At 41.2% G+C, this 115,343-nt stretch carries 86 protein-coding genes and 4 pseudogenes (2 of these 90 running past the window's edge); 50 read left to right on the top strand and 40 right to left on the bottom strand.

From position 1 onward, the window contains the following. Positions 1-153, top strand: the 3' portion of a protein-coding gene (locus tag P4S60_RS19945) for an SDR family NAD(P)-dependent oxidoreductase (RefSeq protein WP_337117232.1). The gene continues 606 nt to the left of window position 1, outside the view; only the last 153 of its 759 coding nucleotides appear in the window; the start codon falls outside the window, past its left edge; its stop codon occupies positions 151-153. A gap of 91 nt (positions 154-244) precedes the next feature. After that, positions 245-862: a LysE family translocator gene (locus tag P4S60_RS19940; protein WP_337117531.1), complete on the top strand. Its 618-nt coding sequence runs from the start codon at positions 245-247 to the stop codon at positions 860-862. 58 nt (positions 863-920) lie between these two features. On the opposite strand, the gene P4S60_RS19935 is transcribed toward P4S60_RS19940, so the two are convergent. After that, positions 921-1,829: a LysR family transcriptional regulator gene (locus P4S60_RS19935; RefSeq protein WP_337117231.1), complete on the bottom strand. Its 909-nt coding sequence runs from the start codon at positions 1,827-1,829 to the stop codon at positions 921-923. A 118-nt stretch (positions 1,830-1,947) separates the two neighbouring features. Here P4S60_RS19935 and P4S60_RS19930 point away from each other — a divergent pair. Further along, positions 1,948-3,925, top strand: a pseudogene (locus tag P4S60_RS19930) (ligand-gated channel protein). 75 nt (positions 3,926-4,000) lie between these two features. On the opposite strand, the gene P4S60_RS19925 reads toward P4S60_RS19930, so the two are convergent. From P4S60_RS19925 to P4S60_RS19915, 3 genes are read right to left on the bottom strand one after another with little or no spacing between them, the layout of a single operon-like run. Further along, positions 4,001-4,921 (bottom strand): sugar kinase, encoded by a 921-nt coding sequence (locus tag P4S60_RS19925; RefSeq protein ID WP_337117230.1) that lies wholly within the window; start codon positions 4,919-4,921, stop codon positions 4,001-4,003. Then, the gene (locus P4S60_RS19920) at positions 4,921-6,408 is read right to left on the bottom strand and encodes a UxaA family hydrolase (protein ID WP_337117229.1); all 1,488 of its coding nucleotides are present in this window, start codon (positions 6,406-6,408) and stop codon (positions 4,921-4,923) included. The genes P4S60_RS19925 and P4S60_RS19920 overlap by 1 nt, the downstream gene beginning before the upstream one ends. Before the next feature lie 2 nt (positions 6,409-6,410). Continuing rightward, a complete protein-coding gene (locus P4S60_RS19915) occupies positions 6,411-7,868 on the bottom strand; it encodes a tagaturonate reductase (protein WP_337117228.1) in 1,458 nt (485 codons plus the stop codon). Between the two features lie 285 nt (positions 7,869-8,153). Here P4S60_RS19915 and P4S60_RS19910 point away from each other — a divergent pair, with 285 nt between their 5' ends. From P4S60_RS19910 to P4S60_RS19895, 4 genes and pseudogenes are all read left to right on the top strand, one after another. Further along, entirely contained in the window at positions 8,154-9,143 is a 990-nt protein-coding gene (locus tag P4S60_RS19910) for a TRAP transporter substrate-binding protein (protein ID WP_337117227.1), read from the top strand. Beyond that, entirely contained in the window at positions 9,140-9,625 is a 486-nt protein-coding gene (locus P4S60_RS19905) for a TRAP transporter small permease (RefSeq protein WP_054562500.1), read from the top strand. Before P4S60_RS19910 ends, P4S60_RS19905 begins: the two co-directional genes overlap by 4 nt. After that, positions 9,625-10,925: pseudogene (locus P4S60_RS19900) on the top strand (TRAP transporter large permease). The gene P4S60_RS19905 and the pseudogene P4S60_RS19900 overlap by 1 nt, the downstream one beginning before the upstream one ends. 88 nt (positions 10,926-11,013) lie before the next feature. Continuing rightward, positions 11,014-12,029: pseudogene (locus tag P4S60_RS19895) on the top strand (LacI family DNA-binding transcriptional regulator). A 35-nt stretch (positions 12,030-12,064) separates the two neighbouring features. On the opposite strand, the gene uxaC reads toward P4S60_RS19895, so the two are convergent. Together uxaC and P4S60_RS19885 are read right to left on the bottom strand one after the other, a co-directional pair. After that, entirely contained in the window at positions 12,065-13,507 is a 1,443-nt protein-coding gene (uxaC, locus tag P4S60_RS19890; protein WP_337117226.1) for a glucuronate isomerase, read from the bottom strand. A gap of 288 nt (positions 13,508-13,795) precedes the next feature. Next, complete coding sequence (locus P4S60_RS19885; RefSeq protein ID WP_300358634.1) at positions 13,796-16,576, bottom strand: TonB-dependent receptor; 2,781 nt, start codon at positions 16,574-16,576, stop codon at positions 13,796-13,798. A 707-nt stretch (positions 16,577-17,283) separates the two neighbouring features. Here P4S60_RS19885 and P4S60_RS19880 point away from each other — a divergent pair. Next, entirely contained in the window at positions 17,284-20,238 is a 2,955-nt protein-coding gene (locus P4S60_RS19880) for a glycoside hydrolase family 2 protein (RefSeq protein ID WP_337117225.1), read from the top strand. A gap of 218 nt (positions 20,239-20,456) precedes the next feature. Beyond that, the gene (locus P4S60_RS19875; protein ID WP_337117224.1) at positions 20,457-22,637 is read left to right on the top strand and encodes an extracellular catalytic domain type 1 short-chain-length polyhydroxyalkanoate depolymerase; all 2,181 of its coding nucleotides are present in this window, start codon (positions 20,457-20,459) and stop codon (positions 22,635-22,637) included. Positions 22,638-22,683: 46 nt separating this feature from the next. Here P4S60_RS19875 and P4S60_RS19870 read toward each other — a convergent pair whose 3' ends face one another. The 4 genes from P4S60_RS19870 to P4S60_RS19855 all read right to left on the bottom strand — a co-directional run bounded on the left by P4S60_RS19870 (position 22,684) and on the right by P4S60_RS19855 (position 27,859). Beyond that, positions 22,684-24,762 (bottom strand): TonB-dependent siderophore receptor, encoded by a 2,079-nt coding sequence (locus P4S60_RS19870; RefSeq protein ID WP_337117223.1) that lies wholly within the window; start codon positions 24,760-24,762, stop codon positions 22,684-22,686. A 230-nt stretch (positions 24,763-24,992) separates the two neighbouring features. Beyond that, positions 24,993-25,850: a DMT family transporter gene (locus P4S60_RS19865; protein ID WP_337117222.1), complete on the bottom strand. Its 858-nt coding sequence runs from the start codon at positions 25,848-25,850 to the stop codon at positions 24,993-24,995. A 150-nt stretch (positions 25,851-26,000) separates the two neighbouring features. Then, a complete protein-coding gene (locus P4S60_RS19860) occupies positions 26,001-27,572 on the bottom strand; it encodes a PepSY-associated TM helix domain-containing protein (protein WP_337117221.1) in 1,572 nt (523 codons plus the stop codon). Beyond that, positions 27,569-27,859: a hypothetical protein gene (locus P4S60_RS19855; protein WP_337117220.1), complete on the bottom strand. Its 291-nt coding sequence runs from the start codon at positions 27,857-27,859 to the stop codon at positions 27,569-27,571. Before P4S60_RS19855 ends, P4S60_RS19860 begins: the two co-directional genes overlap by 4 nt. Positions 27,860-28,303: 444 nt before the next feature. On the opposite strand from P4S60_RS19855, the pseudogene P4S60_RS19850 reads away from it, so the two are divergent. Beyond that, a pseudogene (locus tag P4S60_RS19850) lies at positions 28,304-30,320 on the top strand (TonB-dependent receptor). Positions 30,321-30,351: 31 nt separating this feature from the next. Here the strand turns inward: P4S60_RS19850 and P4S60_RS19840 are convergent. The 9 genes from P4S60_RS19840 to P4S60_RS19800 all read right to left on the bottom strand — a co-directional run bounded on the left by P4S60_RS19840 (position 30,352) and on the right by P4S60_RS19800 (position 38,273). Further along, positions 30,352-31,365, bottom strand: a complete 1,014-nt coding sequence (locus P4S60_RS19840) for a methyl-accepting chemotaxis protein (protein ID WP_337117217.1) — start codon at positions 31,363-31,365, stop codon at positions 30,352-30,354. A gap of 49 nt (positions 31,366-31,414) precedes the next feature. Next, positions 31,415-32,026: a hypothetical protein gene (locus P4S60_RS19835; protein ID WP_337117216.1), complete on the bottom strand. Its 612-nt coding sequence runs from the start codon at positions 32,024-32,026 to the stop codon at positions 31,415-31,417. A 159-nt stretch (positions 32,027-32,185) separates the two neighbouring features. Further along, the gene (locus P4S60_RS19830) at positions 32,186-33,172 is read right to left on the bottom strand and encodes a Gfo/Idh/MocA family protein (RefSeq protein WP_337117215.1); all 987 of its coding nucleotides are present in this window, start codon (positions 33,170-33,172) and stop codon (positions 32,186-32,188) included. 2 nt (positions 33,173-33,174) lie between these two features. Next, on the bottom strand, positions 33,175-33,975 hold the full coding sequence (locus tag P4S60_RS19825; protein ID WP_337117214.1) for a class I SAM-dependent methyltransferase: 801 nt from the start codon (positions 33,973-33,975) through the stop codon (positions 33,175-33,177). Between the two features lie 4 nt (positions 33,976-33,979). Continuing rightward, positions 33,980-34,351, bottom strand: a complete 372-nt coding sequence (locus P4S60_RS19820) for a hypothetical protein (protein WP_188728942.1) — start codon at positions 34,349-34,351, stop codon at positions 33,980-33,982. Between the two features lie 54 nt (positions 34,352-34,405). After that, on the bottom strand, positions 34,406-34,825 hold the full coding sequence (locus P4S60_RS19815; RefSeq protein ID WP_063701195.1) for a DUF3429 domain-containing protein: 420 nt from the start codon (positions 34,823-34,825) through the stop codon (positions 34,406-34,408). A 102-nt stretch (positions 34,826-34,927) separates the two neighbouring features. Continuing rightward, positions 34,928-36,466: an AMP-binding protein gene (locus P4S60_RS19810; RefSeq protein ID WP_337117213.1), complete on the bottom strand. Its 1,539-nt coding sequence runs from the start codon at positions 36,464-36,466 to the stop codon at positions 34,928-34,930. Positions 36,467-36,475: 9 nt separating this feature from the next. Then, the gene (locus tag P4S60_RS19805) at positions 36,476-37,156 is read right to left on the bottom strand and encodes an SDR family NAD(P)-dependent oxidoreductase (protein WP_337117212.1); all 681 of its coding nucleotides are present in this window, start codon (positions 37,154-37,156) and stop codon (positions 36,476-36,478) included. 103 nt (positions 37,157-37,259) lie between these two features. Continuing rightward, positions 37,260-38,273 (bottom strand): AraC family transcriptional regulator, encoded by a 1,014-nt coding sequence (locus P4S60_RS19800; protein ID WP_337117210.1) that lies wholly within the window; start codon positions 38,271-38,273, stop codon positions 37,260-37,262. A gap of 147 nt (positions 38,274-38,420) precedes the next feature. On the opposite strand from P4S60_RS19800, the gene P4S60_RS19795 reads away from it, so the two are divergent. The 4 genes from P4S60_RS19795 (at position 38,421) to ahpF (ending at position 42,485) form a co-directional block, all read left to right on the top strand. Further along, the gene (locus P4S60_RS19795) at positions 38,421-39,422 is read left to right on the top strand and encodes an NAD-dependent epimerase/dehydratase family protein (RefSeq protein ID WP_337117209.1); all 1,002 of its coding nucleotides are present in this window, start codon (positions 38,421-38,423) and stop codon (positions 39,420-39,422) included. 47 nt (positions 39,423-39,469) lie between these two features. Beyond that, positions 39,470-39,973 (top strand): 2,4'-dihydroxyacetophenone dioxygenase family protein, encoded by a 504-nt coding sequence (locus tag P4S60_RS19790; RefSeq protein WP_054562481.1) that lies wholly within the window; start codon positions 39,470-39,472, stop codon positions 39,971-39,973. Positions 39,974-40,181: 208 nt separating this feature from the next. Beyond that, positions 40,182-40,751 (top strand): alkyl hydroperoxide reductase subunit C, encoded by a 570-nt coding sequence (gene ahpC / locus P4S60_RS19785; protein WP_054553958.1) that lies wholly within the window; start codon positions 40,182-40,184, stop codon positions 40,749-40,751. 153 nt (positions 40,752-40,904) lie between these two features. Continuing rightward, positions 40,905-42,485, top strand: a complete 1,581-nt coding sequence (ahpF, locus tag P4S60_RS19780) for an alkyl hydroperoxide reductase subunit F (RefSeq protein ID WP_337117207.1) — start codon at positions 40,905-40,907, stop codon at positions 42,483-42,485. Positions 42,486-42,585: 100 nt separating this feature from the next. Here ahpF and P4S60_RS19775 read toward each other — a convergent pair whose 3' ends face one another. The 11 genes from P4S60_RS19775 to P4S60_RS19725 all read right to left on the bottom strand — a co-directional run bounded on the left by P4S60_RS19775 (position 42,586) and on the right by P4S60_RS19725 (position 53,643). Beyond that, positions 42,586-43,056, bottom strand: a complete 471-nt coding sequence (locus P4S60_RS19775) for a DM13 domain-containing protein (protein ID WP_337117206.1) — start codon at positions 43,054-43,056, stop codon at positions 42,586-42,588. A gap of 2 nt (positions 43,057-43,058) precedes the next feature. After that, positions 43,059-43,865, bottom strand: coding sequence for a substrate-binding periplasmic protein (locus P4S60_RS19770; RefSeq protein WP_337117205.1), 807 nt, complete (start codon positions 43,863-43,865; stop codon positions 43,059-43,061). Positions 43,866-43,904: 39 nt separating this feature from the next. Next, positions 43,905-45,530 carry a methyl-accepting chemotaxis protein gene (locus tag P4S60_RS19765; RefSeq protein ID WP_337117204.1) on the bottom strand — a complete coding sequence of 542 codons (1,626 nt, stop codon included), beginning with the start codon at positions 45,528-45,530 and terminating at the stop codon, positions 43,905-43,907. Positions 45,531-45,730: 200 nt separating this feature from the next. Then, positions 45,731-47,827, bottom strand: coding sequence for a carbohydrate-binding family V/XII (locus P4S60_RS19760; protein WP_337117203.1), 2,097 nt, complete (start codon positions 47,825-47,827; stop codon positions 45,731-45,733). 189 nt (positions 47,828-48,016) lie between these two features. After that, entirely contained in the window at positions 48,017-48,853 is an 837-nt protein-coding gene (locus tag P4S60_RS19755) for a patatin-like phospholipase family protein (RefSeq protein WP_337117202.1), read from the bottom strand. 103 nt (positions 48,854-48,956) lie between these two features. Next, the gene (locus P4S60_RS19750) at positions 48,957-49,409 is read right to left on the bottom strand and encodes an NfeD family protein (protein ID WP_063701169.1); all 453 of its coding nucleotides are present in this window, start codon (positions 49,407-49,409) and stop codon (positions 48,957-48,959) included. An 8-nt stretch (positions 49,410-49,417) separates the two neighbouring features. Beyond that, entirely contained in the window at positions 49,418-50,371 is a 954-nt protein-coding gene (locus tag P4S60_RS19745; protein ID WP_063701167.1) for an SPFH domain-containing protein, read from the bottom strand. A gap of 122 nt (positions 50,372-50,493) precedes the next feature. Further along, complete coding sequence (locus P4S60_RS19740; protein ID WP_337117201.1) at positions 50,494-51,399, bottom strand: sensor domain-containing diguanylate cyclase; 906 nt, start codon at positions 51,397-51,399, stop codon at positions 50,494-50,496. A 267-nt stretch (positions 51,400-51,666) separates the two neighbouring features. Then, positions 51,667-52,554 (bottom strand): bile acid:sodium symporter family protein, encoded by an 888-nt coding sequence (locus P4S60_RS19735; RefSeq protein WP_337117200.1) that lies wholly within the window; start codon positions 52,552-52,554, stop codon positions 51,667-51,669. A 9-nt stretch (positions 52,555-52,563) separates the two neighbouring features. Beyond that, a complete protein-coding gene (locus P4S60_RS19730; protein WP_337117199.1) occupies positions 52,564-53,313 on the bottom strand; it encodes a class II aldolase/adducin family protein in 750 nt (249 codons plus the stop codon). Positions 53,314-53,322: 9 nt separating this feature from the next. After that, positions 53,323-53,643 (bottom strand): DUF962 domain-containing protein, encoded by a 321-nt coding sequence (locus P4S60_RS19725; RefSeq protein ID WP_188728914.1) that lies wholly within the window; start codon positions 53,641-53,643, stop codon positions 53,323-53,325. 97 nt (positions 53,644-53,740) lie between these two features. Between P4S60_RS19725 and P4S60_RS19720 the strand changes: the two genes are divergently transcribed. The 4 genes from P4S60_RS19720 (at position 53,741) to P4S60_RS19705 (ending at position 60,870) form a co-directional block, all read left to right on the top strand. Further along, a complete protein-coding gene (locus tag P4S60_RS19720; protein WP_337117198.1) occupies positions 53,741-54,706 on the top strand; it encodes an AraC family transcriptional regulator in 966 nt (321 codons plus the stop codon). A 229-nt stretch (positions 54,707-54,935) separates the two neighbouring features. Beyond that, the gene (locus P4S60_RS19715; RefSeq protein ID WP_337117197.1) at positions 54,936-56,870 is read left to right on the top strand and encodes a methyl-accepting chemotaxis protein; all 1,935 of its coding nucleotides are present in this window, start codon (positions 54,936-54,938) and stop codon (positions 56,868-56,870) included. Positions 56,871-57,126: 256 nt separating this feature from the next. Beyond that, positions 57,127-58,020 carry a cation diffusion facilitator family transporter gene (locus P4S60_RS19710; RefSeq protein ID WP_063701154.1) on the top strand — a complete coding sequence of 298 codons (894 nt, stop codon included), beginning with the start codon at positions 57,127-57,129 and terminating at the stop codon, positions 58,018-58,020. 369 nt (positions 58,021-58,389) lie between these two features. Beyond that, on the top strand, positions 58,390-60,870 hold the full coding sequence (locus P4S60_RS19705; RefSeq protein ID WP_337117196.1) for a response regulator: 2,481 nt from the start codon (positions 58,390-58,392) through the stop codon (positions 60,868-60,870). Here the strand turns inward: P4S60_RS19705 and P4S60_RS19700 are convergent. Further along, complete coding sequence (locus P4S60_RS19700; RefSeq protein WP_337117195.1) at positions 60,845-62,521, bottom strand: sensor domain-containing protein; 1,677 nt, start codon at positions 62,519-62,521, stop codon at positions 60,845-60,847. The two genes, P4S60_RS19705 and P4S60_RS19700, sit on opposite strands and share 26 nt — an antisense overlap. Positions 62,522-62,597: 76 nt before the next feature. After that, positions 62,598-65,297, bottom strand: coding sequence for a two-component regulator propeller domain-containing protein (locus P4S60_RS19695; protein WP_337117194.1), 2,700 nt, complete (start codon positions 65,295-65,297; stop codon positions 62,598-62,600). Positions 65,298-65,546: 249 nt separating this feature from the next. Here P4S60_RS19695 and P4S60_RS19690 point away from each other — a divergent pair, with 249 nt between their 5' ends. The 3 genes from P4S60_RS19690 (at position 65,547) to P4S60_RS19680 (ending at position 68,146) form a co-directional block, all read left to right on the top strand. Further along, positions 65,547-66,104, top strand: coding sequence for an isochorismatase family protein (locus P4S60_RS19690; RefSeq protein WP_337117193.1), 558 nt, complete (start codon positions 65,547-65,549; stop codon positions 66,102-66,104). 76 nt (positions 66,105-66,180) lie between these two features. Further along, positions 66,181-67,647, top strand: coding sequence for a methyl-accepting chemotaxis protein (locus P4S60_RS19685; protein ID WP_337117192.1), 1,467 nt, complete (start codon positions 66,181-66,183; stop codon positions 67,645-67,647). Then, the gene (locus tag P4S60_RS19680) at positions 67,631-68,146 is read left to right on the top strand and encodes a DUF6436 domain-containing protein (protein WP_337117191.1); all 516 of its coding nucleotides are present in this window, start codon (positions 67,631-67,633) and stop codon (positions 68,144-68,146) included. The genes P4S60_RS19685 and P4S60_RS19680 overlap by 17 nt, the downstream gene beginning before the upstream one ends. Before the next feature lie 53 nt (positions 68,147-68,199). Here the strand turns inward: P4S60_RS19680 and P4S60_RS19675 are convergent, their stop codons facing one another. Further along, a complete protein-coding gene (locus tag P4S60_RS19675; protein ID WP_337117190.1) occupies positions 68,200-70,473 on the bottom strand; it encodes a CHRD domain-containing protein in 2,274 nt (757 codons plus the stop codon). Positions 70,474-70,831: 358 nt separating this feature from the next. On the opposite strand from P4S60_RS19675, the gene P4S60_RS19670 reads away from it, so the two are divergent. The 9 genes from P4S60_RS19670 to P4S60_RS19630 all read left to right on the top strand — a co-directional run bounded on the left by P4S60_RS19670 (position 70,832) and on the right by P4S60_RS19630 (position 86,181). Next, complete coding sequence (locus P4S60_RS19670) at positions 70,832-77,911, top strand: SpvB/TcaC N-terminal domain-containing protein (protein WP_337117189.1); 7,080 nt, start codon at positions 70,832-70,834, stop codon at positions 77,909-77,911. Positions 77,912-77,933: 22 nt separating this feature from the next. Then, a complete protein-coding gene (locus P4S60_RS19665; RefSeq protein ID WP_337117188.1) occupies positions 77,934-78,209 on the top strand; it encodes a hypothetical protein in 276 nt (91 codons plus the stop codon). Positions 78,210-78,245: 36 nt separating this feature from the next. After that, the gene (locus P4S60_RS19660; protein ID WP_337117187.1) at positions 78,246-78,779 is read left to right on the top strand and encodes a hypothetical protein; all 534 of its coding nucleotides are present in this window, start codon (positions 78,246-78,248) and stop codon (positions 78,777-78,779) included. Between the two features lie 939 nt (positions 78,780-79,718). Then, positions 79,719-79,913 (top strand): (2Fe-2S)-binding protein, encoded by a 195-nt coding sequence (locus tag P4S60_RS19655; protein ID WP_054554573.1) that lies wholly within the window; start codon positions 79,719-79,721, stop codon positions 79,911-79,913. 158 nt (positions 79,914-80,071) lie between these two features. Further along, complete coding sequence (locus P4S60_RS19650; RefSeq protein ID WP_337117186.1) at positions 80,072-81,604, top strand: phospholipase D family protein; 1,533 nt, start codon at positions 80,072-80,074, stop codon at positions 81,602-81,604. A 253-nt stretch (positions 81,605-81,857) separates the two neighbouring features. Next, positions 81,858-84,113, top strand: a complete 2,256-nt coding sequence (locus P4S60_RS19645) for an acyl-CoA dehydrogenase (protein ID WP_337117185.1) — start codon at positions 81,858-81,860, stop codon at positions 84,111-84,113. 145 nt (positions 84,114-84,258) lie between these two features. Next, on the top strand, positions 84,259-85,206 hold the full coding sequence (locus P4S60_RS19640; RefSeq protein WP_337117184.1) for a phosphotransferase: 948 nt from the start codon (positions 84,259-84,261) through the stop codon (positions 85,204-85,206). A 2-nt stretch (positions 85,207-85,208) separates the two neighbouring features. Beyond that, the gene (locus P4S60_RS19635; protein ID WP_337117183.1) at positions 85,209-85,553 is read left to right on the top strand and encodes a Gfo/Idh/MocA family protein; all 345 of its coding nucleotides are present in this window, start codon (positions 85,209-85,211) and stop codon (positions 85,551-85,553) included. Continuing rightward, the gene (locus tag P4S60_RS19630; protein WP_337117182.1) at positions 85,531-86,181 is read left to right on the top strand and encodes a Gfo/Idh/MocA family protein; all 651 of its coding nucleotides are present in this window, start codon (positions 85,531-85,533) and stop codon (positions 86,179-86,181) included. The genes P4S60_RS19635 and P4S60_RS19630 overlap by 23 nt, the downstream gene beginning before the upstream one ends. Here P4S60_RS19630 and P4S60_RS19625 read toward each other — a convergent pair. After that, positions 86,178-86,996 (bottom strand): hypothetical protein, encoded by an 819-nt coding sequence (locus P4S60_RS19625; protein WP_337117181.1) that lies wholly within the window; start codon positions 86,994-86,996, stop codon positions 86,178-86,180. The genes P4S60_RS19630 and P4S60_RS19625 overlap by 4 nt on opposite strands. A gap of 193 nt (positions 86,997-87,189) precedes the next feature. Between P4S60_RS19625 and upp the strand changes: the two genes are divergently transcribed. From upp to P4S60_RS19585, 8 genes are all read left to right on the top strand, one after another. Continuing rightward, complete coding sequence (gene upp / locus P4S60_RS19620; protein ID WP_063707721.1) at positions 87,190-87,819, top strand: uracil phosphoribosyltransferase; 630 nt, start codon at positions 87,190-87,192, stop codon at positions 87,817-87,819. Between the two features lie 9 nt (positions 87,820-87,828). After that, the gene (locus P4S60_RS19615) at positions 87,829-89,067 is read left to right on the top strand and encodes a uracil-xanthine permease family protein (protein WP_063707719.1); all 1,239 of its coding nucleotides are present in this window, start codon (positions 87,829-87,831) and stop codon (positions 89,065-89,067) included. A gap of 138 nt (positions 89,068-89,205) precedes the next feature. Further along, entirely contained in the window at positions 89,206-90,948 is a 1,743-nt protein-coding gene (locus tag P4S60_RS19610) for an HAD-IIB family hydrolase (protein ID WP_337117180.1), read from the top strand. Next, a complete protein-coding gene (locus tag P4S60_RS19605; RefSeq protein WP_063707715.1) occupies positions 90,941-92,161 on the top strand; it encodes a hypothetical protein in 1,221 nt (406 codons plus the stop codon). The genes P4S60_RS19610 and P4S60_RS19605 overlap by 8 nt, the downstream gene beginning before the upstream one ends. Before the next feature lie 12 nt (positions 92,162-92,173). After that, positions 92,174-93,943: an alpha-amylase family glycosyl hydrolase gene (locus P4S60_RS19600; protein WP_442961511.1), complete on the top strand. Its 1,770-nt coding sequence runs from the start codon at positions 92,174-92,176 to the stop codon at positions 93,941-93,943. 259 nt (positions 93,944-94,202) lie between these two features. Continuing rightward, positions 94,203-95,606 (top strand): hypothetical protein, encoded by a 1,404-nt coding sequence (locus P4S60_RS19595; protein WP_337117179.1) that lies wholly within the window; start codon positions 94,203-94,205, stop codon positions 95,604-95,606. A 12-nt stretch (positions 95,607-95,618) separates the two neighbouring features. Further along, entirely contained in the window at positions 95,619-96,770 is a 1,152-nt protein-coding gene (locus P4S60_RS19590; protein ID WP_337117178.1) for an imelysin family protein, read from the top strand. A 42-nt stretch (positions 96,771-96,812) separates the two neighbouring features. After that, positions 96,813-98,438, top strand: a complete 1,626-nt coding sequence (locus tag P4S60_RS19585; protein ID WP_337117177.1) for a di-heme oxidoredictase family protein — start codon at positions 96,813-96,815, stop codon at positions 98,436-98,438. A gap of 36 nt (positions 98,439-98,474) precedes the next feature. Here P4S60_RS19585 and P4S60_RS19580 read toward each other — a convergent pair whose 3' ends face one another. Together P4S60_RS19580 and P4S60_RS19575 are read right to left on the bottom strand one after the other, a co-directional pair. After that, positions 98,475-99,518, bottom strand: a complete 1,044-nt coding sequence (locus tag P4S60_RS19580) for an ABC transporter substrate-binding protein (RefSeq protein WP_337117176.1) — start codon at positions 99,516-99,518, stop codon at positions 98,475-98,477. A 148-nt stretch (positions 99,519-99,666) separates the two neighbouring features. Beyond that, positions 99,667-102,513 carry a TonB-dependent receptor plug domain-containing protein gene (locus tag P4S60_RS19575; protein WP_337117175.1) on the bottom strand — a complete coding sequence of 949 codons (2,847 nt, stop codon included), beginning with the start codon at positions 102,511-102,513 and terminating at the stop codon, positions 99,667-99,669. Between the two features lie 310 nt (positions 102,514-102,823). Between P4S60_RS19575 and P4S60_RS19570 the strand changes: the two genes are divergently transcribed. Next, complete coding sequence (locus P4S60_RS19570; RefSeq protein WP_337117174.1) at positions 102,824-103,210, top strand: cytochrome b562; 387 nt, start codon at positions 102,824-102,826, stop codon at positions 103,208-103,210. A gap of 44 nt (positions 103,211-103,254) precedes the next feature. Here P4S60_RS19570 and ykgO read toward each other — a convergent pair whose 3' ends face one another. After that, positions 103,255-103,392 carry a type B 50S ribosomal protein L36 gene (gene ykgO, locus P4S60_RS19565; RefSeq protein ID WP_337117173.1) on the bottom strand — a complete coding sequence of 46 codons (138 nt, stop codon included), beginning with the start codon at positions 103,390-103,392 and terminating at the stop codon, positions 103,255-103,257. Between the two features lie 18 nt (positions 103,393-103,410). Further along, positions 103,411-103,662 carry a type B 50S ribosomal protein L31 gene (locus P4S60_RS19560; protein ID WP_058584106.1) on the bottom strand — a complete coding sequence of 84 codons (252 nt, stop codon included), beginning with the start codon at positions 103,660-103,662 and terminating at the stop codon, positions 103,411-103,413. A 249-nt stretch (positions 103,663-103,911) separates the two neighbouring features. Here P4S60_RS19560 and P4S60_RS19555 point away from each other — a divergent pair, with 249 nt between their 5' ends. Next, positions 103,912-104,139, top strand: coding sequence for a hypothetical protein (locus tag P4S60_RS19555; protein ID WP_220095044.1), 228 nt, complete (start codon positions 103,912-103,914; stop codon positions 104,137-104,139). 69 nt (positions 104,140-104,208) lie between these two features. Here P4S60_RS19555 and P4S60_RS19550 read toward each other — a convergent pair whose 3' ends face one another. Continuing rightward, positions 104,209-107,997 carry a S8 family serine peptidase gene (locus P4S60_RS19550; RefSeq protein WP_337117172.1) on the bottom strand — a complete coding sequence of 1,263 codons (3,789 nt, stop codon included), beginning with the start codon at positions 107,995-107,997 and terminating at the stop codon, positions 104,209-104,211. Positions 107,998-108,232: 235 nt separating this feature from the next. Further along, the gene (locus tag P4S60_RS19545; RefSeq protein ID WP_063527485.1) at positions 108,233-108,886 is read right to left on the bottom strand and encodes a DUF6058 family natural product biosynthesis protein; all 654 of its coding nucleotides are present in this window, start codon (positions 108,884-108,886) and stop codon (positions 108,233-108,235) included. Positions 108,887-109,046: 160 nt separating this feature from the next. On the opposite strand from P4S60_RS19545, the gene dapA reads away from it, so the two are divergent. The 10 genes from dapA to P4S60_RS19495 all read left to right on the top strand — a co-directional run. Next, the gene (gene dapA, locus P4S60_RS19540) at positions 109,047-109,961 is read left to right on the top strand and encodes a 4-hydroxy-tetrahydrodipicolinate synthase (RefSeq protein WP_063707789.1); all 915 of its coding nucleotides are present in this window, start codon (positions 109,047-109,049) and stop codon (positions 109,959-109,961) included. A gap of 106 nt (positions 109,962-110,067) precedes the next feature. Then, the gene (locus P4S60_RS19535; protein ID WP_105173554.1) at positions 110,068-110,778 is read left to right on the top strand and encodes a beta-ketoacyl synthase chain length factor; all 711 of its coding nucleotides are present in this window, start codon (positions 110,068-110,070) and stop codon (positions 110,776-110,778) included. Next, positions 110,768-111,553 carry a lysophospholipid acyltransferase family protein gene (locus P4S60_RS19530; RefSeq protein WP_337117171.1) on the top strand — a complete coding sequence of 262 codons (786 nt, stop codon included), beginning with the start codon at positions 110,768-110,770 and terminating at the stop codon, positions 111,551-111,553. The genes P4S60_RS19535 and P4S60_RS19530 overlap by 11 nt, the downstream gene beginning before the upstream one ends. Then, the gene (locus tag P4S60_RS19525; RefSeq protein WP_054554555.1) at positions 111,550-111,807 is read left to right on the top strand and encodes a phosphopantetheine-binding protein; all 258 of its coding nucleotides are present in this window, start codon (positions 111,550-111,552) and stop codon (positions 111,805-111,807) included. The genes P4S60_RS19530 and P4S60_RS19525 overlap by 4 nt, the downstream gene beginning before the upstream one ends. 25 nt (positions 111,808-111,832) lie before the next feature. Next, on the top strand, positions 111,833-112,078 hold the full coding sequence (locus P4S60_RS19520; protein WP_054554554.1) for an acyl carrier protein: 246 nt from the start codon (positions 111,833-111,835) through the stop codon (positions 112,076-112,078). A gap of 11 nt (positions 112,079-112,089) precedes the next feature. Further along, complete coding sequence (locus P4S60_RS19515) at positions 112,090-112,656, top strand: septation protein IspZ (protein ID WP_105173553.1); 567 nt, start codon at positions 112,090-112,092, stop codon at positions 112,654-112,656. After that, positions 112,643-114,001, top strand: a complete 1,359-nt coding sequence (locus tag P4S60_RS19510) for a class I adenylate-forming enzyme family protein (RefSeq protein ID WP_337117170.1) — start codon at positions 112,643-112,645, stop codon at positions 113,999-114,001. The genes P4S60_RS19515 and P4S60_RS19510 overlap by 14 nt, the downstream gene beginning before the upstream one ends. Next, positions 113,985-114,338, top strand: coding sequence for an ApeI family dehydratase (locus P4S60_RS19505; protein WP_063707686.1), 354 nt, complete (start codon positions 113,985-113,987; stop codon positions 114,336-114,338). Before P4S60_RS19510 ends, P4S60_RS19505 begins: the two co-directional genes overlap by 17 nt. Positions 114,339-114,341: 3 nt before the next feature. Then, complete coding sequence (locus P4S60_RS19500) at positions 114,342-115,079, top strand: glycosyltransferase family 2 protein (protein WP_063707684.1); 738 nt, start codon at positions 114,342-114,344, stop codon at positions 115,077-115,079. Further along, positions 115,079-115,343 carry the start of an LpxL/LpxP family acyltransferase gene (locus P4S60_RS19495; RefSeq protein ID WP_063707682.1) on the top strand. Its footprint extends 704 nt past the window's final position, so the window shows 265 of its 969 coding nt (coding positions 1-265); its start codon is at positions 115,079-115,081; its stop codon lies off the right edge, out of view. Before P4S60_RS19500 ends, P4S60_RS19495 begins: the two co-directional genes overlap by 1 nt.

Below are 115,343 nucleotides of genomic sequence, written 5' to 3'. Positions count from 1 at the left end.
GAGCATGTTGCGCAATTAGTGAGTTCATTTACAGCCATGGGACGCGTTGGCCAAGCTGATGATATTGGTCCTATGATTGCGCAGCTACTTGGTGATGAAAACCGTTGGGTAACCGGACAACGTATTGAAGCATCGGGCGGTATGTTTTTATAAGCCTGTTAGCAATCGCGTGTTTGTTTGCTTATTTAAGTGAATGTGATTTAATCGCTTTCTCTTTTTAAGCAATAAACATGTGATTGCATTTATGCTCGATTTAGCAGTACTCGCGGTTTTTATTCCGACCTTTTTCTTTGTTTCTATTACACCTGGTATGTGTATGACGCTCGCCATGACGTTAGGGATGAGTGTAGGCGTCAGACGTACGCTGTGGATGATGGTCGGCGAAGTGTTAGGTGTAGCCACGGTAGCCATTGCTGCGGTGATTGGGGTTGCCAGTATTATGCTTAATTACCCTGAGTTATTTGCCTTTTTAAAATACCTAGGTGGCGCGTACTTAATATACTTAGGTGTTAATATGTGGCGCGCTAAAACCAGCTTTAAACCTTACGATGATACACAGCAACAAATTGGTCGTGGGCAATTATTCTCGCAGGGTTATATCACTGCCATTGCAAACCCAAAAGGGTGGGCATTTATGATTTCTTTACTCCCTCCTTTTATTAATGTTGATTTAGCGGTTGCCCCTCAGCTTGCCGTATTAGTGAGCATTATTATGCTGAGCGAATTTATCTGTATGTTGATTTACGCAACAGGCGGAAAGAGCTTAAGGCTGTTTTTAGATAAAGGCGATAATGTGAAGTGGTTAAACCGTATTGCTGGCGCGCTAATGATGTGTGTGGGCGTTTGGCTGGCGCTGGGTTAACGCTAATTTGGATAATACCCATCCGCATACGGCAAATGGGTATTATCCTTGTAGCGTCTTAATCAACTAACTCAACTTGCTTAGACACATGGTTAAAGCACAGTTTTAACGTATCAATGGCAGTTTTTGTTTTTGCCGCTAAGCTGTCTCTGGCAGGTGTTACGGCATAAACAGTGTAATTTGGCATTGCCCATTCGGGTGCAATTTCAACCAGCTCTTTCGATTTTAATAAATGCCTTACTTCTGGCTCTGGTAGCACGCCATAGCCAACACCATCACACACTAATTTAATTAAGCTTTGCATATTATTTACGGTGATCTTCGCTTTCGGTAACGGCTTACTTGCCAGTGTTAACGGGTTAAACGCATTACTGTCGGCGTTGCTGTGCGCGATACGGGCAAAGTTACCAAGGTCTTCCCAGCTGGCTTTATCAAGTTTGCTAATTGCATGGTCTTTATGAGCGCATAGCTTTAACGGCCAAGTTGCTAATTTACGAGCAACGAGGTTTGAGTCAGTTAATGGGCCAATCGCAATCGCTAGGTCAGCGCCGCATTTGATCATATCAATTGGCTCATCAGTCAAAATTAGCTGAATACGTAAATCATCAAACTCGTTAATTAAGCGATCTAATGGCTCGCTTAATAGGCCGCCGCCAAATCCCACCGGCGCAACTAATTTGAGCTCGCCACTGGGCTTATTTTGTAATTGTTGCAATTGCGTACTGGCCTGATCCGCCAGTGCCAGTATTTTTAAACAGCTTTGATAATACAGGTGGCCCGCTTCGGTTAACGTGAGTTCGCGGGGGCTGCGGTTAAATAGGCTTAATCCGATTTCTTGTTCTAATTGCTTAATGTGTTGGCTGACAGCCGATGTGGTCATCGATAACTCTGCAGCTGCGCTGCTCATGTTGCCCGTTTCAACAGTACGAGAAAATACACGCAATGTTTTTATCAGCTTGGAATTCATGGTTCAGGCCTTCTTAATTCAGTTTTAAGAAATCGTAAATTGTGAAAATTGGGACTTCTCATTAGTATGCAAACGCTAATTATTATCATTTATAAATAAAAAGTCACGGAGTATTATTATGACGAGGGTTGTTTCTTCTGTTTTACCACTCACCGCTGCTGTGTTAGCAGGTCTTTCCCATTTTGCATACGCTGATGACAAAAAACAAGACATGGAAGTCATAGTTGTATCGGCTTCCGGTTACGAGCAAATGCTTAAAGAGGCACCAGCCAGTATCAGTGTTATTGACCGTGAGCAGCTTGAAAAACGTTTTTACCGAGATCTAACCGATGCAATGACCGACGTTCCCGGTGTAGTTGTCACCGGTGGTGGCGACAGAAAAGATATCAGTCTTCGTGGTATGGCAAGTCAATATACTTTAATTTTAATTGACGGCCAGCGCCAAACCTCACGCGAAACTCGTCCAAACAGTGATGGCCCAGGTATAGAAGGGGCATGGACTCCACCTATTTCAGCGATTGAGCGTATCGAGGTTATTCGTGGTCCTATGTCTTCACTATATGGCTCAGATGCAATTGGTGGTGTTATTAATATTATTACCCGTAAAACACCAGAAAAATGGTACGGCGAACTGCGTTTAGATAGCACGATTCAAGAATCAAGTGACTCGGGTAATATCAACCAAGGCAGTTTCTTTACTGCGGGTGGCTTAATTCCTGAGTTATTAGGTATGCAGTTATCAGGTCAATTTTCAAAGCGTGATGAAGACGATTTTGAAGCCGGATTTCGTGGCAAAGAGCAAAGCAATATCAAAGCGAAGTTTATCTTAACGCCTTCTGATAACCACGAAATCATGCTGGAAGTAGGCTCTGCAAGACAAAAACTTGACGAAACATTAGGTAAAACAGTTGCTCCTTTAGCTGAAGGTGAAAGTTGCGGCCGTAATGGTTGCCCAGAGTCATCAACCACAGAGTACGACCAAGAAAGCTACTCACTAAGCCATAACGGTTTTTATGATTTTGGCTCATCACGCAGTTACTTAAAGTACGATAAATTTGATAATACTTCGCGCGAAATGTACGTCGAGAATACCGATGCGCAAACCAGCTGGACGCTGCCATTTACTGATCACAACGCAACACTTGGTGCAGCTTATTTAAAAGAACAGCTTGATGATTACACAAGTAACAAAATTAGTGATCTAACGCATGTAGAGAACGAGCAGTGGTCAGTATTTGCAGAAGATGAGTGGGCAGCAACGAAGCAGTTTAAACTCACTACCGGTCTTCGTTATGACCATGATGGCAATTTTTCAGGCCATTTCAGCCCGCGTTTATATGGTGTGTATACAGCGACTAAATCATTGACGGTGAAAGGCGGCATCTCAACAGGCTTTAGAGCACCGAATATTCGTCAATCTACCGCGACTGTGGGGGCAAGTGAGCCGAGGTGGTAATATTTACGGTAACCCAGATTTAAGCCCTGAAAAATCAGTAAACTACGAAATGGGTATCTACTATGATGCTAGCCGTGATTTATCACTTTCAAGCACAGTTTTTTACAACGAATTTGAAGATAAAATTACCCGTATTTCGTGCCCATTCACCCAGTGTACTGATGGACCAAACCAGTTTGGTTCAATGCCAACGACCTATGTCAATGTGGATGAAGCCGTTACACAAGGCTTTGAGTTATCAGTATCTTACGACATTACCAGTGAGCTTGATGTCAGTGCCAACTACACTTACACCGATTCTGAGCAAAAAACCGGTGAATACAAAGGCAGCCCACTTAATCAATTACCTAAGCATATTTTACAAACTTCAGTTAATTGGCGCCCGGTTGATAAGCTAGGTACGTGGCTGCGTGTTCATTACCGCGGCGAAGAAAGCCAGCCGACAACAGGCCCGTCGCAAGACAGCTTAATTGCGCCAGATTACACCTTGGCTGATATTGGTGGTAACTACGATTTAAGCCGCAGCATTAAGTTAGGGTTTGGTGTTTATAATCTGTTTGATAAAGAAATCACTGAAGCTGAATACGGATATGTTGAAGATGGTCGACGTTATTGGGTCTCTCTAGGCTTTAACTTTTAAATAATTATTAAGTTTTTCGTATTTGCAGGTTTAACCACTAAGTTAATTGGTGGTTAAACCTTATTTTAGTAAAACTTAGGTTGTTATCTCAACGATAGCGCCGTAGTGCTGAATGACTTGCCCTGCAATATAATTTCCTTGTTTTGCGCATTTTTCAATAGCCTGATCCTGCAGCCAAGCAGCTAAAAAACCAGCATTAAATGCATCTCCTGCAGCTGTTGTATCAATGATTTTATTAATTTTATTGGTAGGATAATGCGTTGCACTTTGCTGCTCTAAAGTACTGTATTGGCAACCATTTCCACCATCTTTAATTACAAGTTCTTTAACGCCTAATTCATGAAGCCACTCTCTACAAGCTGAAATATCTTTGCAACTCCAAATCATTGCTTCATCATCAAACGTTACCAAAGCTAGGTCGGCTAATTGCGCCATCCGCTTATTAATATCCTGACAGTATTGCATCGAATGCCATAACGAAGGCCTGTGATTGCTATCATAAATTATTTTTACACCTGCGCGCTTTAAGTTTGTCAGCTCGTTAAGTAATGCATAGCAATCATCTGGGGACAAAATTGCCAAACTAATACCTGATAAATAAACAGCATCAAACTCAGTTAACTTATTGATGATATTATAAAATTTGGGCTGCTGAACAAGGTGCTTTGCTGCAGAATTATTGCGCCAATATTGAAAAGAACGCTCGCCATGTTGGTCTGTTTGAATCATATAAAGGCCAGCATGTCTTTGCTTATCTTTGAGAACAAAGTCACAATTTATTTGATAATCCTGCCAACGAGCTATCATAGCTTGGCTTAATGCATCTTCACCCATGGCAGTGAAGTAACAAACATCAATTCTTTCGCCCGCTAATTTCTTTAGGTAAATTGCGGTGTTCATGGTGTCACCACCAAAGTTTTGCTGCATGGCTGTGAATAGCTCGCCAGACAATTCCACCATACATTCTCCAATAATGGCGACTTTTTTAGCCTGCATTAAAGAGTGACTCCTTTTTTCCAAATGGCGACTTCACGAATATCATTTATTTCGTTGCAAGTTGGCTTACCGTTTACTACCTCAACTAATAAATCGACAAATTCCTGATGCACTTCAGGCATGCTTTTACCGCTGACTAGCACACCAGCATCAAAGTCTATCCAGCGCGTTTTTTTATTTGCCAGCTCTGAGTTAGTAGCAATTTTTAAAGTCGGCACAAAGCCACCATAAGGCGTACCTCGACCGGTTGTGAATAACACAATATGACAGCCTGCAGCGGCAAGTGCGCTGGTGGCAATGGGATCATTACCCGGTGCATTAAGTAAATTTAAACCAGCGACACTTAAGCGTTCACCATACTCAAGCACAGCCTGTACTTTGCTTGTGCCAGCCTTTTGTGTACAACCCAACGACTTATCTTCTAATGTACTAATTCCGCCTTTTTTATTGCCAGGAGATGGGTTTTCGTAAATAGGCTGATTGTGTGCTTTGTAATAACCTTTAAAGTTATTAACCATGCTGACAAGTTGATTAAAGGTCTCTTCATCTTTACAGCGAGACATGAGCAATGTCTCTGCACCAAACATTTCGGGGACTTCCGTCAGGACTGTCGTGCCCCCTTGAGCGATTAAGTAATCAGAGAAGTAGCCAAGCATAGGGTTGGCTGTGATCCCAGATAGGCCATCACTGCCTCCACACTCAAGGCCAAATTTTACTTCACTGAGCTTGCCGGTTTCCCGCTTATCGTGTTTAACAACGCTGTAGATTTCTTCTAGCAGAGCTACGCCATCTTCAACTTCATCATCAGAGTGTTGTGAAATTAAAAACTTAATTCGTGATTCGTCTATTTCACCTAAACCCGCTTTAAAAGCAGCTAATTGGTTATTTTCGCAACCTAGACCAACGATTAACGCGCCACCGGCATTAGGATGTAAGGCCATATCTTGCAATAAAACTTTTGTGGTTTCTAAATCATCGCCTAACTGTGAGCAGCCAAATTGATGTGGAAATATGTGTACGCCATCAATTTCAAGGTCAGCATGGTTACGTAAAAACTCATCTTTCATTTGTTTTATCATGCCATTCACGCAGCCAACGGTTGGGATCAACCATATCTCGTTGCGAATACCAATCTCACCATTGGCACGACGGTAAATGTTAACCTCAGGTGATGGCTCCTCGGGGGCTTGTGCAACGAACTCTGGCTGATATTGGTATGTTAATTCATCATGTAACGTTGTTTTGATGCAATGTGTGTGCACCCATGCGCCAGGATTAATATCTTCAAGTGCAAAACCAATTGGGGCGCCATATTTAATGACTCGCTCACCCTTAGCAATCGGCTTAAGCGCAACTTTATGACCCTTATCTATGTCTTCTAACGTGGTAAAAGAAAAGCCTTCAAATTCGATTCTTTCATTTGCATTGATTGGCTGTAAGGCAATGGCCACATCATCAGTATTATGAAGTCGTAATAGTCTGCTCATGGTTATGATTCCAATAAGTTAACAAGCGTTTGTTCAACTGAGCTTGATAACATTAGACTTAGTTGCTCAGTCACTTTTTCTGTAAGGCCTGTAATTTCATTTAAGTCTTTATCCCAATGCCAGTTTGCAGCTAACACTGAGCTTACTAGCTCATAGGTTGTTATTGACCCTTGCTGATGTTGTTGCCATTGCTCGTTGAATAAAGCCAACCACTTTGGATTGTCGGCTAATTCAATTTTGTTGCCATTTCGCTCGCCACGATAAAACAATATTTGCCCAGCTAAGGCTGTTGCGATGAGTGGTGGTACAGTTTCGTTGTCGCTAATATATTGCTCTAATTGAGGTAACAGGCGTGTTTTGAATTTAGTCATGCTATTTAATGAAATAGACATCAGTAGGTGACATATATAAGGGTTTCTAAAGCGGTTTAAAACGTCATTAGCGAAAACCTGTAACTCTTCTTTAGGCAAGGATAGAGTAGGGATGATTTCATCAAATATCAGTTTAGTAACATATTTTTCAAGAAGAGGTGAAGCGAGAGCCTCGCCAACCGAATCAATATTTGCCATATAGGCAAGTGGAACCATAGCAGTATGCGCACCGTTCAAAATAGCCACTTTACGCTGCTTATAAGGCGCAATATCGTCAACAACCTTAATGTTTAAGTCACTGCTTTTAAGGTGTAATACATCAGCTAAATGCTGTGGCCCTTGGATCACAAATAAATGAAAGTATTCTGCTGTTACCATGAAGTTGTCGTAATAACCGCATTGTTGCTGTAAAGCTTGATGTTCATCGCGCGGAAAACCAGTCACAATACGGTCAACGAGAGATGAACAAAAATGATTGTGCTCGTTAAGCCAGTTCACAAACTCGCTTGGTAAATCCCATAACTGACTGTACTGCAATACAATCTCTTTAAGCTTTTCGCCGTTATAATCAATAAGTTCGCAAGGAATTATGATCATGCCACTGCTGCTTGCACCATTAAAGTGCTTGAAGCGGTGGAATAACCATTGCGTTAGTTTTGCAGGAAATGCTTTTGCAGGTGTACCAGATAACTTGTCCTCGGGAATGTATTCAATGCCGGCTTCTGTCGTATTCGAAAAAATGACTTTAAGGTCGCTGTTCTCAGCAAGCTTTAAATAGCTGTCAAATTGTTTGTAAACAGGGATTTCTTCGTTAACACAGCTAATAATACGCTGCTCAGAAACAGCTTGGTTTTGCTCATTGATACCACGAATAATACAGGTATATAAGCCATCCTGTGTATTAAGAAGTGGCAGCGAGTCGTAGTCGATGGGTCTGATGATAGCAACACCGGCATTTAAACCGGTTTGTTCGTTAAGCTTATCTATTTGCCAATCGACAAATGCACGTAAAAAATTGCCTTCTCCAAACTGCATTATACTCGTTGGATATTTGTTTTTATTAAAGTTTTCACGATTTAAAGTTTGCATTTTTGTGCCCGCTATTAGCATTGTTACAGTGTATTACAGAACATAGTAGTTAATTTTGCCACCGGTGGCAAATAAGATTTGACAATTTGCTACCGGTAGTCAAAACTGGCCTTTAACAAATAAGTAATATAATTAACGTTTGTTATAGCTTTCCATTTAAAACTCACATAAATTTTTAAATGGTTACGCAGGTCATAGCTTGGATTGCCGTGTACCTTAATGAAATATAAAGGATTATATAAGACAACATGAACACACAACTGAACACACAAAGAAGACACAACAATGCATAAAAATCTTCTGAGCACGCTATTTATCTGCTGCTGTTTACTTTTTATCAGTGCTTGCAGTGACGACAACAAGGTTATTCGCTTAACAATGGCGCATACATTAGATACTCGCCATGTTACCCATCAAGCCATGGAGTATATGGCAGAGCGTTTAGCTTATTACTCTGATAATCAAATGGAAATTGTGATTTATTCCGCAGCACAATTAGGCACGGAAAGAGAGTTAATAGAGCTATTACAAATCGGTAGTCTGTCGATGACAAAAGTATCGTCAAGCCCACTTGAAGGCTTTGTGCCTCAAATGAAAGTATTTGGGGTGCCTTATTTATTTAACGATAGTGAGCACTTTTGGAAAGTACTTAATAGTCAACTTGGGCAAAAATTGCTTGATGACCTAGCTGTAGCTCGACTTAAAGGGCTTGGCTATTATGATGCGGGTAGTCGCAGTTTTTACACAACAGATGCTGCTATTAGAACGCCCGATGACTTAATTGGCAGCAAAATTAGAGTTGTAACTAGCCCAATGGCTATTGCTACTGTGCAGTCTTTAGGTGGCGCTGCCACTCCCATTGCGTGGGGTGAACTTTATTCTGCGCTGCAACAAGGAGTTGTCGATGGTGCAGAAAATAACCCACCTAGCTATTACTTATCCCGTCATTATGAAATTGCGAAATATTACACTCTAGATGAACACACTTTTGTGCCTGACATAGTAGTTGCTAGTCAAAAGGTTTGGCAGCAATTAACGACTCAGCAGCAACACTGGCTGAAGTTAGCAATGCAAGATTCTGTTACTTACCAACGTAACTTATGGCAATCAGCATCTGATCAGGCATTACAGGCCGTTGTTGATGCGGGTGTTGAGGTTATTTACCCAGATAAACAAGTGTTTCAAGATAAAGTAGCGCCATTTCATGCTTCATTCAAAGGCACGCCTATCGCTGCACAAATTGCGGCAATAAAAGCGATGCAGGAGGCGTTATGAAAGAGTTTAACGCGAAAATAAATCAGCTCATTGAATGGGTATTAATTGTTGCGATGTTTGCCATTGTTGCAGTCGTTAGTTGGCAGGTGTTCTCACGCTTTATTTTGCGGTCTCCTAACTCTTACACTGAAGAACTTGCTCGCTTTCTACTTATGTGGATTGGCGTTTTAGGTGCTTCGTATGCCTATCGTACCCGAGCGCACTTAGGGCTTGATCTTTTCTATCAAAAGATGATTCCAACGATACGTCGTAAGTGTTCATTTTTAATTGAGTTTTCAGTACTGATTACCGCGCTCAGCCTATTAGTTTATGGAGGCGGTATGTTGATGAACTTAAGCTTTGCATTAGATCAACGTTCAGCTGCACTGGGGATCAATATGGGGTTTATTTACGCTGCTTTGCCAATTAGCGGCGTACTCATCACATTTAATTGCATTGAAAATATCATTTATTTTTTTAGACAAACACAGGAGCAAGAATAATGGAAATGACAGCCATGTTGTTGCTTGTTTGTTTTTTCACACTGCTGCTAATCAATGTACCGATCTCGATTAGTATTGCTCTGTCGACGTTGTTAGCACTGGTTTTGCACATGGATTTTACCCCAGCGGCAACGACTATTGCGCAGCAAATGATAGGGGGAATAGACAGCTTTGCACTACTGGCCATTCCGTTTTTTATTCTATCGGGTCTGATCATGGGGCAGGGGGCATTGCTAGACGTTTAATTGAATCAGCTATGGCTATGGTCGGTTTTTTACCGGGCGGTCTAGCGCTGGTCAATGTGATGTCTTGTATGATGTTTGGCGCAATTTCTGGTTCAGCAGTAGCGGCCACATCGGCGATAGGCAGCTTTATGGTGCCAGAAATGAAAAAGCACGGTTACAGCGAAAACTTCGCCGCCGCGGTCACGGCCAGCGCAGCAACCACGGGTATGCTAATACCGCCAAGTAACATCTTAATTATTTATGCTATAGCAAGTGGCGGTGTGTCGATTGCGGCACTGTTTGTTGCAGGGTATTTACCAGGTATTTTGCTGGGCTTAACACTGATGTTGGTTTGCGCCATCTATTCTTTAAAAAACAACTACCCCGTAGCAGCTCGTTTACCACTTGCTTTAGTTTTAGAAAAAGTGATTGCAGCCATCCCTAGTTTGCTACTCATCATAATCGTTATTGGCGGTATCATAGGAGGTGTATTCACAGCCACAGAAGCCGGGGCTGTCGCTGTATTATATGCACTGGTTTTAGCTGTTTTTGTGTATAAAGAATTATCGCTAGATGAGTTACCTAAACTATTACTAAAAGCCTGTGAGACAACGGCAATCGTGATGCTCATCATTGCCGCTTCTAGTGCGATGTCGTGGGTTTTATCCTATTCACATATTCCGCAAATGGTGAGTCAATTTTTCTTAACCTTAAGTGATAACCCATTACTAATTTTGTTATTAATCAATCTCATTTTAATATTAGTGGGGGCTTTTATCGATATGACACCTGCTGTGCTTATATTTACTCCGATCTTTTTGCCTGTTGCCGCACAGTTTGGCATGTCACCAGTGCAATTTGGGGTAATGATAGTGCTTAATTTATCAATCGGTTTGGTATCGCCGCCGGTTGGTAGTGTATTGTTTGTCAGTTGCGCTGTAGCAAAAACTTCGCTTCATAAAATCATTAAGCCAATGCTGCCTTTGTATTGTGTGATGTTTATGGTGCTTATGTTGGTGACTTATTTACCTGCCATAAGTGAGTTTTTACCTCGCTTACTAGGGTTGATTGATTAATAAAAACAATTGCTTTGCTAGAGTTAACAGCTTTTATGGATAAAAGCTTGGTGCTACTATAGCTGAGTTAGTTATTTCGGAATCTTCTATGTCAGTGACAATTAATGATATTGCCCGCTTATCGGGGGTATCAAAACGTACCGTTTCGCGTGTAATAAATAGCTCACCTGCGGTAGGTGAAGCAACACGTGAAAAAGTGCTTGAGATAATAAAGCAAACAGGCTTCTCGCCAGATAAGCAAGCCAGGGGTTAGCCTCAAGCCGTTCGTATTTGTTAGGGCTAATTTATGATAACCCTGATGCACTCTATATTGATGAAGTGCAACGAGGTGCATTGAGTGTCTGTGCTGAATTAGGCTACGAGCTAGTGGTACATCCTGGTTCTGCAAAACGCGAAGACTTTGTTGATGACTGCTTACGCTTTATTGCTCGTTCAAAATTAGATGGCGTCATTATCTTGCCTCCGGTATCAGAAAACAAAGAGCTTGCAGCAGCTTTAAGAGATGTTGATTGTCCTTACGTAAGGCTTGCATCAGTTGATTTGGATGACGCTGATAATATTGTTGTATCTGACGAGCGCGCAGCAATGCGTGATATGGCTGCCCATTTAGTTGAATTAGGCCATCAGGACATTGGCTTTATTTCTGGCCCACAAAATTATCGTTCATCAATAGAACGTTTAGCTGGCTTTTTAGCTGAATTGCAGGTTTATGATGTAAATTTACCCTCAGAATATATTGTTGAAGGCAAGAATAGTTACGACAGTGGTTTAGAGTGCGCTAGGGAGTTGTTAAACAAACAACCTAGGCCAACAGCAATCGTTGCTAATAATGATGAGATGGCCGCAGCAGTGCTTCGTGTGGCTAACAACCAAGGCATTAAAGTGCCAGAACAGTTATCGGTCGCGGGGTTCGATGACAATATTCTTGCATCTCGGATCATTCCATCGCTGACAACAATACGCCGGCCGGTATTTAATATGGCATGCTTAGCAGTACAAAAGTTGATTAATCGCTCTCGAGGTAATCAAGACAAACTACCAATGCCAAAAACAGTAACGCCGCACTTGGTGACACGCGAATCAACATCTCGAGTTCCTGAGTAAGCACGACATTATGTCAGTAATGCCGTGCTCGATTTTTATAAGTTATACGCTTTTTTAACCAACCCATAAGTCAGTTGATAAGCAAGCTCATGGGCTGTTTCAATCGTTATTTGATGATTTGTAACAAGCTCTGCTAAGTAGCGGCAATCAACTCGACGTGCTACATCATGCCTTGCTGGAATCGATAGGAAAGCTCGCGTGTCATCATTAAAACCGACCGTATTATAGAAACCTGCGGTTTCAGTTGTTTGCTGACGAAAACGCAGCATACCTGCAGGGCTATCATGGAACCACCATGCCGGGCCTAGTTTTAAACTAGGGTAGTGACCAGCAAGCGGTGCCAGCTCACGACTGTAAGTCGTTTCATCTAGGGTAAATAAAATGATTTTTAACTTTGGATGATTACCATATTTACTTAAAAGAGGCTTAAGCGCATTAACATACTCGGTTTGGCTTGGAATATCTGCGCCTTTATCACGTCCAAATTGATTGAAAATTGGCTGGTTATGATTACGATGTGCACCAGGATGAATTTGCATCACAAGGCCATCTTCAATACTCATCCCTGCCAGCTCCGTTAGCATTTGGCCACGAAATAGCTCTTGCTCTTGTTCTGTTGCGTTACCTGTGCGGCATTTTTTAAATAATGCTTCACATTCAGATAATGATAGATCAGCCGTAATCGCACTTGGGTGACCATGGTCGGTTGCAGTTGCTCGACCTTCTTTTTTAAAGTAAGCGCGACGAATGCGAACTGCTTCTAAATAACCTTGCCAAGTACTGGTATCTTGATCTGTTAACTCACCAAGCTTAGCGAGGTTGTCAGTAAAGTCTTCTCGGCTCGCATCTACAACATCATCAGGCCTAAATGTGGTTATAACTCGTTTGGCCATGGCCGTTTCAGCCATCTCTTTATGATGTTCAAGTGAATCTAATGCACCTTCAGTTGTTGCTATGAGCTCTATATTAAAGCGGTCCATTAATGCTTGTGGTTTATAAGTATCTGTTGCAAGTTCAGCGGTGATTTTATCGTAGTATTGTTGTGCGTTTTCAGAGTTAAGTTTTTCTTTAAAACCAAATACATCACAAAAAACGGCATCTAACCAGTAGCCACTTGGTGTGCCTGCAAATAGATAATAGTTATCTGCAAAAATCTGCCAAGCTTTTTTGGGATCTGCATTGTTTGATCGTGTTAAATCACCATCGATACCATGCTCAGGAATACCAAGCTCGGTTAGCTCAATACCTTGGCTGTAAAGCATTCTAAATACATAGTGATCTGGTTTTATAAAGAGTTCAGTGGCATTACCAAAGTTAGGGTTTTTATTAAACCACTTTGGGTCTGTATGGCCATGTGGGCTGACTATTGGAAGATCTTTTATTTCTTCATAAAGCTCTCGGGCAACACTAACAATTGCCGGGTCACTCGAAAATAGCCTATCAGGGTGAAGTGAAAGCGGCTGTGATTTAATTGACATAAGGTTCCTCAAAATCTTGCGTTGCCAGCGGTGGCAAAATTTAAATATGTAATGACTAAACTTAATTAGCAGTGAGTAACTTAGGCACGTTAGTTGTTTTTTAATGGCCTAAGACTGTTATTTATGCAATCAACTTTAGCAAACATTGCCACCGGTGGCAATGTTGTTGCGCGGAGATAAATCTAGTCTATCTAAAATGAAAAAAGCACCGACCCTGAAGGTACAGTGCTTTATTTTCTAACTTGATGGGGAAATCAAATAAACCTTCCTTGGTTTTGCTAAACTTAGTTAGAAGCTATAGCGGAATCCTAAGCCGAATGTACGGCTATAAATAGACGCTGAGTCGTTTAGAACAGTTGGTAACTCGTAGTATTGACGATAAACCTCATCTGTTAGGTTTGTTGCATCAAATGTCACAACTAAGTCTTCAGTGACATCGTAACTTACTTGGAAGTCTAAACTTTGTTCTGGTCTACGATACACTCCTCGTGGATGAGCGAAACGACCTGAGCCATAACGGTTTAAGAATGAGTCACGCCAAACGTAAGAGAGGCGAGTGCTGAAATTTTCTCGTTCATAAATTAATACACCGCTGTAAGAGGTATCTGAAACACCAAATACGCTTCTGTTTGTGTATCCTGTTAACTCACCTTCGTTGCTAAAGATTGGAATGTCTTGATCCGAATCTAAGAAGGTACCACTTGCTTGAAGGCCAATGCCATCTAACCACTGTGGAACAGATTCAGGGAAGTAAACTAAGCCAACTTCAACGCCTTTCAGAACACCATTGGAGGTGTTGCCAGGTTGAGAAAGTATATAATCTTCCATCTCACCTGTTTCTGGGTTTGGAAATTGAGCTTGGCGTAATGAATCAAAAACAAATCCTTCAATATCTCTGTAGAAGTAGGTCGCATACGCTGAGCTACCTTCATTAAAGTAGTATTCTAGTGAGAAGTCATAGTTCGTAGATTCAACTGGGCGTAGACTTTGATTACCACCGCTTGCGTTGCCGTAGCCAACATTTGTAGTGTCTGGACGTAAATTAATAAAACTATTTAATTGGCCAAACTCTGGGCGGCGTAAAGTTTGCGTATAAGCAAAACGAGTAATTAAATCATCGCTTAAATGATAGCGTAGCGTTAAATTAGGTAAGAACTTTGCGCTACTATTTCGGCCAGTACTCTGTACTATGCCACCAACTTCTCCATCCCAGTGGTAAAAGTCCATGTCAGCGCCTGCGTAGGTATAGCGAAGACCAATATCACCGTCTAATCGATTACCAAAAAGTTGTGTTTCAAATTGGCTTTGCACATATGCAGCCCATGAAGTTTGGTCGATATCGAAGTTCTTTTGTAGCGTCATTCGACGCTCGCCATCGGCGCTATCGTAGAAATTAAACGTATCACGATACTCTGCACGGTTTTGCCATAAGTTTTTTGCATTAAAGGCAACCCATGATCTCGGCAAGTCACTTTTCCCATCAAAGAAATCACTATTTACGTAGTGCGCATCTGAGCCTAGAGATGCTAATGGAATAGGGTTAAATCGATTAGAATCGCGACTGCTGCTATCAGCTGTACGTTTATCATAACGAACACCTGCTTTAGCTTTTGTAAAGATACCCCAGTCAACATAGAAGTCGAGGTCAAGCGTGAATGTTAAGCCATCACCATTATCTTCACCGCCGTTGTCGAACATGGTACTGGTGGTCCATAAGCTTGGATCGGTTAAATCAAGTGGAGTACCAAACTCTTCATCGTAAACAGTCCATGCCATGATGCCGTCTTCATGATTGAAGTCTGCCATGACAAATGGAAAACGAGTATTTGCCTGCATAGCAACAAACTCACGTTCATATTTACTTGTTTGATAGACTAGCTCAGATTTTAGTGTTGCATCTTCAGATAGCGCCCATTTACCACCTAATGCAAACATGTAGCTATCAGTTTGGCTTTTAGAAAAGTCGCCGCTGGTAAATGCACCTGAGTCACCCCAAGCACGAGATTTGATGACATTTGTGCCTTCAAACAAGACAGGTTGAGTCACCGTTTCTACCCGTGAAGAATCTGCGTATGAGAATAGTAGGTGGTTATTACTTTCGTTGCGGTAGCCATTGTAAAATGCTTCGAAAATATACTCTGATGTATCATTTGGTGCCCATTGAAATGACAGGTTTACTGCTGGGCGTTCACGTTTACCAGTTAGATCTGACTGGTTTAATGCGTCACGACTTAGATAGTACTCAACCTCACTGTCAGTTGCAGGGTCATACATGGTTGCCCCTGGCGTTCTGTCCATACCGTGCTCAAGGCCAGTTGGCCATGGGTAAATACGATTTAAGTTATCAGCTCTAAATGGTACGAAACCACCTGGTGCACTATTTTCATCTCGGTAGCTGGTGCTAGCAAATGAAAGGTTAATTAATGCGCCTACATCACCAACAGATGACTCCCAGCGATTGCTGGCAAGCACACTTACGATAGGATCGGTTTCTTCAGACTGGTCTTGATAAACGCCACGGGCATTGACCACAACCTTTGAGCCTTCAAAATTAAATGGACGTTGGGTGCGAACATTAAGCTGACCCGCAATACCGCTCGCTAATTGGCTGGCATTTCGTGTTTTGTAGACTTCTACACTTTCAAGAAGTGCCGCAGGTATGTCTGCAACAGCAAGTTGACGCCCTGCTGCGGTGAACATTTCTCGGCCATTAATTGTTGTTGTAACATCGGTTAAGCCACGGATTGTAACAGTATTTACTTCACCCGATGCGCGGTCTGTTACCTGTACACCTGTTACACGTTGCAGAGCCTCAACAAGGTTATTATCAGGAAACTTACCAATATCTTCGGCAACAATCGCATCAACAACCTGAATTGATTGGCGCTTGATATTAACGGCTTTATTTAAGCTGCTTCGGATCCCAACAACTTCAATTATTTCAAGGGAATCATTGTTGTCATTTGCTTGAGCGTTTTGTGTTTGCTCTGCAGCCTCATCTGCTGCATAAACACATTGCCCAAAAAGGGCCATACAAATTGTGCTGGCTAATGTCGTTTTCTTAAACATTTAAAATAACCTCCAAAATTATTTTAATGCGAATCAATAACAGAAGTTATTTGATTCAGTGTTAAATCAGCATCATTAGAAAAACCTCTAATGTTCGACAAGGTGCTGATATCGTATGTTTTTTTATTAAGTGTATTTTTCCTGCATTTTTGCCACCGGTGGCATTTTTAGCCAAATAGTTACACCGCAAGTAAGCATGCCAGGCTTGTTGTGTTGTCTTCATCCCCCTAACCACGCTCCTAAATTTTATAACACAGAAAATTTAGATGTTTAAGTATTATTATATTCTTTTTAATATTTTGTTACATGTTTCTGCTTATTTTCTAAAATAAGTTGTTTTTTATCAGGTGTTTATTTTTTCGGTGGAATTTCGAAAAAAGAGCATGAGAATGTAGTTACTTAGCAATTCGTATTATTTTTATGCTTCATAAAGAGAGGGTTCAGTTGTAGTGCAAGGTTTGATTTCTTTTTGGTGCAAGACAAAAAACAAATAACTTTATTGTTAATTTATTTATTAAAATTAATGCAGTAGGTCGTTTTTTAGCGTCAAATATGATGAGTAAAACACGCGAACAAGGTGGATGAAACCTCAAAATGCTACCGGTGGCAATTATATTATGATATGTATATACTTAATGGTAATATTAGCTTGTGTAGACTAAAAATTTTCTAAAAACATTATAATTTCAACAGTTAGAGGAACACATATGAGGAAGGATTATTTTGGCCGGCTTGAAAAAAAGCTAAGGTTAATAAGCAAACCAGCATGGTTTGAAACCAGTATATTAAGAAATGCGTTTATCGCTTGCTTGAGCTTCTTGGTTGTAGCCTGTAATAGTCAGCAAAGTGTTGACATTCAGCCTAATGATGACGCTAAAACAGACATAATGATGTTAAGTGGGACTGGCAGTGATGATGCGGTGAAATGGGACTTTTACTGTAGTGAAGGGCAAAACTGTGGTCAATGGAGCAAAATAGATGTTCCTTCTAACTGGGAGCAACAAGGCTTCGGTAACTATGATTACGGCTACATCCCAGATAAACATAGCGAACAAGGTATTTATCGTCGTGATTTTACCCTACCTGCTGATTGGTCTGGTCGCAAAATTGAAATTGTTTTTGATGGTGTGATGACAGATGCCACTGTGTTTGTGAACCAACAACAAGTGGGGCCAACCCACCAAGGTGGTTTTTATCGATTCAGCTATGACATAACGCCATTTTTAAAAAGTGGTGAAGCTAATGAGCTAAAGGTTGTGGTAGATAAAGTTTCGGCTAACAAAAGTATTGAAGCAGCAGAACGCGCAGCAGACTATTGGGTGTTCGGTGGTATCTATCGTCAAGTCTTTTTGCAATCTTTGCCACAATCTCATATTGATTGGGTTTCATTAGATGCAAAAGCGTCTGGTGAATTTAAAATGGATGTTTATCTTGAAGGACTTGATAAATCAAATGCTTCTACTGTTGAAGCACAAATTTTAGATTTAGATGGCAACCCTGTAAGTGAAACGTTTAATGCCACACTTAATGGTAACAAAGTGCACTTAGCCACTAGTGTTGACTCTCCTGAGCTTTGGAGCGCCGAGACGCCTAATTTATATCAAGTACGTATTGATTTAAAAGAAGGCTCTAAAACTCTACATAGTTTCGATAAAACCTTTGGCTTTAGAACTTTTGAATTACGCCCACATGACGGCTTATATTTAAATGGCGAAAAAATTATCCTTAAAGGGGTTAACCGTCACAGCTTCCGTCCAGCAACTGGACGTACTATGACTAAACAAGCCAGCATCGATGACATTAAGACGATGAAAAGCATGAACATGAATGCTGTTAGAATGTCGCATTACCCACCCGATGTGCACTTTTTAGAAGCGGCAGACCGTCTTGGTATTTATGTTATTAATGAGTTAGGCACATGGCAAAAGCCAGTTATTGATACGCCATCAGCGAGACGCTTAGTTGCACAGCTTGTTAAACGCGACCAAGCACACCCAAGTATTTTATTCTGGGCGAACGGTAATGAAGGCGGTTTTAATACCGATGTTGATGATGATTATCACCTTTATGACATTCAAAACCGTCCAATTCTTCATCCTTGGGAGTTGTTCCGTAATATCGATACTGATCATTACCCAACTTACTCTGAACTAGTAGCTAAAAAAGCCCGTAATGAAGTGTTTTTCCCAACCGAGTTCTTACATGGCTTGTATGATGGTGGCCATGGTGCTGGTTTGAGAGATTTTTGGGACTTCATGATGTCAACTCCTGTTGGTGCCGGTGGTTTCTTATGGGTGTTTGCTGATGAAGGTGTTGAGCGTACAGATCAAAATGGTCGTGTTGATACCGACTTTAACCATGCGCCAGATGGTATTGTTGGACCTTATGGCGAAAAAGAAGCGAGCTTTTTTACAATTAAAGAGATTTGGTCACCAATCCAAGTTGAAAACTTAAAGAATGGCCAGTTACTTGCTGGTTCTTTTGACGGTCAGTTGCAAGTTAAAAACTTGTATGACTTTGTTGATCTATCAACTATGTCGCTCGAATGGCGTTTATATCAGCCAGTGACTGCGTTTTCTGATAAAAATCAGCTTGTGGCGAGCAATAAAGCCACACTACCTGCAATTAATCCAGACTCGACAGGAACAGTACAATTGAACTTACCTGACAATTGGCAGCAAAATGGTTGGTTAGAGGTTGAATTTTTTGACCAGCAGCAGAATTCAATTTGGACAGATGCTTGGCCTATCCAAAGTACAGCTAAACTTGCAAGATTAACTCAAGAGCAATTTGAAAATCAGGCACCAGCAACTAAACCAGCTCAAATTGTTAGTCAAAACGAATCTGAGTTAGCGGTTAAGGCTGCTGATAGAACAATTATTTTTGATGCAACGACAGGTCTATTAAAGTCATACAGTAAGCAAGGTCAAACTGCGGCGTTGACAAATGGTCCTAAGCTACTTCGTTCTGATAACTCACTAAATAAAGGGGTTTATAATGGTATTGGTTCATGGCTAACTCATGATCCAAATGCTGAGAAAGAAGCGCAACAAGATAAAAAACCGACAGAATTAAAGTCTGAAATTATTGCTAATGATTTAGTGATTGAAGTGATGAACCCGCCAGCAGGCATCACTAAGCTAACGTGGACTGTTCACCCAGAGGGTCATTTATCAATGGATGTTGATTATTGGCTTGACGGTGAATACATCCTTCATGGTGTTGGTTTTAATTATCCGAAAAAAGCAATTGAGCATAAACGTTGGTTAGGTGATGGCCCTTACCGTGTATGGGCTAACCGCTTAGAGGGCGTAAACTACTCTGTTTGGGAAAATGATTATAATGAAGGGGTTGCTGGCGAGCGCTGGGAATTACCAGAGTTTAAAGGGTACTTCTCAGATATTCAGTGGCTTACATTAAGCTCAGAGCAAAGTGAAATCACTTTCTCTACTGCAACTCCAGATCTATATGCGCGAGTTATGCAGCCAGATGATGGTGAGCGTCCTGATAATACATTAACACTTAAGTATGATGAAGAAATTAGCTTCTTACACAGAATTAGTGCAATAGGGTCTAAGTTCCACGCTGCACATCACCTTGGCCCACAAGGTCGACCTGTGGCAGAAAGAGGAATAAACAATATCAAGCTAACGATATACTAATTTATAAAGACTCATTCGTTTTAGTAAAAGCGCTGCAGAAATCTGCAGCGCTTTTTTGTTTTAATCCACTTAAGTGCATCAATTAAAGGTGGTTATTTGGGATTGGAATTTATTGGTAGTGTAGCACTATAGTTATAGTTCGCTTTTTAAATAGTTCTACTACATTGGGTTAGTCATCAACTGACAGACAACAATGATAACGACTATAAAGGCGATATATGCAAAAAGTAACACAATTATGTAAACGAAAATCAGCGTCGTTTACTCCACTCGCAGTGCTCTGTGCTGCTATTTTCTCACAGCCAAGTTTTGCAGGGAGTTGGCAGCAAAATGTCAGCATTGGCGGTTTTAATAATGTTCATATTTACACTCCTGATACGCAATCAAGCATAGGCAATGGCCATTCTTTGATGCTGGTATTACATGGCTGCGTACAACCCATTAATAACTACTTAACTGCGAATCTTGAAGATGCAGCCGAAGCCCATGGCATGGTAATAGCCGTTCCTGATGCTATGAATAAAGCAGGTTATAGCTGCTGGTCATATTGGCAAGGAGCAATCAATAGAAGCTCTGGCGATTATAAGAACTTGATTAATTTAGCCAATGCATTAAGTGGTGATGCAGCGCGTAATATTGATCCCAAACAAGTTTATATTGCAGGTTTATCATCTGGAGCCGCAATGGCTGCACAAACGGCTTGTGTAGCGCCTGATGTGTTTGCCGGGGTTGCACCCAGCGCCGGGCCGACCATCGGCACAAGTTCAAGTGGGGCAATTTCGACTTGTGAAACAGTGTCTGAAAACACCTTTGTTTCCCGCTGTGAAAGCTATGCCGGCAGTTATAAAGATCATTTTGCCACACAAATAGCGGTGATTGGTCACGGTACTGCCGATACCACAGTCAATACCTGTTATAACCAGCAAAATGCAGATGGTTTTGCTGCCCTTTATGGGGTTAATCAACTTTCAGGCACGACGACAATAAGTGATGATGCAACGCGTACCGCTGAGCAGTCTCTTTGGCAAGACAATCGGGTTGCTATGCTGTGGTTTAATAATTTGGATCACTCGTGGTCGGGCGGGCAAGGTGCGTCTGGCGATTATGTGGCGGCAAACAGTATTAATTTTGCAACCTATCTCGGTGAGTACTTTGCGGCGAATAATAAACGAGTTGATCGTAATGCAGGCCCTGAAATTAGTAATTTAACTGCCATAGACAGTAATAACCAGCTTACCATTACTGGCAGTGCAATCGACCCAGAAGGCAGTGTAACGAATATTGATATTAACGTGTATAGCCTAGCTGGTGGCGCGGCAAGCTTAATTGAGTCACTCAACGTGCAAGTCGATGCGAATAATAGCTTTAGCGGGGTGACAAGTGTACTCAGCGATGGACTTTATGAAGTGCGTGTCAGTGCCACAGATAATGAAGCGAAACAAGGTGATGAAGCTAATCTTACGGTACGCGTTGGGCCAGAGCCTGCGGCTACAGCACCGCTACTGAGTGATACTTCGGCAAGTGTAAACGGGCAGTGCGCTACAGTAACCGGCACGGTGATTGATGATAATCAAAACTTAGGCACTGTAGTGGTAAGCTTTAGCAATGGTGATGTGACGGCTACAGTGAATGGGCTTGCGTACTTCGCTGAGCAATGCAATCTGGCTGGTGGCAATAATACCGCAGTGATCACCGCAACTGATGATACTGCGCTTACATCAACAGATAGCATTAGTTTTGTTATCGATGCTGGCGTAACAGGCGATTACAATCTTCATATCAACGAAGGCCACATTAGCTGGGGCGAAGGTTATTCTGCCTGTTATTTAGCGTTTGGAACCGCAGCATTTACTATGCGCGAATATTCAGCGGGCACAAATCAATGTCAGTGGATTGCTGATGATGACTCAAGTTGTGCAGGGCCATTACAGGCATGTAAAACCACCACAGAACCGACTAATGACGCAGACAACGACGGTGTGCTCGACGGCGCAGATAATTGCCCGAATGTAGCGAATGCTGATCAAGCCGATAACGATAATGACGGGGTTGGTAATGTGTGTGACAGCACTCCTGATGGTGAAACGAGTGACTCTGACAGCGATGGTGTCAGTGATAGCCTAGATAACTGCCCGCTGGTGGCCAATAGTGATCAACTGGATAGTGATGCAGATGGTGTGGGTGATGCGTGTGACTCAACACCGAATGGTGATTACCAATGCACTGAAACCACCTCAAGCAACTATGCGCATGTGCAAGCAAATCGCGCAACCACGAATGGCTCTTACGCCTATGCGGTGGGTTCAGGTGATAACCTAGGTCTTTATAACACTTTTTATACCAGTACCTTAGCGCAAACTAGTGCTGGGTATTATGAATTAGGTAATTGCCCTAATTAATAGATGTGTGTCGCCCAAACGGGCGACACTTTTTTCTAAACAGCGTTTAGAACTTATAGGTCAGAGTTAGGCTTCCGTTTGTTGGCGCGCCGTAATAACCCACGGTTTGTAAGCTGTTGATATACTGCTCATCAGTAATATTATTAACGTTAGCTTGTACTGCAACTTGGTCATTAATATTCCAACGAGCGAAGGCGTTTAGCAGGGCGTAACTACCTTGCTTAACATTGTAATCAGTGCTTTCGATTTTAGATTGCCAACGGCCATTTAAACCCACAACCACAGCATCTGTTAGTGCATAATCCACTGTTACACCAACAACATCGCGAGGTGCCCATTTATTGGTATCATCACCATTTTCATCTGTAACATCAATATGTGTATAAGATGCGACGATATTCATAGCGTCGGTGATTTTACCTGTGATTTCAAATTCATAGCCTTCTGACTCAATAGACACGCCTTCATAGTAATAAATACCATCTTCAGTGAGGCCTGCGTATTGCGCAAAGTTATCTTGTTCAGCAGTAAAATAGGCAAATGTTGTCATTAGGGCATTATCAAACCAAGAAGCCTTAACACCGGTTTCAAAGTTGGTGCCTTTAGTCGGTGCTAAGTATTGGCCGTTGTAATCAGCTTGCTCTTGCGGCTGATAAATATCTGAGTAACTGGCATATAAGTTTAAATCGTCGTTTAACTTATAGGTAAAACCGACATATGGGCTTGTCTCGCTTTCGTCATTATCGATAGATGCACCGGCATTCATGCCTGAGCGTTCAAATTCAATAGCGTTAAAACCAACTACGGTAAATAGTTTATCAGTAATATTTAACTGAGCAGAGCCGAAGTAACGAGTTAGCTTTTGTTCAATATCTGAATACAGAACCGGCGTTAACCAATCAGGTTCTGGGATCGCATCTAAATCGTACGGGAAAGCAGGAGTTGGTCCATACGCCGGTGTATTTGCAAAATCAAACGGGTGTTGATACATCACATCATCACTTTTAGCGTGGCTTACCCCAAAGCTTGCTTGGTGCTCTTTACCAAACAATTCAAAGGCACCAAATACTTTGATTTCAAATAAATCAGCATCTACTTCACTGTCGTAACGACCCGGCCAACCACTTAGGCCAAGATTGGTGTCTTTATCAATGCTGCCGCTGGCATAAAATAGTTTGTCTTGCTCTTCAAAACCACGGAAGTTGTAGCTCGCTTGAAGCTGCCATGCGTTTGCAAAAACATAGTTGTACTCAACAAATGCAGAGGTGTTAATGGTGTCCCACATTGTCCACTCTTGGGTGGTTGTGTCGCTGACATCCCATTTAGCTTGCGTACCATCTGTGTAGTTATAAACAAGGCCGCCCCAAGTATTGCCATCGGTATCTGCGTCTTGATATGAGTAACCGATAGTAACCGTTGAGTTATCTGTAAGCTGACCATCTACCACCGCAGAGAAAAACTCGCGATTGTTCTCAAGACCATCCAGATATGATTCTTTATCTTCTGCGGCAGCCACAAAACGAGCAGCCCAACTACCTGATTCGGTTAATAATAGTGAGTAGTCAGCTTGTAAACGTTTAAAATCCCATGAGCCAACAGAGACACCGATTTCGCCGCCGTTTTCGTTTTTAGGACGTTTGCGTACATAGTTAAGCGTACCCGATGCATTACCTACACCAGTGAGTAAGCCATTGGCACCACGAATAACTTCAATTTTTTCGTACCCGTATGCTTCCATTGCGCCGGTAACGATACCCCAGTTATTCGGTAAGCCAACCCCATCGATTTGCGTATTCTTAATTTCAAAACCACGTGATGTGTAGTTGGTACGGTTCGTTTCCCATTCTTCAACATTGATACCTGGCGCTAAGCGCAAAGCATCATTAATGTTAAAAGCGGAATAATTTTTTAATTGCTCAGCAGAGATCACACTGATTGATTGCGGCGTTTCATCAATTTCTAGTGCTAAACCTGTCGCGCCTTCACTAATACGGTTTTGTCGAATACCAACAATTTCGATTTTTTCGAGATTAGCCTCTACGTCAGTCGTTTGTTCTGCAAAACTGATTTGAGGATTCAAGGCACAAAGAATAGCGGTTGCAACAGGCAACTGAGTGAATTTCATTTTTATCTCCGCGTGTTATTTAGCAAATTTTATAGGGTTATTGTTTTTAATAAGGAAACAATCGGCAGGTAAGTTATCACAACTGATAATAATTATCATCACCATTCATCGCAAAAGTGATATGTTAATACAAATAAATGTAACTAATTATGTCAAAGAGTTCTGTGTATATGAAAAGGCGAGTTTACTAATTGGGTATGAAAAAGGCGCCCTGAGGCGCCTAGATAATTTTATTTATTATTACTCGACATCGAGCTGCCAACGGACGCGGTTATCACTAGTAAAATAGCTAACCATTGCCACACGCTTAAAAACTCACCTAGGATTATAAAGCCAGCTAATGCTGCAATGGCTGGCTCTAGGCTCATCATAATGCTGAACCCTTGCGCAGGCATATTACGTAGTGCCACCATTTCTAAGGTATAGGGTAGTGCGCTAGACATAATGGCAACTAATAGACCCAGCGGTAACACTTCCCAACTTAATAGTGCAGTGCCTTGTGAAACGCCGCCATAAGGCACAAGTACAATCGCGGCAACGCTCATACCCATAGCAACGGTCATCCCGCCTGAGCCTTGATTTCCGGTTTTTTTGCCAAACAAAATATAAAACGCCCAACAGGCACCCGCCGCAAGGGCTAAAATAACACCTACAGGGTCGAGGCTGTCTTCGCCTTTCATATCGGGTAATAATAAAATTATGCCAGCAATGGCGCAGGCTACCCAAAATAGGTCGCGTTTTTTACGTGACGAAAGCAGAGCAACCGCAAGAGGGCCTGTAAACTCCAGCGCAACACCTATCCCTAACGGGATGCGCTCAATCGCGTAATAAAACAGGATATTCATACCACCCAAACTTAGGCCATAGATGATAATAGGCATGCGCTGTCCCACAGGCGGAAATGCGCGCCATGGCCTAAACACAAGACACAAAATAGCAGCAGAAAAACCCAAGCGCAGTGCGGTTGTGCCTTCAGGGCCAATTAAAGGGAATAATTGCTTAGCAACGGAGGCACCAGATTGAATGGTGACCATCGCAAGAAGCACGCAAATAACAGCAATAAAAAACGGTGGGATGGTGCGCTGCATCACTGTCCTTATGAAAGTTAATACCTTAAGTTTGCGGCGATTTTACTGATGTTTTGTGGGATAAGAAATGTTTTTCGTTAAACAGACACGGATTTTCGATAAAGCAAAATTGCGGGTATCAAATTGCTTTGATACCCATGCTCAAAATGCTTAAATTTGGCTTGCTTGTTGAAAGGCCGGCATGATGGTTTGCGTGGCCTGTTTTTGCTGCTGGCGTTTGGCCATGTTAAAGAATAAAGCGGCAAAAATAGCAGCGACAATATCAACCCAATAGCTTGTGTAAAAAAGCGAATTAACGTTACTTAAAGCAAGTTTTAGCAAGGTTGAGAGCACCATTAATGCACATAGGCCTGCTAGCAAGTAAAGTCCAACAATGGTCGCCTTTTTTACAGGTTTTAAGAAGCTATAAATCACAAAAGCAAAAAAAGCGGCGTAGTAACTGTATAGGGTGGCGTAGTTTGTATTGCTAACAAATGTAGGTAGCCATTTGGCAGCAACGAGTGTGAAGGCAACGGCAATCATCGATCCTAAACAAACGCCAATGGTAAGTTTTGCCATAAACAAGGTACTGCGTTTATTAGCATCTTTTTTAAAGCGTTTGTCTATCCACAGTAAATTACCTGAATAGAATAAGAAGGCGCCAAGTAACCCCATAACGAAATAGCCCCAACGACCCCAGTCTCCCCCATAGGTGCCAAAATGGAGTGAGAAAATACTGGCAACCATGTTACCCCACACTGCACCCTCGCCTTGCGGGTAGCTTGAGTTAACCACTTCTAGTGTGTACGGATTCATAAATAAGTAGTCAGTATCTGGTCCGCGTACTACCGCATTATTGTTACTCATCATAAACACCGCAGAAGGTGAGGCTGAATTTAAATTACTGTAGCGAATATGGATTGGCTCATAGCCGGGGGCATAGTTTTTCGCCGCGAGTACTTGTTCATCAATTCGCGGTAAGTTCTCAATATGAAAACTTTGCGCGGCAGGCGTAGGGCGCTGAAACAGTGGCTTGCCATCATAAAATTGTGCTAAACCACCATAAATAAAGTCATGAAATGCAAACACTACTACGGTAAAAGCAATGACTAAATGAAACGGTAAACTCGCTATACCGACAAGGTTATGGCTATCGAGCCAGAATCGACTAGGCCCTTTTTCTTTTCGCAGTGCAAAAAAGGTTTTAACTAATGTCGGCAGTAAAATAATCACTCCTGAGATCAAAGCTAAAAAATACAAAATACAGGCAATACCAAGAATATAGACCCCTGATTGGTCATGACCAATTTCGCCTATAAAACCAGCTGTACGGTGTAAATAATCAACTAAATCGGCAAGTTCATTTTCGGTTTGTGCGCTGACGTTTAAAGTGCCATCAGCATTTAGGTGTGCGAAGTTGAGTTGTTTATCAAGCTCCATGCCTCGGGCATTGCCTTTGATATACCACGAAAGAGGAGCATCTAGGGTATGTAAATCAAGGTTAAAGCCTTTAGCAAGTTGTTCGCCTCGCTCATTAATTGCCGTATCTACCAGCGTTTGGTAGTCATAATTAGAGCTGGTGATTTTAGGGGCTTGAATAGGTGCTGCCCATTGCTGTATTTCGTGTTTGAACATGGTCAAACTGCCCGCATAAAAACCAATAAACAGCACTAAACCTGCAATTATGCCAGTCCATGTATGTACACCTTGATAGGTGCGAAGAATATCCGATCTGATTTTCATGATGCACTCCTTAGCATAAAAAACACGCCATAAAGCAGCACAGTTAAGCTGCCAAGGACAAGCCACGCTTGCTTTGCTGAGTTGAATAAATAACTAAAACTAAAAATGGTTAGCCAAACAGGTGTGATCATCCACATGTTAAATTGCACTTTATCGCGAGCATCAATGCCTCCTGGGCCATACCAAGCAAAAAAAGCAACGAAAACGAATGAGAGTGCTAGCCCTAAAAATGTACCTGCTAGGGTTTTCCCTAACCAAGTTGGTTGGCGTTTAGATGAGCTTGTCATGAATTATCCTTTTCTTTTCAGCAGGCTAATAAAAGGGATCAGCATCAACATTAGCATCAAACTAAAAATGATATAGAACACGGCCGCTGTGACTGAGTATTGTTGAAAGGCAAGTATTAATGCGCAAACGATTAACGCAATCGAAAGTAATCGCCATTGTTTTTTAATAGGTTTTTTTAAGAATCGCTGCTGCTTTCTAGTGCAGTACACAGTACTGACAGCAAAAACGACAAGCAGGGTAACGGTAAAAATGAGCATAAGATTATAGTTGTAGTTGACGTTAAATCTCATTGTAAATGATAACTAAACTCAATTGCAATATCATTAAGCTTGTGTTAATTTCCTAGCGCTTTTTTATCAAATTCAATTTGTTTAATTCTAATAATCTCTTACGGGGAAAGGACATTGGCTACTGCATTTAAACTTAATTCACTCACCAAAGTTATGCTTGCATCATTACTTGTTACACAAGGCTCAGCATGGGCCGATGACGACCAAAGCAGTCAAAAATCAATGGATACCATTGTTGTTACAGGTGAAAAAACAGAGAAGTCACTTAAAGAGACCATGTCGTCAGTGGCGGTTGTTGATAAGTCTTTACTAGAAGACGGTCAACTTGCTTCTATATCTGAAGCGCTGTCAGAAATGGCGAACGTCGTTGTGTTAACGGGCTCGGTACCAGATATGCGAGGCGTGTCAGGTAATGGTGGTGCAACGGGTTTTAACTCATTTAGTGGTGGTTCCAAAGCCCGTGTTTCAACCTTAATCGATGGTGTAAGCCAACCGTTTGTTGCAGATTTAACCGGTGATACGGGTCTATGGGATGTGGAACAAATTGAAGTTTACCGAGGGCCGCAATCAACCAGTAATGGTCGTAATAGTATTGCGGGTGCTGTTTACATGACAACTAAAGCACCTACTCAAGAATTTGAAGGGGCTGTGCGCGTTGGTTATCGTAACCAAGATAGCTACCTAGATACTGCCGCAGTGGTATCCGGTGCGTTAGTTGAAGATGTATTAGCATTTCGTTTATCAACTCAGTACGTTGATGGCGAAACATTTTCAAATCCGCCGGTATACGAAACAAACCCCACTGTTCGTGAATTAAACAAGTTAAATACCAGTAGCACACGCGCTAAATTACTTTACACACCTAGCGAAGATCTTGCTGTACAGCTAACTTATTCAACTTACAGTGAAGAAGGTAACTCGGGTCGTAAGTACTTTTTAGCGGATGAGCCATTTGATTATGAGCCGCTATATCAACGTATTATGGATACTGAATCTGACACCACGCAAGTGAATGTTGATTACAAAATTAACGATGATTTTTCGTTAGATGTTTTAGTTGCTTACATGGATTACAAATGGGGCTTTGAAGCATACGAGCCACTTGAAAGCGCAGAATCTGACGTATCAATGGATGAAAGTAACATCACTGTCGATACCAAATTGAACTTTGGTATCGACAGTGATTTTTACTCAGGCTTTGTTGGTCTTGCTTATTTTGACCGTGACCAAGACTTTGAAAGTGTCGGTGCAACCAACTATTACGGCGACGATAGCAGTAAATCGACCGCAGTTTATGGTGAAACAAGCTTTAACTTAAGCCGCGAATTAACGTTAACAGCGGGTCTGCGCATTGAGCGTGAAGAACAATTACGTAATTTCAATATGGCATTTCGTGGTGATATGCTCGTTGAGCAACTTGATAATTCACACACTCTGCGTTTACCAAAGCTCGCGATTCAATATGATATTAGCGACGAAACAACGTTATTTGCCAGTGCTCGTCGTGGTTACAATGCCGGGGGCGGCGCACTTGATTTTACTGCTGAAGATTATTACTACTACGATGAAGAAACCGTTAATACTTATGAAATTGGTTCACGCAGACGTAATCAATAATGGTGACATAAATATCAGCGCTAATGTGTTTTACAATAACTTTAACGGTTATCAAGCGCTAAGCTCAGAGCGTAAAATCACTAATATTGAAGATGCTCATAGCTATGGTTTAGAAGTAGAAGCCTACAGCATGCTGGGCGAACAGTGGCAGTTACATGGTGGCTTTGGTTTATTGAAAACTAAAATTGATGAATCATCAGCCTTTCCTGATGCCGTCGGCAATGATTTAAACTCTGCACCGGAGTTAACGGCAAGTTTAGGTCTGTCGCATTGGTTTACCGATAGTCTAAAAGTGAATTTAAGTGCCAATTATGTTGATGAATTTTATGGTGACTTAACAAATACAGAAGAACGCGTTGCAGGTGATTACACCATTACGCGTTTATCGATGACTTACGATACTGAACAATGGTTGATAAGTGCCTTTATCAACAATGCCTTAGATGAAGAGGCGTATACCTCACAGGAACCTGTCAGTGGTCGCTACCCACAAGGCTATGTGGCAGTTGTGAACCCACAAACAATCGGTGCATCTGTTACTTACCGATTTTAAACTAATCGCTAGTCGCTGGTTTACTCAGCGACTAGCTTAATTTAAATCGGTTAATTTGCCCGTTTAAGTTATTCGCCAAGTTAGCCAGCTTACTAGATGAAGATGAGATACTTTGCGTTTGTTGCTGTGATTTACGGCTGGTGTCTTGTACTTCGTTTAAGCGCTGGGCGATTTCTTCTGTCACTTGAGATTGCTGTTCAGATGCAGAAGCAATGGTCATATTGGCCTCAGAAATGGCTTTTGCTTGCACGCTAATTTCATCGAGCATATGGCCCACTTTTTCCGAATTGATCACCGCCTCTTTAATTTGATTATCGCTAGAGCGGATCCTTTGTGTCACTGCATTGGTTGCCGATTGTAATGAGTCAATTTTATCTTGAATTTCAAGGGTGGAGCTTTGTGTACGGCTTGCCAGCGTTCGCACTTCGTCGGCAACAACCGCAAAGCCTCGGCCTTGCTCACCTGCTCTTGCAGCTTCGATTGCGGCATTGAGTGCCAATAAATTAGTTTGTTCGGCAATATTACTGATAACACTTAAAATAACCGTGACTTCATTCACTGAGGCCTCGAGTTGGTTAAGGTCAGTGAGTGATTTGGTTAATGTATCAGCTACAGACTCAACCGAGCTTACCCCTTGTTTTACAACATAAAGGCCTTCTTGGGTTTTTTGATTGGCTGCGGTAGCACTGCTTGCTGCAGCAGCACAGTTCTGAGAGACTTCTTTAACGGCCGTTGAGTTTTCATAGACTGAGCTTGAAATCACCTCAATCGCTTGGCTTTGAATATCATTGAGCGTTTTAGCTTGCTGTGAAATTTCGTCGAGGCTTTTTGCTGCTACTTGGGCCTGCTCTGATTGGTCATGAATTTCTTTAAGAAGCTGAGACAGTTTATCAACCATAATATTAAAGCTGCTCGCAAGCTGGCCTATTTCGTCATCGGCTTTGTGGTCAATATAACGAGACAAGTCTCCTTCAGAAATACGCTTAGCTTCATCAATTAAAGCATGGGTTGCTTTAATTACTTTTTCTCTAATTGCCAGTAACACACTATCAAGGTAGCAATAATAGTGAGGACTAAAACGGTACTAATTAAACTTAAGGTAACCACACGGTCGTGATTGCTTTTAACTTCTGCAGCACTTTTTTCTCAATTGAACTTAAAAATGCTTGTACAGGTTGCTGAATTTTTTCAATTTCTGTCATGTATGCATCATTGGTTAAAAGCGTAATAGCTTGCACCCACTTTTTATGCTCGCTTGCAGTTAAGTTATTTGTATCGCGACCAAGCAAGTCACTCACTAAACTAAATGCTTGTTCTTCTGTTTCAACCAGTTTGAGCGATAAATCATTTGATTTTTGCAACAGGGCTAAATCATCAGCGGCTACATTAAACGCTTTTAGGCGTTGTTCGAAACTTTTCTTTTCGCCGTTAAGCCAAGCTGCTTTGCCTTCAATTTGATCAACAAGCTGGTGGTACTCATCTGCATAGCGAGGGTTTAAGGTCACAACATGCTGACGGGCAAGTTCGGTTAAGTGAATTGAGTTTGCAGCTGAAAGTTTAGCAAGGTGACTGAGCTCATAGCGTTGCTGAGCAGAGTCCATACTTTTATCTTGGCCTGACTGCAAGAAAAGAATAATTAAAAGTAGCCCAGCAGCAAGGGTAATAGTTGCTGCGAAAACGGCTCTGAGTAAAAAGCGAATAGTCAAAGTATTACCCTTCTTATTGAAAGTAAATACTATTAACCATAGTACAAAAATCTAATTTGAATAAAAGTTATGAGAAACTTAATTGCGGGTAATTATTTAAGCTTATGTTGAGTGGCTAAAATGAAAGAGGGCAGTGTTAACTGCCCTTGAATAATGTATTTATTGGTCTGCAGGATACACAACCCCAAGCTGGTCTCGCGCTTCATCAAGCACCGCCATAACTTGTTTTGACAGTGTATGAGTATTAACTGATGACTCAATCTGTCCTGCATTCGCTGCTTGAATAAAGTGGCTTACTTCATGGCGCATAAAGTGTTCATCAAATTGCTCAGAGAGCTCTTCAACCGTGCCATCGTTACCGATATATTGCATACGCTTTAATAAAGAGACTGCTTCGATACGAATACGTCCTTTTTCACCTTGGATTTCAGTAAAGTTATCGCCTTGTGAGATTTTAGAGTAGCTGATCACCGCTTGCTTATCAGCGTAATTTAATAATACGTCACCGGCCCCATCCACACCGGTTTCAAGTAACACACCACTGGCTTTTACACTTTGAGGCGCGCCCCATATTGCGAGTAAAATATACAGCGGATAGATACCTAAATCGACTAATGCACCGTTAGCAAATTCTGGCAAGAAAGTGTTTGGGCGCTCGCCATTTTTATATTTATCGTAACGTGATGAATACTGACTATATTGACCAATGTATTTGCGGGGTGTGCCAATTTTTGTGAGGGCATTTTTTAAGCGAGCGAAGTTTGGTAAATGCGTGGTCATCATCGCTTCCATGTATAAGCGTTGATGCGTTTTTGCCGCTTGAATGATAGCCTCAAGTTCTTTGCTATTAGCAGCCGAAGGCTTTTCGCCTAAAACATGTTTACCGGCTTTTAAACACATTACAGCATAGTCTTTGTGTAAGCTATTTGGTGCAGCAATGTAGACGGCATCGACCAATGGATCTTGGCATACTTGTTCAATGTGGGTGAACACTTTAGCATCTGCAAGGTCGTGTTTAGCAAGAAAAGCCTCGCCAGTTTGCTGCGCTCGTGAGCACACGCCATATAAGGAAAACGCTTCTAGCTGTTTAGCTGCACTCAGTAATGTGTCGCTTATAAAATTGGTACCAACAATGACAAAGTTCATGGTTACTCCTCGTTATTTTGTGCAAGCCATGCTTGCCAATCCTGTTCAAATTTTTCCATTTGTTTGTGCTTTTTGCTTAACACATGTTTGTCTTCATCTTCCTGTGCCATATAAGGGCCTACGCGGCATAATGCACAGTGTTTATCGCCTAAATAAGCGGGTAAAGTCAGCTTAGCAGTAATTTCATTGTCAGTTTTTTCGCTAAATACATAGGTAATGCCGCTGGTGTCTTTAACGTGTTTATCGCGGTCAACATTACGGACTTTATAGCCCGGGAATAAATTAATATCGAATGGCATTTGGCCAAGATAATGGCAGTTTAGCCCTTGATTCAAGCTACCTTCAATATTCCATTCACGATACGGTTTTACATCTTTAGAGGTTATGTAACACAACATCGGGCCATTTTTATCTAATGCAAACTGGCTTGCGTAGTCTAGGTAGCGATGCAACAAGGCTCGGTTTAAAACATTCATACCGCCTTGTTGGGTATTTGCTTTAAATGCTGCTTCACCTTTAAACCCAGGTATAAGTGGAAATTGAAAAATAACCACATCGAAACGAGCGTCGCTTAAGCGTTGCCATGCATCGGGTTTAGTGACATCAAATTCAGTTAAGGTTGTTATATTTAACTGTTGCAGTGAACTAAGCGCATTGTCGCTGTATTTTTGCTCTATGGTATTTGCATCATCATAGGTTGATGCAATCAGCATGGCGGGTTTTAAATGGCGAGCTAAGGCCAAAGAAAAAGATAAGTCACCATCGCCCACCGTTAAGATGCGCCAACTAGGGTCTAAAAACATACGCTTATTTGCCTTGTTCAGGCTGTTCTTCGATGGTTATTTCAGGGCAAAGCGCTAAGCGCGTTTTGAGTCCTTCGATGGCAATTTGCTTGATGAGCAAGTTAAAGCTTATTAGCACTGCAAAGGCTATATGTATAGGTCCGTGGGTCAATCCAGCATCGGCATCAAACAGCATTAAGCCAAACAACAAAAATAGTGTTGCCAAGAAGATTTCAATCAGTTGATTCGAATAAAAAGTTAAGCCACCTTGTTTTTTATGGTCTTTTTTTATTTGAATGGAACAGAAAAACGGGATCACTTTCACTTTGAAGTGAGCATTCTTCTCGACGTAATTTTCGCCAAGGTGATCTAGTTTAGCGCGAAGTTGATCTATCATAGCAAGTCCTTAAAAAACTGAGCCGCGGATGTTACCGCAATCGCGATAAAAGGGCTACTCAGGATAGATACTCATGCCAATTACAAAAATATGGCATACAAACACCACAGACGTTAAAACGAAACGCATTTTTTGATAATCAATATGATAGGTTTGCCACTGTGGTGAGCTTTTTTCGAATAACAGCACTAACCAAAAACTTGCAGCGAGCCAAGCGAGAGTCCAGGTTGTTGGCAAAAAACTTAAAAAGCCAATCGGTAAGATAGGAATAATCGCTTTAATGGCATCAGCATGGGTTTGCTGGCCCGCATGCCATAAGTTACCAGCCATAAACGCCAAAATGGCGATACTATAAAAAGTGAAAAAGTCTAAGTTGACGGCATTACTGCCAGCAATGAGTGGCCAGCCAACGCAGCCTAAAAACGGCAGTAAACCTAAGTAACCGAGTTGAATGTGATTAATAAACTTTTCCATAATGACCTTTAAACCGCTTAAATTAAAAAGCATACCTAACGGTATGCTTTAATTACTGTCTCACTGGTATTTTATACCAGTTAGGCGGCTAAAACGATCGCTTTATTGCTGGCGTAACTCTCGACGTAGAATTTTGCCAACCGTCGATTTAGGTAATTGTTCCATAAAAATGATTGATTTAGGCACTTTATAAGCACTTAAGTTTTCGCGGCAATAGTCACTCACTTGTTGCTCATCAATCTGCTCTTTTAAGGTAATGTAGGCACAAACACGCTCCCCAGTTTTTTCATCTTTTGCGCCAATTACGGCCGCTTCGCAGATAGCAGGGTGCTGACAAAGTACGTTTTCAACTTCATTAGGGTACACGTTAAAGCCAGAAACAATAATCATGTCTTTTAATCGATCTACAATTTTGTAATTACCACTTGGAAGCTTCAGACCCACATCACCGGTTTTGAAAAAGCCCCGTTTCATGCATTTATCGGTTTCATCTTGGCGCTGCCAATAACCCATCATCACCTGCGGGCCTTTAACAACAATTTCGCCAGACTCACCGTCAGCTACAGGCTCATCATTTTCATTCCAAATTTCGACGGTGGTGTTTGAAAGTGGGCGGCCAATGCTACCAATTTCTTCATTTTTAAAGTCGTTTAAGGTTGCAACAGGCGAGGTTTCTGACAAGCCATAGCCTTCTGTGATTGTGCAACCTGTGGTATTCATCCACGCATCGGCTGCAGCATGTGTGAGTGCTGCGCCCCCAGAGACGGTCATTTTTAAGTTTGAAAAATTCAGTGCCTTAAACCCCGGGTGCATGCACAAGCCAATAAATAAGGTGTTGATGCCTGAAAAGTAATTAATATCAAATGGTTCGATTTGTTTAACTAAGGCATCTAAATCACGAGGATTTGGTATCAGTACATTAAATTGCCCCATAGCAAATAGACCAACCATGTTCACCGTAAAGGCGTAAATATGATAAAGCGGAAGCGGGCAAATACCAGTTTCTTGACCAGGCGTTAAAATGTCATCAAAGCGCTCATTCATTTGCTCGGCATTGGCTAATATGTTGCCATGACTCAGCATCGCCGCTTTGGCAACTCCTGTGGTACCGCCGGTGTATTGTAAAACAGCAATATCATCACGACTGGCTTGATGAGCGTTAAGAGGAGCGAGTCTTTCACCTTGGCGAATAAGTTCATTTAACGAAAATTGACCCTCTTGCAATGTTGGCTCAGCAACCGCGGCTGCAACAATAACGGTATTGATTGACGTATCATCGATAATAGTTGCTAATTTGTCGGTAAGGGCGTCAAGAATAACAATGGCTTTTACATCGGCATCATTAAACTGATGTAGCATTTCGCGAGCGGTGTAAAGTGGGTTGGTATTGACAACGATTAATCCGGCACGAAATGCTGCATAGGTAACGATAGGGTAATCAACAATATTCGGTAATTGAATGGCGATTCGGTCCCCTGCAACAAGGCCACTTTGCTGTTGAAACCACTGCGCTAAATAACGAGACTGTTGTTCAACTTGGGCATAGCTGAGCGTTTTTCCCGCACTGTTATAGGCTGGAAGTTCGGCATAAGTCTGACACGTATGCTCAATTAATTGCGTGAGGTTATCATGTGTGTTCATGGGTATTCCTTAGCGTGTTGTTCTTATTAGTTGTTGTTTTATCAAGCGATCCATCACTGAATCCATTATCCAATTTGGCAAATAACGACTCATGATATAGGTTAGTTTAGATTGTAAGCCTAGGATCATCATTAATTTTTGTTTATCCAAGCCGCGCAAAATGTGTTTTGCAGCATAGGCTGGGTTGGCTAAAGCACTGTGCGTTTTACTTGCACAAATTAAACTGACTTTTATGTTGTTAGGTTTAAATTTTTTACGGAGTTCTTTGGCTAAAATCAAGGCGCTGGGCTGTGGTGTAAATTGAGTGGCATCAATAAGAGGTGTGGTCAGTGCTAGGTGACTGTTCATGCCCAAGTGTGGCGTGATGACTGTTGCAAAGTGCTGACAAGCAATACTATTTTCGTTACTTAGCTGCTCATAAGTATGGCAGCTGAAAATAGCCAAATCAGGCTTTCCTATCGCTGCAATTGCATTATTTACTTGAGTTTGCAGTGCTTCAGTATCACAGATAGGCGTCGCAAAAAACTCAACGTATTGATAGTAATCGGCAAGCTCCCCGAGCGATTGTTTAGTTTGTTCGCAAAAATGTAAGTCGAATAATGCAACATCGTCACCTCTAAGAATATATTGCTTTGCCAATTCGAATCCGATACCACTGTTGGCACCGGTAATAAACACTCTTCTTAACATTGCACGACCACTAATTAGTGAAACTAGCTAGTCAATATATATAAATTGTTAACCGAAAACTTAGCTTTATACGACCTGTTTTTAACTTTTTGCGCCAAAAAGGCTAAAGTGATTTACGGTAATCTTTTGGTGGTATGCCATACCAGCGTTTAAACGCACGAGTAAATTCGCTGTAATTAGAAAAGCTTAAGATATCTGATATGTTCGATAAACTGAGACTAGTTTCAGTTAAATATTGATGTGCTAAATTGCAACGTACATCGTCAACTAACTCACGAAAGGTTGTTTCATGCTTTGTTAAGTGCCTTTGTAAACTACGGGCACTCATTGATAGTTTTTCAGCTATCAGGTTTACACCAAAGTCTTCGTGGAGTAGGTATTGCTTGATCAGCACCTCAACGTGATCTGAAATGTTTTCTCGCTTAGTGTCCTTAAGATCCCCAAGCTGCTGGCTAAGTATAGAAAATAATTGTTTATCTGAGTTTTTGATAGGGATCTTTAAATACTTTCTATCAAATACCACTGCGGTATGGGCACAGTTGAATACCGGGAGTTGACCTAACGCTTGACGGTACACGCTAGGATTTTCATTACCACTATGAGGAAGTTCTAAGCGATGTAGTTTTATTTGGTCATCGGTTAATTGTTTTAATAAATTGACGCCTACGCTCATGGCTAAATCCGCGCCATGGTGAACACTTATCTTTAAGCTATTGCGTACTAAAAACGAGAGCTTTACATAGTCTTGACCAATTTCCAGCAGTAAATCAGCACTATTTTGATGTACATGGTAGTACTTAGTTAAGTTCTTTAGCGCCATTTCAAGGGTGTCGCAGTTCCCCATCAAGTAACCAACTGAGCCCAAGATATTTAAGCTCTGCCAGCGGCCTAGCTCAAGGCCAAAATAGGGTAGGTTTAACTCTTTAGCCGTGATTTCTAACAGCTGGATCAATTGTTGATACTGCACAAAATTATTTGGCTCAGAGAGTTGCTTTCGATCTAAACCAACGCGCAATAGTAGTGCATCAGGGTTTACCAATTTACTTTCTATCAGCTCAATATAACCATGTAGAGCAGATACTCTAATTAGATCAGGTGCGTGTGTTAGCCGGGGCATAGTGTGCTCTTCTTTAGTGCGTTGGCGTAAAAAGTAAAAAAAATTGCGTGAAAAGTAAAGTAAATGATGCCATTAAAGTTTAACAATGTATTAACCGGTCAGCCTGCGAACTGCAATTAGCCTGTAACGTGCTTAGAGGAACACACAATGAACTATTCAAAAGTTTTTATCAGTGGCGGCAATGGTTTTATTGGTCGCACACTCGCACGCTACTTTAAAGCGCATGGGGTTGATGTATGCGGCGTTGATTTAACGTCCTGTGAAGAGTTTAACATTGTTGCAGGTAATTTGAATGAACCAGCGAGTTGGCGCTCATTAATGAATGACTGCGATTTAGTTATTCATACAGCGGCAATTGTTTCAAATGCATTTAGTTATAAGCAAACATGGCAGGCGAATGTGGGTTGGACGAAAAACTTACTGGATGCAGCGGTGGCTGCAAACACCGTAAAGCGCTTTATTCATATTTCGTCGACCGCCGTCTATGGCAGTGATTGGCAAACTGATATTAAAGAAGATACACCTTTGTTCCCTGATGGCAGAGCCTATAACGATTCGAAAATGATGAGCGAGCATTTATCGCTAAGCTATCACGCCAGTAAAAAGCTCAATGTCACAATAATTCGCCCGGGCGATGTTTATGGGCCCGGTTCAAGACCGTGGATAGCTTACCCATTACAAGAAATTGCCAAAGGCATGTTTATGGTACCAGAGGGCATGTTTGGGCCTGTTTATATTGATGACTTAGTCAAAGGTATTTACCAAAGTGCGATAAGCCACGATGCAAGCGGTGAAATTTTTAATCTATCGGGCCCTGAGCAAGTAACTAACCAAACTTATTTTAATTACTTGGCGCAGGCACAAGGGAAAAAGCACGTCCCAGTAGTGAATTTGGCTTTAGCATTAAAGCTAACAGGGTTTATTGAGTGGTGTTATCACCTTATTGGTAAAACCACAGATATCAATCCGTCGACCATGCGCATGTTGAGTCGTAGAAGTGCAGCTTATAGTAATGAAAAGGCACAGCATATTTTTGGTTATCAACCTGAATTTACCTTACAGCAAGGTATGCAACATGCTTTGCTGTGGGCGTATAGGCAAGGGCTTTGTAAAGAAGAACCACACACAGATACCGCCACAGCAAATTAAAGACAACTAGTTAACTTATTGAAAGCAAGTGAAAAGAGGGCACACACATGGCATTACCAGATATTATTAATCATCAAGATTTCTTACTGACTATTCATACCAATGATGAAAAGCTGATTAAAAACGCCTTACCAGGGGTACACATTTATCCACTCATGCTGGATTCTGAGAATGGGGTATGGGTCTTACGCGTATTATTTGAACCAGGCACGGTATTACCAAAGCATTTTCATACCGGTGTTGTACATTTGTATACATTAGCAGGCAGCTGGCACTACACAGAATACCCAGATGATTTACAAGTGGCAGGCAGCTATTTGTTTGAACCAGGCGGTTCGATTCATCAATTTCAAGTACCAGCAGACAACACTGAAGTGACCGATACCTTTATGGTGGTTATGGGGTCTAACATTAACTTTGACCCAGATGGCAACTATATGAACATTATGGATGCAGGTTGGATTGAACAAGTGATGTTAGCAGCTGCAAAAGAGCAAGGAATTGAGCCTAACTACATTAAACCAAAGAGTTTATATGGTTTTAGTAAGTAATTTTATTCCCTGAAGTGAAAGCCCTTTGTTATATAAGTAATTGAGGGCTTTGTAGTTTTTGCTTCTTTTGATTTTTCAATCTAAAAAACAAATCAATTTAATCTAAACAATCAATTTTATTTTAATCGCTCACACCTCTATTGTATTAATCAAGCAGACGCAAGGCTGCGTTAATTAAACATTTTTAAATACATCAATGAGGAATACTATGAGCACTTCATTAATTAACACAAAACTACAACCATTCAATGCAACAGCTTACCACAACGGTGACTTTGTAGAACTAACAGAAAAAGACGTGCTAGGTAAGTGGTCAATCTTCTTCTTCTACCCAGCAGACTTCACTTTCGTTTGTCCTACAGAGCTTGGTGATGTTGCTGATTACTACGAGCAGCTGCAAGAAATGGGTGTTGAAGTTTACTCAGTATCAACTGACACGCACTTCACTCACAAAGCATGGCACGATACGTCTGACACAATTGGTAAAATCAAATTCCCAATGATTGGTGACCCAACAGGTCGTATTACTCGTAACTTCGGTGTGATGATTGAAGACGAAGGTCTTGCTCTTCGCGGTACATTCGTAATGAACCCTGAAGGCGAAATCAAAGTAATCGAAACTCACGACTTAGGTATTGGCCGTAGCGCGAAAGAGTTAGTACGTAAAGTACAAGCTGCACAGTACATTGCTAACCACGACGGTGAAGTATGTCCTGCATCATGGCAGCCAGGTGAAGAGACACTTGCTCCTTCACTAGATCTAGTTGGCAAAATCTAATTTGCCACTGCATTAAACGATAGCAAAGTGTTGCTTTGCTATCTCAATGCAACCTCAATTACCCATCACAACTCACATTAAGCACATTAGCGGGTGATGGGTAGTTTCCTAAAATTTTTCTAGATTATTTATTCTGAACTCAAGGGCTAAGCCATGTTAGATACGAATATCAAAAACCAATTAACAAGCCACTTTGCTTCTATTACCAGCCCTGTTGAGCTGCTTATCGCCTTGGATGACAGCAATAAATCAACAGAGCTTAAAAATTTAGCAAACGATTTAGCTTCGTTAAGTGACAAATTCTCGGTGCGAGATAACCTTAACCAAGACGTACGTCGTCCGTCTATGGTGGTATCTTCACCTATTAACAATACGCAAATAACATTTGCGGGTGTGCCTATGGGCCACGAATTCACAAGCTTGATCCTTGCACTTCTTCACACAGGTGGTCATCCAAGCAAGGCATCAGAGAGTGAAGTTGAACAAATCAAATCATTACCTGGGCCGCTCAACTTTGAAGTGTATATTTCATTAAGTTGTCAAACATGCCCGCAAGTAGTGCAAGCACTGAACTTAATGGCAGCACACAACGAAAACATTACGGCTACGATGATTGATGGTGCCTTGTTCCAAGACGAAGTGAACGAGCGCAATATCCTAGCGGTGCCAGCGGTGTATTTAAATGGCGAGCTGTTTAGTCAAGGTGCAGTTAATCTGACTGATATCTTAAATAAAGTAGATACCAAAGCGGCTGCACGCCAAGCCGAAGCGCTAAACGACAAAGAGTTATTTGACGTACTTGTTGTTGGTGGTGGACCAGCAGGGGCTTCTGCAGCAATTTATTCAGCACGTAAAGGCTTAAATACCGGCGTGGTTGCAGAGCGTTTTGGTGGTCAGGTTTCTGACACGTTAGCAATTGAAAACTTTATTTCAGTGAAAGCGACTGAAGGTCCTAAATTAGTTGCTCAACTAGAAGAGCACGTAAAAGAATACGACGTTGATGTTATGCAAAATCAACGTGCGGCATCGCTTACTAAGCAAGGTAATTACCAAATCACGCTAGAAAATGGCGCGGTTTTAAATGCTAAATCAGTGGTATTAGCAACCGGTGCACGCTGGCGCGAAATGAACGTACCAGGTGAAAAAGAGTATCGCGGTCATGGCGTTGCTTATTGTCCTCACTGTGATGGTCCGTTATTTAAAGGTAAAGCTGTTGCGGTGATCGGCGGTGGTAACTCAGGTATTGAAGCAGCAATCGACCTTGCAAACATTGTTGAGCATGTCACCGTGCTTGAATTTGCTGATACTTTACGTGCTGACGAAGTACTTATTCGTAAAGCAAATAGCTTAAAGAACATTACGATTATCAAAAATGCGCAAACGACAGAAGTTGTTGGTGATGGTAAACGAGTAACAGGCTTAAGCTATATTGACCGCATCTCTGGCGATGAAAAATCACTTGAGCTTGCAGGTATCTTTGTGCAAATCGGCTTGGTGCCAAACACTGAATGGTTAAAAGATTCAGGGTTATCATTGACTCGCTTTGGCGAAATCGAAATAGACAGCAAAGGTGCAACATCTTTACCGGGTGTTTATGCGGCAGGTGATGCAACAACAACGCCGTTTAAGCAAATCATTATTGCCATGGGCAGTGGTGCAACGGCAAGTTTAGGTGCATTTGATTACTTAATTCGTCACAGCGATGAAACTCAAAGCACAGAAGACGCAGCTTAATTAGCTGTTTAAACAATGACTCTTGATTAGGCAGCTCACACCCATAGCTGCCGCTTTAAAGCCGCCCTCTCCAAAGGCGGCTTTGTTTTTATTAATCCAGCTAATGATACTGCGTCGCGGTTATAAATTCCTCAAAACTTTCACACCAAATAACCACTGTATTGTAATCACTGACATCAATACCTTGTGGTACAACTAATTTAAAGCCATTGAACGAACGCACCCCTGCAACACGCTGCATAGTGCCTTTTTGTGCTAAAAAATCGGCTTCGTTATCAATAAAGTTTCGCGATAGATAAAGTTGATAGTCAGGTCCTGGTGATAACGTGCCTTGCATAGAAATAGCATCATTGGTTAGATACACCTTACCATCACCATAATGTAAGCGATCTGAGCCTTTTAGGTCGGGTTTAAACGTTGCACTATACTGAGCTCGACCTTGATGCTGCTTCAAAATAGCAATATCGGGTGCTGGTTGTTCAGTTAAAATAGGTAAACTGTACACCCCAGCTATAAAACCCGCAGCAAAAATCGCCAATGTCATAATGATAATTAGCAGCGCTTTTAGCATGCTTACTCCTTATTTTTTAGCGTGATGATGTGACGTTGCTTTAAAGAAAATTGTTTTTCAACATCACCAAAATATTGCAAATAGAGTTGCTCAAGTTCACCTGATTGCTGCAGTTTTTGCATACCTTGCTCTAGCATATCTCTAATGTGTTGATTCTCTTTGCTTAGGTAAAAGTAATAGTCGCTGGGGTATTGCAACATAATGTTTGGCGCAATGACAAAATTGAACTGTTTTAGTCTATTCAGTTCGGTGCCAATAGCCAGTACTGAGCGTGGAAAGTAATCACCGAGTCCTGTTTCAAGGGCCTTTACCATTCCTGGGTAATCAAGCTCGCCATTAACTGTTAAACCATTGTTTTTCAATACGGTATAATCTGACCAACTTTGTTGTTGCAGGCCAACCAAGGGAGTTAAATCAGCAAGGGTTTTAATGCCGCTAAACTTTTCTTGGTCTTCATGGCGAATAATCAGTAAGCGCTTGCCGTGTAGCCCTTTATAGAGTGGGATTGTCGTTTTGACGAGAGAATCAGTGTGCTCGTGAGGTAAAGAAAGCCATGCTAAGGTAATTGTTTTATTATGACTCAGCTGCTCTACAATACGTTTATTATTCATTGGCTTAACATTGTATAGCAGCACTACATCCGCATCCATTGCGGCAAAACTTTTGTCGAGAATATCGTGAATATATTGGTTTTTTACCGCATCGGTATAATTTGGCTTCGCAAGCTGTATAACAATTTGTTCATGGCAAAAGGCTTGTAGACTCGACAGAGCAAAGGTCATTAGTAATATCAGTATTACTCTATTCATTATTTCGAGTCTCTGCTTTTTGAGCGCAGTTTTAGACGACTATACTTTGAAAACATGCACCTGCTGTTGTAAACGCGAAGCCAATGAGGCCAATTCTTGGCTGGCTTGCGCATTTTGTTGCGAGCTTTCGCTAACCAGTGAAATGCTACTACTAAATTCATTAATATTACAACTTAGTTCGTTGGCAACAGTGGTTTGCTCATCCGTTGCGGTGGATACTTGGTTGTTCATATCGGCAATAAGTGCCATTTCTTGAGTAATTTCAGTCAGTAATTGTGATGAGCGCTCTGCATATTCAACACTTTGTTTAGCACTTTCGTCTGCATTGCCCATGGCGGTAACTGCTTGCTGCGCCATTGCTTGTAGTTTACTGATCATTTCGTTAATACTGGCTGTGGCTTTTTGCGTGTTGTGCGCAAGCTGCCTGACTTCATCGGCCACCACCGCGAAACCGCGACCCGACTCACCTGCGCGTGCTGCTTCAATGGCCGCATTTAATGCAAGTAAATTGGTTTGTTCTGCAACGCCTTGGATCATCATCACCACTTGATTGATATCGGTTGATTGTGTATTTAACTCATTGATTAGTTTTGTATTCGCATTAACGATATGTGATAAACGGTTTATTGCATCGATATTTTCTTGCACAGACTGCTGACCCTGCTTGGCTGTTTTATCTGTGTGAGTGGCTTTTTCTGATGTTGATAATGCATTTGCGGCCACTTGTTCAATGGCACTACTCATTTGTGTAATGGCGGTGGCAATCATCGCTGATTGATGCTCTTGCTCTGTGGCTGTGCTTGCAACTTGGTCGCTAATTGAGTTCATTTGCTCAGCAGCAGATGAAAGGGTGAGAGTGGCGCTCGTTACATCATTTACTAATGCATGAATGCGCTCCATCATGGCATTAAAGTGGTTTGCTGCTTGGGCTATTTCGTCATTACCATGGGTTTTTGCGCGCAGACGTAAATCGGCATTTTCAGAGATAGAACCTATCGTTTCACTTAGCGATAACAGTGGGTTATGAATAGATCGGTAAATGATAAAGGCAATAGCCAGCAACACAATTATTAAAATGGTGATAGATGCGGTCATAGCGATGGTGACTTGAGCAAAGTCTTTATCTGCGGCGTTTTTAAACTTGTCAGCTTCCGTGATTTGTAAGTTTATTAGCCCTTGATAACTTTCACTGAGTGGGTCAAACACATCGTAAAGATTTTTTACGAACACATCGTTAGGCACTGCTTTAAGTTGGTCACTTTTAACTTGGGTTAAAAACGTGCTGAGTGCGCTTTCTACCACAGCAAGATTCTTTTCCACGATATTAACTAAGCGCTGCTCTTCTGTGGTTAGTTTGGTTCCTAAATAGCTTTTCCATTTGCTGTCAGCAACGTCTTTTGCATTTTCAACGGCGGCTAGAAAATCAGTTTTTGAAATTTGCTCAGCACGGTATTTATGGAATAGATCAACAATGTTAACTGCGTAATTGTCCGATACTGTTTTTATTTGCTCAAGGGGGATGACTCTATCGTCATACAAACTGTCGATGCCTTTTACCATGTCCGACATAATAGACATCGTAAAAATAGAGGTGATCACAAAAACTGTAACCGGTAACAAAGCCAAGACGGCTAATCGCGTACGAACGGTGTAGTTATTTAACATGGGCGTGCAAATTTTTGTAAGGACTTAGTATTAAAGCTAATAGAGAAATGGTTTTAAGCAAGTTTTTGCAATTGTTTTACAGGCTTTTTCTTGAGATAGATATCTATTACGACTTAAAGGTAGTCACAGAGGGCCGTTGGCTCTGGTTAAGATAACAAAGCCAGTATTTACTCTGGCTTTGCTTTGTTCCTGTTTTTACATTAATGGCCGCGGTTAGGCATTTGCCGAGGCATCTGTCTTTGTGTATTACGGCGCATTTGTTGGCGCTGCATTCCTTGCTGACGCGCTCTATTTGCTTGATTTAATTGCTGCATACGATTTTGTTGCCTATTTTGGCTGTGCTGGCGCTGCTGCAATGTTTGCTTCGCTTTACTTTTATCTATGCTTTGTAATTTATTTTGCACTTGCTGGCGGTCAATATTTTGTGCCCGATCTTTGAATTCTTGCTGTTTATCAGCGGGGAGAGTTTGCCATTTACCTTCAACACGTTGTTGCCATTTATCGGCATCATGCTTGAGCACGTTACCTTTTTGATCGGCGAACACGTTGTTTGCTTTATCGCGTTGGCTGATGGCTGTTTTTAAATCGCGTTTCACTTGCTGCTTCGAAGCAAGACGAGATTTACTTTGATCGCGTTTATAAATGTTATGTCTTGGCTGTTTATCATGATGACCTGGTTCATGGCCAACATTAATCTTGTTACCAATATTGATGTTGCCATTATTAATAATAACAGGGCCGCGGTAACCACCGCCATACCAGCCATTACAGCAATGATAAGGTCGATAATGGGTTGGCCATCCAACATTCCAATTCATACCTAGATTTAAAAAGCCATTGCTCCAACTTAAGCCAAACGACCAACCCGTCCAGTTGTTATAGCCAATATTAAAACCCCAAGTCGGTGGGCGAGGGTAATAGTAGCCACCGCCCCAGTATGGCGGGTAATACCAACCCGTTCCATACACTGGCACGCCATAATAAGGGTATGACCACATGTAACCTGGGTAATAACCAACATACACAACCTCAGGAGTTGACTCGTATATCTCGACGTAAGTGACGTTGTAAACGGGGGAACTTGGAGGAATTTTTGCGATGTCATCTTTTGGAATGCTATCAGCAACAAGCCAAGGCCCTTGTGCGGAATCTGCCTTAAACCACACTGCATTATCGACTGCATAATATTTGCCTTTAATTTGCAGCACTTGTGCATCGGTATTAATGGCATAAGAAACCTGCGTGCCCGGGATCCGTTCAAATTTAGGTTTGCCATCATAATACACAGTTAAACTTGTGTCTTTACGGCTGATAGCCGCTGTTTGCGGCACTTTTGCATCTAATACTGCTTCGTCAGCTTCTTCAGTGCCAGCAACTGAAACTCTGAGACCACCTAAATCTGATTCAGGTGGAATATTGGCAAAGCTTTCGGGGAGTTCGTCGCCACGTACAAAGGTCCATGGGCCTGTTTGTTGTTTTGCGCGATACCAGCGCCCAGATAATAAGACATACATGTTATTCGTTTGCATTTCACGCAGCCACGGGGTTTCAGTGTTAAACACATACATAAGCTCGCCACCAGTTAAGCTTTTCCATTTAGCTGCGCCATCAGTTGCAATAAGTTCGGTGGGTTTAGTTGTAACAACAATGGCTGGTGGTACACTTAGATCTGAGCGTTCGGTATCTTTAGGAAGCATTTTTACAAGTTCAGTCGGTGGCGACTGAGTATATTCATAAGGCCCTTTAGCTTGTTTTGCCTGATACCAAAACTGCCCATCGGTGAGATAACATAGTTTGCTTTTGCTATCTTTAATCACTGTCATGGCGGTGTTTAAAGCTCGCTCATATTGGCTGTTTTCAATCTGACTAAACTTAGGTTCACCATCAAAACTCAGTAATACCGACAGTTGCTCTTTGAAAATAATCGTTGGAGGATCGGTTTTTAATTCCGTTAAACTTTGCTCTGCTGCTTCTGCACTTTCAAGGCTGGCGGTGAGTTGCGAAAGAGAGGTTTCGAATTGACTGGCTTTTATTGCTTCATTAACGACAGCAGTAAATTTTTGTTCGCCTGCATCTTTTGATTCAGGCCAGCGTACATCGGTGACAGTCATATTGCGAACGGTGACGGTATCGTTTTCGCGGTCAGTATCTAGTTTAGCGGTAAACCAAAATACGCCAAACACAGCGTCATTGCCTGAAACTGAAAATGACATTGCTGCACGGGCTGTTAAAGTATTACCGTTTAGTTTCTCAGGTTGTGGCTGATAAACAATGAGTGTGCCTTGTGATGTTTGCACTTGTTGAGGCCATTCAATAGCTTGGCTAAAAAATGAAAATAAACATAGAAAAGAGAGTATTAAAACCCTGCAGGCAATAATAAAAGGTAGGGGGAGTTTCATGGTCAATCCTTGGCTAACGTAACTCTTTAAAGTATAGCCAATGACATCGAAAACGCTTAAAATTGTTCCTATTTTTAAAGCGTTAGCTTAGGCAACTTGAGTTAAAAAATGTGCACCCGCATTTAAGCCCATTTCATAGCCCGCACTGAGTTTTTCAAATGATTTGGTTGTTCGACCAACTGCAAAGTCGGGTGGCGGTGCAATAATATTAATTTTACAATCGCTAGGCGGGTTGGTAATAAAATCAATGCTTTGATTGTAATTTTCTGCGCGTCTTAAGGTGGCTTCAGCTAATGCTGGGGTCTTCTTATAAAGACGTCTAACAAACCAAGGTGCTTTTGAAGGCTTTTTCTTATAGCCAAGAGGCTGAGATAAAATAACGGTGATTTCTTTATTGCCCATTTCGTATGCTTTACGAATAGGAATAGAATCTGCCACACCGCCATCCGTAAGTTGCAAATTGTCGAACACAGGAAATTCTCGATAAGCAATGGGCAGCGCACATGAAGCTTTTAATTGCTCTTCAAGATGAGTTGCACTTGCTTTTAGGTACTCAGCCTGCCCAGTTTGTATATTGGTTGTGACAATATAAAACTCACTGGCTTGTTTTTCGAAAGTGTCGAGATCTAGGCGAATATCACGGATGGTTTCTTGCCACAGCCAGTCTAAATCAAACAAGTGGCCACCTTTGATAAAACGAACAAAATCAATAAATTCAGGTCGGCAGGAGTAATCGGTAATCACCGCATGGTTACGTTTGTATTGGGCACACAAATAAGCGGCAATGTTAGTGGCTCCGGCAGAAACACCATAGCATTGATTAAAAGGTTGGTAATTGGCTTGAATAAAAGTATCCAGTACGCCAGTGGCAAAAATACCACGCATTGCGCCACCTTCTACAACCAGTGCCTTGTTATTGTTCATTTTCGCAACCTTGCTTGTAACCGTGAGTGCTTCTAACCATAGCAAACACGGTTACAAAACTAAATAGAGTTTTGACTCTAAGTGAAGTTTGACTCTAGCTGAGTTATACCGCCTCGACCCAAAGTACACCAACTTGTTTGTCGGTCACTTTTACTGTGCTACCCGCAGCAATGGGAGAATGACTTTTTAACTGCCATGTAATACCCGAATACTGATGTGTGGTTAACCCTTTATCATCTACATCTGCGTTAACGACAAAGGTAAGCTCAGCAAAGTCGCTATGTATCGGCTTGGTATCGGTTTTATCTTGCATGCGTTTGAGTGGTTGCCAAAGTACCACTGCAAAGCCAAGAGTAAACACTATATTGCTCCAAAGCGCAGTGGTGTAGCTCGAGTCTAAAAGGCCTGTATTCATTAGTAAGCCACTGGCAAATAAAGATAAGCCTAAAAACAATAATACGTAGGTACTCATACCCAGTACCGCTACTTCAACAATTAGCGCGATAACACCTAAAATCATTAAAGCTTCGGCTAAATGCGTATCTAAAAATGCCATCAGTTCACCTAACTTTGTTGCTTTTTATTCAAAGAGTTAATAATAGACATGCCTTGAGCAACCAGTGAACTTGCATCAGTACCACTTTCAGGAAGTAATACCACAGATGACTCACGAGCAATCGCTTCTTTAGCGGCAATGGCTTTAGTGGCAAGATCTAGTTGAATAGCTTTTTGGCCTTGCTCTGTATCGGCAGCTTCACCCACTTTACGAAGTGCATCTGCCTGTGCTTCAGCAACGGCGATAATCGCTTTTGCTTCACCTTCAGCACGTAAAATTTGCTCTGCTTTTTCAGCTTCTGCTGCAAGAACTTGCGCTTGTTTTTTACCTTCTGCCACGTTAATAGCAGACTGACGGTCACCTTCAGACTCTAAAATTTGTGCACGTTTCACACGTTCAGCTTTCATTTGTGCTTCCATCGCTTCCATTACAGAGTTTGGTGGCACAATATCTTTAATCTCGTAACGTAAAACCTGAATACCCCAAGGCTCAGAAGCTTGGTTAATCGCCGTAACGATGTTGGTGTTTAACATGTCACGTTCTTCAAAAGTTTTATCGAGTTCCATTTTACCAAGTTCAGAGCGCATCGTCGTTTGCGATAGCTGAGTAACTGCAAACACATAGTCATCAACACCATAAGTAGCTTTATACGGATCAAGCACGCGGAAATACAGCACACCATCGACGATAAGTGAGATATTATCTTTTGTGATAGCTGACTGCGAAGGCACATCTTGCGCTTGTTCTTTTAAACTGCGATCAGCGGCAATACGGTCGATAAATGGCACAATAAAGTTTAAGCCCGCTTCTTTGGTTGAATGGTACTTACCAAAACGCTCGATTAACCAAGCACGGTTTTGCGGCACAAATTTAACGCTGCTTTTTAGTAGCACTAAAATAAAAATTAGAATAAAGACTTCTACATTTAACAAGAGGTCTAAAATACTTGAAATGGGATCCATGTACTTTCCTTAATACAATTAATATTACTTTTCACTGTTGAGATTACCACCACAAAGCAAAGCACGCTAATGATTTGTAATTGCAACCAGCTTAAGAGTCGTCCAATTATTTAGGATTTGTATTAATACTTAAGTGCATGTTTTATCAAATACATATGTTGATCAGCTTGTGCAACGATTTCATCGGCTGTCTTTTGCGTGCCTAAAAACATGGTGACGCCGACACTGGCTGAGCCCTTATAGTTAATATCTTGAAGAATAAACTTAACTTCGATAGCGGTTTGTAATTTATCGGCAACACGATGAGCGTTGTGTTTAGCTGTTTGCTCATCACGACCAAGCCCTTCAAGTAATACAACAAACTCATCGCCACCAATGCGGGCTAAACAGTCTTTTTCGCGCACAACGGTTTTCATTCTTTCAGCAATCTCAACAAGATAAGCGTCGCCGGTATTGTGGCCATATTGATCGTTTAATTTTTTAAACTTATTAAGGTCGATAAATATTACTGCACCATAGTTTTGGTCGCGCTTGCTCATTTGTAACGCAAGCGATAAGCGAATATAAAAATAGCGGCGGTTTAAAAGTTCAGTTAGCGGGTCGGTGGAGGCAGCGTAGAGGAGTTGTTCTTCAAGGTGTTTTCGTTCGGTAATGTCTGTTCCAATACCTAAAATGCCGATGACTTTGTTAGGCTCTGTGTCGCAAATAATAGGGGTTTTCACTTCCCAGAAAATATACTGGTGTCCGTCGGGAAAGGTAAGCTCAACTTCTTCACGGGTACGCTCACCGCTAAGCACTCGTTTGTCAATTTTTGCTAGTTTTTTTACGTCAGAAATTGGGAAGAAGTCAACATCACTCTTATGTTGTAATTCCTGCTCAGAGCAGGCAAATAAACCCAATGTAAGCTTATTAGCATAAACGTAATGCCCGAGTTCATTTTTTATATAAACGTATGCGGGTACGTTATCAAGTGCAAACTTTAATTCAGCAACATGAACGGGCAATTTAGAGTTATTAAGTTCGGCCACAATATGTCCCTATATAACAAGCCATAAATTGATAGTGAACGAAAATATCTTAATAAACAAGACTGACCACAAGGCTAAAATTACAACTAATAATTAAGGTATAGGTTTGAAAAATAAATAAAAAATTAATAGTGATTATGGGTGATGAACTTTGTTATTAAGTTTGTCTTAGGCTCGTTTGGTAACCCCAATTTTTAACTGTTTTTTATTACTTTGTGATTTATGAATGATTAAAAACTTCCTTGTTTTTAGTCATCACTTTGGCTTTTATGCTTTGTTGAAAATGGCAAGATGTTTTGTATGATGCGCGCTAAATAAGCGACAAAAAATATAACCCGTTACAAACATTGATAAGCTATAGGTTGCACCAGGAATTGCCATGGCAGCATTATTGATTAAGGTACTCGCAATTAAAATGGCAAGAGTGCCATTTTGTAGCCCAACTTCAACCGCAATGCTCATTTGTTGCTTGTGAGCTAAGCCCGATATTTTTGCAAAAAACAACCCTAGAAACAGCGTGCTGAGGTTTAATGTCAACGTTGCAATGCCACTGGTCGCAAAAAAGCTCAGCATTTGGTCTGCATTTTTATGAATGATGCTAAGCACTATCACAATTAAGAATACACTCGAAAAACGACGAATAAAGGGTTCTATTTTCAAGCTGAAATGGGATTTAAAGTGATTAAATACCATTCCTAAGCAAACAGGAAGTACCGTTATCATCAGCATTTGCACTATGGTTTTAATCACTGGCAAAGCAAATTCGTGGCCCGGCACACTGAATGTTTGCATGGCAAAATGCATAATCAATGGCAAGGTAAACGGTGAGATAAATGTTGCCAGCGTTGTTAGACTTATTGACAGCGCAACATCCCCTTTGAATAAATAAGTATAGAGGTTTGAAGTCACACCACCCGGGCAGCAAGCTACTAAGATCAGGCCTATAGCGAGCTCTGGGGTTAGGGTAAAACTCATTGCTAATAAAAACGCAACGCTTGGCAATAACAGTAGTTGGCAGCTTAAGCCTATTGAAAGTGCTTTGGGGCTAATAAATAATGCCCCAAAGTCTTGCTTTTTAAGCCCTAAGCCCATGCCAAACATGATGATAAATAGTGCCAAAGGCAGCACTATTTTAGTCATGATATCAATTTGCATGGTATATCCTTATTGGTCGTAACCCGGACTTTTATTGTCGAGTAAGCGCAGCAGGGCAGGCCAAGCAATTGCGCCACCTAATCCCTTTGTAGCAACCTCAGTTTGCCCTTTGATACCATCAATAATCGCGCTAGGTACTTGTACGAGTTGTTCGGTATTTTGTGAAGTACGCGTTTGTACAGCGCAAGCAGCTTCAAAAACATACATAAACAAAAATGCATCAGCGACAGTTTTCCCCACGGTTAATAGGCCGTGATTACGTAGTATTAAAAAGTTATTAGGACCTAGATCATTCACTAAACGGTCTTGCTCTGCAGGATTAAGAGCAATGCCTTCGTAATCGTGATAACCCAGACCTGAGTGCACAACAACAGCTTGCTGAGAGATAGGTAATAAGCCGTCTTTGTTTGCAGACACTGCCGTGCCATTGAGTGAGTGGGTGTGAATAACGCAATGGGCATCATCACGCGCCATATGAATACAGCTATGGATATTAAACCCCGCAGGATTAACGGGGTATTCACTGTCATGCAGCTTATTACATTGTTGATCTACTTTGATAAGGCTTGATGCGGTAATTTCGTGAAACATCATGCCATACGGGTTAATCAAAAATTCGTTGTCTGTGCCGGGAACGCGCATTGAAATATGTGTAAAAATTAAATCATCCCAGCCATATAATGCGACTAGGCGATACGCGGCAGCAAGCTCTACACGGGCTTGCCATTCTTGCTCTGATACTATGTGTTTCAAGGTCATGGTGTTTTCCTAAAATGGCACTTTGCGGATAATAATGTCTTTAAACATGACCCAATCGCCGATAAAGCTATAAAAAGGGTGTGTAAAAGTAGCGGGGCGGTTTTTTTCAAAAAAGAAATGACCAACCCAAGCAAAGCCATAGCCCACTAGAGGGCATAAAATTAGCCAGCTATATTGCTGCTGATAAATAGCGGCAAACAAAATAGCCAAAACAAACCAACTGCCAATAAAATGTAAGCGTCGACAGACTTTATTTTTGTGTTCTTGTAAGTAATAGGGGTAAAACTCTTTAAAGCTCGCGAACTCGCGTTTACTTGCTACAGTGCCCATATTGTTGTCTCCATTGTTAATTTCAAGTAAACAATAGGCTTTTATTTTATTATTTACTTGATAATATTGGTCATTAAATTGTTTATTCAGGACTCTCATGAGAACCTTATCAAGCTGGTGGCTACGTGCTATGGCTGAGTCGTTTAAATGGCAGGGCTTACCAATTAATGAGTTGTTTGCAGCGGTAAATATTCCTTTAGCGGAATTAAGTAGCCAATCAGCGCGATACCCACAAGCCAGTGTCAGTATGCTTTGGAAGCAGGCGCAAGCGATGTTGCCAAACACTCATTTAGGTCTTTATGTTGGCAGTAACATGAATGTACGGGCTATTCCGGTAGTAGGTATGGCGATTATTCAGTCAACACAGTTACTCAGTGCTTTTCGGCTGATATTGCGTTATCAAAAATTGATGGGTGATACACATAATGTGTCGCTTATCGATCATGGAAGTGAGTATGAACTTCGCTTTAACTTTAGTGATGGTGAGCGTGATATGTCACTGCTAAGCTACGAAGCGCCCATGGCGTTTTGTGTAAAAATAGCGCGCACAGTAAAGGGAAAAGATTGGCACCCAACACGAATTTGCTTGCAGCGTAAAGAGCCACACAGTGAAATTAATGCGCACTTTAATTGTAAAATTGAATACGGCGCAACGACCCATAGCCTGTTTTTTAGCGAAAATATCGATAGTGAACTTGTTTTATCGAGCCAGATGAAACTAGTAACGCAAACGAATGTGACACAGGTACTGAGAATCTTACTTGAAGATCATTTAATTCAAGGCCAAACGACCAGTAAAGCAATGGCAAAAGCACTTAATATGAGTGAAAAAACACTGCAGCGCCGTCTTGCAAAAGAGGGCACCAGTTTTAGTAAAGAATTGGCAAGTTTAAGACAGCAAAAAAGTGTGTCATTGTTGAACGAAACAGATCTCTCAGTCACAGAAATAGCCTTTTTATGTGGCTACTCTGAAATTAGTGCATTTCATCATGCATTTCATCGCTGGTATGGCATGTCGCCAAAAACCTACAAGCAAAAAATGGCAATAATAGCAGAGTCATAATAAGCACGGTTTTATTCAGTGAGGTATTTGTATCTAGCGTTTTAACTAGTAAAAAGGTACAGGTTGGCGTTTGTTCCTATTCTGTTTGAGTTTGATAATTATTCGTACAAAAACAACAGTAAAAGCTTAAATAGCAATTGCTTAACACAGACTTGTTACCTAAAATTATAGATAGGACGCAAGGATGATCTAAAACTAAAACTCCACCATTAAGTATGAGGCTTGCTGAATGCGAAACCTATCGTCGCGCACTATTTTTATTAGTTTTGTGTTAATTGCATTGTTTGTTGTCACTGTGGTTAGCGCCTTAATCAATACCAGCCAATTCTCTGGGCTTTATTACCAACAAACAGAAAAGCAATTATTGCCTGACGCTGTGGGTAAAGTAGCTGCCGAAATTGACGCTCAAATGCGTTATCCGATCTCTGTGTCACAGTCGTTAGCTGAAAACCAAATTCTGCATACGTGGATGACCGAAGGTGAGAAAAACTCACCCATTCATCAACGTGTTATGGCGTACTTTGCTGACTTGCAAACAAAAAGCGGTGCTTCATCGGTGTTTTGGGTAAGCAAGAACTCAATGAGTTATTACACGCAAGACGGCTTTTTCAAATCAATCTCACAAAGTGAGCCAAGAGACAGTTGGTTTTTTGATTTCATCCGTTCAGATAAACGCCAAGCGCTCGCCTTAGATGTGAGTGAGCAGGGCGGACACCTCACTTTATACGTTAACACGCTAGTTGAAATTGCTGGGCAACGACTCGGTGTTGCAGGGCTTGGTTATGATATTTCAGATATTTCTAGCATTGTCACGTCGCGTAAAATTGGCGAGCAAGGGTATTTATTCTTAATTGATGACAGCAAGCGAATTATTGCACACGCAAATGATGCTTATATCGGTAAACAAGTCACAAGCGTAGCGTCATTAAGCGCATTACAAAGCTTTTTGAGCAGTAAACATACAGGCTTTACTCTATCGCAAGTCGAGCTTGCAGATGAGGACGTTTACGCGGGTGTTATGCCAATTGAAGGAACAGGCCTTACTCTTGTAGCGATTCAGCCTAAGCAAGAGATATCAAGCGCGATTAATACAGTCGTTTGGATGTCGATTATCGTGAGTGTCGTGCTTGCGGGCATCTTCTTAGTGCTGACGCTTTATTTTGCGAATTGGCTCAGTAAGAAAATACGCAGTGTTGGAGACGAGCTACTTGGTATGGCTGGTCACGGCGGTGACTTAACAAAGCGCTTAGATGACAGTGTTGATAATGAACTAGGGCATCTTGCAAAGGGCTTCAATGCCATTATTGGTAAAGTAGCCGAGCTGGTAGATGAAATCAGTGTCACCGAGCAAGCGATGCGAGAGGGCATTGACGATCTTGCGAACTTTGCCAACAAAACCTTTGTTGCTACCGAAGATCAACGGGCGCAAACCGATCAAGTTGCCACTGCGATTACAGAAATGGGGCAAACGATTAACGAGGTGTCTGATATTGCTCATCGCACAGCAAGCGACACAGAAGAAGCTGTACGAGAAACCGTGCAAACCAATCAAAGTATGGCTGCTACAGCACAAACCATGAATGAACTGAATGACATTTTGATCACGGTTGATAAAAGTATCGGTGAGTTTGCTAATCAAGCGGCTGAGATCAACTCGGTTGTTGAAGTGATCAATGCAATTTCAGAACAAACTAACTTATTGGCACTTAATGCGGCAATTGAAGCGGCAAGAGCGGGTGAGCAAGGCCGTGGCTTCGCGGTCGTCGCTGATGAAGTACGCTCACTTGCACAGCGTACGCAAACATCGACTTCTGAAATTAGAGAACAGATTTCGCGTTTACAAAGCTCATCATTGCAATCACAAGAAGCAATTGCCGAAGGCACGCAAAGTAGTCAAAAGGTCACAGAACTTACGCACGTTGCTGTGTCTGCACTTCAGTCAATTCAGCAGAAGTTTGAAATTATCAGCCAAGGCAACCATCAAGTTGCTGCAGCGACAGAAGAGCAGGGCACGGTGGTTGAGCATATCAATCAGTCGGCCCATGATATCTCAGACAGTGCAATGCAAATACATGATAACGCTGAGCAACAACAGCGTGGCACGCAAAGCTTATTATCGCGTGCTCAGCACCTTAAAGATTTAGTCAGTCAGTTTAAAGTTTAATAGCCGTCACTGAATCTACTTCGAGAAAAGGCGTTAGCAACACGTGTTGTTAACGCCTTACTATTTTTTAGCTAACAAGTGAGTGATTCAGTTTACTTATTCGCTGCTAATTCCTTTCTCATTTCTAACACATCGCGCAAAAAACTTTCAAAAAGGGACAAATAACCAAGTTTTTAGTGCGTTTGCGCTCGCCACGTATTACAATTGAGACTTTATATCATTACCACTTTCCAGCGAATAGGTATTTCACTTCTTCATGACAGATATTACAACACATCAAGCATCTAGACGCCGCTTGTTGATTGCCTTAGCCATAACATGTTCGTTTATGGTGATACAGGTCATTGGCGCCTATTTTTCAAATTCGCTTGCTGTTCTTGCTGATGCTGGGCATTTGTTTGTTCATAACAGTTCTTTATTTATTGCACTTATTGCCTCAAGCATGGCGATATATTTTGCAAAAAACTTTAATGATGGCTATCAGCGCGCAGAGCTTACGGGTGGTTTGATCAATGGTATTTTATATCTGAGCATTAGCTTAGTTATTTTGTATGAAGGAGGTGAGCGTTACCTTCATCATAGCGATGGTCATGATTTACAAATTAACAGCTATTTGATGTCGGTGATTTCGGCTATAGGCTTTTTATTTCATGGCGCAGCAGCTTGGGTTTTATACAAAGGGCGTAAAGCAAGCATCAACGTGTATGCGGTGTTTTTACACTCATTTTTTGATTTAATTTCAACGGTTTCAACTTTCTTTGCCGGTATTCTAATTCACCTAACTGGTTGGGCAGAAATCGATATTATTTCGAGTATGTTGATTGCCACCTTTGTTTTGTTTACTGGGGTTAAAGTGATCATTCGTTGCGTGAAAGGGTTACTCGAAAATAGCAGTAAATTACCGGATGTAGCTGATATTGAACAAAGTATCGCTTCGGTTGAGCACGTACAAAATGTACATAACGTGACTGTGATGCGCCAAGATAAAGACATTATTGTTGGTGCGCACGTTGTGTTGAAGCAGCATTGCACCGTTGAAAAACATGATGAGGCGTGTCGATTAAAGGTCGAAAAACTACTGCTCTCGCGCTTTAATATTAAAAAAAGTGTGCTGCAAATTGAGAGTCATGAATGTCACCATGTTAATTAAAGTGGCAAAAAGTTTAATTTTCTTTTAATTTAAAGGTATCTCTATGGAGTTAGGATACCTTTTTTGCTTCAAAATAAGCCTTCATATTTCAACTTTTTAGCCGCAATACTGCTTGGTTGTATCGCGGGAGTTGTAAATTTACTACCAATTTGGTTTTTAGATAGCTCAGAATTCCTGCTTGGTCAGTTTTTTGTGATCCTAAGCTTGCTGCTACTTGGTTGGCGGTTTGCAATAATCACTTTTATTATAAGTACAGGGTTTATTTTTTACCGCTGGGGGCATGCGTGGCCTTCCATTGTGTTTGCCTTAGAATTGCTCTGCTTGCAGGTATTTTGCTTGTCAAAAGCGCGGCCAGTCTTTTTACGAGGCATGCTTTTTTGGTTTGTAATTGGTTTACCCTTACTGTGGAGTTTTGGCCATTTCTTTTTAGGTCTTCCAATCTTAACGATTGCCATTGCACTTGCTAAATACTGCTTAAATGCGGCAATTTACTTATCGGTTATTGATTTACTTAGTTTCTTTTTTAGCCGCTATTCGTGGCATAAACATTATTCGTCACTCTATAAAATTCTTAACTATGTTGTGACCTTACTGGTTGTGCTGGTAGTCATATTAACCTCTGTAGTACTAACCAATAACCATTATGCGCGCATTGAGTATGAGATAAATGCGCAGTTAAAAGAAAAAGCCAAAGAAATCGCACGCACCATTGATGCTCATCTTGATCATAATAAAAAAGGGGTGGTACTCACTGCCAGAAGCATTGCCAACGGTGTCCCTCGTCAAATTGCCCTTGAGAATATGGCAAACCTATACCCTGATTTTAGAACGCAAATCATTGTTGATGCCCTTGCCGATGTCACTCACTTTTATCCGCAATCGTTAGCGATTAGTTTGCAGCAGTCAAACATTCGCGCCAATGTGGCAGATAGAGATTACTTTATAAATGCACCTAATAATGAGCTTGGTTATATCTCAACAATATTTAAAGGTCGTGGTTTTGGATCGTTACCCATAGTTGCAGTATCAGCACCTATTTATATTGAAGATACCTTTACTGGCGTCGTTGAAGGCTCATTGATGTTTGATTATTTTGCAGGCCTCAGGCCCAGTCTATTTACTCATCAAGGTGAGTTGTTGATTTTAGATGCCACCAATAAAGTGGTATTTAGCACATTAGATGACTTCAAAGAGCTACAACAATTAACAGATGAAGAAATAGACTCGTTTGCAGACGAAGCACGCTTTAAAATGTTTGATGCTGAGAACGAGCAGCAATTTTACGCCAGAGAAGCTCGCTCAACAGAACATAACTGGATTGTAATGACTATGCTCAATCGCAAACATGCCAACAATGTTGCGGTGAGTGCGTGGGGTCAATCTTTGGTGATGATATTGTTCATTATTTTATTAACCAGTGTGTTTATCACGCAATTAAGTCGCTGGTTAATTGCTCCTATCGAAAAGTTAGCTGAACAAATCGACAAATTTGAACCAGAGCGGGCAGTCACAGATACCGATTTACCGCAAACTTGGCTAGAAGTGAGCCGTTTACAGTCGCAGTTTTCGAGCTTAGCTAATAAGCTAGCGCTTAATTTTAATCGATTGCATCAAGCGAATCACGAAAACGAAGTGTTGAATAACAAACTGACCGATTTTAATGCCCAGCTTGAGCAGCAAGTTAATGATAAAACGAATGAGCTAGTCGAAGCTGTGCGCTTAGCGAACCAAGCTAACCGTACTAAGTCGCAATTTTTAGCGAACATGAGCCATGAAATCCGCACCCCGCTCAATGGTATTTTAGGCTTGACTCAACTGCTATTAGAAAACCCAAAACAACCCGAAGCTGAGCGCGATGAGCTGGCAATGATCCATCAAAGTGCTAATAACTTATTGTTGATTTTAAATGATATTTTAGATTTCTCGAAAATTGAAGCGGGCGCTCTTAAACTTGAAGATCGTGTTGTTGAAATCAAAGCCTTACTGGCACAATTCGCAAAAGTTTTTAGTAGCACCAGTGTTAAATCTGGCGTTAAATTTAACTTGAACATTGCAGAGAATATACCTGAGTATATCCGTTTAGATCCGCTAAGGTTTAGCCAAGTTGTTAATAATATCTTGAGTAACGCAGGTAAATTTACGGAGTCAGGTGAAATAAACATGCAATGCCAAATGGCAAATGGTGCACTAGCAATAAAAATACGCGATACAGGCATTGGTATTTCTGCAGATCAACAGGCTAAATTGTTTACTGAGTTCACTCAAGCAGATATATCGACTACCCGAAAATATGGTGGTACTGGGCTTGGGCTCACCATTAGTAAACGTATTATAGAGTTGATGGATGGAGAGCTCTCTTTAGTGAGTCAAGAAGGTGAGGGGAGTGAATTTACTATTATTGTGCCTGTGATGGTAAGCGATGCAGAAGCAACGGCAGAACAAAGTACAGACAAGCCAACACTTAGTGGTATAAATGTATTAATTGTTGAAGATAACCCTGTAAATCAAATCGTGCTGCAAAAAATGATGCAAGACACCCAGTGTACTATCAAAATGGTAAACGATGGCTTACAGGCACTTGAAGAGCTTAAAAGCTTTACGGCAGATATTATATTGATGGACTGCCAAATGCCCCACATGGATGGCTATCAGTGTACACAAGCAATTAAACAGAACCCTATACTGTATGGCGAAGCAATCATTATTGCTATTACGGCGAACGCCTTTGAAGAGGACCAAAAGCGCTGCCTTGTAGCTGGCATGGATGACTTTATCTCAAAGCCCATTAATAAAGATGAGCTTTATCGCTGCTTAAATAAATGGTTTAAAGCGCGTTTAGTCGATCAATGATTGCCTGAATCGTGCTCTCTGCAATCAGATCATCGGCCAACATGGGTTTTGCGAAGTAGTACCCTTGTAAATCTTCGCACCCCATCTCGGTTAAGAAACTGATTTGCTCACCTGTCTCAACTCCTTCAGCAATACAATATAAGCCTAAGTTTGATGACAACGCATGGATGGTTTTGATAATTGATTCATTACTTTTATCTTGGCCGATATTACGCACGAAGCTTTGGTCAATTTTGATCACATCAATCGGGAATTGGCTAAGGTAAGTCAGCGACGAATAACCCGTACCAAAGTCATCAAGTAATAGTTTGAAGCCGGCATTTTTAAGCTTTTGCAGCTGTTTAGAAGCTTTCTCTTTATCTTCTAAAAGCGTATTTTCTGTAATTTCAAGGCGCAGTTGCACAGGCTTAACCATGTGATTATTCAAAATAAGTAATAAGCGTTCAGTTAAGTTTGATTTTAAAATATGCGTTGGCGACAAGTTTAATGATAAATAAAACTGTGGGTTAGCACGTAGCATTGGCAGCAGCTCTGTTAATGCTCTATCAAGTGCTTGCTCAGTCAACGCATCAATTAAGCCAATTTCTTCAGCAATAGGAATAAATTCGGCAGGTGATACAAAACCTTGCTCGTTCTTCCAGCGCATTAAAAGCTCAACGCCATTTATTTTTTTTGTTTCGGCATTAACAATCGGCTGATAGTTATTAAATAACTCATCGTCTTTAAAGGCGTCTTTCAGGGCATTTTCAAGCAACAGCTTTTTGGTTAGCTGGTTGTTCATTTGCTCTGTGAAATATTTGAAATTATTACGGCCAGATTGCTTAGCATGCATCATGGCAATATCTGAATTTTTAATTAAATCGTCTGCGGTTTTAGCATCAAAAGGGTAAAGTGCAACCCCAACACTGGCTGAAATGTTAATCGAAAAATCGTCAATAATTACTTTGTTCGCCAGTTCCTCAGTAAGCTTTTTAACCAGCTCACTGAGTGTTTGCGGTGAGTGGAGGTCTTTTACAAGGACTAAAAACTCATCACCACTTTGACGACCAATTACGGCGTTTTCGGGTAACATTAGGCTGACACGTTGCGTGATGTTACACAACAATTGGTCACCTACCGCATGTCCAAAAGAGTCATTCACAGGCTTAAACTTATCTAAATCGATAAAGAGCAGGGCAGCGAGTTTATTGTACTTTATAGCGTTATTTATACAGTTACTAATTTTTGTATGCATCAAAGAGCGATTTGGCAAGCCTGTTAGCGGGTCATAATTCGCTAAATAACGTAAATCGTCCTCAGCGCGTTTTTGCTCTGTTAAGTCTGAAATAACAATCACGTAATAGTTAATTGCTTGGCTTTCTTTTGCTACAGCCGTGACACTAATGTGCACTGGGTGTGCAGGGCTTTTTAGTGTGCGAATAACAGCCTCTGTTTTCCAGTTTTGTTTTGGTTTAAGTGTTTTAAGTACGTCGATATACTCAAGGAATTTGGCACGACCAATGGCACTTATAAAGTCGTATGTTGTGAGTTCAGCAATATTACTTGGTATGGCGAATGCTTCACCAAAGCTGGCATTTGCAGAAAACGGTTTAAGCTGATTGTCTAAAATTAACAACCAGTCGTTAATTTGTCCAAATGCTTCACCGAGCACACTGGCTTGCTGAGCATTAGCGCGCTGCTCGGTAATATTGGTGTAAATACCCGTAACTCGTAATGGTCGATTCTTATCATCGTGTGCAACAGTCGCGGCCTACATCTTCATACCAAAGCCACTCACCACTTTTATGTTTTAACCTATAAGTGATGTTCCATTGTTCGTTGTTGGTTTGCTTGCAGAATAATTGCCACTGATTCGTTACATTATTGCGGTCGTGTGGGTGAACTAAGCTAACAAACTCTTTTAAGGTAATACCATCTTTGTACTCGGTATAACCAAGTTCAGCTGAAAACCGGGTGGTTCTTAAAAATTGTTCTGCGAGGTTAATCTCCCAAACACCACTTTTATTGGTGCTTAAAGCAAGCTCAGTTTGTTGTTGAGATTGGACAACCTCTTCATGGGCACGGCGTATCACTTGTTGACGTGCACGGTATTGCCAAAATATAAAAAACAAAATAGCTAATATAATAATGGCGTAGCTTGTTTTTGCAGCAGGGGATGACCAAGGTGCATGGGCAACATTAAATCTCAACTGCCGAGTGGCAGAAACAGCATCACTTATCTCGGACGATGATGAAACCGTTAACACATAATCGCCAGGTGGTAATTTAGTGAAAAAGACCTCATTGGTTGTTAGCTTGTCATATTGCAGTGAGGTCGGCCCATCAAGGGTTACTCGATACGATGTTTTATCTTTATTAATGGTATCAAAATTCGAAAAGGTGACAGCTAAGCCCATATCTTCAGAAGTGATCTGTAGCGGAGTATTTACATACTTGTATGGGTGGTAGTTAAGCTCACGAGAAAGCAAAGATACATTCGTGATCTCGGTGTTTATATTACCTACTTCGACAGGCGACGATAAAAAATCTTCAGGTGAAAGCAAAAGTACGCCGCGGGTAGTACCAAACGCAAGTTGTCCGTTATGTAGGGTTGTGTCGGCATCAATGTTAAATTCATTAACGGCTAGACCATCGCGAATGAAATAACTGTCTAGCTCTAAAGAACTTAAATCTACACGGTATAGGCCATTTTGAGTGCCTAACCATAAAAAACCAAAACGGTCTATTTGCAATGCAAATACAGATTTGGCTTTTAAGCCCGATTGTATATTAATGCGGTGTTTAACTTCATAAGTTTTAGCATCGATGCCAATGAGGCCTTCGTCAGCTGAACCAAGCCACAGGGTGTTGTTATAATCCATCACCCAGTCATCAATGGTAGTGAACGCTAATGGGTTATAGTTTTCTGTTTGGTATATCAGTGTTAACTTTTGAGTTTGCTCATTGTAGCGGAACAACTGGCCAGACATACTCAGCACATATTCATCGGGGTAGTTAGGCAGTGGCTCTAAAAAAGCATGGGCATTAACAAGGTCTACTTGCTCTTTTAGTCCTTTAATTGTTGAAAGTTCACCGGTTTTGCCATTGTATTTATAAAAATTATTGTCATCTAAAAAGGCAAATTGATCATTGCCAATTGCTCTAAAGCCCCAGTTTGGGCCGTAACTTAAAAGATGAATGGTTTCAGCATTGCCTTTTAAAGGCACTAGTTTGCCAGTTTGTTTATCAAATAGGGCAAGGCCAATGTATTTCATCAACCATAAATAACGACCGCTATTATCAATGTTAGCTTCGGTAATACCATAAATACCGTGCTGACCGTGAAACGCTTTTTCGTCGTCACTCACTAAGTAGGGGGTGACTTCTTTAGTGAGTTGATTGTATTTCATCAAGCCATTATCAGTACCTATCCAAACTGTGTTGTTTTGATCTTGTAATACAGTCCAAACATTATTATTGAAGTGAGCTTGGTTGTTTTTTAATTCAATATGCTTAAAACGTCTTGCGAGAGTTGACCAAGTGAATACACCTTGTGAGCGGGATGCCAGCCAAAGCAGCCCTGTTTTATCAATCATTACATCTTGGATTGAATTGTCAGTCATCAAAAACTTACTTTGCTCAAAGTTTAAGATGAACTCAACCGACATGGTTTGACGATTAAACTCATATAAGCCTTTTTCTGTGACAATATATTCACCGAATGAGCTAACAGAGTAATCCCAAATATTTAAGTTAGGGATTAATAGCCTTACCTTATCAAATGCCAGTAAACGGTTAGCGTTAAAAGGGATATCAAACATGCCTTCTACGGTACCGACAAACAAGCCGAGCTGCGCATCAATTCTTAAAAATTTAACGTTTTTATTATCTTCGGTGACCTGAGCTTTATCAGTTAGCGGAATATGCGAAATATGGTCATCAGCCAGGTTTTTCGAAAAAAGCCCATTCGATGTACCAATATATAAAAAGTTGTCGTGCAAGGTCAGTGCTCGCACAATATGCTCCTCTTTATTAATAGAAAACTCATGCAAAAACTTTTTAGATTGTTTGTTGTATGAATAAACGTGTTGAGCAATAGCAAAGTAAAAAAAGTGGTCGTCTTCAGTGATTGCTAGAATAGGTGAGAAGAAAACATCTTCAGGGTCGAGTTTGCCAGAATAGATTTTTTCAACTTTGAGGGTTTTAGGATCAATAAAAAAAGCACCTGAGTATTCAGTGCTAACGAAAATGTTTCCATCTTCTGTTTTATGCAGCGCGGTAATTTGTCGCTGATCAAGTATGTACTCACCAGCAAAAGGTGCAACTTGATATCCATCGTATCGATTTAGGCCTTGATAGGTACCAATCCAAATAAAGCCTAAATCATCTTGCACGATTTTAGTTACACTGCCTTGCGTAAGTCCTTCATCGGTCGAAATACGCTGCATTTGCAAAGCATAGTTTTGTGCCAACGTCGAAGAGGAAAGCGTGAAGAACAGCAAACTGAAAATCAAAAGAAGAAGTTTAGGCACTGACTGATTAACCCTAAATTATTATTTACGCATAATTTTTAACAAAATATAGCACAATTATGACTGTAATTAATGGTTCTGAAAAGAAAAATAGTATTAAGGTCTACTTGGTGCTGAAACTGAAACCTATGCTATAACTAGTTCAATTATCAGCAATTTGAGAACATGATGCGCCATTTATTTATAAGCCAAAAAAGTAAAGCCTTGTTATTGATTATTGACCTTCAGGCAGGGCTTAAACCGGTAATTAACGACTTTGGCCTAGCAGTTGAACAGACCGAAAAGTTAATAAAAGCAGCAGAAGTTTTAGATATTCCCTATTTATTTACCGAACAAAACCCAACAAAGTTAGGTAAAAGTAGTGAACAACTTTTACCTTTTATAAATGGCAATAACTGCTATCACAAAATACATTTTAGCGCGTGCCAAGAGGCGCAATTTAACCGTAAATTGGCTGGCTTTAACCGTCAGCAAATAGTAGTGACTGGTACAGAATCGCATGTGTGTGTTCTGCAAACCTGCTTAGACTTAATTGCCAATGGCTATCAGGTATTTGTGGTTGAAGATGCCATTGCATCTCGTAACGAAAAACATAAAGAATTGGCTGTTAAGCAGCTATCGGCAGCAGGTGCTATTATTACTTGTACAGAAAGCGTGATATTTCAATGGCTAGAAAAAGCAGGGACAGAACAATTTAGAGCATTATTGCAATTAATAAAGTGAACCATGATACGTATCAAACCGTATTGGCGCGATTAATTGTATTTTTGTAAATTATTTAATAATTAAGGCTTTATCTATGACGAGTGTGCGCCGCCTTTTTACTTATTTGTTCCTTTTATTGTTTGTTGAGTCTTTGGTTTTAGGCTTTATCTATTCGACCCTGATGACCGGTGTAATAACCGGCTTATTACTGCTGTCTTTACCGCTTTGGATGCTCAATCAATACCCAACGAGCAAATTAACTGCTCATGTTGTTGCAGCCGGTTGCATGATGTTTTCGTTTTTACACATCCAACAAAGCTACGGGCTTATTGAAGTTCATTTTGAAATATTTATTTTAATGGCCGTATTGATCATGTTTGTTGAATGGCGCGTGTTTATTACTGCGCTTGCTTTTGTGGCCGTACACCATTTGAGCTTTTATTTTTTACAGATAAACGAAGTAGGCTTATATGTTTTTGACCCAGACCGATTGTATTTTAGCACCGTACTTATTCATGCTGTGTACGCCATTGTTGAAGCAATTGTAGCGGGCTTCATTGCTAAAACCTTACATCGTGAACGTAGTTCTGGTTTATCGTTAAGCACAACGACAGAGCAAATAATGGCCGACGAAAACAGCATTAACATTAGTTTAAGAGCGGATGACAGAAACAGTGAAGCCGTAGCGGGTTTTAACCGCTTACTGGGTTTTGTATCGAGCGTGATAGGTGATGTTCAAAGTCAAAGTAGTGTTTTAAAAAACCAGTCTAAGCAATTACTTGAAGTACACGACGAATTACATGAGCAAGCACTTCATCGTGAGCAGTTATCTGCAGATATCGCGCAGTCAGGTGAACGAGTCGCCGAAGGCTTCGCTCATGTAGAACAAGAAAGTAATGAACTGCAAACACAATTTGAGCAGCTCCATTTAAGTGCCACAGAGGCATTAAATGAGGTGGCGAATACCGACAGCAAAACAGCTGAGCTTGCTAATAATCTTCAAGAGGCTGACCAAAATATTAGCCAACTTGTAAGTGCATGTTCGCATATCTCAGAATTACTCAATGAAATTTCGTCAATTGCTGAGCAAACGAATTTACTTGCGCTTAACGCTGCAATTGAAGCTGCGCGTGCTGGTGAACAAGGTCGCGGTTTTGCGGTGGTGGCTGATGAAGTGAGAAACTTAGCAACGCGCAGTAAACACACGACAGATAAAATAACCAATACGCTTGAAAGCTTGATGCAAAACAGCGCCTCATCAACCAAGTCGATGCAGGGTAGTGTTGCGCTTATAGAGCAGTTGTCGGCGATTAGTTCGCAGATGAAGCTGCAAATTACCGAGATGACAGAGCAGGTGAATGTTGCCGCAAGCAGTTCACAATCGGTTGCACATGTAGTGCAAAATCAAGCGGGCAATACACGTGCAATTGCCGAGAACTCACAAGCCTTAATTGCTAACCAAACCAACGACAATCTGATGATTGAAAAACTCACCGATCGCGTGCAGTTAATTGATGTAAGTATCGATGTGCTGGAGCAAGGTATTGCTAAATTCAAATAGCAAATGGGTGATAGTAGCAACCCTTGTTTGGGTTGCCTCTGTAGTATTGGCCTTGGTGTTTGCTTATTCTCAACAAGCAAGCACCTTTGATCCAGATAAAAAGTTAGCCGCAGCTAATTGGCTGCCTACTTTTCAACAAAGTATGGAACTTGGCATCAACAATGCCGATACCCTGTACATTATTGATGAAAACACCTGTGTATGCTCAGCACGCTCACAACCGCACATATCAAGCCTTAGCAGCTATGCAGCCGAGCAAGGTATTAAAGTAATAAAACTTAAACCAACATCTGCGGTTGCTGCAATATTACCCGCTCAACCTGCGGCAGTACTTGTTTCAGCAAATCAACAGCTTGTGTATGCAGGGCCATTATCAAAAGGACTTGCATGTTCTAGTCAGAATGGCTTTGTTGAGTTAGTAATCGCAAACTTACGTGCGGGTTTTAATAGCCAGTTTATTAACTCAGATGCTGAGGGATGTTATTGTGAGATTAATTGAACGAGGAAAGTAACAAAAAGAGGCCAAAAATATTGGCCTCTGACTCTATAAAATTATTGAATTTGGCCTCGAATCTCACCGCTTGGATTTGCAGGCGTATGAATGTTTACATAATGACCGCCTGAAGCTAAAACTGAAAAGATATCGGCATCTATCATTAAGCCTGTGCTGCTCATCCAGCGATTCATATCATCACTGTCTTGCACAAGAGGAGCTAACACAGGGCCATTTTCACCGGCTACACCGGTATGAATATGGGCTGCAGTTGCATCGCTTACACCCGATGTTAGTACTTGCAGCTCAACACTGTAATCATTGGTATTCACTAGCGCATAACCATCACCAGATGCATCCGTTGTAACCGCGGGTACTTCTTGTTCACCAGAAAGCGGAAAGGTTACAAACACATAGTTGTCGGTAAGGATTTGACCGCGTAGTTCACCACCTGGGTTAGCAGGAGTATGCACATTGACGTAGTGACCACCTGATGCGAGTACTGCAAAAATATCTGCATTGATCATGGTGTTTTCAGGTGTTTGCCATAGGTTCATGTTATCGCTTGATTGCTCTAACGCAGTAAGTACGTCGCCATTGGTGCCTATACGACCTGTATGAATGTGGGCTGCAGTGGCGTCACTCACACCTTCGGTTAACGCTCTTAATTCTAGATGGTAATTATCCATGTTAACTAATGCATAACCACTACCTGATGCCATCGTATCAACAGCTGGCACTTCTTGCATACCACTAAGCGGGAAAGTTACGAGCTGATAGTTGTCTGTTAGGATCTGACCTCTAATTTCGCCACCCGTGTTAGCAGGAGTATGTACGTTAACGTAATGACCTCCAGATGCAAGTACCTCAAATATCTCTGCGTTGATCATGGTATTTGCTGGTGTCATCCACATGCCTGCGTCAGCTGTTGACTGCTCAAGTGCAACGAGTACGTCGCCATTCGTGCCAATTCGGCCAGTGTGAATGTGTGCACCTGTCGCATCATCAACACCCATTGTGTTTACTAAGAGCTCTAAGGCATAGTTATCCATGTTAATTAATGCATAGCCTTCACCGCTTGCATCAGATTCGAGAGCAGGAACTTCTTGATCACCGCTTAGTTTAAAGCTCGTAAAACCATAGTTACTGGTTAGGATTTGCCCGCGAAGCTCGCCGCCAGCATTAGCAGGAGTATGAACATTGACATAGTGACCGCCAGAAGCCAGCACTGCAAAAATATCTGCATTAATTTGCGTGTTGCTTGGTGTCATCCAGACATTACTGTCGTCCATTGATTGTTCAAGAGCTACTAATACATCGCCATTAGTCCCGATACGGCCTGTATGAATGTGCGCAGCACTTGCATCGTCTAAGCCTGACGTGACAACAGTTAGCTCTACACTGTAGTCTGTTGTATCAACAAGAGCATAACCATCACCATCAGCCATGGTGCTGACCATCGGCACTTCTTGATTACCACTCAAGTCAAAGGTCGCAACTGCATAGTTGTCTGTTAAGATTTGGCCGCGAATTTCGCCACCGGCAAATTCAGGTGTGTGAACATTAACATAGTGACCGCCGTCTAAAAGTACTGCCAAAGTGTCGCTGTCGATCATGGTGCCTTCTGGGACTACCCAGTCTGTCATGACTTCATCATCTTGTTCTAAAGTCACGAATACATCACCATTTGAGCCTAATTTTCCTGTATGGATGTGAGCTGCTGTTGCGTCATCAACACCCATAGTCACCGCACGAAGTCGTAATTCTGTCGTGGCGCTATCATAAGATGCATAGCCATAACCCATTGCGTCGCTGTCGTTCATAGGCACTTGCTGATCGCCATTTAAAACAAACGTGATGATGCTGGTTGTATCAGGCACAATTTGCGCACGAAGTTCGCCGTTTGCATATTGTTCGGTATGAAGATTAATGTACCAATCGCCATCCATTAGATCAGCAATTAGGCTTTCATCAAGGTCGGTAATTGCGACTTCATACATACCATCGGAAGTGGCCTCAAATGCAAAAGCAACATCACCATTAGCGCCTAAATCGCCGTCGTGTATGTGTGCTGCGCTAAAACCTTCGACTGAGCTTGCATCAAGTGTTGCACGAAATTGCATTAAACTTTCGTCAAGCTCTACCGTTGCAGTCGCTGTTTGCATTGAGTCATTCATTGGCACTTCTTGTTTGCCACTTAAAGTTACAGAATAGGTTTTACTTGCAGTGAATTCTTGAACTGGGGGAGGGGTAACAACTTTGGTATTGTCGTCATCATCATCGCTACACGCGGTGAGAAAAAGTAAGCTGCTTACCAGGAGTATGTATTTCATCGTTCTTCCTTATATCTTTGTATGTTCGGACGTTACGACGTGTCCATTTCAATAAGGCTTACGGGAGGTGTTTAAAAAGAGATCACAAAAGGTTATTTAAAAGTTAAAAGGCGGTTCTTTAGTATTGGTATTTATTTATTCTGAGAAGTATGCGTATCAATAACTATTAATTCAAACCATTATTTAGATGCTATTAAAAGTTAATTTTTCTTTAGCTAAATTTTTGCGTGTTGACATAATGGCAACAAATATGTTTAATATTTACCTTTAAGTGGAACAATAATAACATATAAAGGATTACGCTTGTGTCAAGTAAAATTACTTTTTTCCTCATATCATTGACTCTTTTTTTACATGTTTGGCAAACTCAGCTCCAACAGGTAATTTAAATCCCCCAACTAATGTTACAGCGACAGTTGTTGGGAATTCTATCCAGTTAACTTGGGAATATGGATTTAACGATGACGACGATATATTTTCGTCTCAAAGCTCTTCAGTTTATCGGGCAAGCTCAATTTCTTTTCCCGGACCTACATTATCTAATGTAAAATTTGAAATTGGAGTATCAGTTCCAAATACCTCATTTTATACGACATTAGAAACTTCCTGGGCCGAATCCCCATATAGTTATTCAATACAGGGTACTGGACCATTCAAGTTTAGAATCAGAGCTGTAAATTTAGACTCATCAACAGATTCTTATCAATATAGTAATTATGTAGAAACTCAATCTATAGCAATTCTAAATAAGGTTACTATTTCCCCAAGTGCTGGAGTTATTGATTCAGCGCAGAAAATTACTTTATCAAGTGCTGATAATGCATCAATTAAATATAAGCTTGTTGCTACAAACAGCACATGTTCAGATAGTGGTTGGTCTAACTATAATAGCTCTTTTTTATTGCCATCTTCTAAGCGTGTTTGCGCTAAAGCCACAAAAAATGGTCAAATTGACAGTCAAATCAGCTTTGCTGATTATAATTTAAGACTAAATTCTCCAACGATAGCTCCTGTTTCATCATCAATTACTCCTGACACACTCATTACATTATCGTCATCTCAAGGTGCAGCCCTTAAATATAAATTAGTTCCTAAAAATCAGAGTTGTAGTGACTCTAGTTGGCAGTCATATACTACAAGTTTCTCAATTTCAGCTGCTAAACGAGTCTGCGCAAAAGCTACTAAATCAGGATGGGTTGATAGCCAAATAATATTTCGTGACTTTAATATACTCGATTCATCAACATTTGGTTCGCAAACTACTGTCGCTCCTTCAGATGGTTCATTTAGCCAAATTCCAGAGCTATATGTTGAATCTATAGGGGCTATAGATGGTAACGCAAGTGTTCAAGGTGGTGCAGCTAGTTATACAATGCCCATAAATTTACCGCCAAGTCGGGCAGGTTTTCAGCCTTCAGTATCACTTAATTACTCCTCAAGGAGCGGAAATGGTATCGCTGGCGTAGGTTGGTCATTATCTGCTGGTTCAAGTATTTCTCGCTGTGCAGCTACTTATGCACAAGATGGGTTTGCACAGAGCCCTCAATATAATAACAAAGACCGTTTGTGTATTAATGGGCAAAGGCTAATAGCAACGTCGGGTGTTTACGGCAATTCTGGTACAGTTTATCGAACAGAAATTGATAGCTTTACCCGAGTAACACAAAATGGCTCATTAAACGGAAGTTCAACTTGGTTTAAAGTAGAGGATAAAAGTGGATCTGTTGCTTATTACGGAAAAACCGCGAATTCTCAACTAATCCACACTGGTAAATCTGCTAGCTACTCATGGTTAGTTGATTATCAGCATGATTCTACCAATAAGAACTTCATTAATTACGAGTATATCGCTGAGTCTGCTGGCGAAAAACTCTTACAGGCAATTTATTACACAGTGAATAGTGCAACTTCTACAAATGGGCAGTCAGTAGAGTTCGAATATGAAGATAAAAATATATTCTACTCAAGTTTTGCAGCTGGAGGTGAGTCTAGAACTACGCAAAGGTTAAAAAGTATTACAGTAAATAGTTTCGGCAATGAGATAAGGAAGTATTCTTTAGCTTATAAAACGAGTACTGCATCGGGTCGAGGATTATTACAGAGTGTTCAGCTTTGCGAAAATGGTTCTAATTGTTTTGAGCCAACTCTTTTTGATTGGCATGATTCAGAGCAGTCATATGTCGTTGAGCCAATGGGTGAAAATGGCAATATGCTCTATTCAAACATAAGTAGTTTAAGTGCAGTCTTACCACGTGGTGATATTAATGGTGATGGTGTCCGTGATTGGCAAGGATACTATGTTAATGCCGAAGGTGAATTTACTCAAAATAATATTCAGTTTGAAAATTGTACTAAGAACCCATTTACCCTTCAATCAGAGTGTCACGATGGTGATTTTGATTTGGATGGTCGAAGTGATGAATGGTTTATTAATTCTGGTGTCTTAAAAATCAAACTAAGTAGTAGTGGGAGTACAATAAATGCTGGTATATCTATGCCAGTTTCTACTTATTTTGGTTTAAGAGATAGTCATATTCGCTCAATAGCGGATTTCAATAATGATGGCTGGCCAGATGTGGTTGTGTTCAAGCCTGGTGCAACACCCAAAGTTGAAATATATTTAAATGTTAAAAGTAAAACGAGGCCGTTTTCAACTGTTTATAAAACCTTCAATTTAACTAAATACAGTGCAGGCTCATCTAAATACACATTGTCAACAGATATAAACTCTGTAGGCGATTTGACTGGTGATGGAACTATTGACTTTATTAAAGTTAAAACAGGTGCCGGAAATAGAATTTCATTTTTGCAACCAATACCTACAGAGCTTTATTTAGGTGATGATAATTATAGTAATGTACATTCGAGCCCATTTGATGTGAGTGAAGACCCTTTAGCTCCAGGGTTAAGTTATCTTATGGATATCAATGGTGATGGTTTATCTGATTGGCTTGGTTTAGAGTACCAAGGTAGCTCTAAATACCTAATGTACCGTCTTAATGAAGGTAATCTAGCTTTTGCTTCTGAAGTATTATTAGATAGTGGCCTAGTAGCAACAAAGCCAGAGTATATCTACCACTCTTCATCTGAGCAAGACTTGAGAACAGTACCAAAGTACTTAGGCGCATTTAAAATTGAAGATATCAATAATGATGGCAAAGCTGAATTGTTAATGCCTGATAGTATAATTTATGAAGGATGTGCTCTGATCCCCAGTGCAAGACCAAGTCATCATGTTAGTAAAAAATGTGGAAACCAACTTTATGGATTTACTTATACAACAGAAGCTTTAAATTCAAAACAGTCAATTAACTCTTCTACTGCGGATAAAAGTATTTATCAATTTAGTGCTATTCATTTTACGCAATCTAAATCAGGTACTATATCAGCAACGAAAAAACTAACCCCAATTATTGGTAGTGCTTATGACTCAGCATTTGTAGACGCATTTGGTACTGGGCTAAGAAGCTTTGTATTTAATCACAAATTAGATGAAGGGTATTCGTTTAATGGGTCGGCAAGTGGTGAATTTTCAGGTTATGAAGACGACTACGGCATATATATCAATAGGAATTACGGGGCAGGCTCTGGAAATGATGGTGGTGATTATTCGCCTGTTGATATTATTAAGAGTATAGAAAATGGCTTAGGCGTAAAAAGCGAGTGGTATTTGAGGCCGCTTACCAGTAACAGCCTAAACTATGACAGGCTAGAATCAGAAGTTGTTAATGGAAATGACTATTTTAACTTCGCTTCATCAATGTATGTTGTTGCTAATTTCAAGCAAAGCAATGGCTTAGGTGGTTTTAATGAGTCTAAATATAACTACCTCGGTGCAGTGTATAATGGTCAAGGCCGTGGCTTTATGGGGTTCAAGTCAATCATTGTAGAAGATGTTACGAAAGGTATTGTGACACAATCTGACTTTGAGCAAGTTTTCCCTTATCAAGGAAAGTTAACACGACAAGCTACATTCGCTAAAGAGAACTATGGTAGTCATAACTTATTAAATGCTGAAAGTTCAGAAACGCAGGCGTTAAGTTTTAAAGAAATTGAATGGCTAGATAATCCAAATCATTCAATTGCTGGGGTATACAGTATTTACCCTAAAACAACAAAAATAATAACTAGACTACCTTCCACAAGTGAGAGTAGTAGTAACTCTTATTCTAAAACGAAAGTGTCTACTCAAACTGTTACAGTTAATAGCATTGATAAATATGGCAATGTAAAAGAGAAAGTCACACAACTAACAGACGGTTGGGGTGTTAACAAAACAACCGAAGTGATGAGTTACAATTACGATGAAAACACATGGTTCCTAGATAAGCTAACTTCAAAGACACTTACTAAACATGCGCTGACAAGCCGAAATTCGCAAGACCCAATTACGTCAACAACAGAGTTAGATCCTACGGCTAAAGTTGTTACTAACCTTACGAATTATCATGCAAACAGAAAGCCTAGAAATATAACGGTTAGTGGTTTGCATGGTACTTCAACGTCAGGAAAGGGCACGACAACTGTAACTACATACAATGATTATGGTTTGCCAACGCAAGTGAGCGCTACTGCTCAAGTACGAAATAGTAGTGGTTCGTGGGTAAATCAAACCAGAACAACTAAAACGGCTTATTCAAAAGACGGCAATACAATTGCAGTTGATGGTTACTTCCCGTACGAGCTAAAAAACGCTAAAAATCACTTGAGTTACACCCATGTTAATCCTGCTACAGGCAAGGTGACAAAAACACGACAACAACTTAGCGGCTCCTCATATTTAACGACAGTCTATACGTATGACGATTATAATAGACCATTTAGTAGTAAAACTGACGGACAACCAATAGTATACACTGCTGTTCAGCTTCCAGATGCTCAGGCCCCTACTAACGCAGTTTTACAAGTTGTTTCAGTGAGTGCAGGCCAACCAACCCAGAAAATTTACCAAGATAAGCTAGGGCGAGTGCTACGTACAGCAGTCGAAGACTTTAATGGCGATTGGGTCTTTACAGATGTAGAGTATAACGATTTAGGTTATAAAATATTCGAATCAATACCTTACAAAGAAGGTAATACTGCATATGGCGTAAGCTATACAGGTTACGATATTCTTGGTCGTTTAACTGAAAAAGTGACCAACCAGCATTGTGGTGATATGACAACGACCTATGCATATGCTGGATTGAAAACGGATATTACCGCATCTGAAGATTGTGAAGGTAAGACGATTGACATGTCTCGTACTTACAATAGCCTTAAGCAATTAATGGAAACGGTAGACGCTAATAACGGCATTACACGTTATAGCTATAACGGCCAAGGCTTACCTGCTGTTATTCAAGATGCTAATAGCAATAAAATCATTGCTAAGTACAATGCTTTGGGGCGTAAAACAAAAGTTAATGACCCTAACCAAGGTGTGACCAATTTTGAGTACAATGGCTTTGGAGAGTTGCAAAAAGAGTCACGTGTTGGGAGTAAAACACTTACGTATATTACTGATGTGCTTGGCCGTGTGACACGTCGCACAGCAACAGGTGAAAATACTTTAAATTATACCTACGATGGAGCAACTTATGGCCTTGGGCAATTAAACCAGGCAACAGGCAATGGAGTTACAAAATCATTCAGCTTTGACAGCCTCGGTAGAGCAACTACACAAACTATTGCTGGTAGTGGTAAAACATACAAAACAACCACGTTTTATGATGCCAACTACGGGCGAGTTAAGGGGTTACGCTATCCAAATAATTTAACTATTAGCTACGATTATTCGAACAGTGGTTACTTGCAAAGTATCAAAAATACGGCAAGTGGATATATTTACAAAACAGTGACTGACCAAGATGCGTTTGGCAATATCACTGCTGCTGATTTAGGTAACGGTACGTTAGAAACGTCTACATTCAGTAGCAGAAATGGTCAAATGTTGTTGAAAGCGGTCAATAAAGCTAGTAACAATCTTATGAATATCAGTTACCAGTCATATGATGGTTTTGGTAACTTAAAACAAGTGGATGTATCCACTGGTAATATGGGTATAGACTTACACCAATTTACTGAAACGTATGATTACGATAACTTACATCGCCTAGAACGCAATTATGTGGATGGCCATGAAGTTACTAATTACAGTTATGATGCGATAGGTAACTTGTTATCAAAATCAGATTACGCTACTCAATATGACTACATTAATGGCTCAACAGGTGGACCAAATGCAGTTAAACGTGTTTATCGTAATGGCTGGAAATTAATTGGTTATGATGCTCGTGGTAACATGACGAGCGGTGATGGTTTAACCAGTGCAATTTATAATGCAATGGACAAGCCTACACAAATCAAAAAAGCGGGTAAAACGCTTGATTTCACTTATGGCCCGCAGCATATGCGTTTTAAGCAAGTGAATGGCAGCGTAACCACCTTCTACATTGACAAATTGTATGAAGAAGAAGTCAGCGGCAGTAAAACCACATGGCGTGCTTATGTTGACGACATTGCAGTAATAAGCCAAACAACAAGTGAAAGCGCCACAATCCGTTATACACATAAAGACCGCTTGGGTAGTGCCCGTATATTTACAGATAAAAATGGTTATGTAACGGCCCAGCGCAATTTTGACCCATTCGGTAAACCACGTTTGGCAAGCGGTAGTTTAATGCCATACGGTAATTCAAAACTAAATGACTTAGATAAAGCCAAAACACACCGTGGCTTTACGGACCATGAACACTTGGATGATGTAGAGTTAATTCATATGAACGGTCGGGTGTACGATTATAACCTTGGGCGGTTTATGAGTGTTGACCCCGTTATCCAAAGCCCAACGAATAGTCAAAGTATTAACCCTTATTCATACATAATGAATAATCCGCTGTCTGGAACCGATCCTACTGGGTACGCAGCAGAAATTGAAAAAGAGAAAATTAAGGTTTCAAAAATAGGTTCGAAAATTAAGCGTACCGTAGGGGAAAAAATAACGGTTACTACAACGAATGACGCAGGTCAGGTAACTAATAGATCTACACAAACTGTTATTGGTTCAGATGTTGCTGTTACGTCAACAAACTTTGAAAACGGTGCAGTTACATCGTCTACATCTGCTGTTATGAATGGTAAAACAATGGAGGCTACAACTAAAACCATTACTGATATAGGCTCTCCCGCTACAGTAGGTAGAACTTCCATAAGTAGTAACACTCGTTTTGCCAGTAATATCGACACTGATGGTAATGTGTATAGCTTTGAAGTTAATTATATTTCTGGCTCAACTTCTCATGGTGCATGGGGGTTAATTCAAGGTGCCCAAGGAATTGGAAGTGGTTATAATGAATGGGCTGAAGCTGGTGGAGGGAAGGCATTAAGTGACCATCCATTAACAATTATGGGGGGCATTATTTGCTGGCGCAGAGGTTTGGACTGCGAAAATGTTTAACTCCATTGGGATGAGACTTTCAATGTCAAAAAATCCTACTGTGATGGAAATGGGGGAATTAATAAAGGCCTTTAAAGATGGGTATTCATCTTTACCTAAATCTAAATTAGATAGCTTTAGTAAAGAATTTAGAACTTTTGCCTGCGGAATGGTTATGGCCTGCGCTGCTAAATTCTCGCCAAGTAAGCTCCCTCCTCAGGTGCCCACAAATCCACCATCGGTACGTAATGCAGTAAATTATTTACATCGGTGGAATCAAACAAACAAAGTTATTAAAAAGCAGGAGATCATTGACTAGTTTATGAATTTTATAAAGTTAGTATTCTATATCATAATGTCAAAGCGAGCTTTTATAGTTATAGGTACGACTATTGGGGCTATTATTTATTTCTTTACAGGAAGTTATGTATATTCAATTAGTGGTGGCCTTTTGTTGTACATATTTTTTTATTGGAATTTCTTTGGTCCTGTAAGCCTTGCTGTTAAAAGAAGTATTGTAAGGTTAAAGAAAAGGGGTTTTGCTATTGATACCTATAGTTTATTTTTTTCGAATGAAGTGAAAGACTTTGGTATTTTGAAAGAAAATTGGTTTCATGGTTATGGTTATATTGACCATTTTACACGTCTTTATAAGACTCAAATAGTAGAAAAAGGTATTGCATTTTACCCGATGACTATTCCTTATTTCCATGTATATATTATACCTTGGGACACTATTAAAACCGTTGGTCAAAACAGGGATTTCTGTGTAGAGAGTAAAGTAAACCCTGAAGAAACTCTTGAAATCAGATTTAAAGGTAATGAAAGAATTTTTTTACCAATAAGTTCAGATATGCTTAAGGTGATAAATGAAAGTTTAAGTAAATAAACAGTATTGGCGCCTCGGCCTTCTTTCTCAATAAAAAGCTATCAAATGCACTGTTAATCCCAGGATAAATGGGGTCGCGTCTTGCCTTTTTCCTGTTTATTGCTGAACAAAAAAAGCTTTTAGTGCGCAGCTAACCCCAGTAGAACTGCGCACTTCCTGCCAGCAGACAGTGCAAAATGTGTCAGTGCCACCAATTAGTGGCGCTGGCTCAAATAGCTAGAACTGCTGTTTTTAAGTGACACAGTTTACTGAATTTACATGAACACGGTACTTGTTTTATTTGCCCTTAATGAAGGGGATCCTGTGGCGGTTATTTGCAATAAATGAGTCGATACAGAATTTGTTGTTTGAGTGTTTTTAAGCTCGTGGGGGAGTCGGTTGAAATAAAAGGTTTATAAGCTCAACGATTTCTGAATGACAAATGAAGTTATAAAAACGATTCATCCCATCAAAAGAATTAGCTACCAGCCCAATTTTAATAGCTCGATCACATAGTTTTTTATACAAACCAAGCGTTGGCTGTAGGGGTAAACAGTTGCCAGATATTAATCTCATAGGGAGGCTAAAGTCCGTGAAAAGACTATAGGATCAGGTCTCTCTTTTTGTCTTTTGCTTAAAAAGTTAAAACCAGCTATGCTCTTGACGATTACGAGTTTCTGAAGTGTTGGCTTCTTTGGTTTACATTGCCGAATGCTCTGTATTTAAGCCAGCCCATCTTTTTCTTTCAACTCCAAACTAACCCCCTCAAAAAATTTAAAAATTATTTCTTTAGCCGCCTTTAACTAACTGCCCAAATCATAAGGGAAAATTTTTAGCTGTGTGCCATTTAGAAAATTTCGGTATAAAAGTTATGCAAATATTGTCTATAACACTATTGCGAACTATTACCGTTTAGATTAATATGCTGACCATCAAGAGAAATGAGAGTGGTTTGCATTCATGTATATCTGTTTATGTCATGGTGTGACTGATAAAAAAATCGAACAAACAATTGATGATGGCGCTATGACGATGCGCGATTTATCAAAAGAACTGCAAGTGGGTAGCCAGTGTGGCAAGTGTTGTGGTTGTTGTAAAAAAATTCTTAATCGCAAACTGATCGAAATTGCAGATATCACTGAGCAAGTAGCTTAATTACTTGCTCTTAAGCATGCGTGCTTAACAATTTTTCCTTCGTTTAATTCTTCTAATTTATCCCCATACTTACGAGTTTTTATTTGCTTTTAACCCCTTCATTTATTAGGGTTATAACAAAGCAGATACGTGTATCACACGGTCATTGGTAGGAAGCCATGATAATAGACTCTTCAAAATCACTTTTTTGTGCAGTACTCATTTTAATCACCGCGGGCTGTGCGCAGTTACCTTCACGAGAGTCCATTCAACCAAGCTATGCCATTGCAGCGGATACACCCAGTACCATAGGAGATGCAGTGGGTAATAATCATCCTGGGTTATCAGGGTTTTATCCTTTAGCAGATGGGGTCGATGCCTTTGTAGCTAGGTTAGCACTCATTGATTCTGCAGAGCACACCATTGATGTGCAGTACTATTTATACCACAGGCAGCAAACCACCATTTTATTTACGGCCTTTTTATTAAAAGCCGCAGATAGGGGAGTAAGAGTTCGCTTGTTGCTTGATGACTTATCGCAAGCCGACAGTGAGCTTGATTTAGCTGCACTGGCTGTTCACCCAAATATTGAAATTCGATTATTTAATCCATTTCCTAACCGTCGTTTTAGAGCGCTTGGTTTTGTTACCAACTTTAGCCAGCTTTCAAGACGTATGCATAACAAGAGCTTTATTGTTGATAATCGGATTTTTATCACCGGTGGGCGCAACATAGGTAATGCGTATTTCTCGGCTGAAGATCATTCTGAATTTATTGATTTAGATGTGATGAGTGTTGGCGAAATTGTACCAGAAGCATCAAAAGCATTTGATTTATATTGGAATCATGAGCTGTCTTACCCTGTTGAAGACTTGCACGGTGAACGTGATGAGCAATCACTTATTGATATCACTAACACCTTATCGACCTATGTTGAGCAAAATCAGCAGAGTAATTACGTTGAGCAGTTACGTGAAAGCGCCTTTGTAAAACGCTTGTTGCACGATGAAATAGAATTCGATTGGCAAAAGTCTGTGTTGTTTTATGATCACCCCGATAAGGTGATGAACGACGTCAGTGAAAAATCGGCCAATATGTCGCCAATGTTGTTTAAAGAAATGGGCGAGCCGAAACAAAAAGCAATTATTGTGTCGCCGTATTTTATTCCTCGTGAGCAGGGCGTTAAATTACTAACCAATTGGGCAAAGCAGGGCGTTGATGTCACTGTACTGACTAATTCTTTGGCTGCTACCGATGTATCTGCGGTGCATGCTGGTTATAAAAAGTACCGAGAAGATCTTATAAAGGGTGGGGTTAAGCTATGGGAGTTAAAACCCAGTGACTTAATGGCCATTAAGCGCAAAGCAGGGCGTAAAGTAACCGGGTCATCACAAGCAAGTTTACACGCAAAAACCATGACCTTTGATGATGAAAAGATTTTTGTGGGCACCATGAACCTCGACCCTCGCTCGCTTGATTTAAATACCGAGATGGGCGTATTAATCGAAAGCGAAAAGCTTAGTCGCTTTTTAGCCCATTGGGTTGATACGCAAATGCCTGAATATGCCTGGAAAGTTGAGCTTAAAGATAATGACTTAGTTTGGCTCGATACCGTGAGTAATGAGCAGTTTGATGAAGAACCACAAACGTCTTCGTGGCGACGCTTTCAAGTGTGGTTTATTTCGTTATTCCCTATCGAAGATGAGCTATAAGCCATTCCTTCAGTATTTATACCTAAGCCCAACTTTTTAGTTGGGCTTTTTGTTTTCAGCCTTTAGTTGTTAACCATTTCGGGATAAAAACTGGCGTTTGAGCGTACACGTGTAAACCCATTGTATTCAAGTGCTTAGCGTGCAAAGAAAAAATAAATATAAAAAAATGTTAAAAAAACTGGTTGGACCAATTGATCTATTGCTCGTTTTATGACGTAATGTAGGTATTACTATCTGGTCGGATGAGTTTATTATGAGCTTACGTACAAAATTAAAAAAAGTATTACCTAGTATTTCAATTACAGAACAAGAAGCGTTAGATGCGGGTGATGTTTGGTTAGAAGGTTCAATCTACCAAGGTAAACCTGATTTCGATGCACTTCGTGACGTGCCAGCAGCTAAGCTGAGCGCTGAAGAGCAGGCATTCTTAGATGGCCCAGTGAAAGAATTATTATCAATGATTGATGATTCTGAAATTCAAAACGGTGTTCATCTTCCTGACTACATTCTTGATTTCTTGAAAAAAGAGCGTTTTTTCTCGCTTATCATTCCTAAATCATTCGGCGGTTTAGAATTCAGCCCTTATGCAAACTCAACGATCGTTGCGACTATCGCGACTAAGAGTTCTGCGGTTGCGGTAACCGTGATGGTTCCTAACTCATTAGGCCCAGGTGAGCTATTACTTCACTTTGGTACTAAAGAGCAACAAGATCACTACTTACCACGTCTTGCAAATGGTCGTGATATTCCATGTTTCGCGCTTACTAGCCCAGAAGCGGGTTCAGATGCGGGTGGTATTCCAGATATCGGTGTTGTTAAACGTGGTCAGTTCAATGGCGAAGAAGTATTAGGTTTAGAAATTACCTGGGACAAACGCTACATCACACTTGCGCCAATTGCGACAGTATTAGGTTTAGCATTTAAAGTAGTTGACCCTGATGGTTTACTAGGTGGCAAAGAAAACCTAGGTATTACCTGTGCGCTTATTCCTAAAGATCACCCAGGTGTTGAACTTGGTAATCGTCATGATCCTATGGGCATCCGTTTTTACAACGGTACGACTCGCGGCGAAAAAGTATTTGTACCAATGGACTTCATCATTGGTGGTCAAAAGAACATCGGTCGTGGCTGGCAAATGCTGGTTAGCTGTTTAGGTGCAGGCCGTGGTATTTCGTTACCGGCACTAGGTGTTAGTTCATCACAAGTGGCATTCAAAGGTGCTTCTGAGTACGCAGCAGTGCGTGAGCAGTTTGGTCTGGCGATTGGTCAATTCGAAGGTATCCAAGAGAAGCTTGCTGATATCGCAGGTAAAACTTACCTTCAAGAAGCAATGCGTGTTCTAACAACAGAAGGTTTAGGCATGGGTTTAAAACCTTCTGTAGTCACTGCAATTGCTAAATACCACATGACAGAAATTGGTCGTAACGTGCTTGATTCAGCAATGGATATTCAAGCAGGTAAAGCAATTCAAAATGGCCCGCAAAATACATTAGCAAGTGGATATGTTGCACAACCAATCGCAATCACGGTTGAAGGTGCAAACATTCTGACTCGTAACCTTATGATTTTTGGTCAAGGTGTAATGCGTTGTCACCCTTACCTGCAATCTATGGTTGAGTCTATCCACAGCGAAGACAAAAATGCAGATAAAGAATTCAACAGCATTTTACGTAAAACAGTGGGTTACAGCGTAGCTAACAGCTTACGAGCTTTCCGTTTAGGTGTATTACCGTTTACTGCGGGTGCTAAATCGTCACTACCAGAAGTACGTGAATACGAAAAAGCAGCGCATAAATTATCTGCAAAACTTGCAGTTTACGCTGACTTCTCGTTATTGGTACTGGGCGGCAAACTTAAGCAAGCAGAAATGTTATCTGCACGTTTAGGCGACGTAATGAGCTTCTTGTATGCGGCGATGGCATCAATTAAATACTACGAGCAAAAAGTAGCAAGCAGTGAACGTGAGCAAGCTGCGCCTTACTTCCACTATGCGACTCGCTTTGCACTACAAAGCGCTGAAGAAGCATTGCATAAGTTCTTAGATAACTTCCCTGCAAGTGGTACTCGTAAATTTATGCGTTTCATTACGATGAACTACTCAATGAAAATGCCTAAGATTAGTGATGATTTAATCCGTGAACTTGCGACTCAAGCGCAAATGGATACGGCATTTAAAGCGCAAATCACTCACTTGGTTAAACCAATTGAAGGTGATGGTCATCACATCAATGAGCAAGCGTACAAAGCGAAAATGGCATGCCTTGATTTACTTGCAAAAGTTAAAAAAGCACTGCGTGCTAAGACTATCAAGCCGGGCGTTCGTTTTGCAGAAACACTTGATAATGCACTTGTTGCAAGTGTTATCAACGAAGAAGAGTATGCAAAACTGATTGATTACAACAAGAAACGTGAAAAAGCGATTCGTGTTGATGAGTTTGACTTTGATATGAACTTACTGGATGACAATGCAAAGCCAGTTAACCCACTTAAAAGTGTGGTAAACGAGTAATTCAACAATGCAAGTCCTTAGCAGTATTAGGACTTTATCTTCGAAAACCCGTGTTTAGCACGGGTTTTTTATTGCCTATAGACCGTTGTGCCAATAGCCAATATCACCTACCATTGCCATCGGTTTATATAAAGTACAGAGCGTTATGGATCTTAGGCAATTTGTTACTTCTCACTTTTCAAACATTACAGAGCTACAGCAAGCGGCATCAGTGTGGAGCGGATGCGGTGAGATTATTCGTTGCCAAATGAATGGTGCTGCTACGGTAATTAAAGCGATTGAAGTGCCTAGCCAGATTAATCATAGTCGTATAAAACAAAGTGATTTTGCACTTGCCAGAAAGCGCCAATCTTACTTAGTCGAATTTAATTGGTATCGGCATTACGCTAAGCAATTACCCCATGAAGCTGCGGCTATCCACTGTATTGAGGCAATACAAGAGGGCAGTAAGCAAGCACTGCTATTTAGTGATTTCAGTGCGCTTGGCTACCAGCCTGCAAGTGCTACACACAGCGACATTCAAGCAATTATAAACTGGCTTGCACACTTTCATGCTTTTCATTTAGCAAGCTCTGCCGATGGCCTTTGGCCGCGAGGTAGTTACTGGCATTTAGCAACGCGGCCTGATGAGCTACAGCGCATGAGCGATTTAAGCTTAAAAGCGCAGGCACACGCTATTGATACAGCGTTGAATGAATCACCTTACCAAACGTTAATTCATGGTGATGCTAAGCTTGCTAATTTTGCTATTGCGCCACAAAATCAACATGTTCTTGGCTATGACTTTCAATATGTTGGCAAGGGAGTTGGGGTGATTGATGTGATGTATTTTTTAGGTAGTTGCTTAGATGATATGGCATTAAAATCAGTTGCCGATGACTATTTAAATCGCTATTTTGACACCCTCACACAGGCACTAAAACGTTATCAGCCGAGTATAAACCCTGCGCATGTCGTTTGCAGTTGGCGTGCGCTTTGGTGTTACGCATGGAGCGATTTTTATCGTTTTTTAGCAGGTTGGAGCCCTGAACATGCAAAAATAAACGGCTACATGCAGCAGCAATTTGTAACGTACTTAAAAATAAAGGATTAACAATGAATAAGCCAATGCGATTTGCCATTATCGGCTGTGGTGCTGTAACTGAAGTGAAAAGCGGCCCTGCTTATCAACAAGCAGAAGGTATTGCGCTTATTGGGGTGACACGTCGTGACCTAGAAAAAGCCCATGATTACGCTAATCGCCATAATATTGCAAAGGTGTTCGCATCGCCAAGCGAACTCATTAACGATAACAGTGTTGATGCAGTGTATATTGCCACGCCGCCAGATAGCCATAAAGCGTTTGCTCTTGAGGTTGCTGCGGCAGGTAAACCATGTTGTATCGAAAAGCCACTGGCGCCAAGTTATCAAGATAGCCTTGACATTGTCGCGACTGTTTAAAGAGGCTAAACAGCCGCTATTTGTCGCTTATTATCGCCGTTCATTACCACGCTTTAATCACGTTAAACAGTTACTTGAACAAGGCGCCATTGGTAAGCCTCGTCATGTAAGTTGGCATTTAAGTAAAGCACCTAACGCCCTTGATTTATCGGGTGAATACAACTGGCGTACAGATCAAAACGTGGCTCGAGGAGGTTACTTTGACGATTTAGTCAGCCATGGTCTTGATTTACTTGCTTACCTTTTAGGTGATTTTAATAAGGTGCATGGTTTATGTGCTAATCAACAAGGTTTATATTCAGCATTCGATGCTATTACCGCTCACTGGCAGCATCAATCAGGTGTTACAGGCACCGGGAGCTGGAACTTTGCTTCAGCAAATCGTTTTGATGATGTGATGATTTATGGCAGTGAAGGCGAGCTTAGCTTTAGTGTGTTTGACGAAAAGCCGATTGTGCTTAACAATGCACAGGGCGCACAACAGCTCGTAATTGATAACCCTGCACACATTCAACAATATCATGTTGAAAACATGGCGAACTATTTTCATGCTCAGCAACCCCACCCATCAACTGGTGAAACTGCACTACACACAAGTTGGGTTATGGAGCAGATTTTAACGGCTTAGTGCTCAAACGCTGCATTGAAGGCATTTACAATTTGTGTGTTTTCACCTTCATGAAAGAGCGCCATTAAACGCTCACTAATTAAAGTGCGTACCTTTTCTGTTTTAAGCGCTTTGTCGAAAAGCGCGATTGCTTGTTTGCCGACCTCTGTTGGTGAGCAAGCAATATAACCAAACACCGCGGCTTTTTCTGGTTTAAGGCTGATGTAACGAATACTACTCAGTCCCGGAGCTCGTTTATAACGGTTGCTAAATACAGTTTGGTATTCTAAAACAGCATCAATTTTATTTTGAAATAACATTTGCCCGAGCCTTGGTGCATTTGTTGCCCCATCGAGTATGAAAAAGTGCTCATCATTTAAACGGACAAACTTATCAATCTCTTCTGAGTAAGAACGGCCTTTGGTGACCCCTATTGTTAAGTCGTAGTAATAGATAGCTTGTAGTAGGGTAATGGCGTCTGGAATAGTGGGCTTGTTAAATACCACCAGTTTATTTGAAGGAAATGCCATCAGAGGGTACTGACTAAACACAGCATGAACCTCACGCTGTGGGGTTTTTAATTTATTGTACAAACAAACATTATTCATTTTTCTTAATTGCTGCCATTCTCTTAAGCGGCTTGCAGGTATGAAATGTAGGCTGATTTCATCGCCTAACTCAGCTGCAACAGCCAGCAAAAACGTGGTGGCCTCATTCTCAGGGTTACCGCCATCTTGCGGAACAAAGTCTGCCATAACTTGAATATCGAGCGTTTCACTGTGGGCAGGTAAGCAAATACATAGAAGGAGTATGGAAGTGAAGATAAGCGTTTTCATTACTGCAGGCCCAAAAATAAATGAATTGTTAAACATTGCCGGTGCGTGTTGTTGCAAAAAAATTAATATTTGCAAGGTGCTGTATAATATTAGACCAATTCAAAGAATTAATGCGGTGAACATGCATTTTTTGCAGTCGAGAAGACTATTTTGCGCTAAAATAGGCGTAATTTATTTCATTTAGGTTCTACTTATGTCTATCCATGTAATTACTCATCCGTTAGTTCAACACAAACTTGGCCTCATGCGCGCGCAAGGTATTAGCACAAAAAGTTTCCGTGAGCTGGCGTCTGAAGTAGGTACCTTGCTTACTTACGAAGCAACAAAAAACCTACCATTAGAAAGCGTACAAATCACTGGATGGGATGGTTCAACATTAGATGTAGAGCATATCAAAGGTAAAAAAATTACAGTTGTGCCTATTCTTCGTGCCGGTCTTGGTATGATGGATGGTGTTATGCAGTTATTACCTGCTGCAAAAGTAAGTGTTGTTGGTCTTCAGCGTAACGAAGAAACATTAGAGCCAGTACCTTACTTTGAAAAGCTGGTTGGTAAAATTGATGAGCGCTTAAGCCTTGTTATTGATCCAATGCTGGCAACCGGTGGTTCAATGATCGCAACTATCGATATGCTGAAAAAAGCAGGCTGTAAAGATATTAAAGTGATTGTATTAGTGGCAGCACCAGAAGGCGTAGAAAAAACCCTTGCAGCTCACCCAGATGTTGAAATTTTCACAGCATCTCTAGACAGTCACTTAAACGAAAAAGGATATATCATTCCAGGCTTAGGAGATGCCGGTGACAAGATTTTTGGCACAGTGTAAGGCGCTCACGTGGAAAATCATCAAACATTTTCGTTAAAAACTATTCTAACTGGCGCGCAAATGCTGTTTGTCGCATTTGGCGCACTGGTACTTGTGCCATTACTGACAGGACTTGATCCCAATGTGGCTTTATTTACTGCAGGTTTAGGAACTTTACTGTTTCATGTGGTTACCAAAGGCCAAGTTCCCATCTTTTTAGCATCGTCTTTTGCTTTCATCGCACCTATTATCGCCTCAGTGCAAATGTGGGGTATCCCCGCAACTATGGGCGGTTTAATGGTGGCAGGCTTTTGCTATTTTGCGCTTAGCTTGATAGTAAAGTTTAAAGGCGTGAATGCGCTGCATAAAGTGTTACCGCCTGTGGTTGTTGGCCCAGTGATTATGGTAATAGGTTTAGCCTTAGCACCTGTCGCTGTGAATATGGCTATGGGTAAAGCAGGGGATGGTAGTGCACAATTAGTTCCTTATGAACAAGCCATTTGGGTGTCTGGTTTATCATTACTGGTTACGCTGATTTTTGCGGTATGGGGCAAAGGTGTATTTAAACTTATTCCTATTCTTGCAGGTGTGGTTGCAGGTTACCTAGCTTCGCTCTTTTTAGGGATTGTTGAATTTAATGCGGTAACTGAAGCAAACTGGTTTGCTGTGCCGGCATTTACTTACCCTGAGTTTAAGTGGCAAGCTATTTTGTTTATGGTGCCTGTAGCCATTGCACCAGCCATTGAACATATTGGTGACATGATGGCTATTAGCCAAGTCACGGGTAAAGACTATTTAAAGAAACCGGGTTTACACCGCACTTTATTTGGTGATGGCTTAGCAACCTCTGCGGCATCAGTTTTTGGTGGTCCACCTAATACAACGTACTCAGAAGTAACAGGGGCGGTAATGCTTACTCGTAACTTCAACCCGCGAGTGATGCTTTGGACCGCAATCATCGCTATTGTGCTGGCGTTTGTGGCAAAAATGGGCGCGGGTTTACAAACGATTCCGGTTCCTGTGATGGGCGGCATCATGATTTTACTGTTTGGTTCTATCGCCGTTGTTGGTTTAAATACCTTAGTTAAATCAGGTGAAGACCTTACCGCGCCTCGCAATCTGACTATCGTCGCACTGATTTTAGTGTTTGGTATTGGTGGCATGCATATCGGTGGTGATGAGTTTAGTTTACAAGGTGTTAGCTTATGCGCAATTTTGGGGATTATCTTAAATGCTGTTCTCCCCAAAGCAGTGCAACAAGCTGATTAGAACTTAAAAACTGCTTGAATATTGCACCAAAAAAGCGCATTAAATATGCGCTTTTTTTGTAACCATTTAAAAAATAAGGAATTATAAAACTGGTCTACTAACTGCATTTATCTCTATGTCATACTGGTAGGAGCGATTATGCAAGAGGCAAATGTTGTGGATATTACCCCGTTTTTAGCAAAGCATCAGTTACCACTCAAGTATCAATACTTAAGTGAACAGTTTTTTATACCCCTCGCGCACGATATCTTGAGTGCAAAAATGACCGGCCAAACAATGCTGGTGGCTATTAACGGCTGCCAAGGCTCAGGCAAAACAACCCTCGCTGATTTCTTAGTGACTTGGGTAAATAGCAATACCGAATTTAATAGCGTGTCACTATCAATCGATGATTTTTATTTAAGTCGTGATGCGCGCAATGAGCTTGCTAAAGATGTTCATCCTTTGTTTGCGAGTCGTGGGGTACCAGGCACACATGATACGCAATTAATGGAACAAACCTTATCGGCTTTGTTGGCTGGTAAAGTGGGCGTGCCATTACCTCAATTTGATAAGCTAACGGATGATCCAGTGCCAAAAGACCAGTGGCCTAGTAACCAAAAGCCGATTGATATTGTGTTTTTTGAAGGCTGGTGTGTAGCCAGTACGCCTCAGCAGCCTTATCAACTACAAACCCCGGTAAATGAATTAGAACAACTAGAAGATGCCGACGGCATTTGGCGCCAGCGCGTCAATAGCTGCCTAGCAAATGAATATCAACATGTATTCGCAATGGCCGATTACACCATTATGTTAAAAGCGCCTTCATTTGAAGATGTGTATGCGTGGCGCTTAGAACAAGAGCATAAGTTAATTGCCAAAAAAGGCCAAGGGCAGGGCACATTTGACGAAGTGAGCTTAAAGCGTTTTATCTCTCATTTTGAACGCATTACGCGGGAAAACTTAGCTACGCTTGCGCACAGCGTGGATGCGTTACTATTGCTTGATACCGAGCGTGATATCACCAAGATGGAACTACTCGCCGACCAAATTGCTCAACCTCTTATTTTTACTGACTTAGACGGGACATTGCTCGATCACGACAGTTACGAATGTGAGGTGATCAAACCATTTTTGGCAAAGCTGAATGATACCGGTGTCAATGTCATTTTTAATACCAGCAAAACCTTTGCTGAAGTTACTGATATTCAAAAAGGTTTGGATCATCACCAACCTTTTATTGTGGAAAATGGTGCGGCTGTTTATATCCCGAAAGACTATTTTAAAGTTAAACCGATTGGCTGTGATGAGTATCAAGGTTATTGGCGCTTTGCCATGACGCAAAGCACCGATAAATTGCATGACGACCTTAAACAATATGCCAGTCAATTTAGCCACTGTGTACGCTTATTTAGTCAATTTAGTGCACAAGAAATAGCCGAGTTAACAGGACTCCCCGTCGATATAAGTGAACTGGCTTTAAAGCGTCAATATTCAGATCCGGTTTGTTTCTCTGGCAGCAATGAAGAAAAGCAAGGTTTGATAGATGCAATGAGCCAAGCAGGCTACGAAGTGCTTGTTGGCGGGCGTTTTATCCATTTAACCAAAGGCAACAACAAAGGGCTTGCACAAAAATGGCTGTTAAATCAGTTCAAAAAAGCCTATCGCAATCCATTTACTGTGATTGCCCTTGGCGACAGTCAAAACGATGTAGCCATGCTAAAAGCGGCTGACACCGCTATTTTAATCAATAACCCTGGCAGCCAAGTGCAATCACAAATATTACAAAAAGCATGGCAGCTCAGCGAAAAACCAGCCCCAGCAGGTTGGGTTCAAGAAGTTTCTGCGTTAACTATCATCAAAGCGCGTTTTGCAGCAAAACAGGAGCAATCTCATGGCTGATTTTTATCAAAATGGCATTATCACGACCTTACACAATATTGCTGACCGCCCAGTAGAAGAACTAGAAAAAGAGTTGTTGGGCTTTTCAAAACAACGCCCAATGGGCCTAATTTTACCTTCGCTTTACAGTGAGCTAGAAGGGCCCGCATTGCAAAACATAATTGCAGAACTGAAACATGTACCTTATTTATCGCAAATTACCATTGGTTTAGATCGCGCTGATGAAAGCCAATATCGTCATGCACTGCAGTTTTTTGCGGAGCTTGATCAGCCTCATAAAGTACTTTGGAATGATGGCCCGCGTTTACAAGCACTCGATAAAGAACTACAAAAATTGGGCGTTGCCCCACGAGAGCTAGGTAAAGGTCGCAATGTTTGGTATTGCATGGGCTATAAGTTGGCAACCTCAAAAGTTGAGTCAATTGCACTGCATGACTGCGATATTTTGACTTACGACAGAGCGCTATTAGCACGCTTAATTTACCCCGTTGCTCACCCTCGTTTTAACTATGAATTTTGTAAAGGGTTTTACCCGCGCACCGCTGAGGGCAAAATTAATGGTCGCGTGTCACGTTTGCTGGTAACCCCATTATTGCGTTCATTTAAAACAATTTTAGGCAGCAACGATTATTTAGAATACATGGATTCGTTTCGCTACCCATTAGCGGGTGAGTTTTCATTCCGCCGTGATGTACTCAACGATATTCGTATTCCAAGTGACTGGGGTCTCGAAATTGGCGTGTTATCAGAGATGTATCGTAACTACTCGCATAACCGTTTGTGTCAGGTCGATATTGCTGATAACTATGATCATAAACACCAAGACCTATCGCTAGAAAACCAAGCAGCAGGCTTGTCAAAAATGTCGATTGATATTACCAAAGCTTTATTCAGGAAGCTGGCTACGCAGGGGGTTACCTTTACCAGTGAAACAATTCGGTCGTTAAAAGCAACCTATTACCGTATCGCACTCGATTTTATTGAAACCTATCACAATGATGCGCTGATGAATGGCTTAACACTTGATATTCACCATGAAGAAAAAGCGGTCGAAATGTTTGCACAGAATATCATGAATGCGGGTCAGCACTTTTTAGAAAACCCAATGGAAGCACCGTTTGTGCCGAGTTGGAACCGAGTTGCTTCGGCAATGCCAGATGTATTTGCTCGCTTAGAAGAAGCCGTAGAGCTTGATAACAAAGATTATATTTAACGGGGAAGGCACGTGACTTTAGAGCTTTTGCAACAACGGGTTATACAGCATTTAACGTGTATTTATGCTGAGGTTGAACTACCAACAACCCTTGAACAACTTGCCGACAGGCTGATCAACACGATGCAAGGTGATGATCCTGTTCGTGACCCAACGCCGCATAAAAACCGTTGGGATGAGCAAGATATGATTTTAATCGCTTATGGTGATTCTATCATTCGTCATGCTAATACTGATGACGCGGTTGCTAAGCCTGAAGAGCCGCCTTTGCATACCTTGCATCGCTTTGTTAAAAACCAGTGTTTGCCTGAACTCAATGCCCTGCATATTTTGCCGTTTTACCCATATAGTTCTGACGAAGGTTTTGCGGTGATGAACTATGTGCAAGTGAATGAAGCACTTGGCAATTGGCAGCATATTCGCGATATTTCAGCCGATGTCAGGTTGATGGCCGATTTAGTGATTAACCATTGTTCAAGCCGAAGCGTCTGGTTCGAAAACTTTATTCAAGGCAAAGAGCCGGGGAAAGGGTACTTTAAAACCGCGAACCCGAGTGATGACCTTGTGCAAGTTGTTCGCCCGCGTACATCACCGCTTTTACAAGCGGTTGAAACAAAAGGTGGTTTGCAACATGTATGGTGTACGTTTAGTCATGACCAAGTCGACTTTGATTTTGCTAACCCAGATGTACTGAATGAATTTGTAGGGATAATTCGCCATTACTTAGATAATGGTGTACGTATTTTTCGTCTTGATGCAGTGGCATTTTTATGGAAAAAGCTTCATACCCGCTGCATTAACCTGCCAGAGACACACGAAGTGATCAGGTTACTTCGTACCCTTATAGAGCATGTTGAGCCTAATGTGATTATTATCACAGAAACTAATATCCCGAACCGTGAAAACTTATCGTACTTTGGTAATGCCAACGAAGCGCACTGTATTTATAATTTCTCACTGCCACCGCTGTTATTGCACACTTTGCTCAGTGGTGACAGCACCGCATTAAAACATTGGATGATGAGTATGCCGCCAGCCCAACAAGGTACGGCTTACTTTAACTTTATCGCATCTCATGATGGCATTGGTTTACGCCCCGTTGAAGGCCTGCTCGATCAAGCGCAAATAGCGGAAATGGTAAGTACAACTGCAAAATATGGCGGTAAAGTCTCATTACGTACTGCACCAGATGGTACCAATACCCCTTATGAGTTAAACATTGCCTTATTTGATGCTCTGCAAGGAACGCATCAAGGCCCTGATAAGTGGGGTGTTGCTCGCTTTTTATGTGCGCATGCCATTATGTTTGCGCTTGAAGGTATTCCTGGTTTGTATATTCATAGCCTACTTGGTACCACCAACGATTATGATCGCTTTGAAAATAGCCAGCATAACCGAGCGATTAACCGTCACCGTTGGCAGGAATCTGATTTATTGGCAAAGCTGAGTAACGAAAATGCTCATCATCGTACTGTGTTTAAAGCGATGAAAAACCTAATGGCTATTCGTAAGGCACAAAGTGCATTTCACCCTAATGCAACCCAATATACGTTACATTTAAGCGAGGGGTTATTTGGTTTTTGGCGACAAAGTATTAACCGTTCACAGAGCATGTTTTGTGTTTATAACATTAGTGATGAGGTACAAACACTCACCCTTGCTGATTTGAACTTAATAGAAACAGAGCAGTGGAAAGATCTGATCACCACAGAAGTGATTGCAGAACATACTCAAACCTTATCTTTGGCTCCTTACCAAGCGGTTTGGCTCAGTAATAAATAAACTTTTCATGCAAATCCGTTCGTTAACAAGCAAGCCCACCGTAGGGTTTGCTTGTTAACAAATAATTCATAATTATCGTACAATACTACCTTATTACACACCAAATTATCACTCTGCCCTAATTTATAGTGCAATCGTCTTAGTAAATAAGGCTTATTTAATCTAAATTACCTTTTTTCTCAAAAAATATGGTTAACAATGTTTACAATGTAAAAGGCAACTATTATCATTCTGCTTTTATTTTTAGGTGCGTTTTACAATGAAGAAAGCAGTACTCTCTCTCGCTGTGTCATTGGCTTTGACTCCACTATACAGTGTTGCAAATGATGACATGCAAGCTCAACTCGAAAAACTTCAACAACAACTCCTTGAACAACAAAAAGCGATTGATTACTTAAAAACTCAATTAGAAGCAAAAAACACCCAGCAAGTTGCAGTGCAACAAAAAGCCCCAGTTGTTACTGAGCAGGCAGCACCCGTTGCTACAGTCGCAAGCAAAAAAGAATCAAAACTTACTTTTAAAAGCTACGGTACTTTGCTTTATAAAAGTGACGAAGTGTTTGCCAACGTTCAAGACACTTCTCCAGAGCGCCGCGCCACAACAGATTTAGAGCGTGTTGTTACTGAGTTTGAATATGAAATTGATGATAAATGGAAAGTCGAATTTGAACTTGAGTATGAACACGGCGGTACAGGTACCACGCTTGAATATGACGGCTTTGAAGAATTTGGCGAATTTGAATCAGAAGTTGAAGCGGGTGGTGAAGTTATTGTCGAAAAGCTACAGCTAGAATATGAATATAACCCTAACTTTACAGTCAAGTTTGGTCATATATATGTTCCGGTAGGCTTAGGCACAGACTTAAACAAGCCAGATCAATACTTTACCACGACTCGCCATTGGGGTGAGGCAACTATGATCCCGCAAGTTTGGCATGAAACTGGGGTTAACTTAATTTCTCGTTGGTCTGACTTTACACTTCAAACATTGGTGACGACGGGTCTTAACTCTGAATACTTCCGTTCGACTAATTGGGTCGCGGGTGGTGCACAGCAACGCTTTGAAGAAAATACCGCAGATGATTTAGCGCTCACATTACGCCTTGATTATGGCAATGTTAAAGCCGGTAAAGGTTTTGGGGTTAGTTACTATACGGCAAATACATCTGATAACCGTCGCAATCAGGGTAAACTTGATGTGGATGGAAACGTGTCTATCCTCGGGTTACATGGTGCATGGACGTTAGATGATCTTGTGTTCCGTGGTCAGTACTTATATGGCGAGTTAGAAGACTCAGTTGCTATCACTGCTGCTAATAAAACTACGCCGGGTCTTCGTCCGGGAAGCTTTGCACAGCTTGGTAGCAAAGCTGAATCTGCATTTGTAGAAGCCGCTTATAATATGCAGGGGCTGTTTGATTTGTCTTCGCCGCTGTATGTATTTACCTCGTTTGATTATGCCAACCCAATGCTTGAAGTGGCCAGTGGTGCGGCTATCCATCGTTACGACATTCGTGAGCTTAACTTTGGTTTAAATTACCTTCCAAACAAAAACTTAATTCTAAAACTTCAGGGCGGTCAACGTTATTACGCACAAGACGATATCGATGACACGACTCACTTTAGTGCCTCTCTTGGCTATAAATTTTCAACAGAACTATAAAGGAACCTTGGGATGAAAACTGTATTAAACAGCATCACAGCTGTCATTTTAGCGTCAACACTTGTTGCATGTGGTTCGTCTTCTTCGGATGATTCTTCAGACACAAGCACACCCGTTACTGAAGTAACAGGCTTTAGCTATGATGCAACTGATTTAATTGAAAACGTAACTGAGCAAGTGATTGTGGATGGTTACGAAATGCTAAACAGCAAGGCGACGGTTCTACATAACGCGACACTCACATTATTAGAAAACAAAAACGAAGCTGCGCTGGCTGCTGCTCAACAAGCTTGGAAAGATGCACGTGTATTCTGGGAGCAAGGTGAGTCACATATCTTTGGTCCTGTTGATAGTTTATCAATTGATCCACATCTTGATACTTGGCCACTGAATACCGCTGATTTAGAAGCACTACTTGCAAGTAACACAACGTTCTCTGCTGATAATGTGAAGAACTTTGACGATGGTGTACAAGGTTTCCACACCATGGAGTTTTTATTATTCGGTAATGGCGTTGAAGATAACGATAAGTCAATTGACGAAATGACTGTGCGTGAAATGGAATACTTAATTGCATGTGCTGAAGTATTTAATATTCATACACAAAGCCTTGTTGATGCATGGGTTATCTCTGCAAATGCGGATGATGAACCTGCTTATAAAGATTATTTATTAACACCGGGCAATGATAAATATTCATCTGAGTTAGGTGTTATTGAAGAGTTAGTCAATGGGGTTATTGGTATTGTTGATGAGGTAGGTAACGGTAAAATTGCAGAACCATTTGGTACTAGCAAAGACACAGCTGATACATCATTAGTTGAATCACAATATAGCTGGAACTCATTAACTGACTTTAGCAACAACATTGTTGGTGTACAAAATGTGTTTTTAGGCACATTCAGCGATGAAAACGACAGCCCAGGTCTTAAAGCATTTATCAATGCCGGTGACGCTGAACTCGCGCCGAAAGTTGAAACTCAAATTTCAGCAGCGATTGCAGCGATTGATGCCATTGCAGGTGCAGATGATATGCCATTTAGACAAGCGATTAAGGATGATGCTGGTCGCGTTCGAATTCAAACAGCGATTGATGCGCTAGGTGAATTACAAGCGACCCTTGAAGAAGAAGTTGTGCCACTTATCAAAGAGTGGAATTTATAATCGCTGGGGAAGCATCTGCTTCCCTCTTTACAAGATACCGTCATGAATGTAAAAGCAATTAAACCAATTCTATTTGCTTTCACAGCCATATTTTTAGTGGCATGTGGAAGTAAAACCAGCGATAAAAGCGCGACCGAAACGACAACACCACCACCAACAAGCAGCGAAACTGATCCAAATTATATTGATGTCGTTGCCTTGGCAGGTGATGCGACAGCCCTCGATACCAATAATTCAGGCCATGGTTTCTCTACACCTATGCCTAATTTAAGTGATTCAGAACTCGATATTCACTTAACTGGCGATGCTAATTTTGAAACATCCTTTACGACAGCCCCGAATGATGCACACCCGGAACTCGATGGTTTAGGACCTGTTTTTAATAACAATAACTGTAATGCTTGTCACCAACGAGATGGTCGCCCAAGTACTATTGTTCCAACCGCTGAACAGCAAACTGTGAAGTTAGCGAATGATGCAGGGATCTTTTTACGCGTTAGCTTAGCTGATGGCGTGTGTGAAATGCCAAGTAGTGTCAATGATTTTTGTCAGGTTACAGGCGTTGAAGGGTTTGGGGATCAACTCTTTCACCGGGGGATTTTACAAGCCCGTGAAGACTGGCAAACGCATAATTTTGGTGGCCAAGCTGATGTATATCTAAGCTATGATTACACGGAGTTTAGCTACCCGGATGGAAGTACTGTCACGATGAAAAAGCCGGTATTTACTATCGACAATGCATGGGACTCACCTGAAAACTTCAGTTTAAGTGCCCTTGCCAATGAAGATGTACGTTTTAGTGCCCGTAATGGCATGCCTGTCTTTGGTCTTGGATTGCTTGAAGCGATTGAAGAGCAAGATATTCTAGCGCTTGAAGATGTTGATGATGCCGACAATGATGGAATTTCTGGTAAAGCAAACTGGGTATTTGATGCTGTTAAGGCTCAAGCGGGTGATGAAAACCCTGTGTCACTTGGACGATTTGGTTGGAAAGCCAGTACACCATCAGTCAGACAGCAATCACTGGGTGCACTACGTGGTGACATGGGGGTAACCAACTCATTATTCCCTGAAGAAAGCATTGCTAATACATTAATGCACGAAAGTTATTTATCTCGTACTAACTATCAAGATACCGGTTCTGATGAGCAAGGATTGCCAGAAGCGAGTGATGAGTTTTCTGATACGGTCGTGTTTTACGCAGAAACGCTTGCTGTGCCAGCTCGTCGCAATGTTGCCGACGAAGATGTTAAAGCCGGTGCACGCTTTTTCAACGAGTTAAACTGTACTGGTTGCCATACACCTCGTTTTGTAACCGCAAATGGTGCCGCTTTATTACTGGGCGGTGTTGCAGCGCCTGCAGCAGTAAAAGGGCAAGAAATTTGGCCATTTACCGACATGTTGTTACATGACATGGGTGAAGAGCTTGCAGATAACCGCCGTGATTTTATGGCAACAGGCCGTGAGTGGAAAACGCGTCCGCTTTGGGGGATTGGTTTAACGAAAACAGTTAACCCAGCCGCAGGTTTCTTACATGATGGGCGCGCAGCCACACTAGAAGAAGCGATTCTATGGCACGGTGGTGAAGCTGAAAAAAGTAAGCGTGAATTTACAGAGCTTAGCAGTGAAAAAAGAGCTCAGTTAATTAGCTTTTTACAATCACTATAGCTTTAAAACCCTTTAAAAGCGCATTGTCAACGCCCTTTACAGTGCGCTTTTTGTTGACTCTAAAATAAGTGAACCAACACAAAAGGGAAGGGGATTTTTATTCGCTTTACTGAAAACGCGAAAGTTAATTGCTAAGTTATCACTGTGAATTTGTTCAACTAGTGTAAGCGTTTGTTCGTTATGTTGGCTGAAAATGGCCACTTCATGATGCATAGGTCCGGTTGCGTGTTTATTCAGTAAATCATAAATATTCACCAAAGCTAACGCCCCCAACGTAACATGACCGCCGATAGTGACGTCTATTTTTTCTGCTACAACTCTGAGTGGCCAATTTATTGCGCCAACCAATACATCTTTGCGTTTGTTTAACTCATCAAGCGCTGCAATCGCCCCTAATGCCATGGCATCGTTGGCAGCCCAAACAATATTAATACTTGGTTGATGGCTAAAATAGCCGAGGCTCTGGCGATATGCTTGTGTTGCTGACCAGTTGGCAACTGTTTTAGCGGTGATAGTAGCATTATCATGCGTTTGAACACTTTGCTCTAAACCTTGCTCTCTATCAAGTGCTGCATGGGTCGTGTAATCACCATTTATCGCGAAAATATTAGCCGCGTGCTGCGTTTGTTCTATTAGCTTATCGGCTAATAGTTGCCCCGCTTGTTTGTTATCGGGCACCACGCTACCTGCGATATTAATACCCTGATCAATCAAACGGTTTAGTTCTTGTTCTGATGGGCGGTTAAGTAAAAAATAGATGGGCGTAGAGATGTGCTTTAAGCTCAAAAGTTGTTGGGTAAGCACACTTTTCTCATCAACTAAAATCAACATATCTGGCTTTGCTTTAAGCGCCATAGCCACTAATGACTTCATTTCAATATGATTTCGGTTGGCATAATGAATCGTTAAATCGAGATCAAAGTCTTTGGCAGCGTCACGCATCAACTGCGACACTTCAAACCAAAATGGGCCCGTGACATTGGTATCGGCATGACCGGGGTTTATAAAAATAATACTTTGCTTAGCAAAAACACTCGGTAAGCAAAATAGGAAGATAGTGAAAAATACCGTTTTAAGCATAGTCTTATTAGGTTAAAAGGTTTATAGAGGAGAGTATAGCTTGAATTGTCAGGTTTTAAGTAAATGATTGGAATCGGATAGTTTTTAATATCTAATAGAAAAAGGGCTGCACAAATGTGCAGCCCCAAGAGAATCAAATATTTTACGATTAGAAATCGTAAGATAGTCTTAAGTAGCCGAAACGACCGATGTTGTCGTAACTTGCACTACCAGAACCTGTACCTAACGTACCGTATGGAAGTTTGCGGTTGAAGATATTATCTACACCCAGCTTCACACCAAAACCATTTTCAAAGTTATAACCAATTGTTGCATCAGAGATAACGTAAGTACCAAATGTCATTAAGCTATTTGGATTCGGGTTATCTGCAAGTTCTTGGTCAGTGTAAAGGCTTACTTCATCTAGATAACGTGTATCAAAGGTTGTAAAGAAGCCATCACGCTTATAAGAAATTGAAAGGTTTGCTTGCCATTTCGCTTCGCCAGTTGTGCCTGCGTACTCATAGTAGTCGCTCGGTTGGTCTTGGAATGGGAAAGTTTTACGCTCGATTAAGTACGTACCAATTAAACGTGTTGAGAAGTTGCCTTCTAGTGCATCAAAGTCATAACCTAATTCGAAGTCAACACCTGATGCTTCTTGACCAGACACGTTCAGAACTGAGTTTTGAATAAGTGTAATTTCATGTGAGCTGCTATCACGCGTGATCAAGTTACAGTATTGGTTATTAATACCACCTTCTGCATCCACACAGCGGTCAAGAATGTCTTGTGAACCGATGGTTGAAATCGCGTCTTCAAGCTCAATTTTCCAGTAGTCAACTGTCACTACTGCGTTTTCAATGAATGAAGGTTGGTAAACAAAACCAATTGTTGTACTGGTTGATTCTTCGCCTTTCACATCTCGGTTACCACTTACTAAACCTTCAAGGGTTTGCGCATCGTAGTCTGATTCAAAATCAGCAGGTACACCAAGGGCAGCACAGTTCGCGCGGCGAACTTCTGAGTTTTGTAAATCATTTAGGTTGTCAGCTAAACACGGATCGTCAACACTGTAGAATGTTTGGCTTGGTGCACCAAAGATTTCGCCAATGTTTGGCGCACGAAGTGCTTCAGATTGCGTTGCACGTACACGTAGTTGGTCGTTAACTGTCCAGTCTAAACCAAGTTTCCAGCTTGTTGCGTTACCAATTGTGCTGTAATCAGCGTAACGTACCGCTGTATCGAGTACTAAGTCTTGTACAAGTGGCAAGTCAGCAAGAAGTGGGATTGATGCTTCGAAGTAAATTTCGTTTACGTCAAACTCACCTTTGTCTTCGCCAAGCGCGTTAAAGAAGGTACCGGCTGCGTTGTCTGGCTCTTTAGTTTCGCTTTCTTCTTTACGGTATTCAACACCCGCTGCAAAACCAATGTAACCAGCTGGTAATTCATAAATTGCTGAATTTGCAAGTGAAGCAGACACAACTGTTTGGGTAATCTTTGAAGTACCTACTGAAACAGTATTGATGTAATCAATCGCTTCTTGGCTTGGTGCACCGAAGCCCATGATATTAACAGGTACACAACCTTCAGCACGCGCTTCTTCGTCGCGACAAACAACATTGCCTGAACCATCATCTACAGCATCAAGGGCATTGTAGTAGTTTGCCATGATCATGTTAGCGCCATTAACACGCTCTAAATCAGTTTGACCATATACAACTGACGCATCTAATTCCCAATCTGTGAATACAGTGCCTTTTAAACCTGCAACAAAACGAGTCGTTTCACGTGTATTGTCTTCAACACGACGACCTAAATCAGTCATCATGCGGTTAACCATGATTGAGCTAACACCTTCTTGTTCCATTAGTTCTTTAACGCTTGAATCAAGGTAAGGGTTATCAATCTTGATACTGTTATTTGGGTTAAAGAAGAAGAATGCTGGCTGACCAATGCTCTGACCTTCGCTATTTACGTATTTAGCTTCAAGATACGCATTCATGTTTTCTGCGATATCATAGTTCGCTTTGAAGTTAATGTTGTAGCGTTCAAATTCAGGTTGAATTTGGTTGAACTGTGCTAGGTTAAATGAATCACAGTTAGCACATGCAAGGCCATCAACTTGGTCGCCAATGTTAAGTTCACGATAAGTACCATCTGGGTTAAATGAATTTACAAAGCCATTACTTAGCGCGAATACACCTGCGTTATTAATCGCATAGTAGCCTGCATTTGGCGTATAAATGTAGTCAGGGAAAGCAGGGTCATCTTTGTTTTCTGCTGTTTGCGCAGTGTTGCGCATATTGCGGTAAGAGCCATCAGTCCAAGGGTGGTCTAACGCATTTAAAGTATCTTGGCCAGAATACTCAACAGAGAATGCCACGTTACCGCGGTCATTATCGAAGTTCGTGCCGTAAGAGAATGTTGCTTTTTCGTTGCTGTAATCGCTTAGGTCAGATTCGCCTCGAGTAACACTCGCGCTAAAACCTTCGATGTTCTTTTTAAGAATGAAGTTAACTACACCTGTTACAGCATCGGCACCGTATACAGCTGATGCACCACCTGTGATGATTTCAACGCGCTCAACCCATGTGCTTGGAATTGTATTTGTATCAACTGATTGAGAGCCTGCAGAGCTAGAAACGTGACGCTTACCATTGACAAGTACCAGCGTACGGTCAGTACCCATATTACGTAAATCAAGAATGCTTAAACCCGCAGTACCGATGTAACGGCCAGAGTTTGAAAGTGAAAACGTATTACCAAGAGCTGGTAATTTATTAAGCGCTTCACCGATATTAACAGCACCAGTATTAATTAAGTCATCACCACTGATCACGGTCACTGGTGCAGGTGCAATTGCGCCTTCACGTAAAATACGAGAACCTGTTACTTCGATACGGTCGATTGTTTGTACACCTTCTTCATCAGCAGCAAATGACTGACCCGAAATTGCAAGTGCAGATGTGCATAGGGCAAGCTTAATACTCGCACCTAAGATGTTATGTTTTTTCATAGTTTCACCTGTTAGTTATTATTTTATCCCTTAAAGGGGTGTTAACAAATGTTCTCAAAATGTTAACGGAATGCACTTTATCATTGTCCCTATTTTTTGCAAACAAAAACTACGTATCAATTTGTACGCATCTAATTTTAATTTAAACAGTGTGTTAGGGTTTGTGCGGGGTTTGGGTATATTTTGTTTGTTGCGAAAATGTGATTGCAGAGTGTTTACTTTGTTGTTGTATTCGGTATTTTGCAGATAGTAGGCTTATGCAGCGTTTCGCTTTATAATGGGCGCATAATTTATATTTGGTTGAGGGTGTATGAGAGCCATTTTTATTAGTTTTTTAATTGTTTTTTCCAGTCTGAGCGCGGCCAACAATATTGATCTTGAGGCCAATATGAAAAACATGGGGCTTGCTTATAAAAACTCAGTACGAGCAACTGATTTAGCCACCTTTAATACCGCTATCGATGAATTTATCGTGTTGTTAGAGACAGCCAAAACAGCTGATTTTAAACAGCACAAAACGGCGTCTTTAGAAGGGCTTGATAAAGTCATAAATCAAGCAAAGCAAGCTAAGCAACTTGCAACGACCCGTGGCCTTGAAGCTGCAAAAGCGCCGCTTAAATCTATTGATGAGCTACGTAAAAAATACCATGAGCTACATGAGCCGCCAGGTTTTTGGGAGTTGTTATTTGGTAAGTAAAGTTAGCTTTACTTTAATTTTAAAAAGGTGCCGTGGCACCTTTTTTAACGCTTTTTCTTTTTACCCTGAACTGCCTTCAAGCGCGGATTGTCTTTATTAATAACATAGACACGACCTTTACGCTTTACGATTTGGCAGCCAGAGCGGTTCTTCGCGCTTTTTAATGAACTTAATACTTTCATGTTCTTTCCTTATAGAAACTATTTGCTCGCTAAGTTTTTAAAACGACGATTAAACGCAGCAACACGGCCATCGCTTGCAACGGCTTTTTGCTTACCGGTATAAAACGGGTGTGAATCGCTTGATACGTCAATTGGCACATAAGGGTAGGTTTTGCCCTCAAGTTCAATCGTGCGCGAAGTTTTGATTGTCGAACCAATAATAAAATAGCTGTCTGCCGCTGTATCATGAAACGCGACTTGCTGGTAATCAGGGTGGATATTTGGCTTCATAATGCACCTATTTGTTATGTGATAATGTAGCGATTATAGGGTGGTTGACTATTTAGATCAAGATAAAAATGATTCTTATTTATGTTGGTTTGTTTTAAATTTGTCCAAGCTGAGCAATCAATAAGCAGTTAGATTTAAAAAGCTGGATATTGTCGATAAGGCTGTTATAACTAGGTATGCGTGCTTATTTTAAAGAGGGATATGGAAGTGAATGATAAAACTAGCCGTGAAGAACTAGATCAAAATGTAATGAACACGCTTCGCGATAAAGACCATTCTGTTTTAGCAAATCATGTAGACACCTTGTCGTGTACTCACAACGATATTATTGAGTTGTTGGCACAGTATTTAGCACTGAGTGAACAAGATGATGATGAGCGTTTCGATACCTGGTTTGATAATCTAAGTAAAGAGCAACACACCGTTGTGAAGACTTTCGAAGTGTATCGTGGTCAGTACGAGCATTTAGATTCTTAATACTTGATCATGTTGTTTTTACATGAAAAAAGCCACCCGAAGGCGGCTTTGCTGATTAGCGCTAACTAATTAATCTAACATGTAAGCTCGCATGGTAATTTGCTCAGCTTGGCTTGAACCATAATCAGAAACAATCGTACGAATATGGACAAAGTCACCGACGTTGCCAGTATTAGGGATAGTAGCCACCCATTCACCGTCAATGTGTTCAACCTTTGCATCTAACCAGTTTTCGCTTGAGAATTTCGTTGATACAGGGCAATAGATATAACCAGGCACGTTAGCAATCGTACATTCTTGGCCGTACGCATATTGGAACTGTACATCTGCCAGCGCCACTTCACCTACACCGTCAAGTAAACCTGTTAACTTAACGTGAGCTGCTTCACCTGCTTCACCTGCTTTCATGCTGTTGTTAATATCAACTGGTAAATCAACCATTGGCACTAAAATTGGCTGAACACCTTGTTGCTGTTCGTCAGCCGTAAATGTATAAAAGCCTTGGTAAAGTGAACCTAGCTTATCATTTATCGGAGAGCGCTCACCGACACCGCGAGCATAAGATCGCATTTCTAAGGTAATTTGATGAGAGCCCGGTTCAAGGGTTAGACTACCTTGGTAAGGTGAAACAGGTTCACCATCAACAGTCAGACCGAAAGCAGAGCTACCCATGTAGCCGAACGTGCCATCGTGGTTTGATGCATCACCGAAAGATGCAAGATTAAAGTGTAGCAAGTTTGTATCGCGACGAATTACTGGTGAACCACTGCTGCCTAAGCTACCAGCTCGAGGGCCCTTAAACCATGTAGTTGTCTCTTCAACACCTGGAGTCATAGCACGTGGCCCATCAAAGTATGCACCAGCGCTTTCAATACGATAATTTGGCATGACAATATTCGTCCATGCATTCTTCGTTGTGGCAGTGTAATACTCTTCACGAACGTGAGGTAGCATGATCATTTGTGTGCTACCTGTTGAGTAGAATTCACCTGTACTGTTGGTCATTGCCATAACATCAGTCCATGCCGGGCGCTCATCATTTTGCGAATGGTATGAAGCATTGATTTTATGCATTTTATGTTCAGCAAGGTTGATTTGACCAGATTGAATATGGCCATCCGTAATATGATTGATAGAGTAGGCATAAGGTGAGCGCTCTGCTGCAACACCCGACCAGCTAACCTGGTTATTACCAGCTTCAATTTCAGCCATAAGCATTTCACCTTGCTCAGTACTGATACCAATTACAGGTATTTTGGGTGTACCATTGATGGTGCCTTTATAACGGCCAGCGCGTGTAGGGCGATAGAAAATTACACCAATGGCACCTTCTTGCATCGCATTCCCTACCATGTATGACGTTAGATAGTTAGGATTTGCAATTAAGGCAATTTTGCCTTCTAGGTCAAATTGGCTCCAATCTGTATTATAACCGGCATCACCAACAGGCACTACTTCAGCAGAGCCTTCACCATGGAATGACAGTGCTAAGCCTTGTTTGATGTAGTCAAACTCAACACCATTTTGCATTTTTACTGTTGTCTCTGGCGCAACTGCACGAGTAGTGATAAATGAGCGAAAACGATCATCATGACCTTGAGACCATGCATACATATTGCTAACGTAATCAGGTGCCAATTCAATTGCTGCTAATTTAGCTGATTTTTCGTCATCTAACGCATAAGTAAAGCCAAAAGAGTAACCTTGAGGGTCCAGAGGCTTGTCTGCCTTAAACGTTACTTGCTGTGCGGTACGTGCATCTAAATCGAGTACTGTTGCGCTGTCAATTTTACGCTTGAGTACCGCCATTTGTGCTGCAGAGTCAACTAGCCCTGAATTTGATTGCGAGTTATCAAATGTCATGATGTTGGCAATAATAGTGTAGTAACCAGCAGGTACTTTTGTAGACGCCTTACCACCATTTAGTCTTAAAAGCTCACCCCAGTCATCTTCTTCATTGATTAGATATACCTTTGATGGAGCACTTGCACGATTTCCCCAACGGTCTGTTAAGTTAACTGTGAGTGATACTGTTGGTTGATCTATCCAAAATGAGACAGGAACAACAATCTGATCGTTTGTGTTATCAGTAGAAGTACCTGTGATGCGGCCAGTAATTGCACCGTAAGCACCTTTTCTTAATGCGACAGAGGGATCAATCCACATTGGGACCTCAGCGTCACCATTTGCTGGAATAGTAATTGATTTAGTATCAAGTCCCGCTAATGTTGCTGGTAGCTGTGTTTTGCCGTCTTCACCAATTAAATCAAGCTTTAATTTTAGTGTAATATCGCGATTTGAAATGTTTTTCAACGTAACGGCGGTTTCAGTGAACGCATTGTTTTCTTCGAATCCGAAATAGCCAAGCTCTCTATTCGGCGGAGCAATAATAACCTGATCGATAGCACGGTTGATATCCATCGGACCTGCACCTTGCTCAAGTACATGCGAATCGGTTACAGTTACGGAAGAAGTTAAAACTTCTTTCACTTGCTGGGGTGTTAAATCTTGACGCGCTTGCATTACGATAGCGGCACCACCTGCGACGTGAGGTGCAGACATTGATGTACCTGAATACACGCGGTAAGCCGTATCACCTAAGCCACCTGATGCCGCCGCAACAACAGCCACACCTTGCGAGGTAATATCCGGTTTTGCTGAGTGACCATCTGGCGATGGGCCGCGTGAAGAGAACGATGCGGTATTACCGTCACGATCAATCGCACCAACAGTTAATGCACTTGGCGCACAACCCGGTGAACCAATCGTCTCGCGCGTAAAGCTATTACCCGCAGAGATAACGAATAAAGCCTGTTCACTTAAGGCTTCAACCATATCGACAAGTGGGCCGTCACAGGCTGTTGCCGTACCACCTAGCGACATGTTAACGATATCAGCTTGTTCAGTCATTACTGCCCAAACCATCCCATTTAAGATACCTAGCGTCGAACCACCACCATTATTACCAAGCACTTTACCAATGATAAGGTCCGAGTTTGGAGCTACGCCAACCCACTTACCGTTTGATTCGTGGCCGTTACCGGCAACGGTTGCAGCCGTGTGTGTACCGTGACCATTGGTATCATCAACACCGTTAGATGAATATGTGAAATCACGTGACGCAATAACACGGCCTTGTAAATCAGGGTGCTCAATATCATAGCCTGTATCAAGTACGGCAACTTTTACACCTGTACCGGTATAATTAATCGCTGATGCACCATATGCACCCGTTAGTGGTACGGTTGGTGTTAGCGTATCTGAACTTGTTACTTTATGAGTATGCACCATTGCATCAAGCCACAAGCCTTCAACATCGGCTTCTGCTGTAAGTGCAGCCCATGTTTGTGCTACATCTGCTTTTTTAAGTGCAAATGCAGCACTGTCAATAAGCTCAATTTCATCTGTTAAAGACATCCCCGCAAGTGTTTTAGGTACGGCTGGACCTGCCAGAGTTCCATCGCGGTATTCTACAATTACCGGCAGGGCATCTGTTGAAGCATCATCGTAGCCAGATTCATACAATTTATTGATGTTGAATAATTCTAAATCAATCGCTTGAGAATCAATTAGCGCTTGTGCCTGAGCAGGAACAACATACGTATTGTTGCCACGCTTGAAAATACTTGTAATCGGCTCTGAGCCATCTGAAGCTAACATGCGAATGCCGCCTAACTTGCCGTCTTTATTGACAACGGCTGACACTTTATCCCCGGTGATCAACGTGAATGTAAGAGCATCCGCTTTACTTTGTTGTGTAACGAAGGATTCTTCTGCCGCTACTGGCTGGGCAATCGATAAGCCGAGCATGGCTAAGTAGGTCGCCTTTAAGCGGCCTAGTCTTGGAAAAGGTTTCATCTTTTCATCCTGTATTTTGATTTAGTTAGTTTGGAAGAATTGAGTTATTGCGAAGTGTCAAAACAACAAATATGACAAGTCACATAACTCAACTAGACCAATCTATCTATCAAGTAGATGAAAACCTACAAAACAAAAGTAGCAAATTGTATTAACCTATTTATAACAAAATAAACACTATTGTAACTTTGTGCGGTTATTCAGTTGCGCTTCATTTAAAGCGCAAAATGAGCAGTTATTTTACCGATAGGTCGTATTTTGCAACGACATCATCAATATAACGATGGCGCAAGGTGTTTTTACCTTCGTTGCCCGTACCATGGCTTAACGCGCGGTTCATTAATTTGAGTGCCTTATGTAAGCTTTGGCGCTCTTCTACGCTTAAACCTGTTTTAGTGCGTAGTTCAGTAATATCATCAATTAATAACTTAGCTACGTCGAGCTGTACGGCTTCTTCAACTAAGCCATTTTGTGTGAGCACACCGTATTTACTGCATAAAAACTGTTGCCAAACTTGCTGTAAGTGCTCGTCAATTTCACTGCCAAATAATTCTTCATCGATAGCAAAGCCTTGCTCAGCAAGCTTACTGAGTTGATTTGAATATTGCTGAGCAAAATAATTAAACGCTTGGCAGGATGAGCTTATGTCATGTTTGATAATTAATTGCCCCCAACTAGCGGCACCACGAGGGTAATAGTCTTGATATTCTTCGCATTGATAAATGCCCGAATACGAGCTGCATTCTAATTGGCTCTGCAAACAATAACTCGGTTTTGGAAATAAACTACTTTGTTGCCATGCCGATAGCGTTTCCTCATCAATTGAGAGGGTATGGCACAGCTCTTCGGTAGTATAAAAGTAGGTTGCCAAAAATTTTGAAAGTTGCATTATCAAATACTCACAATAAACACTGTTAATTTATACAGTGTTTGATTTTGGCTTAACTTTGATTTTTTCTCAAGTATTTTTATTTATTGCATCACACTACTCGGAAAATGCCCGTGTTTATGATACAACTAGCGCAAATTTTCCAAACATTAAAAAAGTTATGCGCAACCTAGAAACAATTAAACAAGCAAGTTTGATCACCGCTATAAAAACACCTTATTTAACTAATGGTGAAATTGATCTTGCATGTTATGACGACCTTGTTGAGCAGCAAATTGCAGCTGGTGTTGATGGCATCATTGTGGGTGGGACCACAGGTGAAGGCCAATTAATGAATTGGGAAGAACACTTAATGCTAATTGCTCACAGTGTTAGCAAATTCTCGGACCGTTTATTAATTGTTGGTAATACAGGTAGCAACAATACGCGTGAAGCAATTAAAGCAACCGAGTATGGTTTTGCCACCGGTATGGATGCAGCCCTGCAAATAAACCCATATTATGGGCGTACGTCGCTGGCGGGTGTGAAAGAGCACTTTAACCGTTTACTTGATATTGGTCCTGCGTTTATCTACAACGTCGCAGGTCGTACAGGCCAAGATTTAACACCCGATATCATTGAGCCACTTGCGAAGCACGAAAACTTTATCGGTGTAAAAGAGTGCGGTGGCAATGAGCGTATTGCTCATTATGAACAGCAAGGCATTGCTTGTTGGTCAGGTAACGATGATGAAGCGCATGATGCAAGGCATATTCATAATGCGCACGGTGTTATCTCGGTTACATCAAATATCATCCCTGGCTTATTCCGTCAGTTGATGGATGAAAAAAATGATGCACTTAATGCAAAACTACAGCCACTTATGGGCTGGTTATTCTGCGAGCCTAATCCAATTGCAATCAATACGGCGCTGATGATGACAGGCGCGGTAAATCCTGTGTTCCGTCTTCCTTATGTGCCACTTACACGTGCACAGCAAGAGATCGGTTTAGGTTACATTAACGAACTTGATATTGCTGATATAGTTGGTGAAAAAGCACAACTTTTAACCGAAAAAGACGTTATTTTACGATAAAAATGAATGAGTGCTTAATTGCGGCTGTAATTAAGCACCATTGTTTTACTTTTTTGTAGCTAATAGGTAAAATTAGCAATCGTTTGGCGTTATAAGAATAATATTTGTGAAATTTGTTGTTGATAATTTGTGTTTATGGGTTGCACCCGAGCAACAAATAGCAGAATTAAGCCATCTCAATATTGCTGACCTTGATTTAAGCTGGGTTGCACCGATGCAGCGCCGCCGCTTAAGCCCGTTTATGAAAATGGCGCTTCATACTATGCATCAAGCGCAAGGCGAGCATCAGCAGCTAGCCGTTAATTTTTCATCTCGTCATGGCGACTTACCAAAAACAGCGCAATTGTTACATTCACTCGTCGAACAAGAACCGCTATCTCCAACCGCATTTGGTTTGAGTGTACATAATGCTGCAACCGGATTATTTTCGATTATTGCAAAAAACAAAGCCCCAATGAATGCTATCGCTGGTGGCCAAGACAGCATTATTTCAGCCATGATTGATGGTTTTGCTCGTGTTCATAGTGGTGTAGAGCAGCAAATTTTAATTGCCCATGCCGAAAGTGTATTACCTGATGAATACTTACCATTTAGCGACGAGCAACAAATTGCTCATAGTGTATCGTTCGTATTATCAACAGCGCAGGCCGGTAAGCCGTATTTTGAATTAACAAAACTTCCTGAATCAGAACATACTCAAAGTGACTCGTGTTTACCACTGAGTTTGCAATTAGCAGCTGCTTTAACAAGCAAAGGATCACAATCGCTGCTTTCACATCAACAATCAGCTTGGATGCTACAGTACCATGGCGACTAACGTTTACATTAAGTTGAATAAAATTTGGCGGGTACTGGCAACCGGGTTTTGTTTTTCTGTATTTGGCTTTGGCGGTATTGTACTCACTTTGTTGGTTTTGCCTTTACAACGTTTATTTGAACCTTGCCAAGCGAAACGTAAGCAAAAAGCCCGTTTAACGGTTCACTATAGTTTTAAATTCTTTGTTGCCTTGATGCATTACACTGGTGCTATCCATTTTTCTGTGCAAGATAAACAGAAATTTCATGATCTTAAAGGGCAGTTAGTACTTGCCAATCACCCTTCATTAATTGATGTTGTGGTGCTGATATCTGTGATTAAAAATGCTGACTGCGTGGTCAAAGCACACTTATTTAAAAATCCATTTATGCGCGGTGTAATTAAAGGCACAGGTTATATTAGTAATGAAGACCCACAAGAGTTACTGAATGATTGTGAAGCATCACTCGCTGCTGGAAATAACCTGATTATCTTTCCTGAAGGCACCCGCACAACCCCAGGTGAACAGTTAACATTTAAGCGTGGCGTCGCGAATATTGCTGCGCGTTGTAAAGCCCCAATTACTTCAGTGCTGATTAGTATGAAACCCAGTACTTTGACCAAAGGCACACCATGGTATTGCGTTGCCGCAACAAAAGCGCATTTTGAGATGCGCTTTGCCACTGACCCATTTACGTTTGACAACACATTTAATAATGAACAACCCGCCATGCAAGCGCGACAATTAACCCGTGATTTGCAACATTACTTTTCAGAGGAACTCAGGCACCTATGACTGAACTAAAGAACAAAATAAAACAATTAATCATTAGCAGCTTAGATCTTGAAGATATTACCGTGGATGATATTGAAAATGACCAACCTTTGTTTGTTGATGGTTTAGGCCTAGATAGTATCGATGCGCTTGAGCTTGGCTTAGCCATTAAAAAAGAGTTTAACGTTAAAATTGACGCAAACTCAGAACAAACAAAAGCCCATTTTGCATCGGTAGATGCATTGGCAGAATTTATTAACCAACACCAATCATAATACAGACTTAGAAGTAGGAATAAGCATGAAAACCGCTGCTGACATTTACAACGTTTTACAGGGCATTTTAGTAGATGAATTTGAGATCGATGCTGATGATATCAGCCTAGATGCGCACCTGTATCAAGACCTAGATCTTGATAGCATTGATGCTGTTGATTTAGTTGTAAAACTACGCGAAATTACTGGTAAGAAAATTGAGCCAGATGCATTTAAGCAAGTGCGTACTGTGCAAGATGTTGTAAACGAAGTAGAAAAACTCGTTTCATAAACAACATTACTATGCTCAAAGCGATAACCACAACACTGCTCTTAGTATGCTTATCTTTATACCCATTTATTGTGTATTTTGGATTACAGCTTATCTCAATAAGACAAGTGAGCTTGGTACTAATGGTATTGTTAGGCTTAAGGCTTTTACTTAGCAAAAAGTTACTGAAATCTATGCCATGGATAAAGCCAGCCTCTATTTTGGCTATTATCGCATTAGCAACAACGCAGTTTTTTAACAGTGATCTGGGTTTAAAACTTTACCCCGTTATTATTAATACGGTAATGGCAGTAACCTTTGCTTATTCGCTGAAAAGTGGCCCAACAGTCATCGAAAGCTTTGCTCGAATTAAAGAGCCCGAGCTTGATGAAAAAGGGGTTAATTACACGCGCCAAGTTACTAAAATTTGGTGCGCGTTTTTTATTATTAATGGCAGTATTGCGTTATACACGAGCCTATTTACTTCGTTACAGACATGGACACTGTATAACGGATTAATAGCCTATATTCTGATAGCTCTCTTAGGCCTTGTGGAATGGCTTGTTAGACAAAAGGTTAAAAGTAATGGTAGCGAGTAATCTGAAATTTCACCCAGACGCTGCATTTGTTGTTGCAGGACAGCCAATAACACATACACAGTTTTTTGCTGATATTGCGGCTTATCAAAGTAAACTCACAGCATTGAAAGCTGGCAGCCATGTAGTGTTATTTCACCCCGATACCTACCAATTTGCAGTGCGCTTATTTGCTTTAGCGTGTAGTGGTCATAATGTTATTCTGCCACCTAATGGTCAGCACGAAACTTTAAGTTTATTGCTTGCTCAGTCTGCTTTTTTTGCCGGCGATGCGACCAATATCGATGACGATGTGCTATTTACCAACCTTGAACATAGTCTTGGTCACACGCCTTTACAAACTAACCGTTTACAATGGCCAACAAACACAGCTGTTATTTTTTATACGTCAGGCTCATCTGGACAATCTAAACCGATAGTAAAACCGTGGCGGGTACTAAACCGAGAGCTTGCAGTATTATCAATGTCATTTGACTTACCTCGTCAATTTACGTTTTTAGCAACCGTTTCGCATCAGCATATCTATGGTTTATTGTTTCGCTTATTATGGCCGTTGGCGAAAGGTCATATTATTGATAGTGAACAAATTCAGTATCCTGAACATATTGCGCAAAGGCTAGAAAATATTCGTTATGCAGCGCTCGTTTCAAGCCCTGCACAACTCGGCCGTTTATGTGCTGATAACGTGTTAATTCCTGAGCGCGACAAAATTAAGTGGATTTTTTCCTCTGGTGGACCACTCAATAATGAGCATGCCGAAACTTTATTTAACCAGTTAGCTCGCCCTGCTACCCAAGTATTTGGTAGTACCGAAACCGGCGGTATTGCTTATCGACAAGTTACACAGGCAGCGGTTGATGTACCATGGCAGCCGTTTAATGGTAATTATTTGTCGTTGAATCATGAAGGGCGCTTGATGCTAGATTCTGCGATTTTAGAGCAATCGAATTTCCCTTTAGATGATAGAGCACTCGTTCATAAAAATGGTCAATTTAAACTGTTGGGCCGTATAGACAGAACGATAAAAATTGAAGAAAAACGTTTGAATCTAGATGAGCTTGAGAGTTATCTGCAAAGCCATGACTGGGTAAAAGAAGTAAAAGTGGTGGTTATTCCAGCTAAGCGCGTGCAAATTGGCGCGGTGGTTGTACTCAGTGATGAGGCTACTAAGGAGCTTGAACAGCAGGGTAAACTGGCAGTTAACCGCGCTTTACAAGCGTACCTCTCAAACCGCTTTGAACGTATTTGCTTACCACGCAAATGGCGCTATATCGATGCACTTCCTTTTAACAGCCAAGCTAAATTAAGTTTAAAAACATTGGAGCAGTATTTTGCCAAGCCTGAATAACGTAACCCCAGAGGTGGCCGTTTTATCACAAACAGAAACTAGCGTGAGTTTAGCGTTAACCATTGCGGCTGATTTAGATTATTTTCGCGGCCACTTTCCTGATGCGCCAATTTTAGCAGGCGTAGTACAGCTGGATTGGGCAGTGAAATATGCTCAGCAATATTTGGGTTTTGGCAAACTAGTACAAGATTTAGAAGTGTTAAAGTTTCAGGTAGTAACAACCCCCGATATGACGGTAAACCTAACTCTTGAGCGCAATGCAAAAGGTAAATGTTTGTTTAGCTATCAATCGGACAAAGGCCAGCATGCGTCTGGTCGAATTGTATTTTGTGATTAAGCCATGAACCAGTTTTGTATTGTTATTCCTAATTACAATCACACCCATGCTATCGCTGCAGTACTCGATGAGCTAAAAGCGTTAAAGCTGCCGATAATCATGGTTGATGATGGCAGTGACGCAGATGCCAAGCAAGTATTTTCAGAGCTTGACGCGCAGTACGATTTCTTAACCTTGATTCACCATGCTCAAAATCAAGGTAAGGGTGGCGCAGTTCAAACTGGGTTGATGGCTGCCTACCAGCAAGGGTTTAGCCATGCCATTCAGGTTGATGCCGACGGCCAGCATTCGTTAGCCGATATTAGTAAGTTGATTGAACTGAGCAATGCATCACCTAACAAGGTGATCAGTGGTTGTCCTATTTATGATAGCTCCGTGCCTAAGCATCGTTATTTGAGTCGTTACATCACCCATTTTTGGGTTTGGGTAGAAACGCTCAGCTTTGATATTGTTGATTCAATGTGTGGTTTTCGGGTTTATCCCTTAGCAGCCGTTGAGCATTTAATGACAAGACAAACACTTGGCAAGCGCATGGACTTTGATATTGAAATTTTAGTCAGGCTTTATTGGCAAGGTGTTAAGGTCACGTTTTTGCCAACCCAGGTCATTTACCCTGAAAATGGTGTATCTCACTTTCGAGCTTTACATGATAACGTGGGAATTTCGTGGCTGCATACGCGTTTATTCTTTGGCATGTTGCTACGCTCACCTAAGTTACTTTGGCGTAAGGTGGCTGGCTAATGGCTGTAAAGCACTGGTCAAAAATGCAAGAACGAGGCAATCGCTTAGGCATGCAGATATTGCTTGTGTGTTATCGGGTATTTGGCCGAAAAGGCTTGTGGTTGGTGTTGTTTCCGGTGGTATTTTATTTGTTTTTAACTGGCAAAATTGCCCGCCAAGCGTCTCATGCATTCTTAACCCAAGCGCGTAAGGTGAATGGCAATAGCAAAGCTGTTACTTGGCGCGATAGCTTTCGTCATTTTCGCTGCTTTGCAGACAGCGCTT

The organism is Pseudoalteromonas sp. Hal040, from assembly GCF_037162425.1.
Classification (GTDB): domain Bacteria; phylum Pseudomonadota; class Gammaproteobacteria; order Enterobacterales; family Alteromonadaceae; genus Pseudoalteromonas; species Pseudoalteromonas gelatinilytica.
The sequence above is the reverse complement of the archived record's forward strand: the minus strand, read 5'-3'. Positions and strand labels throughout refer to the sequence as shown.

Excerpts from the sequence above, each read along its gene's own strand:
- P4S60_RS19650 (WP_337117186.1), top strand. The coding sequence starts at position 80,072 with ATGATAATAGACTCTTCAAAATCACTTTTTTGTGCAGTACTCATTTTA.
- P4S60_RS19795 (WP_337117209.1), top strand. The coding sequence starts at position 38,421 with ATGAACTATTCAAAAGTTTTTATCAGTGGCGGCAATGGTTTTATTGGT.
- P4S60_RS19730 (WP_337117199.1), bottom strand. The coding sequence starts at position 53,313 with ATGACCTTGAAACACATAGTATCAGAGCAAGAATGGCAAGCCCGTGTA.
- ykgO (WP_337117173.1), bottom strand. The coding sequence starts at position 103,392 with ATGAAAGTATTAAGTTCATTAAAAAGCGCGAAGAACCGCTCTGGCTGC.
- P4S60_RS19805 (WP_337117212.1), bottom strand. The coding sequence starts at position 37,156 with ATGTTAAGAAGAGTGTTTATTACCGGTGCCAACAGTGGTATCGGATTC.
- P4S60_RS19830 (WP_337117215.1), bottom strand. The coding sequence starts at position 33,172 with ATGAACTTTGTCATTGTTGGTACCAATTTTATAAGCGACACATTACTG.
- P4S60_RS19870 (WP_337117223.1), bottom strand. The coding sequence starts at position 24,762 with ATGAAATTCACTCAGTTGCCTGTTGCAACCGCTATTCTTTGTGCCTTG.
- P4S60_RS19735 (WP_337117200.1), bottom strand. The coding sequence starts at position 52,554 with ATGCAAATTGATATCATGACTAAAATAGTGCTGCCTTTGGCACTATTT.
- P4S60_RS19820 (WP_188728942.1), bottom strand. The coding sequence starts at position 34,351 with ATGATAGATCAACTTCGCGCTAAACTAGATCACCTTGGCGAAAATTAC.
- P4S60_RS19775 (WP_337117206.1), bottom strand. The coding sequence starts at position 43,056 with ATGCTAAAAGCGCTGCTAATTATCATTATGACATTGGCGATTTTTGCT.
- P4S60_RS19560 (WP_058584106.1), bottom strand. The coding sequence starts at position 103,662 with ATGAAGCCAAATATCCACCCTGATTACCAGCAAGTCGCGTTTCATGAT.
- P4S60_RS19575 (WP_337117175.1), bottom strand. The coding sequence starts at position 102,513 with ATGAAAAAACATAACATCTTAGGTGCGAGTATTAAGCTTGCCCTATGC.
- P4S60_RS19860 (WP_337117221.1), bottom strand. The coding sequence starts at position 27,572 with ATGAAAATCAGATCGGATATTCTTCGCACCTATCAAGGTGTACATACA.
- P4S60_RS19880 (WP_337117225.1), top strand. The coding sequence starts at position 17,284 with ATGAGGAAGGATTATTTTGGCCGGCTTGAAAAAAAGCTAAGGTTAATA.
- P4S60_RS19610 (WP_337117180.1), top strand. The coding sequence starts at position 89,206 with ATGCAAGAGGCAAATGTTGTGGATATTACCCCGTTTTTAGCAAAGCAT.
- P4S60_RS19530 (WP_337117171.1), top strand. The coding sequence starts at position 110,768 with ATGGCGACTAACGTTTACATTAAGTTGAATAAAATTTGGCGGGTACTG.
- P4S60_RS19590 (WP_337117178.1), top strand. The coding sequence starts at position 95,619 with ATGAAAACTGTATTAAACAGCATCACAGCTGTCATTTTAGCGTCAACA.
- P4S60_RS19715 (WP_337117197.1), top strand. The coding sequence starts at position 54,936 with ATGCGAAACCTATCGTCGCGCACTATTTTTATTAGTTTTGTGTTAATT.
- upp (WP_063707721.1), top strand. The coding sequence starts at position 87,190 with ATGTCTATCCATGTAATTACTCATCCGTTAGTTCAACACAAACTTGGC.
- P4S60_RS19710 (WP_063701154.1), top strand. The coding sequence starts at position 57,127 with ATGACAGATATTACAACACATCAAGCATCTAGACGCCGCTTGTTGATT.
- dapA (WP_063707789.1), top strand. The coding sequence starts at position 109,047 with ATGCGCAACCTAGAAACAATTAAACAAGCAAGTTTGATCACCGCTATA.
- P4S60_RS19675 (WP_337117190.1), bottom strand. The coding sequence starts at position 70,473 with ATGAAATACATACTCCTGGTAAGCAGCTTACTTTTTCTCACCGCGTGT.
- P4S60_RS19585 (WP_337117177.1), top strand. The coding sequence starts at position 96,813 with ATGAATGTAAAAGCAATTAAACCAATTCTATTTGCTTTCACAGCCATA.
- P4S60_RS19940 (WP_337117531.1), top strand. The coding sequence starts at position 245 with ATGCTCGATTTAGCAGTACTCGCGGTTTTTATTCCGACCTTTTTCTTT.
- P4S60_RS19525 (WP_054554555.1), top strand. The coding sequence starts at position 111,550 with ATGACTGAACTAAAGAACAAAATAAAACAATTAATCATTAGCAGCTTA.
- P4S60_RS19695 (WP_337117194.1), bottom strand. The coding sequence starts at position 65,297 with ATGCAGCGTATTTCGACCGATGAAGGACTTACGCAAGGCAGTGTAACT.
- P4S60_RS19545 (WP_063527485.1), bottom strand. The coding sequence starts at position 108,886 with ATGCAACTTTCAAAATTTTTGGCAACCTACTTTTATACTACCGAAGAG.
- P4S60_RS19925 (WP_337117230.1), bottom strand. The coding sequence starts at position 4,921 with ATGCAGGCTAAAAAAGTCGCCATTATTGGAGAATGTATGGTGGAATTG.
- P4S60_RS19665 (WP_337117188.1), top strand. The coding sequence starts at position 77,934 with ATGTCAAAAAATCCTACTGTGATGGAAATGGGGGAATTAATAAAGGCC.
- P4S60_RS19875 (WP_337117224.1), top strand. The coding sequence starts at position 20,457 with ATGCAAAAAGTAACACAATTATGTAAACGAAAATCAGCGTCGTTTACT.
- ahpC (WP_054553958.1), top strand. The coding sequence starts at position 40,182 with ATGAGCACTTCATTAATTAACACAAAACTACAACCATTCAATGCAACA.
- P4S60_RS19815 (WP_063701195.1), bottom strand. The coding sequence starts at position 34,825 with ATGGAAAAGTTTATTAATCACATTCAACTCGGTTACTTAGGTTTACTG.
- P4S60_RS19885 (WP_300358634.1), bottom strand. The coding sequence starts at position 16,576 with ATGTTTAAGAAAACGACATTAGCCAGCACAATTTGTATGGCCCTTTTT.
- P4S60_RS19555 (WP_220095044.1), top strand. The coding sequence starts at position 103,912 with ATGAACACGCTTCGCGATAAAGACCATTCTGTTTTAGCAAATCATGTA.
- P4S60_RS19635 (WP_337117183.1), top strand. The coding sequence starts at position 85,209 with ATGAATAAGCCAATGCGATTTGCCATTATCGGCTGTGGTGCTGTAACT.
- P4S60_RS19865 (WP_337117222.1), bottom strand. The coding sequence starts at position 25,850 with ATGCAGCGCACCATCCCACCGTTTTTTATTGCTGTTATTTGCGTGCTT.
- P4S60_RS19500 (WP_063707684.1), top strand. The coding sequence starts at position 114,342 with ATGAACCAGTTTTGTATTGTTATTCCTAATTACAATCACACCCATGCT.
- P4S60_RS19800 (WP_337117210.1), bottom strand. The coding sequence starts at position 38,273 with ATGCCCCGGCTAACACACGCACCTGATCTAATTAGAGTATCTGCTCTA.
- P4S60_RS19580 (WP_337117176.1), bottom strand. The coding sequence starts at position 99,518 with ATGCTTAAAACGGTATTTTTCACTATCTTCCTATTTTGCTTACCGAGT.
- P4S60_RS19935 (WP_337117231.1), bottom strand. The coding sequence starts at position 1,829 with ATGAATTCCAAGCTGATAAAAACATTGCGTGTATTTTCTCGTACTGTT.
- P4S60_RS19570 (WP_337117174.1), top strand. The coding sequence starts at position 102,824 with ATGAGAGCCATTTTTATTAGTTTTTTAATTGTTTTTTCCAGTCTGAGC.
- P4S60_RS19920 (WP_337117229.1), bottom strand. The coding sequence starts at position 6,408 with ATGAGCAGACTATTACGACTTCATAATACTGATGATGTGGCCATTGCC.
- P4S60_RS19905 (WP_054562500.1), top strand. The coding sequence starts at position 9,140 with ATGAAAGAGTTTAACGCGAAAATAAATCAGCTCATTGAATGGGTATTA.
- P4S60_RS19520 (WP_054554554.1), top strand. The coding sequence starts at position 111,833 with ATGAAAACCGCTGCTGACATTTACAACGTTTTACAGGGCATTTTAGTA.
- P4S60_RS19685 (WP_337117192.1), top strand. The coding sequence starts at position 66,181 with ATGACGAGTGTGCGCCGCCTTTTTACTTATTTGTTCCTTTTATTGTTT.
- P4S60_RS19605 (WP_063707715.1), top strand. The coding sequence starts at position 90,941 with ATGGCTGATTTTTATCAAAATGGCATTATCACGACCTTACACAATATT.
- P4S60_RS19915 (WP_337117228.1), bottom strand. The coding sequence starts at position 7,868 with ATGCAAACTTTAAATCGTGAAAACTTTAATAAAAACAAATATCCAACG.
- P4S60_RS19655 (WP_054554573.1), top strand. The coding sequence starts at position 79,719 with ATGTATATCTGTTTATGTCATGGTGTGACTGATAAAAAAATCGAACAA.
- P4S60_RS19825 (WP_337117214.1), bottom strand. The coding sequence starts at position 33,975 with ATGTTTTTAGACCCTAGTTGGCGCATCTTAACGGTGGGCGATGGTGAC.
- P4S60_RS19750 (WP_063701169.1), bottom strand. The coding sequence starts at position 49,409 with ATGGCATTTTTAGATACGCATTTAGCCGAAGCTTTAATGATTTTAGGT.
- P4S60_RS19550 (WP_337117172.1), bottom strand. The coding sequence starts at position 107,997 with ATGAAACCTTTTCCAAGACTAGGCCGCTTAAAGGCGACCTACTTAGCC.
- P4S60_RS19705 (WP_337117196.1), top strand. The coding sequence starts at position 58,390 with ATGCTTTTTTGGTTTGTAATTGGTTTACCCTTACTGTGGAGTTTTGGC.
- ahpF (WP_337117207.1), top strand. The coding sequence starts at position 40,905 with ATGTTAGATACGAATATCAAAAACCAATTAACAAGCCACTTTGCTTCT.
- P4S60_RS19770 (WP_337117205.1), bottom strand. The coding sequence starts at position 43,865 with ATGAATAGAGTAATACTGATATTACTAATGACCTTTGCTCTGTCGAGT.
- uxaC (WP_337117226.1), bottom strand. The coding sequence starts at position 13,507 with ATGTCAATTAAATCACAGCCGCTTTCACTTCACCCTGATAGGCTATTT.
- P4S60_RS19720 (WP_337117198.1), top strand. The coding sequence starts at position 53,741 with ATGAGAACCTTATCAAGCTGGTGGCTACGTGCTATGGCTGAGTCGTTT.
- P4S60_RS19660 (WP_337117187.1), top strand. The coding sequence starts at position 78,246 with ATGTCAAAGCGAGCTTTTATAGTTATAGGTACGACTATTGGGGCTATT.
- P4S60_RS19910 (WP_337117227.1), top strand. The coding sequence starts at position 8,154 with ATGCATAAAAATCTTCTGAGCACGCTATTTATCTGCTGCTGTTTACTT.
- P4S60_RS19745 (WP_063701167.1), bottom strand. The coding sequence starts at position 50,371 with ATGGATCCCATTTCAAGTATTTTAGACCTCTTGTTAAATGTAGAAGTC.
- P4S60_RS19595 (WP_337117179.1), top strand. The coding sequence starts at position 94,203 with ATGAAGAAAGCAGTACTCTCTCTCGCTGTGTCATTGGCTTTGACTCCA.
- P4S60_RS19515 (WP_105173553.1), top strand. The coding sequence starts at position 112,090 with ATGCTCAAAGCGATAACCACAACACTGCTCTTAGTATGCTTATCTTTA.
- P4S60_RS19725 (WP_188728914.1), bottom strand. The coding sequence starts at position 53,643 with ATGGGCACTGTAGCAAGTAAACGCGAGTTCGCGAGCTTTAAAGAGTTT.
- P4S60_RS19625 (WP_337117181.1), bottom strand. The coding sequence starts at position 86,996 with ATGAAAACGCTTATCTTCACTTCCATACTCCTTCTATGTATTTGCTTA.
- P4S60_RS19790 (WP_054562481.1), top strand. The coding sequence starts at position 39,470 with ATGGCATTACCAGATATTATTAATCATCAAGATTTCTTACTGACTATT.
- P4S60_RS19510 (WP_337117170.1), top strand. The coding sequence starts at position 112,643 with ATGGTAGCGAGTAATCTGAAATTTCACCCAGACGCTGCATTTGTTGTT.
- P4S60_RS19755 (WP_337117202.1), bottom strand. The coding sequence starts at position 48,853 with ATGAACAATAACAAGGCACTGGTTGTAGAAGGTGGCGCAATGCGTGGT.
- P4S60_RS19645 (WP_337117185.1), top strand. The coding sequence starts at position 81,858 with ATGAGCTTACGTACAAAATTAAAAAAAGTATTACCTAGTATTTCAATT.
- P4S60_RS19765 (WP_337117204.1), bottom strand. The coding sequence starts at position 45,530 with ATGTTAAATAACTACACCGTTCGTACGCGATTAGCCGTCTTGGCTTTG.
- P4S60_RS19810 (WP_337117213.1), bottom strand. The coding sequence starts at position 36,466 with ATGAACACACATGATAACCTCACGCAATTAATTGAGCATACGTGTCAG.
- P4S60_RS19690 (WP_337117193.1), top strand. The coding sequence starts at position 65,547 with ATGATGCGCCATTTATTTATAAGCCAAAAAAGTAAAGCCTTGTTATTG.
- P4S60_RS19640 (WP_337117184.1), top strand. The coding sequence starts at position 84,259 with ATGGATCTTAGGCAATTTGTTACTTCTCACTTTTCAAACATTACAGAG.
- P4S60_RS19855 (WP_337117220.1), bottom strand. The coding sequence starts at position 27,859 with ATGACAAGCTCATCTAAACGCCAACCAACTTGGTTAGGGAAAACCCTA.